Source organism: Novosphingobium sp. TK71, assembly GCF_055361505.1.
On the sequence record NZ_JBSZKA010000001.1, the window covers coordinates 2,219,606 to 2,333,765 of the forward strand.

The 114,160-nt window shown below is 65.7% G+C and carries 99 protein-coding genes, 3 pseudogenes and 1 riboswitch (2 of these 103 cut by a window edge); of the genes and pseudogenes, 57 read left to right on the plus strand and 45 right to left on the minus strand.

The window, feature by feature from the left end; translation table 11 throughout:
- The 4 genes from ACXJ16_RS25570 to ACXJ16_RS25585 all read left to right on the plus strand — a co-directional run.
- Positions 1-694 carry the 3' portion of a helix-turn-helix domain-containing protein gene (locus ACXJ16_RS25570; protein WP_463922523.1) on the plus strand. The gene continues 89 nt to the left of window position 1, outside the view, so the window shows 694 of its 783 coding nt (coding positions 90-783); its start codon lies beyond the left edge, outside the window; the stop codon is at positions 692-694.
- A gap of 260 nt (positions 695-954) precedes the next feature.
- Positions 955-4,152, plus strand: a complete 3,198-nt coding sequence (locus tag ACXJ16_RS25575; protein ID WP_463922524.1) for an efflux RND transporter permease subunit — start codon at positions 955-957, stop codon at positions 4,150-4,152.
- Entirely contained in the window at positions 4,145-5,362 is a 1,218-nt protein-coding gene (locus tag ACXJ16_RS25580; protein ID WP_463922525.1) for an efflux RND transporter periplasmic adaptor subunit, read from the plus strand. The genes ACXJ16_RS25575 and ACXJ16_RS25580 overlap by 8 nt, the downstream gene beginning before the upstream one ends.
- Positions 5,352-6,755 carry an efflux transporter outer membrane subunit gene (locus ACXJ16_RS25585; protein WP_463922527.1) on the plus strand — a complete coding sequence of 468 codons (1,404 nt, stop codon included), beginning with the start codon at positions 5,352-5,354 and terminating at the stop codon, positions 6,753-6,755. The genes ACXJ16_RS25580 and ACXJ16_RS25585 overlap by 11 nt, the downstream gene beginning before the upstream one ends.
- 63 nt (positions 6,756-6,818) lie before the next feature.
- Here ACXJ16_RS25585 and ACXJ16_RS25590 read toward each other — a convergent pair whose 3' ends face one another.
- Positions 6,819-8,048: a CDP-glycerol glycerophosphotransferase family protein gene (locus tag ACXJ16_RS25590; protein ID WP_185999340.1), complete on the minus strand. Its 1,230-nt coding sequence runs from the start codon at positions 8,046-8,048 to the stop codon at positions 6,819-6,821.
- A 148-nt stretch (positions 8,049-8,196) separates the two neighbouring features.
- Here ACXJ16_RS25590 and ACXJ16_RS25595 point away from each other — a divergent pair, with 148 nt between their 5' ends.
- Together ACXJ16_RS25595 and ACXJ16_RS25600 are read left to right on the plus strand one after the other, a co-directional pair.
- Positions 8,197-8,874: a response regulator transcription factor gene (locus ACXJ16_RS25595; protein ID WP_463922528.1), complete on the plus strand. Its 678-nt coding sequence runs from the start codon at positions 8,197-8,199 to the stop codon at positions 8,872-8,874.
- A 7-nt stretch (positions 8,875-8,881) separates the two neighbouring features.
- The gene (locus tag ACXJ16_RS25600) at positions 8,882-10,279 is read left to right on the plus strand and encodes a sensor histidine kinase (protein WP_054437328.1); all 1,398 of its coding nucleotides are present in this window, start codon (positions 8,882-8,884) and stop codon (positions 10,277-10,279) included.
- A 223-nt stretch (positions 10,280-10,502) separates the two neighbouring features.
- Here the strand turns inward: ACXJ16_RS25600 and ACXJ16_RS25605 are convergent, their stop codons facing one another.
- From ACXJ16_RS25605 to ACXJ16_RS25620, 4 genes are all read right to left on the minus strand, one after another.
- Positions 10,503-10,763: a winged helix-turn-helix transcriptional regulator gene (locus tag ACXJ16_RS25605; RefSeq protein WP_463922530.1), complete on the minus strand. Its 261-nt coding sequence runs from the start codon at positions 10,761-10,763 to the stop codon at positions 10,503-10,505.
- Positions 10,764-10,913: 150 nt separating this feature from the next.
- Entirely contained in the window at positions 10,914-14,075 is a 3,162-nt protein-coding gene (locus tag ACXJ16_RS25610; RefSeq protein ID WP_463922531.1) for an efflux RND transporter permease subunit, read from the minus strand.
- Positions 14,072-15,157, minus strand: a complete 1,086-nt coding sequence (locus ACXJ16_RS25615) for an efflux RND transporter periplasmic adaptor subunit (protein ID WP_463922532.1) — start codon at positions 15,155-15,157, stop codon at positions 14,072-14,074. The genes ACXJ16_RS25610 and ACXJ16_RS25615 overlap by 4 nt, the downstream gene beginning before the upstream one ends.
- A gap of 72 nt (positions 15,158-15,229) precedes the next feature.
- Positions 15,230-15,850, minus strand: a complete 621-nt coding sequence (locus ACXJ16_RS25620; RefSeq protein ID WP_054437324.1) for a TetR/AcrR family transcriptional regulator — start codon at positions 15,848-15,850, stop codon at positions 15,230-15,232.
- Positions 15,851-15,940: 90 nt separating this feature from the next.
- On the opposite strand from ACXJ16_RS25620, the gene ACXJ16_RS25625 reads away from it, so the two are divergent.
- Both ACXJ16_RS25625 and ACXJ16_RS25630 read left to right on the plus strand, forming a co-directional pair.
- On the plus strand, positions 15,941-17,383 hold the full coding sequence (locus ACXJ16_RS25625) for an efflux transporter outer membrane subunit (RefSeq protein WP_463922533.1): 1,443 nt from the start codon (positions 15,941-15,943) through the stop codon (positions 17,381-17,383).
- A 456-nt stretch (positions 17,384-17,839) separates the two neighbouring features.
- A complete protein-coding gene (locus ACXJ16_RS25630; protein ID WP_054437320.1) occupies positions 17,840-18,412 on the plus strand; it encodes a hypothetical protein in 573 nt (190 codons plus the stop codon).
- Positions 18,413-18,641: 229 nt separating this feature from the next.
- On the opposite strand, the gene ACXJ16_RS25635 is transcribed toward ACXJ16_RS25630, so the two are convergent.
- Positions 18,642-19,592: a LysR family transcriptional regulator gene (locus ACXJ16_RS25635; RefSeq protein WP_463922534.1), complete on the minus strand. Its 951-nt coding sequence runs from the start codon at positions 19,590-19,592 to the stop codon at positions 18,642-18,644.
- Positions 19,593-19,721: 129 nt separating this feature from the next.
- On the opposite strand from ACXJ16_RS25635, the gene ACXJ16_RS25640 reads away from it, so the two are divergent.
- The 3 genes and pseudogenes from ACXJ16_RS25640 to ACXJ16_RS25650 all read left to right on the plus strand — a co-directional run bounded on the left by ACXJ16_RS25640 (position 19,722) and on the right by ACXJ16_RS25650 (position 21,808).
- A complete protein-coding gene (locus ACXJ16_RS25640; protein ID WP_463923318.1) occupies positions 19,722-20,474 on the plus strand; it encodes an SDR family oxidoreductase in 753 nt (250 codons plus the stop codon).
- 20 nt (positions 20,475-20,494) lie between these two features.
- Positions 20,495-21,064 (plus strand): cysteine hydrolase family protein, encoded by a 570-nt coding sequence (locus ACXJ16_RS25645; protein WP_463922536.1) that lies wholly within the window; start codon positions 20,495-20,497, stop codon positions 21,062-21,064.
- A 66-nt stretch (positions 21,065-21,130) separates the two neighbouring features.
- Positions 21,131-21,808, plus strand: a pseudogene (locus tag ACXJ16_RS25650) (glutathione S-transferase family protein).
- A gap of 484 nt (positions 21,809-22,292) precedes the next feature.
- On the opposite strand, the gene ACXJ16_RS25655 reads toward ACXJ16_RS25650, so the two are convergent.
- Positions 22,293-23,258 carry a helix-turn-helix transcriptional regulator gene (locus ACXJ16_RS25655; protein WP_463922537.1) on the minus strand — a complete coding sequence of 322 codons (966 nt, stop codon included), beginning with the start codon at positions 23,256-23,258 and terminating at the stop codon, positions 22,293-22,295.
- 85 nt (positions 23,259-23,343) lie between these two features.
- On the opposite strand from ACXJ16_RS25655, the gene ACXJ16_RS25660 reads away from it, so the two are divergent.
- On the plus strand, positions 23,344-24,009 hold the full coding sequence (locus ACXJ16_RS25660; protein ID WP_054437405.1) for a glutathione S-transferase family protein: 666 nt from the start codon (positions 23,344-23,346) through the stop codon (positions 24,007-24,009).
- A gap of 7 nt (positions 24,010-24,016) precedes the next feature.
- On the opposite strand, the gene ACXJ16_RS25665 is transcribed toward ACXJ16_RS25660, so the two are convergent.
- Positions 24,017-24,406, minus strand: a complete 390-nt coding sequence (locus ACXJ16_RS25665) for a putative quinol monooxygenase (RefSeq protein WP_197283008.1) — start codon at positions 24,404-24,406, stop codon at positions 24,017-24,019.
- A 679-nt stretch (positions 24,407-25,085) separates the two neighbouring features.
- Between ACXJ16_RS25665 and ACXJ16_RS25670 the strand changes: the two genes are divergently transcribed.
- On the plus strand, positions 25,086-25,421 hold the full coding sequence (locus ACXJ16_RS25670; protein ID WP_324699283.1) for a TfoX/Sxy family protein: 336 nt from the start codon (positions 25,086-25,088) through the stop codon (positions 25,419-25,421).
- Between the two features lie 339 nt (positions 25,422-25,760).
- On the opposite strand, the pseudogene ACXJ16_RS25675 reads toward ACXJ16_RS25670, so the two are convergent.
- Positions 25,761-26,012, minus strand: a pseudogene (locus ACXJ16_RS25675) (LysR family transcriptional regulator); the annotation flags it as partial.
- Between the two features lie 425 nt (positions 26,013-26,437).
- Positions 26,438-27,169 (minus strand): SDR family oxidoreductase, encoded by a 732-nt coding sequence (locus ACXJ16_RS25680; RefSeq protein WP_463922539.1) that lies wholly within the window; start codon positions 27,167-27,169, stop codon positions 26,438-26,440.
- 189 nt (positions 27,170-27,358) lie between these two features.
- Between ACXJ16_RS25680 and ACXJ16_RS25685 the strand changes: the two genes are divergently transcribed.
- Positions 27,359-28,255 (plus strand): AraC family transcriptional regulator, encoded by an 897-nt coding sequence (locus ACXJ16_RS25685; protein WP_054434311.1) that lies wholly within the window; start codon positions 27,359-27,361, stop codon positions 28,253-28,255.
- A 568-nt stretch (positions 28,256-28,823) separates the two neighbouring features.
- On the opposite strand, the gene ACXJ16_RS25690 is transcribed toward ACXJ16_RS25685, so the two are convergent.
- Together ACXJ16_RS25690 and ACXJ16_RS25695 are read right to left on the minus strand one after the other, a co-directional pair.
- On the minus strand, positions 28,824-29,732 hold the full coding sequence (locus ACXJ16_RS25690; RefSeq protein ID WP_463922541.1) for a glycoside hydrolase family protein: 909 nt from the start codon (positions 29,730-29,732) through the stop codon (positions 28,824-28,826).
- Positions 29,733-29,737: 5 nt separating this feature from the next.
- Entirely contained in the window at positions 29,738-30,529 is a 792-nt protein-coding gene (locus ACXJ16_RS25695) for an SDR family oxidoreductase (RefSeq protein ID WP_054434314.1), read from the minus strand.
- 268 nt (positions 30,530-30,797) lie between these two features.
- Between ACXJ16_RS25695 and ACXJ16_RS25700 the strand changes: the two genes are divergently transcribed.
- A complete protein-coding gene (locus tag ACXJ16_RS25700; protein ID WP_054434307.1) occupies positions 30,798-31,217 on the plus strand; it encodes a GNAT family N-acetyltransferase in 420 nt (139 codons plus the stop codon).
- Positions 31,218-31,696: 479 nt separating this feature from the next.
- On the opposite strand, the gene ACXJ16_RS25705 is transcribed toward ACXJ16_RS25700, so the two are convergent.
- The gene (locus ACXJ16_RS25705; RefSeq protein WP_463922542.1) at positions 31,697-32,314 is read right to left on the minus strand and encodes a helix-turn-helix domain-containing protein; all 618 of its coding nucleotides are present in this window, start codon (positions 32,312-32,314) and stop codon (positions 31,697-31,699) included.
- Positions 32,315-32,412: 98 nt separating this feature from the next.
- Here ACXJ16_RS25705 and ACXJ16_RS25710 point away from each other — a divergent pair, with 98 nt between their 5' ends.
- Positions 32,413-33,693, plus strand: coding sequence for a S41 family peptidase (locus ACXJ16_RS25710; RefSeq protein WP_463922543.1), 1,281 nt, complete (start codon positions 32,413-32,415; stop codon positions 33,691-33,693).
- Between the two features lie 255 nt (positions 33,694-33,948).
- Entirely contained in the window at positions 33,949-34,593 is a 645-nt protein-coding gene (locus ACXJ16_RS25715) for an alpha/beta hydrolase (protein ID WP_463922544.1), read from the plus strand.
- Between the two features lie 34 nt (positions 34,594-34,627).
- On the opposite strand, the gene ACXJ16_RS25720 is transcribed toward ACXJ16_RS25715, so the two are convergent.
- Entirely contained in the window at positions 34,628-35,497 is an 870-nt protein-coding gene (locus ACXJ16_RS25720; RefSeq protein WP_463922545.1) for an aldo/keto reductase family oxidoreductase, read from the minus strand.
- 96 nt (positions 35,498-35,593) lie between these two features.
- On the opposite strand from ACXJ16_RS25720, the gene ACXJ16_RS25725 reads away from it, so the two are divergent.
- Positions 35,594-36,514 (plus strand): LysR family transcriptional regulator, encoded by a 921-nt coding sequence (locus tag ACXJ16_RS25725; protein WP_463922546.1) that lies wholly within the window; start codon positions 35,594-35,596, stop codon positions 36,512-36,514.
- A gap of 28 nt (positions 36,515-36,542) precedes the next feature.
- Positions 36,543-37,011, plus strand: a pseudogene (locus tag ACXJ16_RS25730) (site-specific integrase); the annotation flags it as partial.
- A 283-nt stretch (positions 37,012-37,294) separates the two neighbouring features.
- Here ACXJ16_RS25730 and ACXJ16_RS25735 read toward each other — a convergent pair.
- Positions 37,295-39,352 (minus strand): TonB-dependent receptor plug domain-containing protein, encoded by a 2,058-nt coding sequence (locus tag ACXJ16_RS25735; protein WP_463922547.1) that lies wholly within the window; start codon positions 39,350-39,352, stop codon positions 37,295-37,297.
- 78 nt (positions 39,353-39,430) lie between these two features.
- Here ACXJ16_RS25735 and ACXJ16_RS25740 point away from each other — a divergent pair, with 78 nt between their 5' ends.
- Both ACXJ16_RS25740 and ACXJ16_RS25745 read left to right on the plus strand, forming a co-directional pair.
- Positions 39,431-40,138, plus strand: coding sequence for a homogentisate 1,2-dioxygenase (locus ACXJ16_RS25740; RefSeq protein ID WP_463922548.1), 708 nt, complete (start codon positions 39,431-39,433; stop codon positions 40,136-40,138).
- Between the two features lie 8 nt (positions 40,139-40,146).
- A complete protein-coding gene (locus tag ACXJ16_RS25745) occupies positions 40,147-41,151 on the plus strand; it encodes a cytochrome c peroxidase (protein ID WP_463922549.1) in 1,005 nt (334 codons plus the stop codon).
- On the opposite strand, the gene ACXJ16_RS25750 is transcribed toward ACXJ16_RS25745, so the two are convergent.
- Entirely contained in the window at positions 41,152-41,532 is a 381-nt protein-coding gene (locus ACXJ16_RS25750) for a winged helix-turn-helix domain-containing protein (protein ID WP_463922550.1), read from the minus strand. It abuts the gene before it with no gap.
- Positions 41,533-41,781: 249 nt separating this feature from the next.
- Between ACXJ16_RS25750 and ACXJ16_RS25755 the strand changes: the two genes are divergently transcribed.
- Positions 41,782-42,447, plus strand: coding sequence for a YitT family protein (locus tag ACXJ16_RS25755; protein WP_082370126.1), 666 nt, complete (start codon positions 41,782-41,784; stop codon positions 42,445-42,447).
- Here the strand turns inward: ACXJ16_RS25755 and ACXJ16_RS25760 are convergent.
- From ACXJ16_RS25760 to ACXJ16_RS25790, 7 genes are all read right to left on the minus strand, one after another.
- On the minus strand, positions 42,423-43,109 hold the full coding sequence (locus tag ACXJ16_RS25760) for a response regulator (RefSeq protein ID WP_054434973.1): 687 nt from the start codon (positions 43,107-43,109) through the stop codon (positions 42,423-42,425). The genes ACXJ16_RS25755 and ACXJ16_RS25760 overlap by 25 nt on opposite strands.
- Positions 43,106-45,778, minus strand: a complete 2,673-nt coding sequence (locus ACXJ16_RS25765) for a DUF4118 domain-containing protein (RefSeq protein WP_463922551.1) — start codon at positions 45,776-45,778, stop codon at positions 43,106-43,108. Before ACXJ16_RS25765 ends, ACXJ16_RS25760 begins: the two co-directional genes overlap by 4 nt.
- Positions 45,775-46,383 carry a potassium-transporting ATPase subunit KdpC gene (gene kdpC / locus ACXJ16_RS25770; protein WP_185999363.1) on the minus strand — a complete coding sequence of 203 codons (609 nt, stop codon included), beginning with the start codon at positions 46,381-46,383 and terminating at the stop codon, positions 45,775-45,777. Before kdpC ends, ACXJ16_RS25765 begins: the two co-directional genes overlap by 4 nt.
- Before the next feature lie 12 nt (positions 46,384-46,395).
- On the minus strand, positions 46,396-48,411 hold the full coding sequence (gene kdpB, locus ACXJ16_RS25775) for a potassium-transporting ATPase subunit KdpB (protein ID WP_132470282.1): 2,016 nt from the start codon (positions 48,409-48,411) through the stop codon (positions 46,396-46,398).
- An 11-nt stretch (positions 48,412-48,422) separates the two neighbouring features.
- A complete protein-coding gene (gene kdpA / locus ACXJ16_RS25780; RefSeq protein WP_186000090.1) occupies positions 48,423-50,126 on the minus strand; it encodes a potassium-transporting ATPase subunit KdpA in 1,704 nt (567 codons plus the stop codon).
- Positions 50,127-50,151: 25 nt separating this feature from the next.
- Complete coding sequence (gene kdpF / locus ACXJ16_RS25785) at positions 50,152-50,241, minus strand: K(+)-transporting ATPase subunit F (RefSeq protein ID WP_054434947.1); 90 nt, start codon at positions 50,239-50,241, stop codon at positions 50,152-50,154.
- A 98-nt stretch (positions 50,242-50,339) separates the two neighbouring features.
- Positions 50,340-50,675 (minus strand): hypothetical protein, encoded by a 336-nt coding sequence (locus ACXJ16_RS25790; RefSeq protein ID WP_132470279.1) that lies wholly within the window; start codon positions 50,673-50,675, stop codon positions 50,340-50,342.
- A 143-nt stretch (positions 50,676-50,818) separates the two neighbouring features.
- Here ACXJ16_RS25790 and ACXJ16_RS25795 point away from each other — a divergent pair, with 143 nt between their 5' ends.
- The gene (locus tag ACXJ16_RS25795) at positions 50,819-52,702 is read left to right on the plus strand and encodes a potassium transporter Kup (protein ID WP_054436250.1); all 1,884 of its coding nucleotides are present in this window, start codon (positions 50,819-50,821) and stop codon (positions 52,700-52,702) included.
- A 245-nt stretch (positions 52,703-52,947) separates the two neighbouring features.
- On the plus strand, positions 52,948-53,301 hold the full coding sequence (locus ACXJ16_RS25800) for a YbaN family protein (RefSeq protein WP_054436300.1): 354 nt from the start codon (positions 52,948-52,950) through the stop codon (positions 53,299-53,301).
- Positions 53,302-53,317: 16 nt separating this feature from the next.
- On the opposite strand, the gene tenA is transcribed toward ACXJ16_RS25800, so the two are convergent.
- The gene (gene tenA, locus ACXJ16_RS25805) at positions 53,318-53,980 is read right to left on the minus strand and encodes a thiaminase II (protein ID WP_463922552.1); all 663 of its coding nucleotides are present in this window, start codon (positions 53,978-53,980) and stop codon (positions 53,318-53,320) included.
- A 55-nt stretch (positions 53,981-54,035) separates the two neighbouring features.
- Positions 54,036-54,158, minus strand: a riboswitch (TPP riboswitch).
- Between the two features lie 126 nt (positions 54,159-54,284).
- Between tenA and ACXJ16_RS25810 the strand changes: the two genes are divergently transcribed.
- From ACXJ16_RS25810 to ACXJ16_RS25895, 18 genes are all read left to right on the plus strand, one after another.
- A complete protein-coding gene (locus ACXJ16_RS25810) occupies positions 54,285-54,866 on the plus strand; it encodes an ANTAR domain-containing response regulator (RefSeq protein ID WP_132469701.1) in 582 nt (193 codons plus the stop codon).
- A complete protein-coding gene (locus ACXJ16_RS25815) occupies positions 54,863-56,077 on the plus strand; it encodes an ABC transporter substrate-binding protein (protein WP_463922553.1) in 1,215 nt (404 codons plus the stop codon). The genes ACXJ16_RS25810 and ACXJ16_RS25815 overlap by 4 nt, the downstream gene beginning before the upstream one ends.
- A 54-nt stretch (positions 56,078-56,131) precedes the next feature.
- The gene (locus tag ACXJ16_RS25820; protein ID WP_463922554.1) at positions 56,132-56,260 is read left to right on the plus strand and encodes a hypothetical protein; all 129 of its coding nucleotides are present in this window, start codon (positions 56,132-56,134) and stop codon (positions 56,258-56,260) included.
- A 134-nt stretch (positions 56,261-56,394) separates the two neighbouring features.
- The gene (locus ACXJ16_RS25825; RefSeq protein ID WP_454798545.1) at positions 56,395-57,657 is read left to right on the plus strand and encodes a nitrate/nitrite transporter; all 1,263 of its coding nucleotides are present in this window, start codon (positions 56,395-56,397) and stop codon (positions 57,655-57,657) included.
- A gap of 73 nt (positions 57,658-57,730) precedes the next feature.
- The gene (locus ACXJ16_RS25830) at positions 57,731-58,936 is read left to right on the plus strand and encodes an alginate export family protein (RefSeq protein WP_324699303.1); all 1,206 of its coding nucleotides are present in this window, start codon (positions 57,731-57,733) and stop codon (positions 58,934-58,936) included.
- Positions 58,937-59,157: 221 nt separating this feature from the next.
- On the plus strand, positions 59,158-61,662 hold the full coding sequence (gene nirB, locus ACXJ16_RS25835; RefSeq protein WP_463922556.1) for a nitrite reductase large subunit NirB: 2,505 nt from the start codon (positions 59,158-59,160) through the stop codon (positions 61,660-61,662).
- Positions 61,663-61,667: 5 nt separating this feature from the next.
- On the plus strand, positions 61,668-62,003 hold the full coding sequence (nirD, locus tag ACXJ16_RS25840) for a nitrite reductase small subunit NirD (RefSeq protein WP_132469699.1): 336 nt from the start codon (positions 61,668-61,670) through the stop codon (positions 62,001-62,003).
- The gene (gene cobA, locus ACXJ16_RS25845; RefSeq protein ID WP_132469698.1) at positions 62,003-62,785 is read left to right on the plus strand and encodes a uroporphyrinogen-III C-methyltransferase; all 783 of its coding nucleotides are present in this window, start codon (positions 62,003-62,005) and stop codon (positions 62,783-62,785) included. Before nirD ends, cobA begins: the two co-directional genes overlap by 1 nt.
- Positions 62,785-63,999, plus strand: coding sequence for a molybdopterin molybdotransferase MoeA (locus ACXJ16_RS25850; protein ID WP_463922557.1), 1,215 nt, complete (start codon positions 62,785-62,787; stop codon positions 63,997-63,999). The genes cobA and ACXJ16_RS25850 overlap by 1 nt, the downstream gene beginning before the upstream one ends.
- Positions 64,000-64,241: 242 nt before the next feature.
- Positions 64,242-65,237, plus strand: a complete 996-nt coding sequence (locus ACXJ16_RS25855) for a DUF6607 family protein (protein WP_324699307.1) — start codon at positions 64,242-64,244, stop codon at positions 65,235-65,237.
- 135 nt (positions 65,238-65,372) lie between these two features.
- A complete protein-coding gene (locus tag ACXJ16_RS25860; RefSeq protein ID WP_054436243.1) occupies positions 65,373-66,071 on the plus strand; it encodes a 2OG-Fe(II) oxygenase in 699 nt (232 codons plus the stop codon).
- Positions 66,061-66,702, plus strand: coding sequence for a DNA oxidative demethylase AlkB (gene alkB / locus ACXJ16_RS25865; protein ID WP_463922558.1), 642 nt, complete (start codon positions 66,061-66,063; stop codon positions 66,700-66,702). The genes ACXJ16_RS25860 and alkB overlap by 11 nt, the downstream gene beginning before the upstream one ends.
- On the plus strand, positions 66,699-67,250 hold the full coding sequence (locus tag ACXJ16_RS25870) for a DNA-3-methyladenine glycosylase I (protein WP_463922560.1): 552 nt from the start codon (positions 66,699-66,701) through the stop codon (positions 67,248-67,250). Before alkB ends, ACXJ16_RS25870 begins: the two co-directional genes overlap by 4 nt.
- Before the next feature lie 67 nt (positions 67,251-67,317).
- Positions 67,318-69,447, plus strand: coding sequence for a S9 family peptidase (locus tag ACXJ16_RS25875; RefSeq protein ID WP_463922562.1), 2,130 nt, complete (start codon positions 67,318-67,320; stop codon positions 69,445-69,447).
- A gap of 88 nt (positions 69,448-69,535) precedes the next feature.
- Complete coding sequence (gene rpoZ, locus ACXJ16_RS25880; RefSeq protein ID WP_054436240.1) at positions 69,536-69,880, plus strand: DNA-directed RNA polymerase subunit omega; 345 nt, start codon at positions 69,536-69,538, stop codon at positions 69,878-69,880.
- Between the two features lie 52 nt (positions 69,881-69,932).
- The gene (locus ACXJ16_RS25885) at positions 69,933-70,775 is read left to right on the plus strand and encodes a ParA family protein (protein ID WP_185999441.1); all 843 of its coding nucleotides are present in this window, start codon (positions 69,933-69,935) and stop codon (positions 70,773-70,775) included.
- A 69-nt stretch (positions 70,776-70,844) separates the two neighbouring features.
- Entirely contained in the window at positions 70,845-71,888 is a 1,044-nt protein-coding gene (locus tag ACXJ16_RS25890) for a DUF3667 domain-containing protein (RefSeq protein WP_463922564.1), read from the plus strand.
- A gap of 46 nt (positions 71,889-71,934) precedes the next feature.
- Complete coding sequence (locus tag ACXJ16_RS25895) at positions 71,935-72,795, plus strand: exonuclease domain-containing protein (RefSeq protein WP_463922565.1); 861 nt, start codon at positions 71,935-71,937, stop codon at positions 72,793-72,795.
- Between the two features lie 43 nt (positions 72,796-72,838).
- On the opposite strand, the gene ACXJ16_RS25900 is transcribed toward ACXJ16_RS25895, so the two are convergent.
- Entirely contained in the window at positions 72,839-73,633 is a 795-nt protein-coding gene (locus ACXJ16_RS25900) for an alpha/beta fold hydrolase (RefSeq protein WP_197282960.1), read from the minus strand.
- 87 nt (positions 73,634-73,720) lie between these two features.
- Between ACXJ16_RS25900 and ACXJ16_RS25905 the strand changes: the two genes are divergently transcribed.
- Entirely contained in the window at positions 73,721-74,617 is an 897-nt protein-coding gene (locus ACXJ16_RS25905; protein ID WP_185999444.1) for a LysR family transcriptional regulator, read from the plus strand.
- Positions 74,618-74,620: 3 nt separating this feature from the next.
- Here the strand turns inward: ACXJ16_RS25905 and ACXJ16_RS25910 are convergent, their stop codons facing one another.
- The 12 genes from ACXJ16_RS25910 to ACXJ16_RS25965 form a co-directional block, all read right to left on the minus strand.
- Entirely contained in the window at positions 74,621-75,097 is a 477-nt protein-coding gene (locus ACXJ16_RS25910) for a hypothetical protein (RefSeq protein WP_054436236.1), read from the minus strand.
- Between the two features lie 230 nt (positions 75,098-75,327).
- The gene (locus tag ACXJ16_RS25915; protein WP_463922566.1) at positions 75,328-78,090 is read right to left on the minus strand and encodes a TonB-dependent receptor; all 2,763 of its coding nucleotides are present in this window, start codon (positions 78,088-78,090) and stop codon (positions 75,328-75,330) included.
- A 181-nt stretch (positions 78,091-78,271) separates the two neighbouring features.
- Positions 78,272-79,393: an alpha-hydroxy acid oxidase gene (locus ACXJ16_RS25920; RefSeq protein ID WP_324699316.1), complete on the minus strand. Its 1,122-nt coding sequence runs from the start codon at positions 79,391-79,393 to the stop codon at positions 78,272-78,274.
- The gene (locus ACXJ16_RS25925; protein WP_054435928.1) at positions 79,390-80,070 is read right to left on the minus strand and encodes a Fe2+-dependent dioxygenase; all 681 of its coding nucleotides are present in this window, start codon (positions 80,068-80,070) and stop codon (positions 79,390-79,392) included. The genes ACXJ16_RS25920 and ACXJ16_RS25925 overlap by 4 nt, the downstream gene beginning before the upstream one ends.
- Before the next feature lie 135 nt (positions 80,071-80,205).
- Positions 80,206-82,605 carry a TonB-dependent receptor gene (locus ACXJ16_RS25930; RefSeq protein ID WP_463922567.1) on the minus strand — a complete coding sequence of 800 codons (2,400 nt, stop codon included), beginning with the start codon at positions 82,603-82,605 and terminating at the stop codon, positions 80,206-80,208.
- A gap of 138 nt (positions 82,606-82,743) precedes the next feature.
- Positions 82,744-83,727 carry an FAD:protein FMN transferase gene (locus ACXJ16_RS25935; RefSeq protein ID WP_463923319.1) on the minus strand — a complete coding sequence of 328 codons (984 nt, stop codon included), beginning with the start codon at positions 83,725-83,727 and terminating at the stop codon, positions 82,744-82,746.
- A 50-nt stretch (positions 83,728-83,777) separates the two neighbouring features.
- Positions 83,778-84,698: a DUF4198 domain-containing protein gene (locus tag ACXJ16_RS25940; protein ID WP_463922569.1), complete on the minus strand. Its 921-nt coding sequence runs from the start codon at positions 84,696-84,698 to the stop codon at positions 83,778-83,780.
- Between the two features lie 41 nt (positions 84,699-84,739).
- Entirely contained in the window at positions 84,740-85,243 is a 504-nt protein-coding gene (locus tag ACXJ16_RS25945; protein ID WP_132469693.1) for a DUF2271 domain-containing protein, read from the minus strand.
- 15 nt (positions 85,244-85,258) lie between these two features.
- Entirely contained in the window at positions 85,259-85,912 is a 654-nt protein-coding gene (locus tag ACXJ16_RS25950) for a PepSY-associated TM helix domain-containing protein (RefSeq protein ID WP_443478922.1), read from the minus strand.
- Between the two features lie 335 nt (positions 85,913-86,247).
- On the minus strand, positions 86,248-87,762 hold the full coding sequence (locus tag ACXJ16_RS25955) for a glycoside hydrolase family 27 protein (RefSeq protein WP_463922571.1): 1,515 nt from the start codon (positions 87,760-87,762) through the stop codon (positions 86,248-86,250).
- 57 nt (positions 87,763-87,819) lie between these two features.
- Positions 87,820-89,241 (minus strand): amino acid permease, encoded by a 1,422-nt coding sequence (locus ACXJ16_RS25960; RefSeq protein WP_324699322.1) that lies wholly within the window; start codon positions 89,239-89,241, stop codon positions 87,820-87,822.
- 20 nt (positions 89,242-89,261) lie between these two features.
- Positions 89,262-89,921 (minus strand): GntR family transcriptional regulator, encoded by a 660-nt coding sequence (locus ACXJ16_RS25965; protein ID WP_054435932.1) that lies wholly within the window; start codon positions 89,919-89,921, stop codon positions 89,262-89,264.
- Between the two features lie 264 nt (positions 89,922-90,185).
- Between ACXJ16_RS25965 and ACXJ16_RS25970 the strand changes: the two genes are divergently transcribed.
- Both ACXJ16_RS25970 and ACXJ16_RS25975 read left to right on the plus strand, forming a co-directional pair.
- Complete coding sequence (locus ACXJ16_RS25970; RefSeq protein ID WP_463922573.1) at positions 90,186-91,406, plus strand: NAD(P)/FAD-dependent oxidoreductase; 1,221 nt, start codon at positions 90,186-90,188, stop codon at positions 91,404-91,406.
- A 12-nt stretch (positions 91,407-91,418) separates the two neighbouring features.
- Positions 91,419-92,606, plus strand: a complete 1,188-nt coding sequence (locus ACXJ16_RS25975; protein ID WP_185999452.1) for a M24 family metallopeptidase — start codon at positions 91,419-91,421, stop codon at positions 92,604-92,606.
- Between the two features lie 6 nt (positions 92,607-92,612).
- On the opposite strand, the gene ACXJ16_RS25980 is transcribed toward ACXJ16_RS25975, so the two are convergent.
- Entirely contained in the window at positions 92,613-94,385 is a 1,773-nt protein-coding gene (locus ACXJ16_RS25980) for an SLC13 family permease (RefSeq protein ID WP_324699326.1), read from the minus strand.
- Between the two features lie 273 nt (positions 94,386-94,658).
- Between ACXJ16_RS25980 and ACXJ16_RS25985 the strand changes: the two genes are divergently transcribed.
- On the plus strand, positions 94,659-96,383 hold the full coding sequence (locus ACXJ16_RS25985; protein WP_463922574.1) for a GGDEF domain-containing protein: 1,725 nt from the start codon (positions 94,659-94,661) through the stop codon (positions 96,381-96,383).
- On the opposite strand, the gene ACXJ16_RS25990 is transcribed toward ACXJ16_RS25985, so the two are convergent.
- Positions 96,380-97,630, minus strand: a complete 1,251-nt coding sequence (locus tag ACXJ16_RS25990; protein ID WP_463922575.1) for a phospholipase A — start codon at positions 97,628-97,630, stop codon at positions 96,380-96,382. The genes ACXJ16_RS25985 and ACXJ16_RS25990 overlap by 4 nt on opposite strands.
- A 337-nt stretch (positions 97,631-97,967) precedes the next feature.
- On the opposite strand from ACXJ16_RS25990, the gene ACXJ16_RS25995 reads away from it, so the two are divergent.
- The 8 genes from ACXJ16_RS25995 (at position 97,968) to ACXJ16_RS26030 (ending at position 106,205) form a co-directional block, all read left to right on the plus strand.
- Positions 97,968-98,414 (plus strand): Csu type fimbrial protein, encoded by a 447-nt coding sequence (locus ACXJ16_RS25995; protein ID WP_292636687.1) that lies wholly within the window; start codon positions 97,968-97,970, stop codon positions 98,412-98,414.
- Between the two features lie 59 nt (positions 98,415-98,473).
- Positions 98,474-99,160 (plus strand): fimbrial biogenesis chaperone, encoded by a 687-nt coding sequence (locus ACXJ16_RS26000; RefSeq protein WP_463922576.1) that lies wholly within the window; start codon positions 98,474-98,476, stop codon positions 99,158-99,160.
- A gap of 12 nt (positions 99,161-99,172) precedes the next feature.
- Entirely contained in the window at positions 99,173-101,476 is a 2,304-nt protein-coding gene (locus ACXJ16_RS26005; protein WP_463922577.1) for a fimbria/pilus outer membrane usher protein, read from the plus strand.
- A complete protein-coding gene (locus tag ACXJ16_RS26010; RefSeq protein ID WP_054435941.1) occupies positions 101,473-101,952 on the plus strand; it encodes a Csu type fimbrial protein in 480 nt (159 codons plus the stop codon). Before ACXJ16_RS26005 ends, ACXJ16_RS26010 begins: the two co-directional genes overlap by 4 nt.
- A gap of 56 nt (positions 101,953-102,008) precedes the next feature.
- Positions 102,009-102,968, plus strand: a complete 960-nt coding sequence (locus tag ACXJ16_RS26015) for a GAF domain-containing protein (protein WP_054435956.1) — start codon at positions 102,009-102,011, stop codon at positions 102,966-102,968.
- A gap of 146 nt (positions 102,969-103,114) precedes the next feature.
- Positions 103,115-104,635 (plus strand): aldehyde dehydrogenase, encoded by a 1,521-nt coding sequence (gene adh / locus ACXJ16_RS26020; RefSeq protein WP_463922578.1) that lies wholly within the window; start codon positions 103,115-103,117, stop codon positions 104,633-104,635.
- Positions 104,636-104,731: 96 nt separating this feature from the next.
- On the plus strand, positions 104,732-105,763 hold the full coding sequence (gene adhP, locus ACXJ16_RS26025) for an alcohol dehydrogenase AdhP (RefSeq protein WP_132469689.1): 1,032 nt from the start codon (positions 104,732-104,734) through the stop codon (positions 105,761-105,763).
- Between the two features lie 73 nt (positions 105,764-105,836).
- Complete coding sequence (locus ACXJ16_RS26030) at positions 105,837-106,205, plus strand: DUF779 domain-containing protein (RefSeq protein WP_054435942.1); 369 nt, start codon at positions 105,837-105,839, stop codon at positions 106,203-106,205.
- 295 nt (positions 106,206-106,500) lie between these two features.
- Here ACXJ16_RS26030 and ACXJ16_RS26035 read toward each other — a convergent pair whose 3' ends face one another.
- The 6 genes from ACXJ16_RS26035 to ACXJ16_RS26060 form a co-directional block, all read right to left on the minus strand.
- Positions 106,501-107,097 carry a hypothetical protein gene (locus ACXJ16_RS26035; protein WP_463922579.1) on the minus strand — a complete coding sequence of 199 codons (597 nt, stop codon included), beginning with the start codon at positions 107,095-107,097 and terminating at the stop codon, positions 106,501-106,503.
- A gap of 61 nt (positions 107,098-107,158) precedes the next feature.
- Entirely contained in the window at positions 107,159-107,329 is a 171-nt protein-coding gene (locus ACXJ16_RS26040) for a hypothetical protein (protein ID WP_165913308.1), read from the minus strand.
- A 179-nt stretch (positions 107,330-107,508) separates the two neighbouring features.
- Positions 107,509-108,447, minus strand: coding sequence for a LysR substrate-binding domain-containing protein (locus ACXJ16_RS26045; protein WP_185999462.1), 939 nt, complete (start codon positions 108,445-108,447; stop codon positions 107,509-107,511).
- A gap of 97 nt (positions 108,448-108,544) precedes the next feature.
- The gene (locus ACXJ16_RS26050) at positions 108,545-110,617 is read right to left on the minus strand and encodes an FUSC family protein (RefSeq protein WP_463922580.1); all 2,073 of its coding nucleotides are present in this window, start codon (positions 110,615-110,617) and stop codon (positions 108,545-108,547) included.
- A gap of 170 nt (positions 110,618-110,787) precedes the next feature.
- Positions 110,788-111,360 carry a DUF1993 domain-containing protein gene (locus ACXJ16_RS26055; RefSeq protein ID WP_054435946.1) on the minus strand — a complete coding sequence of 191 codons (573 nt, stop codon included), beginning with the start codon at positions 111,358-111,360 and terminating at the stop codon, positions 110,788-110,790.
- Positions 111,361-111,384: 24 nt separating this feature from the next.
- Positions 111,385-112,692: an MFS transporter gene (locus ACXJ16_RS26060; protein ID WP_463922581.1), complete on the minus strand. Its 1,308-nt coding sequence runs from the start codon at positions 112,690-112,692 to the stop codon at positions 111,385-111,387.
- A 211-nt stretch (positions 112,693-112,903) separates the two neighbouring features.
- Here ACXJ16_RS26060 and ACXJ16_RS26065 point away from each other — a divergent pair, with 211 nt between their 5' ends.
- The 3 genes in view from ACXJ16_RS26065 to ACXJ16_RS26075 are tightly spaced (each overlapping or abutting the next) and all read left to right on the plus strand, a layout consistent with a single transcriptional unit that may run on beyond the window.
- Positions 112,904-113,260 carry an STAS domain-containing protein gene (locus tag ACXJ16_RS26065; RefSeq protein ID WP_495911630.1) on the plus strand — a complete coding sequence of 119 codons (357 nt, stop codon included), beginning with the start codon at positions 112,904-112,906 and terminating at the stop codon, positions 113,258-113,260.
- Positions 113,257-113,625, plus strand: coding sequence for a response regulator (locus ACXJ16_RS26070; protein ID WP_054435948.1), 369 nt, complete (start codon positions 113,257-113,259; stop codon positions 113,623-113,625). The genes ACXJ16_RS26065 and ACXJ16_RS26070 overlap by 4 nt, the downstream gene beginning before the upstream one ends.
- Positions 113,622-114,160, plus strand: the beginning of a protein-coding gene (locus ACXJ16_RS26075) for a chemotaxis protein CheA (RefSeq protein ID WP_463922584.1). It continues 1,513 nt past the right edge of the window; only the first 539 of its 2,052 coding nucleotides appear in the window; its start codon is at positions 113,622-113,624; its stop codon lies off the right edge, out of view. The genes ACXJ16_RS26070 and ACXJ16_RS26075 overlap by 4 nt, the downstream gene beginning before the upstream one ends.

A 114,160-nucleotide genomic window follows, 5' to 3' on the forward strand; every position in this document is an offset into this window, starting at 1 on the left:
CCGCACTCCGGGACTGCGCCGGGAGGAGCTTGCCGCCCGTGCCGCGATCGGCACGACATGGGTGGCGTGGATCGAACAGGGCCGGGATGTGCGCCCTTCCGCCGAAACACTCTCGCGGCTGGCGGTGGGCCTCAGTCTTTCGGTGGCGGAGCGGGACTATCTGTTCGCGCTGGCCGGCAGGCATGATCCGGTCGATCCCTTCGCCCATGCCCGGCAGGCCGCACCGCTCGCCATTTCGGCGCTCGTCGAGCGGCTGGACTGGCCCTGCTATGCGCTCGACCCGGCATGGGCGGTCTGCGCGGCCAACGAGGCGGCGCGGCGCCTGTTCGTGGGCCTGTTCGAGGGCGATGCCGCCCCCAACCTGCTGCGCTATGTCTTCACCCATCCCGCCGCCCGCGTCCTGTTGCCGGACTGGAAGGAGCGCGCGGCGCGTCTGCTGGCGGAATTCCGCCGCGATTACAGCCATGCCCTTGCCGATCCGCGTGTGCGCGGGGTGGTCGAATGGCTTCAGGAGAACAGTCCCGATTTTCGCGAATCGTGGGACGGGCAGAGCGTGCTCGCGCGCGAAGGCGGAACACGAACATTTCGCCACCCCGATGAAGGTATGATACGCTTCACCCAGCATACCCTTGCGGACGTTGAGCGCGGCGATTTCCGGGTTGTCTTCCTGCAACCGGCGGAAAAGCACATATAACCTTCACCCGGCCCGCCCTTTCCAGGAATGCATGACCGCCAATCATGAAAATGATTCATGAGAGTATCCCGTCCAGCGCATTTTTCTAACGGGGATCAGGTCGTTAGGGGCTGAACTATTCCAGCAGGATTTCCCGTCCGTTTCTGATGTCACGTGCAGCAGAGGGTCGCAGCGGGGGAAACCCAACCAAAAAATGAACCGGAGAGGAATTCGCCTGTCCTGCGCGCGTCTTGCGTGCGGGGCGGCCTATGGAGTTCTCGATGCTAGGTATCGTCAAGACCGCGCTGCACCGCCCCCTGACCTTCATCGTCATGGCCATCATCATCGCCATCGGCGGCTTGCTCGCGGCTTTCCGCACGCCTGTCGACATTTTTCCCGAAATCAAGGTGCCGGTCATCGCCGTCGCCTGGACTTATGCGGGTCTTGCGCCGCAGGACATGACGGACCGCATCGTCACGCCCTATGAGCGCGTGCTGACCACCACGGTCAACGATATCGAGCATATCGAGAGCCAGTCCCTTCAGGGCACCGGCATCGTCAAGATCTACTTCCAGCCGGGCGCCGACATTCGCACCGCCACCGCGCAGGTGACCTCGGTTTCGCAGACGGTGCTGCGTCAGATGCCGCCGGGCATCACCCCGCCGCTGATCCTGAACTACAGCGCCTCGACCGTGCCGATCCTCCAGCTCGCGCTGTCGGGCGAGGGCATGACCGAGCAGCAGCTGTTCGACATCGGCCAGAACCAGATCCGCACCGGCCTCGTCACCATTCCGGGCCTTGCCATGCCGTTCCCCTCGGGCGGCCGCCAGCGCCAGGTCCAGATCGACCTCGATCCCCAGGCGCTTCAGTCAAAGGGTCTTTCCGCGGTCGATGTCGGCAATGCCATCGCCTCGCAGAACCAGATCAACCCGGCCGGCTTCGTCAAGATCGGCGCGACCCAGTACTCGGTACGGCTCAACAATACGCCGGATTCCATCGATGCGCTGAACGAACTGCCGGTCAAGGTCGTCAACGGCGCGACCATCTACATGCGCGACGTGGCCTATGTCCGCGACGGCAGCGCCCAGCAGCAGAACGTCGTTCACGTCGAAGGCCGCCGCTCGGCCCTGCTGACCGTGCTCAAGAACGGCGCGACCTCGACGCTTTCCATTGTCGAGGGCGTGAAGGGAGCCCTGCCCAAGATCGCCGAGACCCTGCCGGACAGCCTCAAGATCCTGCCGGTCGGCGACCAGTCGCTGTTCGTGAAGGCGGCGGTCAACGGGGTGATCCACGAAGGCGCCATCGCCGCCGCGCTGACCTCGCTGATGATCCTGCTGTTCCTTGGTTCCTGGCGTTCGACCGTCATCATCGCGCTGTCGATCCCGCTTGCGGTGCTGGCCGCGATCGCCATGCTGGCGGTGTTCGGGCAGACGCTGAACGTGATGACGCTGGGCGGATTGGCGCTGGCGGTGGGCATCCTCGTCGACGATGCGACCGTGACCATCGAGAACATCAACTGGCACCTCGAACAGGGCAAGGGGGTGATGGAGGCGATCCTTGACGGCGCCGCCCAGATCGTCACCCCGGCATTTGTCTCGCTGCTCTGCATCTGCATCGTCTTCGTGCCGATGTTCTTCCTGCCCGGCGTCGCGGGCTACCTCTTCGTGCCGATGGCGCTTTCGGTGGTCTTCGCGATGATCGCCTCGTTCGTCCTGTCGCGCACGCTGGTGCCGACGTTGGCGATGTACCTGTTGAAGCCGCACACGACCCACGACGAGAACCCGCACAACGCCGGAACGCCGGAATCGCACAACCCCCTCGTGCGGTTCCAGCGCGGCTTCGAAGCCCGCTTCGAGAAGCTGCGCGACGGTTACCTGGGCATTCTTCACCGCGCATTGCAGGGCCAGAAGGCCTTCATGATGGGTTTCCTCGCGATCGTCGTCATCTCGTTCGGGCTGATGCCGTTCCTGGGGAGCAACTTCTTCCCGACCGTCGATTCCGGCCAGATCGCCATGCACGTCCGCGTGCCGGTGGGTACCCGCATCGACGAGACGGCGCTGCGGTTCGAACGGATTTCGGCGGAAGTGCGCAAGCTCATTCCCCGCACCGAAGTCGGTTCGATCACCGATAACATCGGCCTGCCGGTCAGCTCGATCAACACCGTCTACAACAACAGCGGCACCATCGGCCCGCAGGACGGCGACATGCTGATCACGCTGAACAAGGACCACGCGCCGACCGGTGATTACGTCGAGAAGCTTCGCCGCGAATTGCCGCGCCTGTTCCCCGGCACCCAGTTCTCGTTCCTGCCTGCCGACATCACCAGCCAGATCCTGAACTTCGGTTCGCCTTCGCCGATCGACGTGCAGATCGCCGGCAAGGACCTGGCAGGCTCGCGCGTCTATGCCCAGAAGCTCATGGCCAAGATGGCCCGCATCCCCGGCCTTGCCGACATGCGCCTCCAGCAGCCGGCCAATTCGCCGCAGCTCGATGTCGACGTGGATCGCGCCCGCGCGGGCCAGTACGGCCTCACCGAACGCGACGTGACCACCAGCCTCGGCAACTCGCTGGCGGGAACCTCGCAGACCGCGCCGGTGTTCTTCGTGAACCCCGACAACGGCGTGCAGTACGCGGTCGTCGCACAGGCGCCCGAATATGCGGTGGATTCGATGAGCAAGCTGTCGAACCTCCCGGTGTCCGGCGCTGCCGCCGGAACCCGTCCGCAACCGCTCGGCGCATTGGCGACGGTCAATCGCTCGACCACGGCTCCGGTCGTTTCGCACTACAACATCGCCCCGGTCATCGACATCTACGGCACTCCGCAGGGCCGCGATCTCGGCGCCGTGGCGGGTGACGTGCAGAAGGCGATCGACGAGCTGAAGGCCGAAGCGCCCAAGGGCTCGACGATCACTATCCGCGGCCAGTACCAGACGATGAATACCGCGTTCTCCGGCCTCGGCTGGGGCCTGCTGGCGGCGGTCGTGCTGATCTACCTGCTGATCGTGGTCAACTTCCAGTCCTGGCTCGATCCCTTCGTCATCATCACCGCGCTTCCGGCCGCGCTCGCGGGCATCGTCTGGATGCTCTTCGCGACCGGGACCACACTGTCGGTCCCGGCGCTGACAGGCGCGATCATGTGCATGGGCGTGGCCACCGCCAACTCGATCCTCGTCGTCAGCTTCGCGCGCGAAAAGCTCGCCGAGCTGGGAGACCCGGTGAAGGCGGCGATGGAGGCGGGCCTCGTCCGCTTCCGCCCGGTGCTGATGACTGCGCTGGCGATGATCATCGGCATGGGCCCCATGGCGCTCGGCCTCGGCGAAGGCGGTGAGCAGAACGCCCCGCTCGGCCGCGCCGTCGTCGGCGGCCTGATCTGTGCCACCATCGCAACCCTCCTCTTCGTTCCCACCGTCTTCGCCTTCGTCCACGGCCGTCGCCGCGAGAAGGCAGCCCCCCAGGAAGTGCAGGCCGCCCATGCATGATTCGACCTCTGAACTCGCCGCCCAGCCCAGGGGGCCGGAAACCCGCACGCTGAAGCGGGTCGGCATCGGCGCCGCGGTGATCGCGCTGGCCGTGGTCGGCGCGGGCATCGCCACGCGCCTCAGCGCCACGCGCGATCTCGAAGCCGTGGCCGAGGATGCCGCCGTGCCCACCGTCGCCGTCGTTACCCCGGCGAGCGCGGCGGACGCGGGCGGCCTTGCGCTGCCGGGCACCGCGCAGGCGTTCAACAGCGCCGCGATCTATGCCCGCACCAACGGCTATGTCCGCAGCTGGCAGGCCGACATCGGGGACAAGGTGGGCGCCGGGCAGACGCTCGCCGTGCTCGATGCGCCTGAAGTCGACCAGCAACTTGCGCAGGCCAAGGCGGACTATCAGACCGCGCTGGCCAACCAGCGGCTCGCCGCCACGACCTCGAAGCGCTGGAGCGCCATGCTCAAGCAGGACGCCGTCTCGCAGCAGGAAGTGGATGAGAAGGCGGGCGATCTCGCCGCGAAGACCGCGCTCGCCAATGCCGCGCTCGCCAGCGTTCGCGAACTGGAAGCCACGCGCGGCTTCACCCGCCTCTCGGCCCCGTTCGCGGGTGTCGTGACCAGCCGTTCGGCGCAGATCGGCGCGCTGGTAGTGGCGGGCAATGCCGCTGCGCAGCCGCTGTTCACCGTTTCCGACGTGCACCGCATGCGCGTCTATGTCCGGGTGCCGCAGATCTATTCGGCGCAGGTCATACAGGGCGTGAACGTCGATCTGACCCTGCCCGAGTTCCCGGGGCGCAAGTTCCCCGGCACCGTTACCCGCAGCGCGGGCGCGGTGGATGCGCAGTCCGGCGCGGTCCTCGTCGAGGTCCAGGCCGACAACAGCGAAGGCGCACTGAAGCCGGGCGCCTTCGTGGAAGCCCACTTCGACGTTGCGGGCGGCGTGCAGGGCCTGACCCTGCCGGGCAGCACGATCCTCTATACGGACAAGGGCCCGAGCGTGGCCGTGGTCGGCGCGAACGACCGCGTTACCGTGCGCCCGGTCACCATTGCGCGCGATCTCGGCAAGACGGTGGTGGTTTCGGTTGGCGTCAGGCAGGGCGACCGAGTGGTGGACAGCCCGCCGGATTCGATGCGCAGCGGCGACCAGGTGAAGATCCAGAAGGCCGCGCCGAAGCCTGCCGCTCCTGCGGCAGCAAAGGGCGCCGCTCATGGCGGCTAGGCTGCGCGCAGCCGCAGCGCTGCTTTTCGCCGGGTGTTCCATGGCCGGGTGCTCGATGGCGCCCGACTATCACGCCCCCGAAACCGCCGCTCCGCCGGCTTTCCGCGAAGTGGCGGGCTGGTCGCAGGCCGCCCCGCGCGATGCCGAGGCGCGCGGCGAGTGGTGGACGATGTTCGGCGACCCCACACTGGACGATCTGGAAAAGCGGGCCGAAGCCGCCAGCCCGACGCTGGCCGCCGCGCTCGCCCGCTACGATCAGGCACGCGCCGCCGCCGGTGTCGCCGCCTCGGATCTCTATCCGACGGTCGGTGCCAGCGCGGAGGCATCGCGAGACCGCGTTTCGGCCGGCCGCCCGCTATCGACGGGTACGGCACGCACCTATAACAACTACGTGGTCGGCGGCAGTCTGTCCTACGAACTCGACCTGTGGGGCCGGGTTCGCAATTCGGTGAAAGCCGCCAATGCCGAGGCGGTGGCATCCGGCGGCGATCTCGCCTCGGCGCGGCTCAGCCTCCAGGCCTCGGTGGCGGATGCCTACTTGCGGCTGCGGGGGCTCGATGCACAGGCGGACCTGCTAAGCCGTTCGGTCGAGGCGTTCGAGCGCGCGCTCAAGCTCACTGACACGCGGCATTCGGGCGGCATCGCCTCGGGCATCGACGTCAATCGCGCCCGCACCGTGCTGGGTAATGCCCGTGCGCAAGTCTCGGCCATCGCCAACGAGCGTGCGGCGACCGAGCACGAACTGGCGGCGCTGGTCGGCGTTGTGCCGTCGGAATTCTCGCTGCCGATGCGCAGCGAGCCGCTCGATGTGCCGGACGTTGCCGTGGGCGTACCTTCGGAACTGCTCCAGCGCCGTCCCGACATCGCCGCAGCCGAGCGCAGGGTCTTTGCCGCCAATGCCCGCATCGGCGTGGCCAAGGCGGCGTGGTTCCCCTCGATCGGCCTCGGCGCGGCCGGGGGCTGGCAGACCACGAATGGCGACCTGCTGAAGACGCCCAACACCTTCTGGTCGCTCGGCCCGGTTTCCGCGTTGCTGACGCTGTTCGACGGCGGCGCGCGCAAGTCGCAGGTGAAGATGTCTCGCGCGGAGTACGAGGAAGTGGCGGCCAGCTACCGTTCCACCGTGCTCGGCGCGTTCCAGGACGTGGAGGATGCGATCGCGGCGATGCACCACCTGGAGACGCAGGCCGGGGCCCAGCGCGATGCGGCGCAGGCCGCGCAGCGCACCAGCGAGATCGCCCTGTCGCGCTACCGCGACGGCGCTTCGGACTATCTAGAAGTGGTCACCGCCCAGACTGACGCGCTCGACGCGCAGCGCTCGTGGATCAGCGTACAGACGGCGCGGCTGCGCGCCAATGTCGCTTATGTCCGGGCGATGGGCGGCATGAGCTAGGTTCGCATACACTTACCGTCCTTGCGTGCGGCGCGCCGCGCGCAAGGACGGCGAAAGCTGCGGTCAGGCCAGGGCCGGTGAAAGCCCGGCGACGCGGGAGACGATGTCCGCGGCAAGGCGGATCGGGTCCTGGGAGGCGATGAAGGGCGTGCCGTCCGGTTTCCAGTCGAGCCCGCCGATCGAATAGCGCATGCGCTCCTTCTGCCAGGCCACATAGGCGCGGTGGTCGGCGAAGGCCTGGTCGATGGCCGCCACGGGATCCGCGTCCGGCGCCACCACATCGCCGAAGTGCCACATCGCGTAGTCCTCGCAGTCCTGCCACTGCGCTTCGTGCGCGTTGACGAAGAGGCACGGCCTCGGGCGGATCAGGAATTCGTAGACCTGGCTGCTGACATCGCCGAGATAGAGATCGGCGCTGCAGGTATATGTCATGTCGTTGCAGCGCGGCGAGCCGAGGTCGACGATCACTTGCCCCGGCACTGCCAGCGCTTCCCACTCGCGTCGGCGGTTTGCAGACCAGCGGGCCGCCATCCGCACATGGGGCGCGACCACGAGGTTGTAGCGCCCGTCACGCACCACCGCATCGATCAGTTTCGCAGCGAAGGCGTCGAAGGAATTCAGCTTCTTGGTGAAATGCGGGTTGTAGAGGATCGTCTTGCGGCCATTGTCGAACAGCGGCGCGGGATGGAGCCCGGCGCGCAGCATCGCCGCCAGCTTGATCGGCCCGGCGGCGGTGCAGTGTTGCGGCGTCACCAGCCCGGCAGCCAGCAACCGGTCGCGGTCCTTTTCGCCCGCCACGATCACATGGTCGAACAGTTCGAAGCGTTTTTCGAAGCCGACCGCCCGGTCGCCGGCGCCATGGGGAATGTGCACCAGCGGCGGGCACTGCTTCCAGAGGCGCGGCAGGATCGTGGAGGTGCGTTCCGCGCAGAGGATCAGTTCGGCATCGCGCAGCAGCGGCGACCAGTAGATCAGCCGCGCCATCTTTCGCGCGAAGCCGGGAACGAGTGCATTCAGCGGGGCAGGCAGGCGCATTTCCACCAGCGCCGGCAGGGGCAGGCCCATTCTCGCCGCGAGATCGCGCACGGCCTGCACGTCGGCGGCCTTGGGGACGAAGATGGTCACGCTGCCGGGATGGCGCCGTTCCAGTTCGCAAGCCACCGGTACGATATGCGGCAACTGGTGCGCGCCGCCGATCGCCAGTACATGGATCAGGCGCGGCGCGGCGCCCTTCAGGGTGGTGGCCGGAGGCGGGAGGACGACTTGCGATGCGGCTGCAACAGTTGCGTTCATGCTCGGCCTATGCCGCGCCAGTGTCTCGCCATGATTGCGGAAACATTTGGATTTGCCCATGTTGCATTCGGCTCGCCGCACTCGACGTGGGCGCGCGGGGCCGGTACGAGCACATGTTCCTGCGATCACGGGCCGACGATAACCGCATATGCAGATCCTGCTTGTCGAAGACGATGCCAGTCTGGCTGCCCATGTCGCGGCGGGTCTTCGCGAGGCCGGGCACATTGTCGAGCATCGGGCGGACGGGCGCGAAGGGCTGATCCAGGCCACTTGCGAGACCTACGACGTCATCGTTCTGGACCGGATGCTCCCCTCGCTGGACGGGCTCAAGCTGCTGGCGGCGCTGCGCGCGACGGAGAACGCCACGCCGGTCCTGATCGTCAGCGCCCTGGGCGATGTGGACGAGCGCGTGCGCGGCCTGCGCGCGGGCGGCGACGATTACATGGCCAAGCCTTTCGCGATGTCGGAACTGCTGGCGCGGGTGGAAAGCCTCGGTCGCCGCGGCGCCGCCGTCACCGAGCCGAGCGACTTCCTGCGGGTGGCCGACCTGGAGATCGATCTTGTTGCTCACGTAGTTTCCCGGGCCGGCCGGCGGATCAACCTGACCCTGCGCGAACTGCGGATTCTCGCCTATCTCGCGCGCAATGCGGGGCGGGTGGTGACCCGTTCGATGCTGCTGGAGAACGTGTGGGACTACAATTTCGATCCCCAGACCAACATCATCGACCAGCACATTTCCAAGCTGCGCCAGAAGATCGCGCAGGACGACGAGGCGCCGCTGATCCACACGATCCGCGGGCTTGGCTACGTCATGCGGCCGGAGTGACAAGGCCATGAAGCGCCTGCTGCGCAGCCTGTCGTTCCGGCTCGCGCTGACTTACGCGGTGCTGTTCAGCCTTTCCGTCGGGCTGATGATCGGCGCGGGCTACTGGTTCCGTGTGGAGCGGCCGATGGATCAGGTCAGTTCGGTGGTGGAGGCCGAGGCGAGCGAGATCGCCGCGATCTACCGCGCGCACGGGATCGCGGCGGCGCGGGCGGCGCTGGAGCGACGCTCGCACCGGGCGGATCAGCGTATCCCGTTCCATGCCCTGATCGCGCCGGACGGCGAAATCCTTGCCACCAACCTGCCAAGCTGGGCGCCGGTACCGAACCGGCACTTGTCCATCATCGAGGCCGACAGGTTCGTGGACGGTTTCGAGATCGACCACTCCGCGCTGGTGCGCGACCAGACGATGCCGGACGGCGGGCGCCTGATCGTGGGCCGCGATGTCGAGGATATCGTGGACGATGAAGACATGCTGCGCACCGGCGCGCTGTGGATGCTCTGCGGCACGCTGGCGTTGGGGCTTACCGGCGGCTGGCTGATGAGCCACACCATCGGCAAGCGGATCGACACGATCACGTCCACGGCCTTGCAGGTGATGGAAGGCGACCTTTCCGGCCGCGTGCCGGTGCGGGGCACGAACGACGACTTCGACCGGCTCTGCGTAACGCTGAACCTGATGCTTTCGCGGATCGAGAGCCTGTTCGACGCGGTCCGCCGCGTGTCAGACAACGCCGCGCACGAACTGCGCACCCCGCTGGCGCGTCTGGCGGGCAAGCTTGAAGTGTTGGAACACGATCTCGGCCACGACCCGGCAGCCCGCATCGCCATCGGCGAGGCCATCGTGGAGGCCAACCGGCTCCGCCAGATATTCGCCGCCCTGATCCGCATTTCCCGGCTTGAAGGCGGCCGGGCCACGGTGCGGCTCCAGCGCACCGATCTGGTGCAACTTCTGGAAGACGTGGTCGAATTCTACCAGCCGGAAGCCGAGCGGAGAGAGATCGAGCTGGAGCTTCTCGCGCGGCGCCCGCTGGTGGCCGATCTCGACCTCGACATGGTGTTTCAGGCGATCTCGAACCTGCTCGACAACGCGCTCAAGCACGCGCCTGACGGGGGAAGGGTGGAAGTCCGCGCAGTCCGGCGGGCGGATGAGGTGGTGCTGAGCGTGGCGGACGACGGCCCGGGCCTAGCCCCGGCCGACCGCGCGCGCGTGACCGAGCCGTTCTACCGTGCGGAAGGCTCGGCGGGCATTCCCGGCGAAGGGCTCGGCCTGAGCATGGTCGCCGCCATCGCCCAGGTCCACGGTGCCAGAATCGAATTTGCCGACGCGGCACCGGGCCTGCGGGTAACCTTGCGCTTCCCCGCACAAGCTTCGGCAAGCATGCCCATCCAGGCAGCCTCGGATTAAACACCTGCATAGCCCCCAACCAAGCCGTTCGACCGAGATTTTCGCAGGCTTGGGAGCGGACATTCAGATTATGACCGGACCTCGCCAGAGCAGACCCTTCGGCCAGTTGTAATGCTAGTGTCCATCGACCGAGGCCGAGCAGAGTGCTGTCGGATGGCTTCCGATGATAATAACACCATACAGGCCATTCTTTCGGCAGATTATTCTGAGACCTTGGTTCAAACTACCCTAGCCGGACAAGCACCGATGCCCATCGATCGATTGTCCCGATGACCGGGTGCGCCGCTTCGACAAGGGTTGTCAGTTCATAGCCCCTGCAGCCAGCAGGGGCTGTCAGCGCCCGCCGGCTTATGATTTCGGCTTCTTCGAGCTCGCGCAGCCTACGCGCCAGGATATTGGCTGAGACGGCGGGAATGGCCCCTCTTGTCCCGACGACAGCGCCGCCTCCACCTCTGCAATGCGGGCCTCGAGACCGGCGATCCACCGCCGCTGCTCTTCGAGTGGATCATAGGCAGCGGCGTGGTCGAGCACCTCGAGATAGCGCCAGAGGCTCGACCAAGTGCTGCGCAACCTTTCACTTATTGCCATGGAACATCTCTCGATAGACCGGACCTCGTCCTGAAGATGGCGCTGCTCATGCCAGGCGTTCCCGTGGCGCCGGGCCGTGCGCGGTGGCCTGCGTCGCCGACCGGTCATCGCCCGATGGCGGCGCGATGCGATACCAGAGTGCGTAGAGCGCGGGCAGGAACAACAGGGTAAGGACGGTTCCGCCCAAGGTGCCGCCAATCAGCGTCACCGCCATGGATCCCCAGAACACCGAACTGATGAGCGGCACGAACGCCAGCACGGCAGCCAGCGCTGTCAGGATGACGGGACGCGAGCGCTGGACCGTCGCCTCGACCACCGCATCAAAAGGAGACAGTCCGGCATGCTCGTTGTCGTGGATCTGGCCCATGAGGATCAGCGTGTTGCGCATCAGGATGCCCGCGAGCGCGATGAGCCCCAGGATTGCGTTGAACCCGAAGGGCTGGCCCGTCAGCAGCAGGATCGGCACCACCCCAACCAGACCGAGCGGCGCTGTCAGCAGGACGATCCACATTGCCGACAGGCTGCGCACCTGAAGGATGATCACGATCATCATCAGCACGATCATGATAGGGAAGATCGGCGCAAGCGCGGCATTGGCCTTGCCAGCCTCCTCGATCGAGCCCGCCATGTCGATATGATAGCCGACCGGCAGATCGTCGATGATCGGCTGCAGCTTCTTCGCCATCGCCGCCGATACGTCGGGCGGCTGAAGCCCATCGGCGATATCGCCGCGCACCGTGATGGTCGGTACCCGGTCGCGGCGCTGGAGGATCGGGTCCTCCATACGGACTTCCATCCGGCCAATCTGGCTGACCGGGATGCGCTGCCCGTCCGCGCCGGTGAGGGTGTAGTCGCCGATACGCGCCGGATCGAGCCGATCGGGCCCCTCAGAGCGCACTACGACATCGACAGTACGGATGTCTTCGCGAGCCTGACTCACGGTGACGCCGGTCAAGAGGAACTGAAGCTGTTGCGCTACGTCGCTGGAGGAGAGGCCAATCGCGCGCAGACGATCCTGGTCGAGCACGAAGTGCAGCGCGGGCGCCCGCTCACTCCAGTCACTGTTGACGGTGCGCATCATGGGATCGGCTTGAAGGACGTTCTGGACCTTGGCCGCGATGGAGCGGACCGTTGCGAGATCGGGTCCGTTGACACGGAAGGCGACAGGGAACGGCGAATAGGGACCAAACACGAGCTGCGTCGCGCGCACGCGTGCGGCAGGCGCGAGCCCATCTGCCGCAGCCCGGCGCAAGCGGACCTTGAGCGCATCACGCGATTCCTCATCCGGCGTGCGCACGATGATCTTGGCGAACGACGGATCGGGCAACTCAGGCGAAAGGGACATGAAGAAGCGCGGAGCGCCTTGTCCGACATAGGTTGTGACGACCTTGGCTTCCGGCTGCTTGCGCAGCCAGGCCTCGACCTCCTGGGCGGATTTCGCCGTCTGGGCGATCGCAGTGCCCTTTGGCATCTGCACCTCGACCAGCACTTCGGGCCGGTCGGAAGCGGGAAAGAACTGCTTCTTCACCAGCGGCATACCCGCGCCGGCAACAAGGAATGCGCCAAGGGTCGCCAGTGCGACCAGCTTCTTACGGCGCACCGCCCAACCTATGACCCGGCGCACCGCCCAACCTATGACCCGGCGCACCTTCTGGTAGCGCGGCGTCTCATAGATCGCGGAATGCCCGCCTTCGACCGGCTTGATATTGGGCAGCAGCTTCACGCCCATGTAAGGGGTGAAGATCACCGCCACGAACCAGGAGGCGATGAGGGCAAAGCCTACTACCCAGAAGATGTTTCCGGCATATTCCCCAGCCGTGGACTGGGCAAACCCAACCGGCATCAGACCGATGACCGTCAGCAGCGTGCCCGCCAGCATCGGTGCGGCCGTGTGGCTCCAGGCATAGGCCGAGGCCTTGATGCGGTCGTAACCTTCCTCCATCTTCACGACCATCATCTCGATGGCGATGATGGCGTCATCGACCAGAAGGCCAAGCGCGAGGATGAGCGCGCCCAGCGTGATGCGGTCGAGGACCCGGCCAGTTGCCCACATGATGACCAGCACCACCGCAAGCGTCAGCGGCACGGCGGCCGCGACGACGATGCCTACCCGCCAGCCGAGGCTGACGAGGCTGACGATCATCACGATCGCAAGCGCCTCCAGGAATGTATGCATGAACTGGTCGATGGCTTCGCTGATGTTCACGGCCTGATCGGTCACGGGCGTCAGGCTCATGCCCACCGGCAGCTCGGACGAGATCTTCTCGATCTCGGCCTTGAGCGACTTGCCAAGATCCAGGCCGTTCCAGCCCTCGCGCATGATGACACCAAGCAGAATGGCGGGTTCGCCCTCGCTGCGAACCAGGAATGTCGCCGGATCCTCATAGCCGCGCGTCACTTTGGCGATATCGGACAGGCGCAGTGTCCGCCCGTTGGCGACAATCGGCACATCACGGATCTTCGTCAGGTCGTCGAAGGCGCCATCCAGGCGCACCAGGGTTTGCTGACCCTTCGTTTCGATCGCGCCGGCAGGGGTGATCAGATTTTGGCTCGCAAGCGCCGTGAAGATATCGCGAGGGGATACACCCAGGGTCGCCAAACGCTCTTGGGCGAACTCGACATAGATGCGCTGGGGACGCTCGCCGACGATGTTGATCTTGTTGACGCCGGGAACGTGGAGCAATCGCTGGCGCAGGCTCTCCGCTTCGCGCGCGAGCAGCCGCTGCGGTTCGCCCTTTGCCTTCAACGCGTAAAGAGCGAACGTGACGTCACCATATTCGTCGTTGATGAAAGGTCCAACCACGCCCTGAGGCAGCTTCGCGGCTTCATCGCCCAGCTTCTTGCGGGCCTGGTAGAATTGCTCCGGCACCTCTTTCGGGGGCGTCTTGTCGATCAGTGTCAGCGTGGTGAAGGCAAGCCCGGGCCGCGTGAAGGTTTCACTGCGGTCGTAATAGCGCAGTTCCTGCAACCGCTTCTCGAGCGGCTCGGCGACCTGGTCCTGCATTTCCCGTGCGGTCGCGCCAGGCCAAGCGGTAACCACGGTCATGACCTTGATGGTGAAGCTGGGATCTTCCGCCCGGCCAAGGCTGAGGAAGGAGAAGATACCTGCACCGACGATGGCAATCAGGAAGAAGAGAGTGACGGATTTCTCGCGCACGGCGAGCGCGGAGAGGTTGAAACCCCCCTTTTCGGGCGCATGCTCGCTCATTGCGCGGCTCCCGGCACCAGCGCAGTGCGCACGGCCTGACCCTGGTGCAGCATGTGGGCTCCCATGGCAACGAAGCGTTCACCTGCCTTGAGGCCCGATGCGATCGTCGCAGTCTCCTCACCGACCGCCGCGATCCGCACAGGCCGCCACGCGAGCTTCGCGGGCGAGCCGGAGCGGATCACCCAGACACCGGGACCTTTGCCCTCGTCCCGAATTGCGCCGAGCGGCACCACGGTCAATGACGCATCTCCGGGCTGCGCCAGCGAAACAGTAACCGTCGATCCGAGCGGAGCGTCCGCCGGTGCGCCTTCGAGAACGTAGCGGGCTTCGAAGGTGCGCGTCGCCGGATCGGCAGCATCGGAAAGAAGACGCAGGCGCGCCGGCCCCGTCGCGCCGCCATAAGTGCGGGCACGGGCCGTCGAGCCGGTCGCCGGTCGGATCGTCTCTGGCAATTGCACCAGGGCTTCGCGTGGGCCGGACCGGGCCAGCCGGACAACAATCTGGCCTGCTGCCACCACCTGCCCAGGTTCCGCAAGCGTCTCGACGACCGTGCCGTCGGCATCGGCCATGAGGAGGCTGTAATTCGCTTCGTTGCGCGAAACCCGGGCCTGCGCTTCCGCCGCCGCGAGCTGAGCACGGGCCGAATCCGCTGCGGCCTTTGCCTGATCGTAAGTGGAAGCCGAGACCGCTCCCGCGCCGACGAGGTCGCGCAAACGCTTCTCGTCGGCTGCGGTCTGCACCGAGCGTGCACGCGCGGCCTGCACCGTTTCTTGCGATGCCCGCGTTGCAAGCGCGAGATCGGTCTGATCGATCCGCATAAGCGGCTGGCCGCGCCGTACGACCTGTCCGGCATTTACGAGGCGTTCGATCACTTTGCCGCCGACCCGGAAACCCAGATCGCTCTGCACACGGGCTGCGACGATACCGGTGAATTCGCGATTGATTCCGCCCTGCGACGCGGACGTCATCACCCTTACCAGGGGCGGCTCCGTACGCGGGTCGCCATCCGCCTTGCTGCATGCTGCGAGGGAAAGCGGGAGAGCAAGGACGCAAAGGCCTGCTCCTAGAAAACGACTCGACAAGGCTGGATCCTCCAAACTTTGGAGGAGCATTGTTGTCGTGTGACCATTATGTCAATAGGTCACTGGTCATTGTTACGGCGCGAGGCTGCGCAGAATGAGGCTCATCACTTCAGATGGAGCTTCGGGAAGCAGGTCGAGATTGCGCTCGAGATGGAGCGGATCGACAAAGGGCGTCATGGCATGGAAGATCGCCCGGCAAGTCTCGTCGAGCGGCGTCTTGCGCTCGAACTCGCCGCTTTCTCGGCCGCTCTTGATGATTTCGGCAAGCATGTGGTTGAGCGTCTGCTTGTATGCCAGGGACGAACCCCATTGCTCCGCGGCAGAATGGGCCGTGATGTCATAAATCTTGCGATCATGGAAAAAAAGGTCAACGCTTCGGGTTGTCAAGCTTTTGAACATGCGACGAAGACGATCTGTCGCGCTGTTGCCTTGATCGATCGCAGCGCGCGCCTCTGTTAAGATCTGCTCCAGTCGCGAACCGCAGATTGCTTCCCCGATCGCCTGCTTCGACTCGAAGAAGCGATAGATATAGGCTTTTGAGAATCCGATCTCCTTGGCGAGGTCGGCCACGGTAGTCTTGGCATAGCCATAGCGGGCAAAACATTCGTGCGCCGCCGCGATGATCTGGTCGCGCACGGCATGTTCTGCGGGCCCTCGGACCGGGGAGTCATTGGTGTAGGTGCTGCTGCTCATCGCTCAAGCATAATGACATAGGCCATGATTGACAACGAGTGACCATTATATATATCAGTCATATCTTGCCATTTGCGTCCTGAGGAAGCGATGCATCCCCTGAACTCAATTCTTTCCGCCGTAGGCGGCTCCGTCCTTCTTGCCGGCTGCGGAGTTGGGCCACGCTATGTAGCCCCGGTGTCGATACAGCCGGCCGCCTTTACGAGCGGACCTGCGGTCGAGGCGCGATCGTCCGCATCGGAATCCGCAGACTTGGTTGCATGGTGGCGCACGTTCGATGATCCGCTGCTTACAAGCCTTGTCGAACGGGGACTGGCGCAGAATCTTGATCTCCAGCAGGCGGCCGCACGCGTCGTCCAGGCGCGCGCGGCGCTTAAGGGTGCGGATGCCGCGCTGATGCCCTCGGGTCAGGTCAGCGGACAGGCCGGTGAGGTCTATCAGTCCCGTGACACGCCTATCGGACGGATCGGCAGTGCTTTTCCCCAGTTCGAGCGGTCGACCGAGACCTATGAGCTGAACCTCGGTGTCAGCTGGGAAATCGACCTGTTTGGAGGGCGCGACGCAGCTCGCGATGCGGCGCGCGCCGACTGGCAGGCGTCACAAGCCGGCGCGGTTGCCGCGCGCCTATCCGTCGCGGCGCAAATCGCCGATACCTATGTTGCCATCCGAATGTTGCAGGCGCGGCTCAATGTCGCGCGTTTGCAACTCGAAACCCAGCAGCGGCTGGTCGACCTTGTGGCGCTCCAATATCGCAAGGGTGTGGCTGCCGAATTGCAGTTGAGGCAAGCGGAAGGCGCTTTGGCGCAGGTCCGCGCCTCCGTCCCGGCTCTGCAAAACGAGCTCGACATGGCGATGAATGCACTCGACGTGTTGATCGGCGTTCAGCCCGGCACGACACGCCCCGAACTTGCAGCGTCGACGCCAGTCCCAGCACCGCCTGCGATCTCGACGGCCGGAGGGCCGGCCGCCTTGCTGCGCCGTCGCCCCGACATCATAGCTGCGGAGCGCACGCTTGCCGCGTCCAACGCGCGCATTGATGTGGCGGTATCGGAATATTATCCGAAATTCTCTCTGAGCGGCCTGTTGGGAACGGCGACCACGGCTGCAGGTGGCCTGTTTACCGGCAATGCCACGCAGGCCAATGGCGTGTTTGGCCTGCGCTGGCGGCTGTTTGATTTCGGGCGGGTCGACGCCGAGATAAAGGCCGCCAAGGGACGCAATGTCGAAGCGCTGGCGGCTTACCGCCTGACGGTTTTGCGCGCCTCGCAGGATGTCGAGGACGCATTCTCCACACTGCTGCAACAGGAAGCGCGCGCGACGGCCCTCGTCCAGGGCGAAGGTTCGCTGTCACGGGCGCGAGACGCTTCCATGGCCGCCTACAAGGGCGGAATGGCAAGCCTGATCGAGGTGCTGGATGCCGACCGTCGCCTGCTCGAAACCCGCGATGGCGCGATCCAGGCGCGCGCCGCAGCAACGCGAGGCGCGATTGCATCGTTTCGTGCCCTTGGCGGAGGATGGAGCGCCGCGGGTTGATCGCCACCGAAATTCGGCTCTTTAGACTGTCAGTCGCAGATTTTCCGATGAGCCGCTTGTGAAAGCAACCTGTGGCCCCCTCACGTTGAGGCGTAGTGAGGCAATTGCCAGGCAAGTGGGACGGCGGCGGCCATTTTCGGTGAAACCCTTCATTCATACCGCCCCTTCAGGATAACTTTTTTGGTCGGCGGCCGACGCCGCCTAAGCGTTAGCTATCTACACGACCAGGCCCAGTACCCGACGGTCGCCTATCGGCCAGTCGAAGGCATCCAAAATGGGAAAGCTGCCAGTCCGCACCTGAGAGCGTAAAATTGGGTGCTGAACGACCGGGCAGGGGCGAGCACGGAACGGCGAGCACGGCATCAAGCCTTTGAGAGTCGACAGGTCTGCCAGGCGCCCTTTCAGTCTGGCGAGTGCGTCTTGCTGGAAATGTGAGTGAGGCATAGATGCCCGACCATGAAACCGATCGCTCCTGCCCAAATCGACGACCAGGTCATCCGCTTTGCTCGCATCGCACTCAAGGGTGTGCCCGAGTGGATCGAGGTGGAGCCTCTAGAGGGAAGCATGCAAACCGAGTGCTTCGATAACGTCGATCGGGCGATCCGCGCTCATGGTGGCAAGGCGATCATGGGATGGATCATTTGGGAAAAGCCTGGCGTATGGCTGGAGGCAGAGCACCACGCGATATGGGAGCAACAGGACGGCACCCGGCGCGACGTTACCCCTACGGTTGGTGGAGAACCGCGCATCGTGTTCGTGCCGGATGACAAGGCAATTCGCACCCATCCTCGGTTTGGGCTACCGACCCGCTACGTCTCGATCTCCAAAGACCTGGTGGCGGTCAATGCGATTAAGAAGGCGCAAAAGATGATGGAGGTTCGCGCCGAGATTCTCGCCGCCGGGGGTATCAGCCCAAAGCTGATGCCGAAGGCGCAATTGGCGCATGAGCGTTTCATCAAAGCGCTGGAAGCGATCGACGCAAAACTCGCAGCGCAGGCCAAGGTCGAAAATGACGACACGCCGGAGTGATGGTGTGCCTTCCGTTGTATGCGGCGCGGGCGGCAGCAATCGAGAAAGCGGAACATCCTGACTTGAGGTTGGAAAATTGATGGCTGAACCACGATAAAGGGTCCGCTGTGATGGGCAAGGTCTGGGACAACTCTTCCGTTCCGCGGAGAGTCCAGCGGCTGGTTCATTACCATAAGCCGTCACTCAACGGTCGGCTCGCTGGGCGCGAATTGCGACCGGAACTGGGCCGCTAGTTACCTGTCCGCTTCCGAGACGGCGGCCACCGGTCGTCACCGCAACCGGAAGGCAAACGGTCGACGTTCAGCGTCTCGACCTTGGAAAACGCTGCGGCCATGAAATCCATGAACACCGTGGCGCGACGCGGAAGAAGGCGGTTGGCGACGTAGAGGATGTGTATGGGAACGGGGGTGGCCTCATATCCGGTGAGGATCCGCTTGAGGCGACCGCTCCTGAGGCCGTCCTCGAACAGCCAATGCGGCCCAAGGGCGACGCCCAGGCCGGCCAGGGCGGCCTCGCGCGCGGCTTGTGGGGCGCTCACGCGAAGTCGGCCGGACACCGTAACTTCCAAGTCGGCGAAGCGCCAGGTCGCGCCCGTCGACAGCAGGGAATAGACGATGCAGTCATGGTTGATCAGGTCGCCCGGCGTTTCGGGCGTGCCGCGCGCGTCGAGATAATCCGTCGCCGCCACGCAAATGCGCGTGAAAAGGCCGACACGCCGTGCGCGCAAGGCGCTGTCGCTGAGGTGTCCGATCCGCAGGGCCAGCTCGACGCCGTCGTCGATGAGGTTCACGAAACGATCGGAAATCTGCAGGTCGAGATCGAGACCCGGATAGGTCCGCAGAAACTCAGGGACTTGGGGCATCAGAAACGCGTGAGCAAAGGCCGTTGGGCAAGCGACGCGGAGCAGACCAGAGGGACTGGCCTCGCTCTTCAGCGCAGACTCGGCTTCGTTCACGGCGTCGAGGATGCGGCGAGCTTCGACATAGTAGCGTTCGCCTTCGGGCGTCAGGTGCAGTTTGCGGGTGGATCGTTGCAAGAGCCGCTGCCGAAGATGCGTCTCCAGGGCCGCCACATTGCGGCTCACGTTCGGCTGGCTCAGCCCGAGGTCGCGCGCGGCGGACGAAAAACCGCCGGTCTCGACCGTCCTGACGAAACACTCCATGGAAAGTAGACGGTCCATCTCGTCCGATCATGCGCAAACAGTATGAATTATATGCGGAACGACTGACTTATCATATATCGCGCATGAATGCATCTTGAGATCACCGAGCCGAACCCAATCGCCTCGCTGTTTCTCAAGGAGCATCCGATGTCTCGCCTTTCCGGCAAACGCACTCTCATCACTGGCGGCACGAGCGGGATCGGCCTCGCCACCGCCAAGAGCTTCCTCGCCGAGGGCGCGCGCGTCATCATCACGGGCGTAAACCGCGACAGCCTGGCCAACGCCCGGGCCGAGTTCGGCTCGGACGTCACTGTGCTCGCCGCCGATTCCTCCAGCGTCGAAGCGCAGCGCGAGCTGGCCGCCGCCATCGCCGCCGAATATGGCCAACTCGACGTCGCCTTCATCAACGCCGGCGTGTCGGTCTGGCAGCCCATCGAGGCGTGGACCGAAGAGGCCTACGACCGATCCTTCGCGATCAACGTCAAGGGTCCCTACTTCCTGATCCAGTCGCTGCTGCCGGTCTTCGCCAATCCCGCGTCCGTGGTCCTGAACACGTCGATCAACGCCCATATCGGCATGACGAACTCTTCGGTCTACGCCGCGACCAAGGCCGCGTTCCTGAGCTTCTCGAAGACGCTCTCGACCGAGCTGATCGGCCGGGGCGTGCGCTTCAACGCCGTCAGCCCCGGCCCTGTCGAAACCCCGCTCTACGACAAGCTGGGGATTCCGGACGCCTATCGCGAGCAGGCGACCCAGGCGATCGCAGCCAGCATCCCGCTCAGCCGCTTCGGCACGCCCGAGGAAGTGGCCAAGGCGGTGCTTTACCTCGCCTCCGATGAATCCGCCTGGACTCTGGGCGCCGAGATCATCGTCGACGGCGGGCGCACCTTGAACGGCTGAACACCGAACCCAAGAGCGCCTTGATCCTGATCGAATATGTCAATGACTGGCTTTCGCCGACAGGCGGAATCTATCCCTCGTTCGAGGACCGTGAGCAGGTTGACGTCGCGATCGCCAATTCGAAGGCCGCGCTCACTGAGGCCCGCCGTCGCGGCATGCATGTGATCCGCGCCTCGCTGAAGTTCGAGCCCGAGTTCAAGGTGCTGGGCGAGGGCAAATATGGGCTGCGCAAGATGATGCGCGATTATGGATCGTTCCTGGGCGAGCAGGCAGCCTTCTTCCCAGGCTTCGAGCCCGCGGAGGGCGAATTCGTCGTCCGCGAGCGCGGCTGCGGGAGCGGCGTCTTCGTCGGCACCACGCTCGACAACTATCTGCGCAATAATCGCATTTTCGACATCTATCTCGCTGGCTACTCGCTGCGGCAGTGCGTCGAATCCTCGATGCGCAACGCCCACGACCTCGGTTACAACACCAACGTCATCTACGACGCTTCAGCCGGCTACAGCCGCAAGCAGCAGGATGACTTTGTGGCCGAGATCGCGCCTTTCTATGCCAACGCCATCACCACGCGAGAATTCGTGGCGCAGTAATTGGCCGTGGCGGCCGGCTTGATCTGCCTCGAGCCGGGCCGCCCCTTCTCTCTACAGGAAGTCGCCATGACGAACTCAAGTCTGACGCTGATCAGTCATCCGCTCTGCCCGTTCGTGCAACGGGTCGCCATCGTACTGCAAGAAAAGAACATTCCCTTCGAGCAGATTCAGATCGATCTCAACAACAAGCCCAACTGGCTTCTCGCCATCTCCCCCGCCGGCAAGGTGCCGCTGCTCAAAGTCGAGCGCGACCAGGACCGGCCGGTCGTACTGTTTGAGAGCATGGCCATCTGCGAATACCTGGAGGAGGTCTATTCCGATCACCCCGTTCATCCAACCGATCCCTTGACGCGCGCGCAACACCGCGCCTGGATCGAGTTCTCGTCTGCGATGCTGATGGACGCTTGGGGATATCTGAACGCCGTCGATGAGGCCGTCGCCAAGAACAAAGCCGCTGATTTCAGGAAGAAGCTGGAGCGCTTCGAGGCAGTTCTGTCGGACTGACCCTATTTCGCCGGCGCTGGCTTCAGCATGGTCGATGCGGTAACCGCCCCAGTATTTCGCTACTTCGACATCCTGGGAGACGGTGTCCCTCACGACATTTTCGGCAGCCTGAGCCGTGTCGCATCATGGCGACGCGCCGTGAAAGAGCGTCCTAGCGTCCGCGACGCAGTAATGGCGGGCTATCGCGCGCGCTTCCGCACCCATCTGAAAGACCACGGCGCGTTCCTGACTTCGACCTAGGCCGCCGCCCAGTTCTGCGGAGCATCGACAATGGCGCCGTCCGCATCGCAACAGACGCCCCATGGAAACGCGCCAGCGTGGACCTTTGCGCGAAGAGCGCGGCTATCGCTCTGCCGCTTCAAGAGCATTCGTCGCTACCCTTGATCGAGCTTGGCGCGCATCGCCTAAATGGGTCTCATGGCGCCTGTCAGCCGCGCGCGGCATAAGTGGGAACGCGGACGGAAGGCCCAAAAAAATGGCCGGTTTTAGTGAAGTCGGTCATTCCGCCGGTGAAGCTGGAACGTCTGTATCGGTAGGTGCCTCAAGGCGCTCCTGCTATTCAGGCCCAAAGCGTTCTTCAGACGGCCACTTTGACGATCGGATCGTGGAGATGCCTGCAACTCTGCCCACCGCCACCGCGCTCCATGTCTGGAATGCTGAAGAGCGGTCGGCGCGAAGCGCGCCGTGAAACCCAACAGAATATGGGAAATCCATTTTACCTCAATCAGGGTCGCAAGTATGTCCGGCCGAGCTGATCTATCACTTTTATCATATGTTCCCGGAGCGCGGGCGGCCCAATCACTTCGACATCGGTTCCAAATCGTAGAAGCTCGGAGCAGGCATGCGAGATAGAGCCGACTGGAAGCGTGGCAACCCGAAAACCTGCGTCATCCTCATCGCCGAGTACCATCTCCAACTGCGCATACGGGGACAGGAACGCCGGCAGCATCTTGATGCCTGCCGGTGTCAGCCGGACGACGGCCGAGGCGGAATGAAGCTCTTCCTCCAGCCTTGCCGTGCTCTCTCGCCAGTAATCGGCAAGATCGAAAGCCGCAGGCCGTTCGAAATGCTCGTCGAGCAATGCCAGTTCGCAAATTCGGCTGATACGATAAGTGCGAACGCTCGCCCCGACTGATCCGATCAAATACCAGGCGCCCGCTTTCAAGACGAGACCAAGTGGCGCTACCTGTCGGCGCCGCTCGGATTTCCAGCTCCGGTAGCGGATGTCGATAAGCCGATCGTGCCACACTGCCTCAAATACGGTCCGCAGGTGCTCGGGCGTTTCGCCTCTATCGAGCCACCCCGGCGCATCGAGATGAAACCGCGTCCGCGTACGATCCGCTGACGACCGCATCGACTCCGGTAGCGCCGTCGACAGCTTGAGTTGTGCGGTCACCAGCGTTGCACCTAGTCCGAGAGCGTCGGCTGCCCCGGGAAGTCCCGACAGGAACATGGCCTCCGCCTCCCGATCCGACACGCCGTTCAGGCGCGTGCGATACCCTTCAAGCAACCGATACCCGCCTTCCGAACCACGATCGGCGTAAATCGGTACACCTGCCGAACTGAGTGCATCCACGTCGCGGTAGATCGTCCGGACCGATACTTCGCACTCTTCGGCAAGTGCGGAGGCCGACACCCGGCGCCGTGCCTGAAGGGTCATAAGGATCTTAAGCAGCCGGGTCGCCCGCATCGTTTAAAACTATCCGCATACCTGACAGAAGATGTCAGCTTGGCGGTTCGATAACGGCTTGTCGACACCGATCAGGAAACCCGCCATGAACCCAATCGAGCCAATTACCCTATTTCACGCGCCACAATCGCGCTCCGCCGGCGTTCTAACGCTTCTGGAGGAGCTCGGCGCGGCCTATAAGCTGGCCATTTTGAACATCAAAGCAGGCGAGCAACGAAAACCTGATTTCCTCGCGGTCAACCCGCTCGGCAAGGTGCCTGCGATCCTGCATCGCGGGGTGCTCGTAACGGAGCAAGTTGCGATCTTTATCTACCTTGCCGATCTGTTCCCGAATGCGAAGCTGGCTCCAGCCATCGACGATAGTCGCCGAGGCTCCTACCTCCGGTGGCTCGTCTACTATGCTGCGTGCCTTGAACCTGCAGTGACCGACAAGGCACTAGGCCGCGAGCCCGGGCCCTCAGCAATGTCACCCTATGGCGACTACGATCATGTCGTAAACACGCTGGAAGAACAGTTGCGGAGCGGGCCGTATCTGCTTGGGGACGATTTCAGCGCTGCGGACATATTGTGGGGCGGCGCATTGAACTGGATGATCGCGTTCAAGCTGATACCCGGCAACGACACTTTCCGTTCCTATGCTGCGCGGATTGCCGGCCGCCCTGCGGCGATCAAGATTGCGCGTCAAGATGAGGCACTCGCCGCCACTCATCAGCGGGCTGTCGATGCAAGCAGGGCAAATGACCTGCCGTAGTTCATTGCTACCTTTGGGTACCGAGGCCGAAGCCGCCAACCGGCGACGTCTCGGCTACCCTCTCCATTCCCGCAATGAGGGGACGTCCTCTCATGATCGCGTCTCGCACCGAGGGAAGCGCCAAGGAAGCCGCGTGCAGGTCCTTCGATTCCCAAACCTCAGTGATCCAGATGATGTCCGAATTCGTCGGATCAGCGGCGACGACGTAGCTTAAACAGCCGGGCATTCCGGCAACGCCGGCTATCAGAATCGCCGAAAGGGCGTCCCACTCCCCGCGGCGTGCAGTCATCTTGCTGATCAATCCGTACATGGCGTCCCCTTTTTCTGCTGCGGCAGCTGGTCCAACTGCCGAGAATGCCACCATGCCCGTGAGTACGGTGCGTCGCTCAATGTCCATTTCTCCACCATAACGAAAGGTTACGCGAGAGGAAGGAACATCAGCAGCTGTAGCTACCTGCGGGACTACTGATCCGCAGCTATCCGCGTCAACCGCAGATAACTGCCGGGCGGAAGCGTCCCTAGGTCCCGCCACTGCTCCTGTCCGATCCCGACATTCGCACCTCTAATGAACGACCTAGTTTGGTCGGTACTGCTATTACCGCGAGCTGCTCGCCGAGACCATCGCGCACGCCAATGGCTCGCTCCAATCAAACCCTGCCCGAACGATCGCCTCATCCTCAAGCAGTGGACCGTATCGCCGGCGCAGGCGACTTCGTACGTCCTCATGGCCGCTTGCAGTCATGGCGGCGAAAACCTGAACATGCTGATCGCACACCAGGGCGCTGATCGTGAAGGTTTAAAGTTCCGGATCATTAAAACACCCAACGTCCGAAGCCTTTTGGCTCGGGGTTTTTCAATCTTGGATGGTTTGCTTTCCTGCGTTGGAAACCGCAAAACTGCGTAGGCCCGAGGTCCCAATGTCAGTCTTTCCGGCCGTTGCTCACCATCCAATGAACGAATGGCGGGTTTCAGCGATACCGGACCTTCCGCACTTGGCGATCAGGATTTGCACCCTGAGTGGCCGCAAAGGGTCGATTGACCCTCGACCTTTTCATCAGGACCAGCGATATCGCCTTATGGCGTCTGATCGTAAAACCGTCGAATTCCTTGTTGAGCAGATGGCAGGCGGGGGCACCGTTACAGCCAAGGCGATGTTTGGCGAATTCGGCATTTATTGTGATGGGAAAATGGTCGCATTGGTCTGCGACGACCACCTATTCGTAAAGTCCACGGTTGGAGGGCGGGCATTCGCTGCCGGCGCGGAAGAAGCACCTCCGTATCCCGGTGCAAAGCCCTGTCTCCTGATCGACGCGGAACAGTGGGATGACAGTGAGTGGCTTGCCGAGATCGTTCGTATCACATTCCAGGAATTGCCTGCTCCCAAGGTCAGAGCCAAGCGCAAATCCGCTTGATTCAACGCCTGGCAGAAGCCGGTGTTCGTTAAACGACTGTCGCTTTGTGTCCGGTCCGGACGTACGCACCACACTTGGTGAACGGCAATATCTGGTTGACACCTGCCGGATTGCGGACCGTCGGCACCTGCCGCGCTGCAAACGGGTGCTGAGCGTCTCATAAGGGGCGAGTGCGTCAGCAAGGAGCAATGATAGCTGACATTTTCAACTCAGGCGCTCGGTCCCTTCGCCTCCTCAGCCCTGTTCCCTATCACTCGAACCACGGGCATGGATCGCGCATGGGGTAGGCAGAACAGGACCGACAGTTTCATCGGGCCTGAGATGTTCTAATTTGGTCCCGGGGCGATGGTCGCGGAATGTGGCGGCCAGGGTACGCAGGGCCTCACGCGATTTCATGTCGGTCAGCGTGGAGAACATCACGATCTCGGTGGACGGCAGCGGCGGCAGGCCGAAGCGTTGACTGACTTCCATCGTTCCCGAAGGTGCCAGCCGGCAGGAGAAGGCGGAAATGGCAAGTCCGGCATAGACTGCTGCCGTCACCATCGCCGAGGTTCCGCCTAGAAACACTTCCGTCCACGATATGCAGGCGGCGGAGCCATGCCCGGCGGCCCGAAACTGTCGTTGAACCCGCCACCCGACTTTGTCCCTGATGGGGGCGATACATGGGGCGGGGGCTTCGCTGCCCGGCAGCTGTCAAACTTGCTGATGGCCGGGTCGGACATGAGCTGACATTTCAAGCACCGAATCGGGCATCGTATGTTAATCGGAAGCTACCTGACCGGACCGTCCGCACCTAAGTAAGCAAAAGCATGGTCAGAATGTCGTAAATTGGTCGGTTCGGACAAGATAGATCGTCAGATCGAGCGCGATTTTTAACGTTGGCTTCGTAGTAAAAATTCGAGATTTTGCAACGTTTGGCCGCATTTATCCTATATAGTCTTCGAGAAATTCAAGAGCGCGTAGGACTTTGTCTGCTGCCGAGTTACGGGGGAAATATGCGAATGCCCCCATCCTCATCAGATTGTTGAGCGAACCGGCCGGACGATTAGCGTATTAACATCCACATCCGCCGGCTGCTCCACTGCATAGGCGATGGCGCGCGCGATCGCGTCCGGCGTAAGCGCGATGGAGCGGAAATCGACCATTGCCTGCGCCGCGACCGGATCGGTGATCGTGTGGGCCAGTTCAGATTCCACGACGCCCGGTGCGATAATGGTGACGCGAATGTCGTCATGCTCCATGCGCAGCGCCTCCGAGATGGCGCGCACTGCGTATTTTGTCGCGCTGTAGACGCCGCAGGTCGGCCACACGGCATAGCCGCCGATCGAAGAAATGTTGACGAACTGGCCGCTGCCCTGGCCCTTGAAGCGAGGGAGGGCGGCGGCTATGCCGTGCAGGACGCCTCGGATGTTGACGTCGATCATCCGGTCCCATTCGTCAACCTTAAGGCTGTCGAAGCGCGACAGCGGCATCAGGCCCGCATTGTTGACCAATACATCAACGCGGCCATATTCGGCCTCTGCCGCGGCGATGAACGCCTCGAAATCGCCGCGGTCGGTGACGTCGAGCGACCGGAAGGCGATCGTGCCTCCAGCTGCGTTCAGTTCCTCCGCCAGCGCGGCGAGCCGGTCGGTGCGGCGAGCGCCCAGCATCAGCTTCGCGCCGCGCGCCGCTAGCAGCCGCGCCGTGCCTTCGCCGATGCCGCTGCTGGCGCCGGTAATCGCGATGACCTTGTCCTCGATAGTCATGATAGTCACTCCTGTTCAGACGGACCGAACCATCGATCCAATGCCCGTTAGATGGCGCTATCTGGTCGGAAGGAGGTAGAACGGTCATCCGGGATGATTGCACGATATTCCAGATTTCTAGCGTCGGGCTGGATCGGTCGCTATCGACTGTGTAGGCGGATCATACCGAAGGCTCTGGGAGAAGCGCTGATGGCGCATCAAGAACTGGCTCAACAGATTGCCCGATACGCCGAGTGCGAAGGCATCATCGACACGCCCATCGCTCGGCTCACGTTGGTGCGCTCGGATCAGGGTGGCGAGCCGGTGCATATGGTGCAGCGTCCGGCGCTGTGCATCATCGCGCAGGGCGGCAAGCGCGTGCTGCTGGGCGATGCGGTGATCGACTATGGCCCTGCCAGCTACCTCGTCGCCTCACTTGACCTGCCCATCACAGGCGCTGTGACACGCGCGAGCGCGGACGCGCCTTATCTCTGCTTTTGCCTCTATCTCGACCCCGCCCTGTTGTCGGAGATCGCGCTAACCCTGCCGCCCCTGCCGGCGGGCACGGAGGAGAGCGGCGGGATGACGCTACACCCGATGACACCTGAACTGATTGACGCGGCGACGCGGTTGACGGCGCTGCTCGGCGATCCGGCGAACGCGCCGCTGCTCGCGCCGCTCATCGAGCGAGAATTGCTGGTGCGGATGATGACCGGGCCGGGCGCAGGCGTCCTGCGCGCGATAGCGAGCGGCGAAAGCCGCACCAGCCAGCTGGCTAAAGCGATCGCCTGGCTTAAGGCCCATTTCCGCGAACCATTTAGCGGACCGCACCTTGCCGCCCTTGCCGGCATGAGCATGTCGAGCTTCCATGATCATTTTCGCCGCGCCACCGCCATGACTCCGCTGCAATATCAAAAGCAGCTGCGGTTGCAGGAAGCGCGGGCGCTGATGCTAGCCGACCGGCTTGATGCGGCAGAGGCGGGCTTCCGTGTTGGCTATGACAGTCCTTCCCAGTTTAGCCGAGAGTATCGTCGCCTCTTCGGCGCCCCGCCTGTCCGCGACTTGAGGCGGTTAAGGGCAACGCCGCAGATGGCTATGGCGATTTGAGGGGGCGAGGCGTAGTTCGGTCCGATGCGGGGCGACGATAATTGCCCAGCTGCGATCCGCTTCGTTACAGGGAGCAATGGCGCGCTTGGAGAGCGCCAAAGACTGGATCGACAAACACTCGCTGATCATCGTCGCTTGCAAAATAGGGTCCGCTCCCCGAGCATTGCGAACCGTCCGCATCTCGGGTCCCCCTTGGCGCGACAAATTGGGTGCGGCATCGAGACAGACGAGACATGTTTGGGATCATGCGCTAGAGAACAAAGCTTCTCTGCCCTAACAGCAAGCGGCCCTTGCCGATGGCGCTATTGCACAACTCCGAGCGACAGCCGCGAGATATAGCTGACGTTCTGCACTTTGGAGTTTCGAAATGAAAGCCGAGTGTCTGCGTGGGGTCGACGGCGGGAAGGCAGCAAAATGCCAACTCTAGCCTTTCAAAGCTGCAACAGCCTCGCTTGTAAGCCGCCGTTCGAAATCTAAATCGATGCGTCGCGCGGTGCCGGTCAGTTGCAACCGATCTGCCAATCCTCAAGATTGCCGATCATCCGTCTCGCGCAAGTCTTGGGCTGATCTACCGCGTGGCGTAACGGTGGATCCGTGCGCGGCGAAGGATCTTGTCCTCCAACGAATAATAGAGCCAGATTGCGTCACCAGTCACAATGCATGACGCCGCAAAGGCAATGTCGGTGGCGTCCCGGCTCTTGGCGGGCGGCGGCATGAGGATCGGTTCAAGGCCTCGCCCGGTCACGCAGCTGAAATCGGGTGCGAAGCTGATCCAGCCGATGCGCCAACGTGCGTCCACCGTCGCCCCGTTGTAAAACATGACCGGATCACAGCCTGGCTGCTGGACGATTGGTCCGGTCGACAGATGCCAATTGTCCCAGCTGTCCTCCCGGATCGTGAATGGATCATCGATTACCGTCCACGGACCTTCGGCCGTCGCCCCCTCCGCCATGCCGATCCGCGAGGCATTGCCCCTGGCATATTCGTAGAAGAGTCGGAACCGCCCGTCCGATCCCTGCGCCAGCGTCGCTTCCTTGATGTTGCCTTCGCCGTCGGGCGCCTTGAGCATGACCCGTTGTTCGCGCAGGCTGGTTAGGTCGCGCCCTTTCGCCACCAGCAGAGCGCCCTGTGACCGGGCCGCATCGACGCCAGTGTAGAAGACAAGATAGGCGCTATCCTCACCAAGCACGACGGTCGGATCCTCGCATCCGCCGGCATCGTCGGGATTAGGGCCAGGCAGGATCGCCGGTGCCTCACTCATTCGGAAAACGAGACCATCATCTGATTCCCCGCCCCAGATAACTCCGGTCGGATCGTCCGGCCTCAAAGGATTGGGAACGACGCGGACGAGCAAGCGATAGGTCTCACCCTCCATCCACACATAGGGGCTCATCAAATCATGATGTGCCAATCGCCCGTCGGGCCCGGCGATATCGAGCGTGACGGTCTGCAATTCCTCGACAACATAGGCGGCCATTCCCGTTAGGCTCCTTGCGCAACGGTCAGCGACAGCGCGCCGTCGATCGTAACCGTGGTGCCGGTGATATAGTCTGCGGCGGATGAGAGCAGGAACAGGATCAGATCGGCCACCTCGTCCGGCGTTCCTGCGCGGCCCCAAGGTATTGCCATTTCCTTGCGCCGCAGTTCGTCGGGATGATCGAGCGCGCTCTGGTTCATCGGGGTCAGGATCATGCCAGGCGCGATCCCGTTGACCGCCACACGCTTCGGCGCGAGTTCCAGCGCGAGGGTCGCTGTAAGCTGCGCGAGACCTCCCTTGGCGGCGTCATAGTCGACCCCACCTGCACGTGGCGCGCGTTCGTGAATCGAGGATATGTTGACGATCCGGCCGCCTCGGTTCGCACCATCCAGCGCGCGCACCATGCGCCGACATGTCAGGAACGGACCGTAGAGATCGGCGCGCATCAGGCGATCGAACTGGACCAACTCCATATCGCGCAGCATCACGCCCGTCATATTCAGCCCGGCCGAATTGACGAGAAGGTCGACCGTGCCGAAGCGCTCTTCTGCCAGATCGAAGAGTGCCTCGACGCTCTGCTCATCGCCGACATCGGTCCGTACAGCCACGGCCCTCCCACCGCTGTCGGTGATTTCGGCGACGACTGCATTCGCTCGGCCCTCATCTGCGAAATAGGTCAGCGCGACAGGGAGGTCCGCTTTACCCAGTTTGATCGCGGCGGAGCGCCCGATTCCCGATTCCCCACCCGTCACGATCGCGACCGATGTCTGGCCGAAGGATAATGTGTGATGCGCCATGCGCTGATAACACCCGAAGGTGTCGTAGGTGCCGTTGCTCAATCACCTTAGATTGTCTGGGCATAACATATTCAGGGGCATGGCTACTTTGGGGCCGCTTTGCGCCCTTTGTCAGTCGCTCAGTGCCCTAAGGCAGGCTCCCGAAACCGGCCGTGCCGGAAAACACCCGATTGTCGGGAGGACTTAGTGTGGTTCAACCTTCGATTGATTCAGGCGATACGCCCCGCTCAGTCGTTGCGGATCAAGCACTTCAATATATGCTAACGTCATGACGTTACTTATAAAAACATCTCAAAATCCCTCCGACGCTGAATACGAAGCGATTTTCAGGCCCCTACACACTCACAACATAATGCGTGCGGGTGATCCGTGTATTCGGCCCATCGCCGTGTTGCTAACCAATGAGATGGGTGACAATGTAGGAGGGCTTTGGGGCCAGTGCGCCTATGACTGGCTCATTATAGAAATGCTTGCCATTCCGCTAGAATATCGTGGCAAGAACTATGGCAAAGCCCTTGTGGAACAAGCTGAAAATATCGCTCGATCCAATGATTGCATCGGGGTCTGGCTCGACACATTCGAATTTCAGGCTAGCGGATTTTATGAAAAGCTGGGCTTTGAGGTATTCGCCATAATCGACGATCATCCCATCGGCCAAAAGCGGCTTTTTCTTCGTAAGAAGCTTTGATCTCAATCTTCCAGAAAAAATATGATGGAGGCCGACGGCAGTTTACGGCAGGGATTTCCAGCCTGAGGCGTCGGAAATTGCCTGATTGTCGTGTAGCGAGACTGCATTAATGCCCGCTTATGCAAGAAGGAACTTGCAAAGGCTCGTATGTACCGATCATCATCATACGATGAAGTCCGCTGTACGGAAAGCCCCGTCGGATTGAAAATATGTCGGAAACCCCGTTCAGAGATGTTTTCCGTAATGCCCGATCGGCAGCCATCTCACTCGCGCCTTTCCGAACGCGACATTCCGCTATCGGCCCGTCGAAGGCATCCAAAATGGGCAAGCTGCCAGTCCGCACCTGGTAGCGCAAAATCGAGAGCCTAGCGACCGACAAGGGTTGACGGCAGAAGTGGTTGCTACGTGCCGATTCCAAGCAGCCATCCCGCTCTTTGCGTCGCGACGAATGGACGGCTCAGGCCCACGCTGTATGCGAGCTACGACACCGGTCCCTTCCGTGCCTTACGAGAAGCCCTTCGCTTCGGTCGTGGATCAATCGGCGCCAACGAAAAGACCAGGCTAACAAGGTGATTCTTGCCTTCCTCCTTCGGTTGGCTCGTCAATTCACTCAAGCGTTCGAGCAGAGTGTTGACCTCGGTCAGGTCGCTATCGCTGAGCCAGCCCTTGTTGCGCGAAGCCCATAATTCTCGTTTAGGACCGGAAACTACCGCATTCACTCTACCCAGCGCATCCTGGAAATCGCGTTCAGCTATTTGCATCAATCCATGAGCGAAATTTCTCAGTTCGGCAGCATTACCATTAGGACGCAGATCGTAGGCCAGCCGAATTGGACCGCCACCGTGGCTTGCCAATCGGTATCGCCGATCGCCGCTATCGTCCGCCGGCACTTCGCAGATCAGCCCAGCCGCTGCGAGCGCACGCAAGTGATAATACAAGCCATCTGCCGGACGCCCCAGCTCTTCCGCTAACGTAGCAACGCTCGCCTCGCCCCCGATGGCAGCCAAAGTGTCCATCAGTTCCTGGCGCATTGGCGAACTCAGCAGTCGGATCATCGCCGGATCGGTGAGCGCCCCCGGATCGAATTGATGACTCATCCGCATGGACTCCTGTTGAAATACAACTCATATATTTCAACGAATCGCTCGATGGAAGCCCGTGATCCGTACGAGGCTGCAAATGAGGAAAGCCGATCATGAATTGTTCAATGGTCCTTGCTGCGATCGTGGTTTCGGTATGCATTTTGCCTAACACCGGCTTGGCGGCTGCTCCTCAATCATTTGAGCCCGCTGCTCTGCAGGCAGATCTGCGCTTCGCCATCGACACAATCGAACGGCAACATCCGCAACTTGAACGCTCTACGACCCGAGAGCGCCTGGAAGCCGCCGCAGCGTCAATACGCGGGCAGCTGTCTCGTGCCATGACGCAGGGGGAGGCGTGGGCGGCCATGGCCCAACTTAACCCGCTGCTCGCGGACGGCCACTTGTTCATCGGCTTGCCGAATTGGCGAGAACAGAGCGCGGCGGAAGTACGTCGAGGAACCGGATTTTTCCCTTTCGAAGTCGAACTCGACGAGCAGGGCTATCCGGTCATTACGGCAAAACTGGGCGGCGAGATGACGCCGTTCGCCGGGCGTAGGATCGTGAGAATAAGTGGTCGTGATGCCCAGGACGTAACGTACGCTTTGCTGGCTCGTATGCATGGAGATACGCCGGCATTTCGGGCAGCCTTGCTATCGCAGCGCTGGTGGCTTGGATTTGCCAAACTCTATGGCACTCCGGCAGTCTATGATCTTCAATTCGCAGGCTCTCCGATGTCGCATCGGGTCTCGGCGGGGCATGTGCTTCCGGCGATTTTGCAGCAAGAGGCTAATTTTGATCGCCTTTACTCCTGCCGCATCAACGCGGACCACACAGCGGCGCTGAAGGTTGCCTCATTCGCTTGGAGCGACAAGGCACAGTATTTCAAATTTACGCATGACTGTTTCGCGCAGATGAAGGCGGCTTCTACGCAGCGTCTGGTAATCGATGTCAGCGCCAATGGCGGCGGCGATGACGACATGTGGAAAGAAGGTATCCTCCGCTACATTGCCACCAAACCTTACAAGCAGGGCTCGACCTACGTTAAACGCGAACGCGATGGCTCGCTTTCATCGGGGAGCATCGAGACCGCGACCGTCCCAACCCTTGGCGAAGCGCTGCATTTCAACGGCAAGGTTGAGGTTTTGATCGGTCCATTGACGTACTCATCCGCCGTGCTGTTCGGCAATGTCGTGCGTGATTATGGCTTCGGCACTCTCAGGGGAGTCGGAAACAGCGCACGAACACAGCAATCCGGCGGCGTGCAATCCATAACGCTCCCCAATACAGGATTGGTTCTTTCCTACCCGCGCTTTGTGCTTGAGCCACCCTCGGGGACATCTGCACCAGGGTATCTGGAGCCGACGGTCCCCAGTGGTCGCCACACCGCTCCTTAGGAAAGGACCGGCGCAAGGCAGCCGCAAACCCGTCGGGAAGGTTCCTTGCGGGTTTGCAACAAAATCAGCCGATCTGGATCCGGCCTGTCCCGAACGTCTAGGTCGAGAAAGCGGGCTGGCCGCAACTTGGAACGGAAAGTTGGGTGCGGAATGGCTGGGAAGGGGCGACGGCGGGAAGGCGACAATGGGTCGGATCCTCGAATTTCATAATGCAGGTATTTATGCCGAGATTGCCAATCTAAAAGGATTATCCTGATGCTCGACGGCCCCCGCCTCGCTACGCTCTCCGGCACGGCCCCCACCGGACTGGTGGTCCTGCTTCATGGATACGGCTCCAATGGCGAAGATCTGATCTCGCTGGCGCGCATGATCCAGCCCACCTTGCCCGATGCGGCCTTTGTAGCGCCGAATGCCCCTTCGCAGATCCCTCACATGGCAGCCGCTTACCAGTGGTGGCCGATCGAGACCTTCTCGGCGGCGGAACATGCGGCCGGCGCGGCGGCTGCGGCGCCGGCTCTCGATGCTTTCCTTACTGCAGAACTCGAAGCGGCCGGGTTGACCGGCGACCGCCTGCTACTCGTCGGGTTCAGTCAGGGGACGATGATGGCACTCCACGTCGGATTGCGCCGGAAAGAAACCGTCGCCGGGATCGTCGGGATTTCGGGCATGCTGGTCGCACCGGATTTGCTGGAAGCGAATATCCGCAGCCGCCCTCCGGTCCTGTTGATCCACGGTACGGAAGACGAGGTCGTGCCGTTCCGTTCCATGGATCTGGCCAGCGCCGCACTCACGGCAGCCGGCGTGCCTGTCGAGATGCACGTCTCGCCAGGGCTGGGCCACAGCGTCGGGCAGGATGGCCTTGAGGCAGCTGCGGCATTCGCCCGGACCGTGATCGGTTGAACACCGCGCGTGCACCCTCTGACGGCGGCAGATTTCAGGTGCCCGCCACGACGTCCATCTCGTCGAGAACATCCTGCGACAACCGCAGGTTCGCGGCCGCCAGATTCTCGGTCAGATGCGCAACGCTCGAGGTGCCTGGGATCAGGAGCAGGTTGGGCGAACGTGCCAGCAGCCAGGCCAGCGCAACCTGCAACGGGCTGGCTTCGAGCCGCGCCGCGATCCGGGAAAGCGCATCCGACTGGATCGGGCTGAACCCGCCCAGCGGGAAGAACGGGACATAGGCGATCCCCTGGCCGGCCAGGTCTTCCAACAGTGCATCATCAGCACGGTGGACGAGATTGTACTGATTCTGGACGCAGACCACGGGAGCGATCCTCTGCGCCTCGGCCACTTGCGAAGGTGTGACGTTGCTGAGGCCAAGATGCCGGATCAGGCCTTGCTCCCGCAAATGCGCAAGCGTGGAGAACTGTACTTCGAGCGATCCTTCGCTCGGTGCGTGGACATCGCCCATCAGCCTCAGGTTGACGACTTCGAGCTGCTCCAGGCCCAGATTGCGCAGGTTGTCGTGCACCGCCTGCGTCAGTTCGGCGGGGCTTTGCGCCGGCAGCCACGCGGCGTCGTCGCCACGTACGGCGCCCACCTTGGTCACGATGACCAGATCATCGGTATAGGGATGCAGCGCTTCGCGGATGATCTGGTTGGTGACGTGCGGTCCGTAGAAGTCGCTCGTGTCGATATGGTTGACCCCGGCCTCTACTGCGGCGCGCAGGACCGCAATGGCGGCGGCGCGATCGCGCGGCGGGCCGAATACGCCAGGCCCTGCAAGCTGCATGGCGCCATAGCCCATCCGGCTGACGGTACGGTCGCCAAGTTCAAAGGTCTTCGCGGGTACAAGATCGGTCATGCGCAAATCTCCTGAAGGTGCGACTAGGCATATGGACCGGTTGCCAACAATCGATAAGCCGTGCAGTTAAGCACAGGCTGTGCGAGAATATGCACAATGGCGACTGAACTTGACGATCTATCGGCTTTCGTGGCCGTGGCCCGCGCAGGCGGTTTTCGCGAGGCCGCCCGGGTATCGGGCGTTTCCGCATCCGGTCTCAGCGAAGCGCTTCGGCGGCTGGAGGCGCGGCTGGGCGTGCGCCTGCTGCACCGCACGACGCGCAGCATCTCGACCACCGAAGCGGGCAATCGGCTGTTCGAGCGCCTCTCCCCCGCCCTTAACGAGATCGATGCCGCACTCGACGCCGTCCATGCCGAGACCGACCAGCCGGCCGGCACCCTGCGGCTCAACGTCCCGGCGAATGTCGCCAGAACCGTCCTTCCCGGCATCCTGCCGACATTCCTGAAAGCGCATCCCCAGATCCGGGTGGAAGTGACCGTGGAAGACAGCTTCGTCGATATTCTCGCCTCCGGGGCCGACGCCGGCATCCGCTACGAGGAACGGCTGGAGCAGGACATGATCGCGTTACCGATCGGACCACGGTCGCAGCGGATAATCACGGCGGCGGCTCCGGCCTATCTCGATGTCCATGGCCGCCCCGCGCATCCCCGCGACCTACTTCACCACGCGTGCCTGCGCCTGCGCTTCTCCAGCGGCGCGCTGGCCATCTGGGAATTCGAGCGCGGTGACGAAGTGATCCGTATCGACCCGCCCGGTCCTCTCCTTATCCAGCCCGGTTCGGCTTGCGACCTGTTGGTCGAGGCCGGAATGGCGGGGCTCGGTGTCGTAAGGCTCTTCGAGGACTGGCTTGCCCCGGCCATGCAGTCGGGGGCCCTGGAACGGATACTCGACGAATGGGACGAGCCGTTCTCGGGGCCGATGCTGTATTATTCCGGCCGCCGCCAGCTTCCGCCTCCACTCAGGGCCTTCATCGACTTCACCCGGAAGGAGCCGGCTGCGCCGCAAGCGCAAGGTTAACGACTGTCCGCTTGCAGCAGGATTTGCAATCAGGGCCTTCGCCCGCACTTATCTGAATGACCTCGACTTTGGAGCAAAGCGAGCGCTCAAGCCCCGTCAGATATGGGCGACCCGCTTCTTTCTCGACCAGCATGGGCGGATCCGGGACCGTGCCCTCTTTGACCTGGCCATCGATAGCAAGCTTCCCGGATGCGATCTGGTAAAAATCAGGATCAGCGATATCTTTTGTGATCGGAAAATTCGAACACGGGCCACGGTCGTACAGCAAAGGACCGGCAGACGGGCCCAGTTTGAACTGATGACCGATGCTCGCGCCAGCCTGCTCAAATGGCTGGAACTGAGAGGCGGGTCGTTGGAGGATTTTGCATTTCCCGAGCCGTACCGATCACGCAGCCCACATAAGCACCAGGCAATATGCTCGCCTCGTTGACGAATGGGTCACGGGGATCGGACTTCCCGGCGAAGATTATGGCACGCACTCTCTGCGCCCATCCAAGACCCTTGCTCGCGGATGCCGGACAGATCGACGAACCTGTCAATCGATCGCAGTAGACGGCCTGCCGGCACGTGCCGTTCCAGGTTCAAGCTGTAAAACAGCGCCTCCTGCGCCATCGTCCGCTCACCCATCATCAGCCTGTCTCCGTCCTGCTAAAACAGTGAATCAGACCACACAGGCTACTTCAAGCCAGAGTTTTCCAACACCATCTGCCCATCCCGGTCATTCACGTGGGCGTTCCTGCATCGTCCCGGCACAATGTCGGTGCGATGCAGGGATCGCTTTCAATACTTGTACTGGAACGACAGGAAGAAGCTGCGGCCCGGTTCGGGGAAGCCATCGGCCAGCACATAATAATCGTCGAACAGGTTGCGTGCACCCGCGCCGATGACGATGCCTTCGCGGACCTCGTAGTTCACGGTCAGGTTGGCCTGCACATAGCTTCCGGTGCGATAGTATTCGGTTCCCGCCGTGTTCACCGTCCAGCGGTTCGATGCGATATCGGCGTTGGGCAGGAAGTGCAGGCCGCCCAGCGGCGCCCAGTCGGCCCAGACGAAGGCCTTGTGCGTGGGAACGCCGGTCGGCTGGAAGGCCGAGTTGGTCGGGTCGTCGAGGTCGCGGTGCGTGTAGGTGTAGTTGCCGCCGAGGCTCAGCGTTTCGGCCAGCCTTGCCGTCAGGGCGATCTCGCCGCCGTAGTAGTTGCCGCTGCCGAGGTTGCGGCTCTGGGTCACGGACTGGCCCTGGTAGAGGAACGGGAACGCGACGATCACGTCGTTCAGGTGCGAGTAGAACAACGTGGCTTCGGCGTGGAGCGGGCCGAAATCGCGCGTGCCGCCGATTTCGTAATTGGTGGCGCGTTCGGCCTTGAGGTCCGGGCTGGACACCGCGCCGCCGAAGCGGGAGCTGAACCGCTCGAAGATAGTGGGGAAGCGCGCGCGTGACGAGACTCCGGCGTGAAGGCTGGTCAGCGGGTCCGGCGTCCAGACGAGCTGCGCCTGTCCGTTCAGCGCCTTACCGTTATGCAGGGGATAGGCGATCAGGACATTGCTGGCGTAGTCCTCCGCCCGCGTGAGATTGCGCCAGTCGAAGCTGATGCCGGTGGTCAGCGCCAGGGCGGGGCTGAAGGCAAGGCGGTTTTCGGCCGCGATGCTGTAGGTCTCCTCGATGCTGGTCTGCCGGGGTTCCGTGGTGCCGGAAGGGAAGGCCTGCTGCCATTCGACATGCTTGTCGCGCCGGTAATGGGCCGCGAGGCTGAAGCGGTCAGACCCGCTGACGTTCACGTCGATCTGGGCCGAACCGCCCCAGGCGGTGTCCGCATAGTAGCTGTTGAAGGCGCGGCCCCTGGTCTGGGTGGTCTGCGTCGCATCGTCGAACGCGCGCAGCAGGTTGTCGAAGCCGTTGCGATAGGCGCGCGTCTTCAGCGTGGCCACATCGCCGAGCGCCGTGGTGGAGAGGAAGTAGATGCTGTCTATGTTCCAGTAGGGCCACGACCAGTTGCGCTGGCTGGACGAGGCATCGGAGATGTGCAGCGGCGCGTTCTTGGAGCCTTCCTGCCGGGTATAGCTGAGCGAATATTCGTCGGTGGCGTTGGGGGTGAAGCCCAGCTTGGCGTTGACGCGCCAGTCCTCGGTGCGCGAGAAGTCCCGGTGGCCGCCGTTTTCCGCCGAACCTGCGGCAGGTTCGTAGTCGCCGGGAAGATCCCAGTGGTCGGTGAAGCGCCGGGTGTAGCTGGCCTGGGCGTACCACTTGTCCTGCCGGGTGCCGAGCAGGGCGAAGAGGTTGTAGCCTGCGTATTCGCCCTTTCGGCCCAGGTCCAGGGTTCCGCGCGCCTCTGCCTCGATCGGCTGGACGGGCTTGCGGGTGACGAGGTTGATCGCACCGCCCATCGCACCGGGGCCGTCCAGCACCGAGGCATAGCCCTTGGCCACCTGCACCTGCGCGATATCGCCGGTGAGGAAGCGGCCGTAATCGAGCCGCCCGTCGGCGGGCAGGTAGACGCGGATGCCGTCGATCGAGAGCGGCACCTGGTAACGGTCGAAACCGCGCACGTTGATCAGGCGTTCATTGCGAGAACCGCCGCTGTTCGAGGAGGAGACGCCGGGCATGAGATTGACCGCATCGTCCAGGCTGGCACGCTGGAACAGCCGCATGGCGTCAGCGTCGAGCGTGGAGGAGGAGATCGTCGGCGTGGATTGCGTGGGGGCGGTGACGATGATCTGGCCCAGCGTGAAGGCGCTGCCCTGTTCGGTCGTCGCGGCAGTTTCGGCAAGCGCGGGCGCGGCCAGAACCGGCAGCCCGAGCGCGCAGGAAAAAGTAACCGCAAGTGCTGATGCGGAACGCATGAATGAAACCCCCATATTTTTGGCCTGTCGCCATTCCGGCGATTCGCTATATCTGGTGGTATATAGTCGAGGGCGAACATGAAAGACGTTTACAACAATGGGGCATCCACGATGATGGGGCGTGCGCGTCCTTGGGCCGGGCTTGGAACGGCGCTGATACTTGCCGCGCTGCCGGTTGCCGGAACGGCCTGGGCCCAGGTCATCCCGATGCAGTCGCCGGTTCAGGCTCCTGCTCAGGCACCGGCCGAGGCACCGGGACCGGCGGCTTCCGGCTCCCCTGGCGGCGAATCTTCGCCTATGGCGGATCGCATGCCCAGTCCGATGGCTTGCCCGTCCGATCCGGCGGAGCTGCCGCCCGAACTCGCCGCCTGGAACCAGCGCACGCGGCTGCTGGCGGCGCGTGACACGCGCTCGCTTTCGGGCGCCACGATCGCGATCGGCAAAGGGATCGAGGGCGGTCTGCGGCCGACCCCGGAGATGCGCTATGCCCAGCGACCGGAAAAGCCGGGCGGTTCGGTCAGTTTCGGCGGCCTTTACACGTTCGATGTCGCGGAGGCGGGCAGCTATCGCGTCGCGCTCGGTTCGGCGGCCTGGATCGATGTCATCAAGGCCGGGAAAAAGGCGGGAGACGGCACGGCCATGACCTCGACCGCGCATGGTCACGGCCCTGATTGCTCGGGAATCCGCAAGATGGTGGACTTCACGCTCGAGCCCGGAACTTACCTGTTGCAGGTCTCGGCCAATGCCGATGACCGGCTTCCCCTGCTCGTCGCCCGGCTGCCCTGAGCGGGCGGATGCGATACGCCCTGCTCGGGCTGTCGCTGCTTGCCGCGACGCTCTCCGGCCTGTCGGCACGGTCCCGTCCGGGATGGGACTGGGGCGCCGGCGTTCCGGCGCCCCGCGTTCCCGCCGACAATCCGATGAGCGCGGCGAAAGTCGAGCTGGGCCGCCGCCTGTTCTACGACGCCGATCTCTCGGTGAACGGGACGATGTCCTGCGCGACCTGCCATGAGCAGCACCACGCCTTCGCCGACGGCAATCGCACGCACCCCGGCGCGCTGGACGATCCGGGGCGGCGCAACGTGCCGGCGCTGGTCAACCTCGCCTGGCTTTCCCCGCTGACATGGGCCGATCCGCGCCAGACGACGCTGGAGGCGCAAGTCTCGGTTCCGGTACTGGGCGACCATCCGGTAGAGATGGGGATGAAGGGGCGGGAAGCCGATATCGCGGAGCGGCTCGGACGGGATCCGTGTTACCGGACGATGTTCCGCAAGGCGTTCCCGGGCGAGGCGGGCGGCATCGGTTACGGCAAGGTCACGAAGGCGCTGGCCGCTTTCGAGCGCACGCTCGTTTCGCGGGACAGTGCGTGGGACAAGTTCTCGCGCGGGGAGGCCGATGCGATTTCCGCCGAGGCGAGGCAGGGCGCGACCTTTTTTGCGCGAGATTGCGCCTCATGCCATGCCGGGGCCGACTTTACCGATGCGCGCTTCCACCGGATCGCTGCACCCGGAGCGGTTCCGGGAGATGACGCGGGTCAGGCGGAAGTGACCGGCGTGGCGGCGGACAGGGGCGGGTTTCGCACGCCGGGCTTGCGCAATGTCGGGGTGACGGCGCCCTATCTTCACGACGGGTCGATTCCCACGCTCGCCGGGGCGCTGCGTGCCCACGCGGGTTTCGAGGCGATGCCGCAGGACGAGGCGAAACCGCTGCTCGCTTTCCTCGATGCGCTCACCGATCCGGCGTTTCTGGCTGATCGCCGGCACGCCTTGCCCCGCACCGCCTGCGGCAAGGCGCTTTGATCACTCGCCCTTGGCGGGCAGCGGGGTACTGCGCAAGCTGGCCTCGAGCGCGGCGTATTCCGGCGAGTTCCCGAGAGCGGCCATGAGGCCCTGCAGGGACCGGAAGCGTTCCAGCACCGTTCGTCCGGTTTCCGTGAGGCGGGCGCCGCGTTCGTGGCTTCCTCCGGCTACCGTCTCGACCAGCGGCTGGTCCCAGCAGCGGTTCATGGCATCGACCAGGAGCCACGCCCGGCGATAGCTCATCCCCATCGCGCGGCCGGCGCCCGATATCGAACCCTGGCTGGCGATGGCTTCCAGCAGGTCCGCCTTGCCCGGCCCCATGGCGATTTCGTCTCCGCAATAGATGCGGGCGCGCAGCTTGAGGTGGGAGCGGTCGGTCATGGGCTCGGTCGAATGTTGGCGATAGGGACCGCGAATCTAGCCGAGTTCGGCGATGGGTGCGAGCGCCGAAAGCGGGTCTTCGCACCTGCGAAAGATTACATGCGCGCCGGGTTTTCGCCGCCATGCATCCTTGCGCGAAATCCCGCTGGAAAGCCGGATTGTTCCGGGACCATCACAAGGCTCGACTCGGTGTTCGCACCTGCATAAATGGCTCCCAGGATTCCACACCAGACGAAGCGAATTTCGCCCATGAACGCCAATACGGTCCGCCACGGCCGCATCGAGGATATCTACGCGATCGCCGTGGGCAGCGTGCTGATCGGCCTTGGGCTGACCATTCTCCATGCGGCGGGGCTGGTGACAGGCGGCATGGCGGGGCTGGCGCTGCTGGTCGGTCATTTCGCGCCGCTGCCGCCGGGCCTGCTGTTCGCCCTGCTCAACGTTCCGTTCCTGGCGCTGGCGCTGCGGGCGATGGGTTCGCTGTTCACCCTGCGCACGATTGCGGCGAGCGGCGGCATCGCGCTGGCCTCCGTGCTGGCCGAGCACGCGCTGACGATCGAGGTCAACGATCCCTTCGCCGCAGCCGTGGGTGCAGGCACCCTGCTGGGCATGGGCACGCTGGCGGTGGTGCGGCACGGGGCCGGGGTCGGCGGGGTCGGCATCGTCACGTACTGGCTGTTCCTGAAGCGGGGCTGGAACATCGGCCGCTCGCAGATCGCGATCGACTTTGCGATCCTTGGCGCTTCGGCACTGTTCCTGCCGGCGGACAAGCTGGCATGGTCGGCGGTGAGCGCAATTTCGATGGGCCTTGTTACCGGACTGTGGTTGCGGCCGGGGCGCTATGCGGGCTTTTCCCCGCTGCGCGCCGCCCGCCGCACCGCGCAGGACGATCAGTCCAGCCCGACCAGGCGATAGCCGACGCCGGGCTCGTTGCGAAGCATGGCCGGCTGCGAGGGATCGTCCTCCAGCTTGCGCCGGATGCCCCGCGCGGCCACGCGCAGGTATTCAACATCGCTTTCGTGGCCCGGCCCCCACACCGAGCGCAGGAGCTGGGCGTGGGTGATGACCCGGCCCGGACTGCGCGCAAGTTCCGAGAGAAAGCCGTATTCCTTTGGCGTGAGGTGGATTTCCGCGCCCCCCTTGCGAACGATCCGGGCGGTGAGGTCGATCTCGATATCGCCATGCCGCACGGGCTTTTCCGCGCTTTCCACCGGCAGCCGGTGGCGCAGCGCGGTGCGGATCCGGGCGAGGACCTCTTCGCTGTCGAACGGCTTGGCGACATAGTCGTCCGCGCCGAGGTCCAGCGCGGCCACTTTCTGTTCGGTGGCGTCGCGCGCGGAGACGACGATGATCGCCGTGCGCCCCTTGAGGATCGGGATCAGTTCCAGCCCGTCGCGGTCCGGCAGGCCGAGGTCCAGGAGGACCACTTCGGGCTTGTCGATCGTAAGCGCATTGAGCGCCTCGCGGGCGGTGCCGGCTTCCACCACCTGATAGCCCGCGCGGGAGAGCCCTGCGTGGAACAGGCGGCGGATGGCGGGCTCGTCATCGACGACGAGAATCTTGACGTTGGGGTTCATATCGTGGGCCATTCCCTGAGATGGGCCGGATCGAAGCGGATCGTGAAGCAGGCGCCTCCCTTGCCGTCCGCATCGGGCGGGCGGGCCGCCGCCGAGACCGAGAGTCCCATGGCCAGCGCGAAACCCCTGACGATGGCAAGGCCGAGGCCGGTGCCGCCCTTGCGGTCCGAACCCTCGATCCGGGCGAAAGTCTCGAAGATGCGTTCTTCCTCGCCGGGCGGGATGCCGGGGCCGCGATCCGCTACGGTCAGTTCGAGGCCGGGGCCGATGCGGCGCGCGGCAATGGCGATGGGGCCGCCGGGATCGCCGTATTTGGCGGCGTTCTCGATCAGGTTGGTGAGGCAATGGTGGAACAGGTGCGGGTCCACCATGACCATCGGCACGTCCCGCGCGATGGCGATATCCAGCCGGTGTCCGCCCAGCAGCGCGCGCAGTTGGTGCAGGGCCCCCGATACCGCTTCCTCCAGGTCCACCGGCTCCGCCTTGCCGTGCAGCGCGCCCGCCTCGATCCGGGCCATGTCTAGCAGGTTGGTGACGAAGCGGTGCAGCCGCTCCGCCTCGCCGCGCGCCGCCGCCATCTGTTCTTCCTGCTCGGGGTCGGTGGTGCGCACCGCATCGAGCGTGCCGAGGATCGTGGTCAGCGGCGTGCGCAAGTCGTGGCTGACCGAGGACAGCAGCGCATGACGCAGCCGGTCGCGTTCGCGCACTTGCGACAGTTCGGCCATCTGCCCTTCCAGCAGGATCCGGTCCAGCGCGAGCGCGGCCTGATCGAGCAAGCTGAGCAGCAGGGGCAACTGGTCCGGCCGCACCGGCGCGCGGGCATCGCTGCGGGCCAGGCCGAAGACGCCCATCGCCGCGCCGCCCGCCGCCAGCGGATGGAACAGCCATTCCGAGGCGGTCAGCGTGTCCGACCCGCGCCCGGCTGGCGCATTGTTGTCGTAGGCCCAGGTCGCGGCGGCAAGGTCGAGGGTTTCGAGATGGGCTTCCTTCGGCCAGCTCCAGCGCTGCGAGAGGCCGTCATCGCCGGGCATCAGGAGAACCGCATTGCCGGCCAGCAGGCGGCCGATCTCGGCGCAGAGCAGATGCCCCAGGTCGTCCACCGTCCTCACCCCGGTCAGCAGCCGCGCGAAGCCCGCCAGCGCGCCGTTCTGCGCGGCGCTGGCCTGCGCCTGCAAGGCGTGCGCCCGCACCCGCGCGGCAAGCTGGCTGCTGACCACCGCCACGCCGAGCAGGACCAGCACGGTGAGGATGTTGCGCGGGTCCTCGATGGTCAGGGTGTGGGTGGGCGGGATGAAGAAGAAGTTGTAGCCGATCGAGCAGAGCAGCCCGGTGACGACGCCGGTACGCAGGCCGTAGCGCGTGGCGGCGACCATCACCGGCAGCAGGTAGAGCAGGCCAAGGTCCGAGATATTGCCGGTGCGCAGGATCTGCGTGCCCATCAGCGTCACCGCCGCGGTGAGCGCGAAGGAGACGAGGTAGCCGGAGAGGCTGCCCCATTCGCCGCGCGGCCGGGTCAGGCGCGGCACAGGGGTTTGTGCCGCATTGTCGCCGGTGGGCAGGACATGGACCGCCAGCCCCTGCGTTTCGCGCACCAGTCGGTCGACGATCGAGCCGTGGCGCAGTTCGAACCAGCGCGAGCGGGACGATTTCCCGACGATCAACTGGGTCGCGCGGGCTTCCGCCGCGAACCGCTGCAGGCCTGCGAGCACGGTCTCGGCCGGCAGGGTTGCCACTTGCCCGCCAAGCTGGGTGGCAAGATGCAGCGCATCGGCGAGGGCGGCGTTCTCGCCGTCGCTGAAGCGGGCGCTGCGCGGGGTTTCGATGTGGACGGCGGTCCACGGTGCCCGCAGCGCGTCTGCCATGCGCTTGGCGGCACGGACCAGTTCGAGCGAGCCGGGCTGTTCGCTGACGGCCACCACCAGCCGGTCGCTCGCCGCCCAGGTCCCGGCCATGGCGTGGGCGCGCACATAGTCGAGCATCTGCGCGTCCACCGCCTGCGCGGCGCGGCGCAGCGCGAGTTCGCGCAGGGCCGAAAGGTTGGACTTGGAGAAGAACGCGCCGAGCGCGCGGGTCGCTTCCTCCGGCACGTAGACCTTGCCTTGCCGCAGGCGCTCGATCAGTTCGTCGGGCGGAATGTCGACGATTTCGAGTTCGGCCTCCTCCAGCATCCGGTCCGGCAGGGTTTCGCGCACGCGGACATGCGTGAACGAGGCGACCACGTCGTTCAGGCTTTCGAGGTGCTGGATGTTGAGCGTGGAATGGACGTCGATCCCTGCCGCCAGCAGTTCCTCCACATCCTGCCAGCGCTTGTCGTGGCGGCTGCCGGGGGCGTTGGTGTGCGCCAGTTCATCCACCAGAACCAGCGCCGGGCGGCGTTCGAGGATGGCGTCCATGTCCATCTCGTCCAGCGCGTGGCCCTGATAGGCCATGCGGCGCAGCGGCACGATCTCGAGCCCGGCAAGCTGCGCCGCCGTTTCCGCCCGGCCATGGGTCTCGGCAACGCCGACCACGACATCCAGCCCCGCCCTGGCGAGAGCGGCGCCTTCGGCCAGCATCTCGTAAGTCTTGCCCACGCCAGGAGCCGCCCCAAGGAAAACCTTGAGGCGGCCTCTGTTCTCGCGCGCGGCGGCGCGAAGGAGGGCGTCGGGATCGGGCCGGGGATCGTTCACGGGCGTGCTTGTGCGCCGCCTGCCGCCATGCTGTCGAGAGCGAGATTGAGTTCGAGGACGTTGACGCGCGGTTCGCCCAGGAAACCGAGCAGGGGGCGTTCGACATGCCGCGCCACCAGCGCATCCACCCGCGCCTTTTCAAGGCCGCGCGCCCGGGCCACGCGATCGGTCTGGAAAAGCGCCGCCTCGGGGCTGACATGGGGGTCCAGCCCCGAGGCGGAAGTTGTCACCAGGTCGGATGGAACGAGGGAACCTGGGGATTTCTGAAGCGCGGAAACGTCTGCCTTGACGCGGTCGGCAAGGGCCTGGCTGGTGGGGGCGAGGTTGGACCCGGAAGAGGCCATGGCATCGTAGCCGCCCTGTTCGGCGGCGCCCGCGGCGGAAGGGCGGCCGTGGAAGTAGCGGTCCTGCGTGAAGGCCTGGCCGATCAGGGCCGAGCCGATCACCTGTCCGTTGCGCTCGATCAGGCTGCCGTTCGCCTGCCGGGGGAACAGGGCCTGCGCGATTCCCGTGAGCGCCAGCGGATAGGCAAGGCCGAGCAGGAGCGCGAAAAGCGCGGTGAGCACGAGCGCGGGGCGCGCGGCGGTGGTGAGATCCTTGAGCATGGATGCATTTCCTCAGACGAGGTGGAGCGCGGTGACCGCAAGGTCGATGAGCTTGATGCCGATGAACGGCGCGATCAGGCCGCCGAGGCCGTAGACCGCGAGGTTGCGGGCCAGCAGCGGACCGGCGGCCATCGGCCGGTATGTCACGCCCTTCAGCGCCAGGGGCACCAGCGCGGGAATGATCAGCGCGTTGAACACGATGGCCGAGAGGATCGCGCTTTCCGGCGAGGCGAGGCGCATCACGTTGAGCACGCCGAGGCCGGGATAGAGCGCCAGGAACATGGCGGGGATGATCGCGAAGTATTTCGCCACGTCATTGGCGACCGAGAACGTCGTCAGCGCGCCGCGTGTCATCAGGAGCTGCTTGCCGAGGCCGACGATCTCGATGAGCTTGGTGGGGTCACTGTCGAGATCGACCATGTTGCCCGCCTCGCGCGCGGCCTGGGTGCCGGTGTTCATCGCCACGCCGACATCGGCCTGGGCAAGGGCGGGGGCGTCGTTGGTGCCGTCGCCGCACATCGCCACGAGCCTGCCGCCCTGCTGTTCCTTGCGGATCAGCGCCAGCTTGTCCTCGGGCGTGGCTTCGGCGAGGAAATCGTCCACGCCTGCCTCGGCGGCGATGGCGGCGGCGGTCAGCGGGTTGTCGCCCGTGATCATCACCGTGCGGATGCCCATCCGGCGCAGCTCCATGAAACGTTCGCGCACGCCCGCCTTCACCACGTCCTTCAGCGCGATTATCCCGAGCAGGCGCCCGTCGAGGGCGACTGCGAGCGGGGTCTGGCCCGAACGGGCGATTTCCTCGGCGAGGCGGCGCAGTTCGGCGGCCTGGGGCGAGGATGCCGCGTCCGGATTGGCGCGCAGGATCGCGTCTACCGCACCCTTCTGGACCAGTCCGGCAGTGCTCTTCAGCCCGGAGATCCGGGTCTGCGCGGTGAAGGGGATGACTTCGGCGTCTTGCGGCAGCGTGCCGGCGGCGAGGCCGTGGCCGTCGCGCGCCAGCACCACGATCGAGCGGCCTTCGGGCGTTTCGTCGGCAAGGCTGGCGAGCAGGGCGGCTTCGGCGAGGATGCCGGCACCGACCCCGGAAACCGGGCGGAACTCGGCGGCCTGACGGTCTCCCACGGTGATCGTGCCGGTCTTGTCGAGCAGCAGCACGTCGATATCGCCCGCCGCTTCCACCGCGCGGCCCGACTTCGCCAGCACGTTGAAGCGCACGAGGCGGTCCATCCCGGCGATGCCGATGGCGGAGAGCAGCGCGGCGATGGTGGTGGGGATCAGGGTGATGAGGAGGGCCGCGAGCACCGCTACCGGGATCGCGCCGCCGGCATAGTGCGCAAAGGCCGGGATCGTGGCGACCGCGATCAGGAACACGATCGTCAGGCCCACCAGCAGGATGGTAAGCGCGATCTCGTTGGGGGTCTTCTGCCGCTCCGCGCCTTCGACGAGGGCGATCATGCGATCGAGGAAGCCCTGGCCCGGCTCCTGCGTGACCCGCACCCGGATCTCGTCGGAAATGACGCGGGTGCCCGCGGTGACGGCGGAACGGTCTCCGCCGGCCTCCCGGATCACCGGCGCGCTTTCGCCGGTGATGGCGGCTTCGTTGACCGAGGCCACGCCTTCGATCACTTCGCCGTCGGCGGGGATGAGGTCTCCCGCCGTCACCACCACCACGGCGCCCTTCTTCAACTGGGAGGCAGGAACCGAGCGTCCATCAGGCAGGCGGGCGGTGAGGTCCGACTTGGTGGCGCGCAGCGAGGCTGCCTGCGCCCGTCCGCGCCCTTCGGCCAGCGCCTCGGCGAAGGTGCCGAACAGCACGGTCAGCCAGAGCCAGGCGATGAGCTGGATCTGGAACCCGCGCGGCAGCGGCTCGCCGCCGAGGATCAGCAGCACGGTGAGCAGGACGGCGACGACCGCCGTGGTGAAAAGCACCGGGTTCCTCACCAGTTCGCGCGGGTCCAGCTTGCGGAAGGCATCGCCGATCGCGGGCACGACCAGCCGGGCCGAGAACATCGAGTTGGGTGTCGTCATGACAGGAGCTTTCAGAACAGTTGGCCCGAGATCATCGCGAGATGATCGGCGATGGGCCCGAGCGCGAGGCTCGGCAGGAAGGTGAGGCCGCCCAGGATCAGGATCACGGCGATCAGCAGCCCGATCCACAGCGGGCCGGTGGTCGGGAAGGAGCCGGCGGTTTCGGGGGTATGCTTCTTGGCCGCGAGGCTTCCCGCCACCGCGAGCACCGGCACGATCACGAAGAAGCGGCCGATCCACATCGCCGCCGAGAGCAGGCCGTTGTAGAACGGCGTCCCGGCGCTCAGCCCGGCAAAGGCGGAGCCGTTGTTGCCGGTGCCCGAGGCGAAGGCGTAGAGGATCTCGGTGAAGCCGTGAGGCCCCTTGTTCAGCGGCCCGGCCAGCCCTTCCGGCATGACGGCGGAAAGCGCGGTGAGGCCCAGGATGCAGAGCGGCAGGACGGCGATGGCCAGGACCGCCAGCTTGACTTCGCGCGCCTCGATCTTCTTGCCGAGGTATTCCGGGGTGCGGCCGACCATCAGGCCCGCCACGAAGACCGCGAGCAGCGCGAACAGCAGGAAGCCGTAGATTCCCGCGCCGACCCCGCCGACCACGACTTCGCCAAGCTGCATGTTGATGAGCGGGACCATCCCGCCCAGCGCGGTGAAGCTGTCATGCATGGCATTGACCGCGCCGCAGGAGGCCGCCGTGGTCACGACCGAGAACAGGGCGCTGGCGGCGATGCCGAAGCGCAGTTCCTTGCCTTCCATGTTGCCGCCGGGCAGGCCGAGCTGATGGAGCACCGGGTTGCCCGCGGCTTCCTGCCAGTATGTCACCCCGGCGCCGACAAGGAACAGCGCCAGCATCGCGGCAAGGATCGCCCAGCCCTGGCGGGTGTCGCCCACGGCCCTGCCGAAGCACCAGGTTAGGCCGGCGCCCAGCGCGAAGATCGAGAGCATCTGCACCAGGTTGGTCAGGGCCGTGGGGTTCTCGAACGGGTGGGCGGAATTGGCGTTGAAGAAGCCGCCGCCGTTGGTGCCGAGCATCTTGATCGCCTCCTGCGAGGCGACCGGGCCCAGCGCGATGGACTGGCGCAGGCCTTCCAGCGAGGTGGTGTCGACCATGCTCGACAGCGTCTGCGGAACGCCGCTGGCGATCAGGAACAGCGCATAGGCCAGGCAGGCGGGCAGCAGCAGGTAAAGCGTGACGCGCGTGCAGTCGGCCCAGAAATTGCCGAGCGTCTTCGCCTCGCGCCGCGCAAATCCGCGGAACAGCGCAAAGGCCACCGCGATGCCGGTGGCGGCGGACAGGAAGTTATGGATGGTCAGCCCCAGCATCTGGCTGAGGTTCGACATCGCGACTTCGCCCGAATACCACTGCCAGTTGGTATTGGTGGTGAAGCTCACCGCCGTGTTCATCGCGCCGTCCGCGCCTATCGCGGCAAGGCCGCGCGGGTTCATCGGCAGCACGTCCTGAAGGCGCAGGACACAGTAGGTGAACAGCAGGAGGACGAGGTTGAACGCCAGCATGTGCAGGGCGTAACGGCGCCAGCCCTGCTCGGCATTCGGATCGATCCCGGCAAGCCGGTAGAAGCCGTTCTCCACGGGGCCGAGCACGCGGTGAAGCGGGGTTCGGCGCCCCTCGTAAAGCGCGAAGAGCCAGAGCCCCATCGGCTTGGCGAGGCCCGCGACCAGCGCGGTGAACAGGAGGATCAGGGTCCAGCCCGGCAATGTCATTCCGGTGGTCATGGCGCGGGCTCCGTCAGAAGCGTTCGGGGCGCAGGAGCGCGGCGAGAAGATAGATCAGCAGGCCCAGGGCGGTGAGCCCGGCAAGCAGCAGCGGCAGGTTCATGGCGGGTCTCTCAGGCTTTTTCGCAAAGGCGCGCGAAGGCCAGCGTCAGGAGGAAAAGGCCGGCGAGAATGGCCAGCCAGGCGATATCGTTCATCGGATCAGCTCCTCGGTGGGATGGAAAAGTCGCCGCGCGCGGAGAAATGGCCGGGCAGCTCGACCTCGCGCAGCAGCCCCGGCCCGGCCATGCCGAGCGCGAGGCCGCTCACGAGAAGCGCGACCATGCCAAGGCAGGCGAGGAGGTCTGCGGCGCAGGGTGGGTGAGGCGCCGGTGTCAGCGACAGCCGGTGCTCGAGCAGGGCCAGGCGCCAGAACGCCGCCAGCAGTCCCAGCGCCGCGATCCGGCTCAGGATCTCGGCCGGCCACCACCGCTGGCCGGCGCGCAGGCGCGCCAGGCGTTCTCTGGACCAGGGCTCTCCCGGCAATCGATGTGGCATGGCGCAAGGCCTCCCGTCAGTGGTGGACGGAAGGCGAAGTGGGCGCGAAGGGCGTTAAGGTTCCACGGGGAATTGTGCCCGCCGCATAAAGAAAGCATAAAGGTGATGGCGCCCTCGCGCGCGTGGGACTAGGCGCCGGCATCATGAGCGAGACTTCCGGGCACCATGCCCCCAATGAAAGCCTCACGGCGCTGTCGATCGGCGCGATCGGGGTCGTTTTCGGCGATATCGGCACCTCGCCGCTCTATGCCCTGAAGGAAAGCTTCATCGGCCATCACCCGCTGGTGGTGGACCGCCTGCACATGTTCGGCGTGATCTCTCTGATGTTCTGGACGATGATGCTGATCGTCACGATCAAGTACGTCTTCATCATCCTGCGCGCGGACAACAACGGCGAGGGCGGCAGCCTTGCGCTTCTGGCGCTGATCGGGCGCAAGATCGGCAAGAACCGCTGGAGCCCGCTGATCGCCATGCTCGGCGTTATCGCCACGGCCCTGTTCTACGGCGATGCGATCATCACGCCCGCCGTTTCGGTGCTGTCGGCGGTGGAGGGGCTGACGGTGGTGAACCGGGAATTTTCCGCGTTCGTCGTGCCGATCGCGGTGGTGATCCTGATCGGGCTGTTCTCGGTCCAGTCCCACGGCACCGCCGCCATGGGCAAGCTGTTCGGGCCGATCATGATCGTCTATTTCCTCGTGCTGGCGGCGCTGGGCATCGCCTCGATCGCGCGGGCGCCCGAGGTCGTGTCGGCCTTGAGCCCGCACCATGCGGTGGAGTTCTTCATGGTGAACCCCAAGCTCGCCTTCCTCGCGCTTGGATCGGTGGTGCTGGCGGTGACGGGGGCCGAGGCGCTCTATGCGGACATGGGGCATTTCGGGCGCAAGGCGATCTCGATCTCCTGGCTCTATGTCGCCTTTCCCTGCCTCCTGCTCAATTACCTGGGACAGGCCTCGCTGGTCCTGCGCAATCCCGAGGCGATCAGCAATCCGTTCTTCTTCATGGCGCCGGACTGGGCGCGGCTGCCGCTCGTCGCGCTAGCGACGATGGCAACGATCATCGCCAGCCAGGCCGTGATCTCGGGCGCCTTCTCGGTTTCGCAGCAGGCGGTGCAGCTCGGTTTCCTGCCGCGTCTGAAGATCCTGCACACCAGCGCCAAGGCAGTGGGCCAGATCTACGTGCCGCTGGTGAACTGGGCGCTGCTGGTGATGGTGATCCTGCTGGTCCTGGGCTTCCGCAGTTCCGGCAACCTGGCGGCGGCTTACGGGATCGCGGTGACCGGGACGATGCTTATCACCGCCTGCCTGCTGGGCGTGCTGACCTTCACCGTGTGGAAATGGCACCCGCTGGTGGCCGGCGGGGTGACGCTGGGCTTCCTCTTCATCGACGGGCTCTACTTCGCTTCCAACGTCACCAAGATACCCGATGGCGGCTGGTTCCCGCTGCTGGTCGCGGCGGTGGTCTTCACCCTGCTGACCACCTGGGCGACCGGCCGCCGCCTCGTGCGCGAGAGGCTGCACGAGGATTCGATTCCGATCGAGGTCTTCCTGAAGTCGGTGGGCGAGCGGGTCAGGCGCGTGGCGGGCACTTCGGTGTTTCTTGCTTCCTCTGTCGAGGGGGTGCCGCCGGGCCTGCTGCACAATCTCAAGCACAACCATATCCTGCATGACCGCGTGGTGATCCTCACCGTCGCCAATCGCGGGGTGCCGCACGTCGGCGCCGAGGATCGCTGCGATGTCGAGGATCTCGGGCAGGGATTCTACCGGATGGTCCTGCGCTACGGGTTCATGGACGAGGCCGACATTCCCGCCGCGCTCGCCGCCGAGCACCGCGCGGGCGGCCCGTTCAAGCCGATGGAAACCAGCTATTTCCTTTCGCGCCAGACGCTTATTCCGTCGAGCCGGCCCGGCATGGCGCTGTGGCGGGAAAAGCTCTTCGCCTCGATGGTCCGCAATGCGCAGAGCGCGATGGAGTTCTTCAAGCTGCCGACCAACCGCGTGATCGAACTGGGCAGCCAGCTTGAAATCTGACGGCACAAGCCATTGTGCTGTTGAGAATTAGTCGCAACTGCGATAGCACGGGCCCATGGTGATCCGTGCCGAATAGCTCTTCCACCCTGTCCCCCGCGCCTAAAACGGCCGATCCGGCTGCCGCGGCGCCCGCTGCTTCGGGCCAGTCCGCTTCCGGCCAGTCCGCTTCGGTCCAGTCCCCGCAGCCGGTGCGGGCGCCGTCCGACGAGATCCTGCGGCGGGGCCGTCCGGCGCGGCTGGCGTGGATGGCGCTGGGGCTGCTGCTGGTGGGGATCGGGGTGATCGGCATCTTCGTGCCGCTGCTGCCGACCACCGACTTCATGATCCTGGCGCTGCCCTGCTTCGCGCGGTCCTCGCCCCGGCTGGAGGCGTGGCTGCTCAATCATCCCCGGTTCGGACCGGGCCTGCGGGCATGGCGGGCGGAGCGGGCGATCCCGCGCCCGGCCAAGATCGCCTCCCTTGCCGGGATGACCATCGGCTTCGTCTCGTTCTGCCTGATCGCGCGCCCCGGGCCGCTGCCGGCGCTGGGCGTGGCGGCGGTGCTGCTGGGCTGCGCGACCTGGGTGATCCGGCGCCGCGAACCGCGCGGCGAGAGCTGAGGCCGGACCTTAACCGTCAGATCGGCCAGCCCTCGCGGCGATAGGCCGAATCCCAGAACATCCATTCGAAGCGGGTGGCATTGCGGAATGCGGTGGCCATGGCGGCGCGGGTGGCGGGGGCGGCGTTGGCGGCGGCTTCGTCCACCAGGGCGCGCACGCGCGCGGTCGCCTCGCCGAACGAAGGGGCTGCGTAAGTGTCGATCCATGCCGCATAGGGATTGGGCGAGGCAGCGCGCGGCTTGATGTCGCAGCCGACTTCCCAGTAGACCCAGAAGCAGGGCAGGATGCCCGCGATCAGTTCCTCGTAACTGCGCGTGGCGGCAAGGGTGGCGAGATAGCCGGTGTAGCCGAGGCAGGCCGGAGTCGCTTCGCTGTCCTGTGCCATCCGTGCCGTTACGCCGAACCGGGCGAAGAACGCCTGGTGCAGCGCTTCCTCGACCTGCACCGCCACTTTGGCACCGTCCGAGAATTCCAGCCGGCCCGCCGCCGTGGGCGCGCGGGCGGCCGCGATGGCCAGCACGCGGGCATATTCGGCAAGGTAGAGGCTGTCCTGCACGATGTAGTGGCGGAAGCTCTCCCCCTCCAGCGTGCCGCCCGCCAGTTCGGCAAGGAACGGATGCGCGAGGATCGACCGGCGCAGCGGGGCGACCTCGTCCCAGATGGCGTCGCAGAAGCTCATGGCGTTTCGTCCTTGAAGATGGCGCCCGGCGTGAGAGCGAAAGTCATCGAGCCGCAGCAGTGCATGTCCCTATTCCTCCGCCGGTATGAGCCGGATCAGGTTCGCGGGTTTGCGGACTGGGAACGGCCCCGATCCGCCTCTCAGCCCTGACAGCGCCAGGACACCCCGTGGGTTGAAGATGTCACGGCGACCTAGGAAAAGGCGCGAGCCGCGTCAACGGCCGGTGGACGGCGATTGACGCGGCACCGGCTCTCGGCGATGTGCGGGGAAACACGGGCACGGGTTCGATCAAATTGGGGAATCGATGAGAATCGTCATCATCGACGACAGCGGGCTGCGCGCGACGGTTCTCGAGGAGGGCCTGCGCGATGCGGGCTATGACGACATTCACATCGTTCCGCCGCGCGGCGCCTTTGTGGCCCGGCTTGAGCGGATGGCGCCCGATGTCGTCCTGATGGACCTCGGCAGCCCCAGCCGCGACACGCTGGAGGAGATGCTCACCGTCAGCCGCGCGCTCGCCCGGCCGATCGCCATGTTCGTGGATCAGTCGGACGAGGCGATGATCGGTGCGGCCATCGATGCCGGGGTTTCGGCCTATGTCGTCGACGGGCTCCGCAAGGAACGGGTCAAGCCCGTGCTCGAACTGGCGGTGCGGCGCTTCAATGCCTTCGCACGGATACAGGCGGAACTGGACGAGGCGCGCACAGCCTTGTCCGACCGCAAGGTGATCGACCGGGCGAAGTCGATCCTGATGGCGCAGCGCAGCCTCTCCGAACAGGAAGCCTATGCGCTGCTGCGCTCGGGTGCGATGAACCAAGGCAAGAAGATCGTGGACGTGGCGCAGGCGCTCATCACCGCCAGCGACCTGCTGGGAGGCGGAATATGACGACGGACCTGCGCATCGCCTTCCTGCCGCTGAACGACGTGGCGGTGCTTGCCGCCGCGCGGGAACGGGGGTTTGCCGAGGAGGAAGGGCTCGCGCTGGACCTGCTGCGCACGACGAGCTGGGCAACCTTGCGGGACCGGCTGGTCTATGGGCAGGTGCAGGCCGCGCACATGCTGGCGCCGCTCGCCGTCGCGGTGACGCTGGGGCTCAGCCAGCAGCCCGCCGCGCTTGCCGCGCCCTACAAGCTGGGCGTCAACGGCAATATGCTGGTCATGGCGAAGGATTTCGCCGCCGCGCTCTATCCCGATCCTGCCAGCCGCCTCGCCGATCCGCTGGGCACGGCGCACGATTTCGCCGGGGCCATCGGCCTCTGGCGCCGCAAGCCGGTGATCGGCGTGGTCCATCGCTTCTCCAGCCATGCGCTCATGCTGCGCTACTGGCTGGCGAGCGCGGGCGTCGATCCCGACCGGGACGTGGTGCTGCGGGTGCTGCCGCCCTCGCTGATGGTGGAGGCGCTGCTGGCGGCAGAGATCGACGGTTTCATCGCGGGCGAGCCCTGGGGCAGCGCCGCGATCGAGGCGGGGCTTGCCGAAACCGTGGCGGTGGGGGAGCGGATCTGGCGCCGCGGCGTGGAAAAGGTGCTCGCCTTCCGCCAGAACTGGCTGGAAGAGAACCCCGAAACCGTCGACCGGCTGCTGCGCGCGCTGGCGCGGGCCGCCGCGTGGTGCGATGCGCCGGAGAACCACGATGCGCTGGCGCACCTGTTGTCCTATCCCCGCTATCTCGACCAGCCGGCCGATCTCATCCAGCGCGCGCTGACCGGGCAGATCGTGGCGCGGGCGGGCGACGCGCCGATCTCCAATCCCGATTTCATGCTGTTCTCGCGCGAGGCGACGCCGTTTCCCTGGCGCAGTCAGGCGCTGTGGATCTATTCGCAACTCGCGCGCTGGGGCATGGTCGAACATACGCCCGAGAATGCGGCGAGGGCGGGGGCGGTATTCCGTCCGGACGTGTTCCGCCGCGCTCTGGCGGGCAGCGACATGCCGATGCCGGGCGCCAGCATGAAGCTGGAAGGCGCGGTGGCGGCGCCGCTCGCCGTGGGTTCGCGTCAGGGCGACCTGACGCTGGGGCCGGACAGCTTCTTCGACGGGCGCGTGTTCGATCCCGAACGGATCGAGGACTATCTTGCGGGCTTCGCCAAGCCGGATTGACCGGTTCGTTCCGGCAGCGGCGATTTCGGGTTTCCGGGAAATCCATCTGAATTGATGGACTTGCGCTTCTCCGGCGCCAGCCTTGCGCGCATTCATGCGGCGATGATCACGGGCGGCGAATATTGTGCCTTGCAACATGAAGCGAATCGCCTGATGATACAGGCCTCACGCGATGTAGCGTGACCATGTTCGGATGCGCTGCTCCAAGGGCGGGGCGCCATCCTCACCGATATTCGCAGCAAAGCCGCTGACCGGGCTCACCAGAGGGTGACGTCCGGCCTGCGGCTTTTTTCGTGTCCGTTTATGGGGGACCTACGATGGCAACCGCTTACTGGAAACGTGATGGAGAGGCCGAGACGGCCGGGAATGCGCCGGTCGACGCGCCGACGACCAGCTTCTGGAAGGCCGGTCATGCACCCACGCTGATCGCCGCCTTTCTCTATTTCGACCTCGCCTTCATGGTGTGGGTCCTGCTCGGGCCGCTGGCCCCGGAAATTTCGAAGACGCTGGGGCTGACCCCGGCGGAAAAGGGCCTGATGGTGGCCACCCCCACGCTCGCCGGGGCGCTGCTGCGGGTGGTCAACGGCCTGCTCGTGGACCGGATCGGACCCAAGCGTTCCGGCGCGATCAGCCAGATCATCGTCATCGCCGGGCTGTTTTCCGCATGGCTTGCAGGCGTGAACAGCTTTGCGGGAACGCTGGCGCTCGGCGTGATCCTCGGCTTTGCGGGCGCGAGTTTCGCGATCGCATTGCCGCTCGCCAGCCGCTGGTACCCGCCCGAGCACCAGGGCAAGGCCATGGGGCTGGCCGGCATGGGCAATTCCGGCACCGTGCTCGCTTCGCTTTTCGCGCCCATGCTGGCCAAGATGTTCGGCTGGAATGCTGTGCTCGGCCTTGCCTGTATCCCGCTGTCGCTGGTCTTCGTCGCCTACATGGTCATGGCGAAGGACGCCCCCGACGCACCGGCTCCGCGCAAGCTGATCGACTATTTTGAACCGCTGCGGCAGGCCGATGCATGGTGGCTGATGGGCTTCTATGCCGTGACGTTCGGCGGTTTCGTGGGCCTTGCCGCCTCGCTGCCGATCTACTTTACCGACCAGTTCGGCCTGACCCCGATCGTCGCGGGATACTGCACGGCGGGCTGCGTCTTTGCCGGGTCGCTGGTGCGGCCCATGGGCGGTGCGCTGGCTGACCGGATCGGCGGCGTGAAGGCGCTGATGGTGGTCTACCTCGTCGCCGCGCTGGCGCTTTCCGGGGTTGCCAATGCCACCAGCCTGCCGGGCGCGCTCGGCATGTTCGTGATGGCCATGCTGGCGCTGGGCACCGGCAACGGCGCGGTCTTCCAGCTGGTGCCGCAGCGTTTCCAGGCCGAGATCGGCGTAATGACGGGCCTTGTCGGCATGGCAGGCGGGATCGGCGGGTTCTATCTCGCCAGTTCGCTGGGCCTGGCCAAGCAGATGACCGGCAGTTTCGCGCCGGGCTTCCTGATCTTCGCGGGCCTTGCGCTGGCCGCGCTCGCCTCGGTGGCGCTGGTCAAGTCTCGCTGGCGCGCGACCTGGAAGACCGCCGCCCGCATATAATGGGAGTGCATCGCGGCGTTCGGACAGGCTGGTCTGGACGCCGCTGACCCTTGCCCCCCAGGAGATCAGTTCAATGCGATACTTGTTTGGAACGGTGGCCGCGCTGGCCGCTACCGGGTCCGCCCATGCCGAGGAAGTGGACCTGAAGCCCATCGTCGAGGCGCGGGCCCGTTATGAACATGTCGATCAGGACGACATCGATCCGGCCGCCGATGCCGTGATCCTGCGCGTTCGCGGCGGCGCCACGGCCACGACAGGGGCCTTCAGCGCCACGGTCGTCGGACAAGGCACGCTGGCGGTGGTGGACCACTACTACGATGGTCTGAACGGCGCCGCGATCCGTCCGCAGGTATCGGATCCGCAGAACATCGCGCTCTATGTCGCCCAGCTTCAGTACAAGGCGAAGGGCGTGACGCTGACCGCGGGCCGCCAGAAGATCGCGCTCGACGACGAGCGGTTCATCGGCAACGCCGGCTTTCGCGACAACGCGCAGACTTTCGATGCCGTGCGCGCCGAACTCACCCCGCTCAAGGGCCTGAAGCTCGATGTGTCCTACGCCTGGAGCGTGCGCACGATCTGGGGCATCGACGGACATGGCGCCCGCCAGCAGGCGGTGAGCGGGGACAATGTCTTCGCCAACCTGTCCTATGCGACGCCGGTCGGCACGTTCACCGGCTTTGCCTATCTGGTGGATCAGGACGAAGCGGCGGTGCAGGGGTTCCGCCTGTCCAGCCAGACCTATGGCGGGCGTTTCGTGGGCAGCCACGGCTTCGGCAAGGCGGCGAAACTGTCCTGGCAGGCAAGTTATGCCCGCCAGTACGACTGGCACAACAATCCCAACAGCTACCATGCCGACTACTGGCTGGCCGATGCGGTGCTGGACGTGAAGGGATGGAAGCTCAACGCCGGTTATGAAGTGCTGGGCGCTGCCGATGGTACCGCGCTGACCAGCTTCCAGGTCCCGCTCGGCACCAATTTCAAATTCCAGGGCTGGACGGACAAGTTCCTGACGACGCCCGCGAACGGCCTGCGCGATCTCTATTTCGGCGGCGGTTACGGCGTGAAGCAACTGGGGCCGCTCTCCGCCGTCGCCCTGCAGGGAACCTGGCACCGCTTCGACAGCGACCGCCTGGACCAGCACTACGGCAACGAAGTGGATATTATCGCGAGTGCGAAGGTCGCCAGGACGACGATCGCGCTGCGCTATGCGCATTACGACGCCCGCCAGATGGCGGTCGATACCGACAAGTACTGGATTCAGCTGGACTGGGCGATCTGATCGCCACCGTTTACGGAATCGCTTGAGCGTTCGGGCGATTCCGTTTATTGTGCAGTGCAAGGGACGTCGTTGTCCCAACCAAACATAGCCGATGCGATCCACTGAAGGGCCGCAGAAGCGCAAACGATGGCAAGGCCGCCATCCAGACTTTCGGTTTTCGAACCGAGGGTCCGGATGGCGGCCTTTTTCTTTTTCTCCTTCGAATTTCTGGAGACGCGGGCATGGAATTTCAGGACGGGATCGAAGCTTCTGCGGACTATGAGAGCACGTTGATCGTGCCCTCCGACGATGTGCGCGAACATCTGGTGGTGGTGGGCAACGGCATGGCCGGATGCCGCGCGGTGGAGGAACTGCTGGCGCGCGATGCCGGGCGCTACCGCGTCACCATCTTCGGCGCCGAACCGCATGTGAACTACAACCGCATCATGCTGTCGCCGGTGCTGGCGGGAGAGAAGACCTTCGACCAGATCGTCATCAATACCCGCGAATGGTATGACGGGAACGGCATCGAACTCGTCACGTCGGACCCGGTCACCGCGATCGACCGTGCGGGCAGGACCGTCACCTCGCGGTCGGGCTGCAAGGTCCATTACGACCGGCTGCTGATCGCCACCGGTTCCGATCCCTTCATCATCCCGGTTCCCGGCAAGGACCTGCCCGGCGTCATCTCCTTCCGCGACATGAACGACGTGGACCTGATGCTGGAAGCCGCGGGCAGGGGCGGCGATGCGGTGGTGATCGGCGGGGGGCTGCTCGGCCTCGAGGCCGCGCACGGCCTGACCCTGCGCGGGATGAAGGTCACCGTGATCCACCTGATGCCCACCCTGATGGAGCGCCAGCTGGACGAGGCGGCGGGCTGGCTGCTCAAGAGCGCGCTCGAAGCACGGGGCCAGACCATCCTGACGGGCGCCGATACCGCCGAAATCCTGGGCGACGGCAAAGTCGAGGGCGTGCGCCTGAAGGACGGCCGCGAAATCCCGGCCAGCCTCGTGGTCATGGCGGTGGGCATCCGTCCCTCCACCGCACTGGCGCGCGACGCCGGGCTGGATGTGGGGCGCGGCATCAGGGTCGACGATCACATGGTGACGAGCGACCCCGCCGTGCTCGCGGTGGGCGAATGCGTCGAGCATGATGGCAACGTCTACGGCCTTGTCGCGCCGCTCTGGGACATGTGCCGCAGTCTCGCCGATGGCCTGACCGACCGCCACAGCGGCTATCGCGGTTCGGTCACGTCGACCAAGCTCAAGGTCGCCGGGCTCGACGTGTTCTCGGCCGGTGACTTCTCGGGCGGGGAGGGCTGCGAGGATATCGTCCTGCGCGACGCCTCGCGCGGGATCTACAAGCGCGTCGTCGTGAAGGACGGCAAGGTCGTGGGCGCGGTGCTCTACGGCGATACGGCCGACGGCAACTGGTACTTCGACCTGTTGAAGAAGGGGGAGGACGTTTCGGAAATCCGCGACTTCCTGATCCTGGGGCAGGCCTTCGCCTCGGGCGGCACGGCGGACCCGCTGGCGGCGGTGGCGGCGCTTTCCGACGATGCCGAGGTCTGCGGCTGCAACGGCGTTTCCAAGGGGCAGGTCGTCGGCTCGATCGCCGGCGGCGCCTGCAGCCTCGACGCCGTGCGCGCCACCTGCAAGGCATCGGCAAGCTGCGGTTCCTGCACCGGTCTGGTCGAGAGCCTGCTGGCGCTGACGCTGGGCGAGGAGGTCAAGTCCGGCCCGAAGACGATGTGCAAGTGCACCAGCTTCACGCATGACGACGTGCGGCGCGAGATCGTGGCGCAGCACATGAAATCGATCCCCGAAGTGATGCAGAAGCTTCACTGGTCCACGCCCGACGGCTGCTCGTCCTGCCGGCCGGCGCTCAACTACTACCTGCTCTGCGCGCTCCCCGGCGAATACGAGGATGACCAGCAGAGCCGCTTCGTCAACGAACGCATGCACGCCAATATCCAGAAGGACGGCACTTATTCGGTGGTTCCCCGCATGTGGGGCGGCCTGACCAACCCCCGCGAACTGCGCGCGATCGCCGATGTGGTGGAGAAGTACGACGCGCCGATGGTGAAGGTCACCGGCGGGCAGCGGCTCGACATCTTCGGGATCAAGAAGGAAGACCTCCCCGCCGTCTGGGCCGATCTCAATGCCGCCGGGATGGTTTCCGGCCATGCCTACGGCAAGTCGCTGCGCACGGTGAAGACGTGCGTGGGCAGCGAATGGTGCCGCTTCGGCACGCAGGATTCCACCGGCCTTGGGGTGAAGACCGAGCGGATGACCTGGGGCTCGTGGATGCCGCACAAGTTCAAGATCGCGGTCTCCGGCTGCCCGCGCAACTGCGCCGAGGCGACGATCAAGGACTTCGGGATCGTCTGCGTGGATTCGGGCTATGAACTCCATGTCGGCGGCAACGGCGGCATTCATGTCCGCGCCACCGACTTCCTCTGCAAGGTCGCCACCGAGCAGGAGGCGCTCGATTACTGCGCCGCCTTCACCCAGCTCTACCGCGAGGAGGCGCGCTATCTCGAACGCACCGCGCCGTGGATCGAACGCGTCGGCGTCGAATATGTGAAGCAGCGCATCGTCGAGGACGACACCGGGCGCGAGGCCTTGCGCAGCCGCTTCCTCTATTCGCAGAGCTTCAGCCAGGAAGACCCCTGGGCCGAACGCGCGGCCGGTCACAAGGCCGAACTGCACCAGCACCTTGAACCCCTGGCCATTGCAGCGGAGTAATGCACATGAACGACTGGATCGACATCGGCACCCTCTCCGACATTCCCCTGCGCGGCGCCCGGACCGTGCAGATCGAGGGCGAAAAGGAAATCGCGGTGTTCCGCGCCGGAGACGACCGGGTCTTCGCACTCGTCAACGAATGCCCGCACAAGAAGGGCCCGCTCAGCCAGGGCATCGTCCACGGCCATGCGGTGGCCTGCCCGCTGCACAACTGGAACATCGCGCTTGCCAGCGGCGAGGCGCAGGGCGAGGACAAGGGCTGCACCCCGACGATACCGGTGCGGATGGAGGGGGAGCGTATCCTGATCGCGCACCCGCAGAGCCTGAAGGTCGCGGCGTGATGGCGGCGGGGGACCTCATCGCGCCGGGGCAGGTCTGGCTGGTGGGTGCGGGGCCGGGCGATCCCGACTTGCTCACCCGCAAGGCCGAAAGGCTGATCGCGGCGGCGGACGTCGTGTTCTACGACGCGCTGGTCGGGCCGGGCGTGCTGGACCTGATCCCCGCGCCGACGGAACGGGTCAGTGTCGGCAAGCGCTCCGGCCGCCACAGCAAGGAGCAGGGTTCGATCAACGACCTGCTGCTGGAAGCGGCGCGCGCGGGCAAGCGGGTGGTGCGGCTGAAGGGCGGCGATCCCTCGGTATTCGGGCGTTCGGCGGAGGAGATGGATCACCTTGCAGCGGCGGGCGTTCCGGTGCGGATCTGCCCCGGCATCACCACCGCCAGCGCGGCGGCGGCGAGCGGGCTGGCCTCGCTCACCCTGCGCGGCGTGGCGCGCGGTCTGACGCTGGTGACCGCGCATCTCAAGGCGGGCGAGCCTTTGCGGCTGGACTGGGAAACGCTGGCCCGGCCGGGCGGCACGCTCGGCGTCTACATGGGGCGCGCGGCGGCGGGCGAGATCGGCCGTTCGCTGATCGCCGCCGGACGCGATCCCGATACGCCGGTGATGATCGCGGTCAACGTGTCCCTCCCGAGCGAGCGCCTGATCCGGGGCAAGCTTTCGGCGCTGGCCTTCCTCGTCGCCACGATCAGCGATGACGACCCGACGCTGCTGCTGATCGGCGAAGCCGTGGAGACCCGGCGCGCGGCAGTGGACGTGCTGCGGGAACTGGCCTGCCCGGCCTGATGACGGCGCCCGCATCCTTTGCGATAGACGATGCCCATGCCGTAGTGACCGGAATGCTGGGCGGGCCGGGCAGGACCGAAACCGTGGCGCTGGGCGCGGGTCTTGGCAGGATCGCCGCGCGCGATGTCGCCGCGACCGGGGATCAGCCCCGCTTCGCGGCGGCGGCGATGGACGGCTGGGCGATATGCCGAGGGGATGATGGCGGGCAGGAAGGCGGCGGGACGTCGTTCCGGGTCATCGGCGAAAGCCGCGCCGGCCACGCGATCCAGGGCGAATTGCAGGCGGGCGAGGCGGTTCATGTCTCCACCGGCGCGATGATGCCCGGCGGCGCCGATGCTCTCGTGCGGCGCGAGCAGGGACGTCAGCTCGGCACCGTGCTTTCCATCGGCGAATGCGTGAGCGGGCGCGATATCCGGCCGCGCGGCTGTGATTTCCGGCAGGGCGACCGTCTGCTGGCGGCGGGCAAGCGGATCGATCATTTCGATATCGCGCGGCTGGCCGCCTCGGGCACCGCGCAAGTGGAGGTTCGCGCCCACCCGCGCGTGGCGCTGCTCGCCACCGGGGACGAACTCGTGGTTCCCGGTGCAACGGCACATGCCGCCGCGAACTATGACGCGCTGTCGCCCGCGCTTTGCGCAAGGCTGGGACAGGTCGGCGCGGCGGTGCTGGACCTTGGCATTGCGGGGGATGACGACGCCGCGATCGCCGCGCGCCTTCGCCGCGCCGATGCGGAGATCCTCGTCGTCATCGGCGGTGCGTCCGGTGGGCGGCATGACCGGGTGCGCGCGGCGCTTGGCGGGCTGGGACTGTCGGTCCTGGTGCCGAGCGTGCGGATGCGGCCGGGAAAGCCGTTCTGGTTCGGCCGCCTTGGGGATGACCGTTTCGTCATGGGCCTGCCCGGCAACCCCGTGGCGGCGCTGGCGGCGGCGGAGCTGTTCCTGGTTCCGGCCCTGCTCGCGCTTCAGGGGCTGGGCGCGGCCATAAGCTGGACCGATTGCCCGGAGCTGGGCGATCCGGCAGGGGAAGCGGGCTGCGAACGTCTGCGTTTCGCGCGCCTTGCCGATAACGCGGGCGCCGGGCGGTGCATCGAACTGCTGGGCGGCAGCGACAGCGCCGCATTGGCCCCGCTGCTGGGCGCGAATGCGCTGGTGCGGCTGGGAAGCGCCGCCAATGGCGGCCTTGCGCAATTCCTGCGGCTTGCGGGCTTCGCCTGAGCGGCAAATCTTCCGGCATGGATTGACGGGAGCGCGTTCCTCTCGATAAATCGCTTCTGCGAATCATTATCAAATCACTATCAAATATCGATGCAGGGCGTTGAGCCGGTTCGCCCGCTCCGGCGATCGTGCCGGAATTGCCGCGTTCCCAAGCGTCGATGCAGTGAGGGGCCGGATCTTCGCCTGGCGGCGGGGTCTGCTGCTCGCTCGCTTGCGAAGAGGGTACGAAGAAGATGAAGAGAATGATGCTCAAGTCGGCGCTGCTCGCGGCGACCCTGGCCGGCGGTCTGGCCCTTGCCGGACCTGCCATGGCGGACGGGCCGGTCGCCGGGCGTTCGGCGGAGGCGGAGGCTGCGGCGTTCGATGCGGACCGTGCTGCGATCCTTGCCATGGCGGGCAATTACAAGGTCACCTTCGACATGCGCGAGACCACGCCATGGCGCGCCGATTACACGCCGATTCCGGGCAAGGTCTCGGGCGGGCACGAAGCGGTTCGCGTGATCGAGGACAGCGGGCGGCGCATCGTGCTGCAGCACCTGCTCGTGGTGGACGAGGGCGACGGCAAGCAGATGGTCATCAAGCACTGGCGGCAGGACTGGACGTACGAGCCGGAAAGCGTGCTGGTCTACGCGGGGAAGGGGCGCTGGAACGTCGAGGCCGTGCCCGCCGCCTTCCGCAAGGGGCGTTGGTCGCAGACGGTGTGGCAGACGGACGATTCCCCGCGCTATGGCGGCTGGGGGCAGTGGACCGAGGAAGGCGGGGTGCGCCGCTGGCGCAGCAACTGGACCTGGCGTCCGCTTGCCCGCCGCGATGCCGTGCGCAAGCCGCCCTATGACCGCTATCTCGCGATCAACCGCCATTCGCCGAGCCCCGCCGGGTGGATTCACTGGCAGGACAATATCAAGGAGGGGCCTGAACCGGGTTCCGCCGATGGCAGGATCGTGCCCTTCGTGCAGGAATCGGTGCTGAACAGCTATGTGCGCGACGACAGCGTCAGCCTGGCCGCGGCCGACAGCTACTGGGCGGCGACGAAGGATTACTGGGCCGCGATCCGCACCGACTGGGACGAGGCGATCGCCCGCGACAAGGGCGTTTCCGTGGCAGAAGTGGCCGAAACCGGCTCTGCCAGCGGCGAGCGGCTGATGGGGCTCGCCGACGATATCCAGTCCGGCAAGGTCAGGCTGCCGCAGGCGGTGCAGCGCGGCAAGGCGGTGATCGCCGAAGTAACGCGCCGCTAGGCCGGAGCGGAGCAACAGAAGGTCCCAACCAGAACCCCTGTTCCCTTCTCCAGTGGGGGCAGGGGTTCCTGGCATCCGGTTTGATCGCAAGCTTCGGAGTGACAGGCGGCGGATCGGCGCGCTAGGTCCGCTGCGATGAGGCAGACCGATAGCATTGACTGGCAGGCCATTGCCGCCGATCTGGATAATGAGGGCTGGGCCGTGCTGCCCGGCCTGCTGGACGAGGCGGAATGCGATGCCGTGGCCGGGCTCTATGGCCCTTCCGACCGGTTCCGCAGCCATGTCCACATGGCGCGTCACGGCTTCGGCTTGGGGGAATACCGCTACTTCGCCTATCCGCTCCCGCCGCTGGTGCAGGATTTGCGGGCCGCGCTCTACCCCGCCCTCGCGCCGGTGGCCAACCGCTGGCACGAGCGCATGGGGATCGACACCCGTTTTCCCGAAGATCATGCCGCATTCCTGGCGCGCTGCCATGCGGCGGGCCAGCGCCGACCCACGCCGCTGCTGCTGCAATACGGCCCGGGCGATTACAACTGCCTTCACCAGGACCTTTACGGCGAACATGTCTTCCCCTTGCAGGTGGCGGTGCTGCTGTCCTCTCCGGGGCGGGATTTCACCGGCGGGGAGCTGGTCCTGACCGAGCAGCGCCCGCGCATGCAGTCGCGTCCGGTCGTGGTGCCGCTGGGCAAGGGGGACGGGGTGGTCTTCGCGGTGAACCAGCGCCCGCAGAAGGGATCGCGCGGGGATTACCGCGTGGTGATGCGGCATGGCGTCTCGAAACTGCGCACAGGGAGGCGCCATACGCTGGGGATCATTTTCCACGATGCAGCCTGACCTCTTCGCCGACACGCGCAGCCGCATCGATCTCGGCCCGGGCGCGGTGCTGCTCGGCGGTTTCGCGCTCGCCGAAGCGGAAGCGCTGATCGGCGAAATTCCGGCCCTCGCCGCCGTTTCGGAGTTCCGTCACATGGAGACCCGCAGCGGCGGAAGGCTTTCGGTCGCCATGTTCAACTGCGGGGAGACCGGCTGGGTGAGCGACCGGCGCGGCTATCGCTATCAGGCCATCGATCCGCGGACCGACCGGCCCTGGCCGGCGATCCCGCCCCGGTTCCTGGCGCTGGCCGCGGGCGCGGCGGCGCAGGCGGGCTATCCCGGCTTCGTGCCCGACGCCTGCCTCGTCAATCGCTACGACGCCGAGACGAAGCTCTCGCTCCATCAGGACATGGACGAGCGCGACCATTTGGCGCCGATCGTCTCGGTCTCGCTGGGACAGGCCGCCACGTTCCTGTGGGGCGGCCTGTCCCGCAGCGATCGCCCGCGCCGCCACCGGGTGCTGCATGGCGACGTGGTGGTCTGGGGCGGGCCTTCGCGCATGGTGTTCCACGGGGTGGACAGCGTGGAGCGGGGCACGCATCCTCTCACCGGCCCGTGCCGCTACAACCTCACATTCCGGAAGGCCCGATGACCGATACGATCCACCGCTGCCGCTGGGCCGAAGGCGATGCCCGCATGCAGGCCTATCACGACGAGGAATGGGGCGTGCCGATCCGCGATTCCCGCGCGCTCTGGGAGAAGATGGTGCTCGACACCTTCCAGGCGGGCCTGTCCTGGCGCACGATCCTCCACAAGCGCGAGGCCTTCCGCGCCGCTTTCGAGGATTTCGAGCCGGAACGCATCGCCGCCTATGGCCCTGCCGAGATAGAGCGCCTGATGGGCGATGCCGGTATCGTGCGCGCCCGCGCCAAGATCGAGGCGACCATCCGCAACGCGCGTGCCTTCCTGGCCATGCAGGAGCAGGGCGAGGACTTCTCGCGGTTCGTCTGGTCGTTCGTGGGCGATGCGCCGCAGAAGGGCGACGGCACCGGCAGCGCCGCCCGGTCTGCCGCCGGAGACGCGCTGTCGGCCGCGCTGAAGAAGCGGGGTTTCTCGTTCGTGGGGCCGGTGGTGGTCCATGCCTGGCTTCAGGCAACGGGGGTGATAAACGATCACGAGGCGACCTGCTTCCGCCGTTGATATCGCGCCTTTCCAAGATCGCATCGGCCCGATAGCATCCGGCTTCCAGTTGCAGGGGGTATGGGCGATGCGTTCGAAGTTCCTTTCGGGCCTGACGGTCATGAGCGCGGCTCTGGCGGCCATGCCCGCCTTTGCGCAAAGCGTGCCGACAGCGCCGCCGGTTGCGGAGAAGAAGCCCTATCAGGTGCCTTCTCCCGGCGGCCCGCGCGAGGATGACTATTACTGGCTGCGCGACGATACCCGCAAGAACGCCGAGATGCTCTCCTACCTCGCCGCCGAAAACGCCTGGACCGATGCGCAGATGGCGCGGCTCAAGCCGTTGGCGCAGAAGCTTTACGAAGAGACCGTCTCGCACATCAAGCAGGACGACAGTTCCGTTCCCTATGACGACAACGGCTGGTCCTATGCGCGCCGTTTCGCCGCGGGCGCGGATTATCCGGTGAACGAACGCCGCAAGGCGGGGACCACCGGCGCCTGGCAGGTGCTGTTCGATCAGCCCGCCATGGCGAAGGGGCACAGCTTCTTCTCGCTCGGCGACTTCGCGGTGAGCGACGACAATACCAAAGTCGCCTGGGCGGAGGATACCGTCGGTCGGCGGCAGTATGTCCTGCGGGTCAAGGACATCGCGACCGGCAAGGTCATGAGCGACACCGTCGGCAATGTGGAGCCGAATCTCGTATGGAGCGGCGACGGGCGCACCGTGCTCTATATCGCCAAGGACCCGGTGACCCTGCGCGGCTATCAGGTGAAGGCCCATGTGCTCGGCACCGACCCGGCGAGCGACCGGCTGCTCTACGAGGAGAACGACGACACCTTCCAGATGGGCATCCTGCGCACGCGGGACAGCAAATACGTCTGCGTGGTGGTGCAGAGCACCGTCAGCGACGAGCAGCGCTGCGCGCCTGCGGCCTCGCCCGCCCCGGCCGCCTTCACCACCATCGCCCCGCGCGAGAAGGAGTTCCGCTACTATGCCGAACACCTCGGCGATCGCTGGGTGATCCGCACCAATCGCGGCGCGAAGAACTACAAGCTGGTGACCCTTGCCGATGCCGGGGCGGCGAAGGGCGAGGCTGCGTGGAAGGATCTCGCTCCCGCCAGCGACACCGTCTTCATCGAGGATTTCGCGCCGTTCGAAGGCTTCGTCGCCATCGACCAGCGCGAAGGCGGCAACCGCATGATCCGCCTGCTGACCGATGCCGGAAAATCGATCCCGGTCGAGGCCGGGGAACCTGCCTACCGGATGGCGCTAGACGTCAACAGGGTGCCGTCCTCGCGCTGGGTCCGCTATACTTACGGCTCTCTCGTCACGCCGACGACGACGATCGAGATCAACGCCGGAACCGGCGAGAAACGCGTGCTCAAGGTCACGCCGGTGCCGGGCTACGATCCCTCGAAATACGTGACCGAGCGGGTCTGGGCTACCGCGCGGGACGGAACCCGGGTGCCGGTGTCGCTGGTCCATGCCAGGGGCGTGAAGCGAGACGGCACTGCCCCGCTGTTCCAGTATGCCTACGGCAGCTACGGCTATTCGACCGATCCGGCGGTCGATCCTTCGCGGATCGGGATGCTGGACCGGGGCGTGGTTTATGCCATCGCCCATATTCGCGGCGGGCAGGAAATGGGGCGCGGCTGGTACGACGACGGGCACCTGCTGAACAAGAAGAACACCTTCACCGACTTCATCGACGTGACCCGCTATCTCGTGGCGCAGGGCTACGGGGCGAAGGGCCGGGTGGCCGCGATGGGCGGCAGCGCGGGCGGGCTGCTGATGGGCGCCGTCGCCAACATGGCGCCGCAGGACTACAAAGCGATCGTCGCGCAAGTGCCGTTCGTGGACGTGGTGACGACGATGCTCGACGCTTCGATCCCGCTCACCACTTTCGAATATGACGAATGGGGCAATCCCGCGGTCCAGCCCTATTACGACTACATGCTGAGCTATTCGCCCTACGACAACGTGACCGCGAAAGCCTATCCCTCGCTGTTCGTATCGACCGGGCTGTGGGACAGCCAGGTCCAGTACTACGAACCGGCCAAGTGGGTCGCGAAGCTGCGCGCCACCAAGACCGATGCCAATCCGCTGCTGTTCCGCATCAACATGGAGGCCGGGCACGGCGGCAAGTCGGGCCGGTTCGAACGCTACCGCGATTCGGCGGAATGGACCGCTTTCGTGCTGGACCAGCTCGGCGTTCCCTAATGAGCAGCGCGCGCTTTCCTTGACTCCTTGCGGGCGTTCGCTTAGGGGCCATCGTTTACCGATCCACCAGATTTCATACGGAGTGCCCATGGCGCGCGTTACCGTCGAAGATTGCGTCGACAAGATCCCCAACCGCTTCGATCTGGTCCTGCTGGCCGCACAGCGTGCACGCGAGATTTCGGGCGGTGCCGAACTCACCATCGAACGCGACCGTGACAAGAACCCGGTCGTCGCCCTGCGCGAAATCGCGGAGCAGACCGTGACCCCGGCGGTCCTCAAGGAAACGCTGGTCACCTCGATGCAGCGCGTTCTGCCCGACGACGACGACGAGATGGACGAAATCGGTTCGCTCAGCCAGTCGGCCGAAGCCCTGCGCATCACCGCGTCGGCTCCGACCCGCAATACCTCGCTGGGCGGCGATTACGACGGTTGATCTTGCGCGTTCCCGGTTGACGGATCGCCGCTGACCGGCAACCATCGTTCAGGTGGTTGGCAAGAAACACAAGTTGCCCCGGATTGCCGGGGCTGCCGGCGGGCCGGCCCCGAAAGGGGCGCGGCCCGTTGTTGCGAGTTCGCGGCACGAACGCGCGCCCGGCGCCACGATCGCCATCTACAGCGTCAAGGGCGGGGTCGGGAAGACGACTTTCGCGGCCAATCTCTCTTGGTGTGCGGCGCAGACCGGGCGGCGCACGCTGCTGTGGGATCTCGATGCGGCGGGAGGCTCCGGCTTCCTCTACGGGCTGGAGCCGGGACGCTCGGGTCTCGCCGAAGAGGTGTTTTCGCGCGATCGCCCGGCATCGCGGCTGATCCAGCATACCGCGTGGGAGAACATAGACGTCCTCCCCGCCGATGAAAGCATTCGCGCGCTCGATGCCCAGCTCATGCGGATCGGCAAGCGCAAGCGGCTGGCGAAACTCGCCGGGGAGCTTTCGGAAAACTATGAGCGCATCGTGCTCGATTGTCCTCCGGTCATGAACGAACTTTCGGCCCAGGTCGTGCGCGCGGCCGACCTGGTGATCGTGCCGCTGCCGCCATCGCCGCTTTCGGCGCGGGCCTTCGAGCTGGTAGTGCGCGAGATCGCGGGCAATACCCGCCGCCATCCGCCGATCCTGCCAGTGCTCTCGATGCTCGACTTGCGCCGCGCGCTGCACAAGCAGGCGCGCGAGGCGAACCCGAACTGGCCCTCCATCCCCTATGCCAGCGCGGTCGAACAATGCGCCGTGCAGCGCCAGCCGGTGGGCGTCCATGCACCGCAAAGCCCCGCCGCGCAGCAGTTCTCCCGCCTGTGGGGCGCGATCGAGGCGAAGCTGGCCGAACGCGCGGGCTGAGGGTTCTTGCGGAACCGCTGTTCAGCGGCGGCGCAAAAGGGTAGATTTCCCGCGCTTCAGGGGGAATGCATGAACGAGATCAGCGAAAGTCTGGCCGAAATCGGGCAGGGCGGCCTCATCGCGAACGCGGCCGAGCCGCACCGGGACGCGGGCGACACCGGCCATACGCATGAAACCGCGTGCCTCAATTGCGGCACGGCGCTGATCGGTTCGCACTGCCATACCTGCGGACAGGCCGCCCACGTCCACCGCAGCCTCGGCGCGTTCTTCCACGACCTGCTGCACGGCGTGTTCCATTTCGAGGGGCGGATCTGGCGGACCCTGCCGATGCTGCTGCGCCGTCCGGGCCGGCTGACGCGCGAATATATCGACGGCCGCCGGGCAAGCTATGTCTCGCCGATCGCGCTGTTCCTGTTCAGCGTGTTCCTGATGTTCGCGGTGTTCCACGCGGTGGAGGATCACGAGACCATCGCCGCCGCACCTGTCGAGAGCGGAGACTTCGAGACGGCGGTGACGGCCGGCCAGCAGAAGCTGGACGGGCTCAAGGCACAGCGCCGGACGCTGCGCGCGCAAGGCAGCGATACCGCCGAGGTCGAGCGGCGGATCGACGAGCAGCGCCAGGCGCTCGAAGTGCTGAAGGAGACGCGGGCGGCAGTTGCGGGGAATGGCGGAGAACAGCATTTCAGCGATATTCGCCCGCTCGACAAGGCGATCGGCAAGTTCCGCAAGAACCCCGAACTCGCGGCCTACAAGCTCCAGACTTACGCCTACAAGTACAGCTGGGCGCTGATCCCGATCTCGGTTCCGTTCCTGTGGCTGCTGTTCCCCTTCAGCCGCCGGTTCCATCTCTACGATCACACCGTCTTCGTGACTTATTCGCTCTGCTTCATGACCCTGCTGGTGATCCTGGGCATGGCGCTTCAGGCAGCCGGGGCGGGCTTCGTGGCAGGCTTGCTGTTCTTCGTGCCGCCGTTCCACATGTATGCACAACTGCGCGGCGCCTATGGGGTGGGCCGCTTCGGCGCGATATGGCGCACGGTGCTGCTGGGCTGGTTCGCCTCCACCGCGCTACTGCTGTTCTTCATCATGATCATGGCGCAGATCAGCCTCTGATACCTGCCTCGCCCTGCGGGCAGCGGCCTGCTAAGGCGCGGGGGTGATGACCAGCCAGCCGAATCCCGCCGCCAGCCCCGAGACCGAGACCGAACCCGATTTCGTCGTCGTCGACGTGGAGACCGCCTGTTCGCGGGTCAGCAGTATCTGCCAGATCGGCATCGTCGGCTTTCGAAACGGGCGGGAGACTTTCGCCTACGAAACGCTGGTCGACCCGCGCGACGAATTCTCGCCGTTCAACGTGGGCATCCATGGCATCAGGCCCGAGCAGGTCGTGGGCCATCCCTGCTTCGGCGATATTCACGCCGCCGTCACCGGGCATCTGGCCGGGCGGATCACCGTTGCCCATTCCCACTTCGACAAGGGCGCGCTTGCCGCAGCCTGCCGCATCGGCGAACTGCCGGAGATCGAGACGCGCTGGCTCGACAGCGTGCGCGTGGCCAAGCGGGCCTGGCCCGAGCTTCCCAGCCACCGGCTCAATATCCTGTCCTCGTTCCTCGGTATCGAGCACCGCCATCACGACGCGCTGAGCGATGCGCGCGCGGCCGGCATGGTGATCGTCCGCGCCATCGAACATACCGGCCTCGGGCTCGACGGGTGGATGACCGCCCCGGCCAGGAAGAAGATCGAGGTGCCTCAGCCCGCCACAGACGGTCCGCTCTCGGGCGAACGTGTCGCCATTCTGGGAGAGCCGCGCGACGGCCCGCTGGCACAGTTCGTGGCGCGGGCGGGCGGGCGCGTGGTGGCTTCGGTGGGGATGACCACGACGATGCTGGTCGTCAGCACGAAGAATCCCTACGGCCGCTGGGTCAGCGCCGCGCCCCAGCACCGCAAGGCGCAGGAACTGCGCGATGCGGGCCGGCCGATCGCCATCCTGACCGAGGGCGATTTGCGCAGCAGGTTCTGATCGGGCGGCCCCGGCAAGGACCGGGGCGGACGCCGTTTCCCGGTCAGGCGGCTTCGCGCTGCAGCCAGCCGCGCAGCAGGAAATTGGTCTGCTCGGGATGCTCCAGCGCGGCCATGTGCCCGCAAGAGCCGATCTCGTGATAGCTCGACGTGGCGATCCGCTCGTGGATTTCGCGGGCGTGATCGGGCGGGGTGATGCGGTCGCCGTCACCGACGACGATCATCGTCGGCACCTTGATCCGGCTCAGGCCCTCGAGCGAATCGGGACGGGTCATGATCGCGTGCTGCTGGCGGATGAACGCCTCGCCGCCGACGCGTGACGCCATGGCGCGCATCTCGTCTGCGACATGGCCTTCGGTGTGATCGGGATGGACCAGATCGCCGAGCAGCTTGCGGGTGACGCCAAGGAACTTGCCGCGCTGGAGCGAGGCGATGCCCGCCTTGCGTTGCAGGGTGCGTTCCGGCGTGTCGCTGCGGGCGCTGGAGTTGATGAGCGCGAGGCGGCTCACGCGTTCCGGCGCGCGGCGCATGATTTCCAGCGCGACATAGCCGCCCATCGACAGGCTCACCAGCGAGAAGCGGCGCGGCGCGGCGGCCAGCGTGCGTTCGGCCATGGCGCCGATCGTGTCGTCCAGCGTGAGGTCGGCGACCATCGGCGCGGCGACATCGGCAAGGCTGCGGATCTGGCGGCTCCAGAGGGACTGGTCGCACAGCAGGCCGGGCAGGAACACCACGGGTTCCAGCGCAGGCGCGGCGCGGGTTTCCACCTGCCGCTCGTCAGTCATGAACCAGTCGGCACGGGCCTGCGTGCCGGTTTCCTCAATTGCCAGAGTCGCCATATCAAATCTCCTGAGCCCGAATTGGGCTTGTGATCGTCATCTGTCCAATTCATGATGATGGCGATCTTGATATGTTTTAGGTATGATGTGGAACTCCGGCATATTCGCTACTTCCTCGCCGTGGCCGAGGAGCGCCATTTTACCCGCGCCGCGCAGCGCCTGGGCATCGGGCAGCCGCCGCTCAGCCACCAGATCAAGGATCTGGAGCGTGAAGTGGGCACTCCGCTGTTCCACCGCATTCCGCAAGGCGCCGAACTGACCGAGGCCGGGCGGGCCTTCGAGGAGCGGGTTCGCGCGATTCCCGGCATCGTTGCCGAAGCGGTGAGCGCCGCGCAGCGGGCCGCGGCAGGGGAAACTGGGCGGATTCGCGTGGGCTTCACCGGGTCGGCGGCGTTCAACCCGCTCGTGCCGCAGGCGATCCGCATCTACCGGCGGCGCTTTCCCGAGGTGGAGCTGAGCCTGACCGAGCACAATTCCAACGGTTTGGTGGAAGGGCTCGGGGACGGTTCGCTGGACGTGGCATTCCTGCGCCCCGATGCCGTGGACAAGACCGGCCTGCGCCTGTTCCATCTGGCCGACGAACCCCTGATCGCGGCGCTGGCCTCTTCGCGAATGCCGCATGGCGATCCGATCCGGCTGGAGCAGCTTGCGCTCGATCCGTTCATCCTCACGCCGCGCGCGCTTGGTCCCACGCTGTTCGATGCCACGCTGGAGGCCTGCCGAAGGGCCGGGTTCGATCCGGTGATCGGCCAGTCCGCGCCGCAGGTGGCGTCCGTGCTGGCGCTGGTGGCGGCGGAACTCGGAGTGGCGCTGGTGCCGCATTCCATGCGCGACGCCTCGTTCAGGGGCGTGACCTATCACGACCTCGAAGGCGACATGCCGACCGCGACGCTGGCGCTGGCGATCCGCAGCGACGAGCGCGCCGCGACGGTCAGCGGCTTCGTGGCGGAAGCCCGCTTTCCCAGCGAGCCGGACGGAGGCTGAGGATCAGCGCACGCGCACCTTGCGCGCCTGCATGAGCGTGAGCGCGATCATCAGCCGCGTGGAATGGATCGCGCCATCCAGCAGGGTGCCGCGCGGCTCCGCGCAGGCGAGCGTGACGGGGCGAAGTTCAGGCCCTTCGAGCAGGCTGACCATCAGCCGTTCGTCGGATGAGAGGCGGTGCGCAAGGCCCAGCCGCATCGGACGGCCCAGCGCGGCTTCGAAGAGCAGGCAGAAACTGTCGATCACCGGCGCGAGCATGGCGCAGTCGAACAGGTCGAGCCGGGCGGCGAGGCTGGGCTGGGCATGTTCGCCATCCTCGCGCGCACTGCGCCAGCACCGGGCGATGTCGACCAGCACGCTGGCGGGAAGGGTGCGGCGGGCAAAGGCGGGCTTGAAATCCTGCAGGGGCTCGGGATCGCCCGGAACGGAACTGCCGGAGCAGGACGCGCAAGGCACGGGAACGGGAAAATGAAAGGACATAACGGGGCACTCCAGGTCGCACCATTATGCTAATGCAAATCATTCGCAAATAAAAGCCCCGAAGCCGTCGTCCCGGCGCTGGGCGCGCACGGGCCGGCTTGCCGGGCTGAGCCCGCGCCCGATCGGCCCGCACCGACCGGCGCGGGTAACGGCAGGCACATCCCCGCCGTCACCCGCGGCCCCGGTCCTGCTATCGGCCCAACCCCGCGATCCCGCCGGGCCGGGTGCGCTCAGGGGCGGAAGCCGCCCGAAGGCCGTTGGCCGCCCGGAGGCGCGGTGAAGAACAGCTTGCGGAACGTGAGCTGGAACGCCCGGCCCACCGGGTCGAGGTAATAGGGCGAATAGGCGTAGGGCGTGTCGCCGTTGCCGTCGCGCACCTTCTGACGGGAGTCGAGCAGGTTGGAGACCGAGAACGTCACGCGCGCGCCGCGCAGGAACGGGATCTTGTCCACCAGCTTGGGTTGCTGGCCGAGATCGGCGAAGAGCCGCAAGTCGAACTTGGCGAAATCGTCGAAGCGCAGCTTGGTCGCCGCATAGCCGTCCACGCCGTCCACCGTGGTGCCGCTTTGCCAGCTTCCGGTCAGGCGCATTCCCAGGCCGCTCTGCGAATAGCCGGTCTGGAGTTCCAGCTTGTGGCGGGGCGTGCCGCCGCTGCTGGCGCCGATGGTGCCGCCGTTGAGGAGATCGATCTCCGGCTGCCCATCGCGCAGCACGACGCGGTCGGAGAAGACCCAGGTGTGGTAGAGCGAGAACGTCATGCGTCCACCGCGCCCGCCGCCGGGCCCGCCGAAGCCGCGCGGACCGCCGCCTCCGCCCGGACCGCCGAAGCCGCCGCCGGGGCGACCGCCGCCTTCACCGCCGCCGCCCTCGCCGCTGCCGCCGCTGCCGCTGCCGCCCCCGGTGCTGCCAGGTCCGCGCGTGCCGGCATCGGTGCCGGTGGCGGCGCCGCCCTGCTGGGCCGCGGCGTTCTCGCCTTCGCCCTGCGGCGGCGGGCCGCCTTCGCCGCCTTCCCGGCCAGCCCCGTCCCTGCCCATTCCGTCCCTGCCGGGGAACCCGTTCGGGAAGCGGCGTTGGAAGCTCTCGCGCATGGCGTCGATCTGGGATTGCGGGGTCTTGAGCGTCTTGGTGAAAGTGATCCCCATGCGCAGTTGCGACTTGTCTTCGCTGGCGATGTTGATCGGGCGCAGGTCCACCGAGACGAGATTGCCATCGGCATCGCGGGTGAAGCGCTCGGGGAAGGCCGCGACCACGCCGGGCGTCGCGCCGGGCAGGGCGACGACCTGGTTACGCTGCCAGGTGCGGTTGTAATCGAGGTTGAGGGTGATGTTCGGGTCGTTCAGCCGGAACGTGCCGCCAAGGCGCAAGTTGCGCAGGCGCGAGCCTTCGAGGTCGGGGTTGCCGCCGGTCAGCGCGGTGACGCGGACCGACTGGCCGGTCGTATAGTCGAACAGGTCGAAGTTGGCGGTGGAGATCACCGCGTCGCCCAGCTGTGCGGCGCTGGGCGCGCTCTGGTCGTCGCGGTAGGCGGCGATCAGGCTGAAGCGGTTGGTCGGGCTCCAGTTGAAGCCGCCGCCCAGCGTGCGCAGGGTGCCGAAGTCGCCGATCTGGCGCACCGCCGCGTTGGCGTTGATCGACATGCGCCCGGCGCCGGGGAACAGCGGCACGCCCCGGCTGCTGAGCGGGATGTCGATATTGACCGACGCCTCGCCCTGATCGCGGTCGACGCCGGTGTCGCGGTCGATGCCGAGCCGGGTCACGGTGCTGTCGGACCGGTCGAAAGTGCCGCCGAGCTTGAAGGTCGTGGTGATCCCGCCGGCGGGCATCTGCAGCGGCGTGGTCGTTGCCACGAAGTTCAGGTCGACGCTGTCGGTGCTGTTGCGGGTCTGGTTGGGAGCCTGGAAATCGAGGAATTCGCTCGCGATCGACAGGGAGGGATCGGCGAGCGGATCGCCGGCGGCCACGGCGGCGGCATAGTCGGCCAGGTTGAGCGGGCGCTGCTGGATCGAGCGGGTGTCGGTGCGGTCGTAATTGCCGGTGACCGTCCACTGCCACTTCTGCGTGGTGCCGTTGAGCGTCAGCCCGAGGTGGCCGGTCTGCTTGCTGTTGGTGTTGGTCAGCGGCGAGAGGCCGTCCACGGTGGGCAGGAACGTCTCGTCTTCGGCCCCGCTGGCGTAAGGCGTGCCGCCCGGGATCGTCACCGAGGACAGGGCGCTGCCGCGCAGGGCGCGGCTGTCGGTCGTGGTCAGCTCGCCGTTCACCGTGGCCAGCCAGACGTGGGAGAGCGGCTTGGCCCAGGTGCCGGTGAGCGTGAAGGCCTGCGTTTCCGGGCGCAGCGTGCGATTGCGGCCGTCGCCGCCGCTGGTGGCAAGGCCGCGCTGGGCCTCGGTGATGGAATTGGCCTGCGAGTAGTTCACGTCGAGGTTGAGCCGCTCGCCCCGGCGGATCGCGAGGAAGTCCGCCTTGGGATTGACGCTCAGCCCGTCCCCCTGGGTGCCGAGCTTGGCGCCGCCTTCGAGGGTATAGGCGCGGAACCGCTGGCGCAGCACGATGTTGACGACTTTTTGCGTGGCGGCATAGCCATACTTGAGGGCGACTTCCTCGGGCAGGATCTCGACCCGCTGGATCGCTTCGGTGGGGATCGTGCCGACTTCACGGAAGCTGGCGATGCGGCGTCCTTCGAGCAGGACGACGGGCGAACCGCCGCCCGCGCTTTCGGTTTGCGGGGCGAGTTCCTCAAGCAGTTCGGTGACGCTGGAAACGCCAAGGGCGCGCACGTCGCCGGCATCGAAGGTCACTTCGGGGGCGATGTCGCCGATCACCGAGCCGCGCGGCTTCTGGCCCGAGACGACGATCTCGTTCTCCTCGCCGGGTTCCTCGGGCGTGGATTGCGTGGACGTGGTGGCCCCGGTGGAGCCTGACTGGGCATAAGCGGAAGCACCGGGCCACGCGAACAGGGCAGCCGACGCCATCAGGCCGAAACGAAATCGCACCACTTCGAAATTCCCTCATCTTGTTTTGCCATCGCCATGACAAACTTCGCGCTTTTTGGGGCGTCGCAATTTGTATTAATTGGTGACAGCTTCGCACCATTGTCGCGCCGAAGAACCGGGCGGCGCGCCGGCGATGCAATTCCAGAGATTTACAGAAGATGAGCAGTTGGCCCGCCTGCATGCCCTAGCGCGTGCCGGTCACCCGTTCGCGCGTCACTTCGGCCACTGTGGCGCAGCCGAGCTGGGCCATCGCCGCTTCGAGTTCGGTGCGCAGCAGGTGAATCGCATGGGCGACGCCCGGCATCCCCGCCACGGCGAGGGCATGAAGCTGCGGGCGGCCGAGCAGCACCGCGCGTGCACCCAGCGCCAGCGCCTTGACCATGTCGGTGCCGGAGCGGAAGCCGCCGTCCGCCAGCAGGGGCACGCGGCCCCCGGTTGCCCCGGCCACATCCTCGATCACGTCGAGCACGCTGGGCAGCCCGTCAAGCACGCGGCCGCCATGGTTGGAGACGATGAGCCCGTCTGCGCCCATGTCCACCGCGCGGGCGGCGTCCTCTCCCAGCACCATGCCCTTGACCAGCACGGGAAGCGAGGTGGCCTCCCGCAGCCAGGCGAGGTCTTCCCAGCGCGGCGCGGTATCGGCGAGCGGGGTGCCGAACAGGATGCGCCCGCCCAGCGTTGCGGTCTGCCGTGGCAGCGGCATCCCCGCGAGGTTCGCCGCCGAGACGCCGGGCGGCAGGGTCATCCCCGAAAGCTTGATGGCGGCATCGATGGTGAGCACGATCGCCTCGTATCCCGCCGCCTCGGCGCGGCGGACGAGGGCGAGGCTGTGTTCGCGGTCCGGCTGGAGATAGAGCTGGAACCAGAGCGGCGCGGCTTGCCGGCCCAGTTCGCGGGCAAAGGAGCGGGCGGCTTCGGCGATCTCCTCCAGCGGCACGCTGGACAGGGTGCTGACGATCGTGCCGGTATCTAGCGCGGTGGCGGCGCGCACCACCGCGAGTTCGCCGTCGGGATGGGCAAGGCGCTGGTAGGCCACCGGGGCCATCATCAGCGGCGCTGCGTGGTTGCGGCCGAACAGGTCGATGGCGGTGCCGCCGCCGCGCAGGTCGGCCATGGCGCGCGGAAGCAGGGCCCGGCGCGAGAAGGCCTCGCGGTTGGCGCGCAGGGTCTGTCCGGTGCCCGAACCTTCCTCGATATGATGCCACGCCTCGGCGGAAAGATGGGCGGGGGCGCGGCGTTCGTAATCGGCAAGGCTGCGCAGGTCGGGCGGGATCTGCGTCAGCGCGGGAAGCGGCGCGTCGCTCACGTCACCGACCACTGGCGCAGCAGGTTGTGGTAGACCTGCGTGAGCGTGTCGATCGAGCCATGTTCGGGATGGTCGCCCGCGATGCCCTGTATCGCGCCGTCGAGTTCGAGCAGCAGGCGGCGGCGTTCGGGCGCGGCGACGAAGCTCTGGGTCCAGAAGAACGAGACGAAGCGCGTGCCGCGTGTCACCGGCTCCACGCGGTGGAGGCTGCTGCCGGGATAGACCACCAGATGCCCGGCGGGAAGCTTGACGGTGTGGCTGCCGAACATGTCCTCGATCACCAGTTCGCCGCCGTCGTATTCGTCGGGATCGCTGAGGAACAGGGTGCTGGAGATGTCGCTGCGCAAGTGTTCGCCGGTGCCGGGGATCGGGAAGATCGCGTTGTCGACGTGGTTGCCGTAGTGGCCGCGCCCGTCGTAGCGGCTGAAGCGGGGCTGGAGCACGCGGCTCGGCAGGGCGGCGGCGATGAACAGCGGCGTCTGCATGAGGCGGGCCAGCACGCGGTCCGCAAGCTGCTGCGCCAGCGGATGGCCCAGCGGAAGCTGCTCGTTGTCCTTGACCTGCGCGGCGCGATGACCGGCGGTGGCGCGGCCGTCCGCCCAGTCGGCGCCTTCCAGCGCCTCTCGGAATGCGCGCACTTCGTCGGCGGAGAAAAGTTCGGGAATTTCGATGACCATGGGCGCTCTTCTTGCCGAGGACGGCGCTCCTGACAATGACTCGCATCAAAAAGAGAAACCGGGACGCGCATCAAAAAGAGAAACCGGCGGGCGCCCTGATGCGCGCCCGCCGGCCGTTGGGAGAGGTTTTCCCGCTTACATCTTCGCGGTGAGGGTCAGGACCGCCGAGCGGGCATCGCCCGGTGTGGCCCAGCCGTTGTTGCGGATGCGCTGGTAGTAGAGCTTGTTGCCGATGTTCTTGACGTTGAGCTGCGCCGAGAGGTTGGGGCTGAAGTCATAGGACAGGAAGCCCTGGTGGATCAGGTAGTCGTCCGAGGAGATCGCCTTGACGGCGGCTGCTGTCGCGGTGGCGGGAACGGCGGCGGAAAGCAGGAACTTGCCCTGATAGGTGAAGCCGTAGCCCAGCGTCAGGCCGAACGGCAGGCGGTAGGTCGTGAACAGGCTGGCCGAATGCTTCGGGGTCTGGGTCAGGTACTGGCCGGCACCCGGATTTGGGTTGGTGGGCGTGTTGGTGCAGGTGCGCGTGCCGGTGACGGCGCCGGGGTTGGCAAGGCAGTAGTCCGACACCGACTGGAGCAGCTTGCTCTTGAGGTAGGTGTAATTGGTCGTGATCGACCAGTCGGGCGTGATCTTGCCGCTGGCGCCCAGCGCGATGCCGTCCACCCGCGACTTGCCGTCGAGCTGCTGGTTGGGAACGGCGGGATCGCCCGAGATCACGGCGTACTTGTCGCGCTCGTTGCGGAATGCCGCCGCCGTCAGCAGCAGGCCGCCGTCGAACAGTTCGGCCTTGGCGCCGATCTCGTAGTTCTGGGCGCTTTCCGGGTTCACGTTGCAGGTCGAGGTGGTGGCGCCGTTCTCGCCCGCCGTGGTGCAGGAACCGTTGACCGAGTTCTTGGAGGGCGTGCGCGAATTGCCATAGGCCGCATAGAGGCTGACCGCCTCGACCGGCTTGTAGTTCAGGCCGACGCGGTAGGAGAACAGCGTGTCGGCACTGCGCGTCTCGGTGCCCGGCGTGACCTGGCCCTGCGTCACGGTGGACGTAGTGGAGGCGGCGATGGTGTCGGCGCGGGTCGTGCCGACGTTGCGCTCGATACGGGCGCCGGCGCTGAGTTCCAGCTTGCCCAGCTTCATCGTGTCGAACAGGTAGGCGGCCACGTTGGTCTGCTCGCCCAGCGTGTGGCCGGTGCGGATGAAGTTGACCGGGCCGGTGTAGAGGTTGCTGCCGTACGTGAACCCGGTCGGACCGGTCACGACATCGTTCGGGTTGTCGATGTTGATGAGCGGAAGCGTGACCGAAGTGCCATCGGCATTGCGCAGCGAGTTGCCGTTGTTCAGGTCATACTTTTCCCAGGTGGCCGAGCCGCCCAGATCGATGGTGTGCTCGATCGCGCCGGTGTTGAACACGGCCTTGATGTCGAACTGGTCGAACAGCAGCTGGTTGCGGATGTCGCGCGTGGTGCCGCGGGGGCCTGAAGGCTGATAGTAACCGGCCGGCACAGTGCCGCAGCTGCCGCCGGTCGGCGTCACGCCGGTGGTCAGGCAGTAGGTCCCCTGCGGCGGATTGACCACGGTAAGCTGGCGCGAATCCTGCCAGCGGGCGAGATTGCGGATCGAGACCGTGTCGCTGAACGCATGATCGAAGATCGCGGTCATCTGGTCGATGTTGATGCGTTGCTTGTCGACGTTGCGATAGCCGAAGTAGTCGCTGCGGTGAACGCCGGGCACGGTACCGCTGTAATAGGGCACGCCGTACTGCGGGACGTTGTCGTCCTCCTGGTGGAAGTACTGGAGCGTCAGGCTGGTCGGGCTGTCGATGCCGATGGTGACGGAGGGCGCCACGCCCCAGCGCTTGTAGTCTTCCACGTCGCGGCCGGGCACGTCGTTGCGGTGCCACATGCCGTTGAGGCGGAAGGCGACGAGGTCGTTCACGCGCTTGTTGAGATCAACGGCGGCGCGGTAATAATTGTCGGTGCCGACGCCGGCCGTGGCGACATAGGCATCATCGGCCTTGGGGCGCTTGCTGACGATGTTGATGTTGCCGCCGGTCGAACCGGCGCCGGAAACCACCGAGTTCGCGCCGTTGGTGACTTCGATCTGCTCAAGGTTGAACGGATCGGTGCGCGTCACCTGCGCGCTGTCGCGCACGCCGTCGATGGTGATGTCGTTTGCGGCGCTGTAGCCGCGGAAGGTGATGTTGTCGCCGGGGCCGGTGCCCGCTTCGCCCGCGCCGAAAGTGATGCCGGGGACGGTGGAGAGCACGTCGCGCAGGGTCAGCAGGTTCTGCTGCTCGATCACTTCGCTGGAAAGCACGGTGATGGTCTGCGGCGTATCGAGCACGGGGCGGGTGCGCTTGGGGGATTCGAGCTTGCGGCCGGGCTGCTCGTCAATCGCGGAATCGCTGACGGTGACGCCGCCGAGCACGCGCTGGCCGTCGGACTGCTGGGCATGGGCGGGGGCAACGCTGAACACGGGCGCGATGCAGGACAGCGCAAGGAACGTGCGGCGCGCAGCCGAGGACGAAGGCTTGGAAGACATAATTCCCCTCATGTTTGGAATTCCCTTGGCGGCTCCGATAATGAGAGTCATTCGCATTCGCAATATACTTTGTTACAAGTGTAACGCTTATGTTGCAAAATCGTCGGGGCGGGGGTGTCAGGGGGGCGGTAAGGCCGGTCAGGGCGCGACGAGGAGGGCGGCAAGGGCCGGACTGATCCATTCCTCGATCCGGCCCTCGCCGTGGTCTCCCGCGCGGCACAGCGCGCGAACCGCCAGATTCTCGCAGATGGCCCGTTCGCGCATGGCCTGGGGCGGCTCGACACAGAGCGCAGTGGCCCAGGCATCGGCCAGCATGGCGCTGCGATGGACCACGCTGACGGCCATGGCATGTTCCACGGGCAGGGCGCTGCGCGGGTCGATGGTGTGGCGGCCGCGCACATAGTCTCCCGAGGTCGCCACGGCGAGCTGGTGCAGGGCGATGCGGAAGGGCGGAATATCGCAGGTCGGCGTTTCGAGATCGACCCACCAGGGATCGCCGTCCGGCTTCATCCCCGAACCGACGAGCTCACCGCCGATCTCGACAAGGAAATGGTTGCAGCCCCTTTCGCGCAGCAGCGCGGCAAGGGCATCAACGGCATGGCCCTTGGCGATGCCGGAAAGGTCCAGCCGCAGGCCGCCGGGCTGGAGCAGGCGGTGGCTGTCGGCATCGAAAGCCAGCTTCCGCCAGCCGGAAACGGCACGGGCCCCGGCAAGCGCGTCCGCACTCGGCGGCGCCGCGACCGGGACGGGGCCGTAACCCCAAAGATCGACGATGGCACCGATCGCGGGATCGAAGGCGGCATCGGTCACTTCGGCGATGGCAAACGCTGCTGTCATGACACCGGCAAAGGCGGGCGGCAGCGAGATCCACGTTCCCGCCGCAGCGCGATTGAACCGGCCGAGCACCGAGTCCGCCCGCCAGTGACTCATCTGGGCAAGAATATCCTCGAGCCGGGCCTCGATCGCCTCGACGATCGCGTCCCGGTCGAAGTTTTCGGGCGCCGCCAGGCGGAGACGCCAGGTCGTTCCCATGGTCTCCCCGCCGAGGTCGATGACCGGGGCGTCCTGTCGCCAGTCGGCAAGGACGCCCGGATCGATGTCGAGCGGCACGGCCAGTCGCAAGGGGGAGGCCAAGGGAGGCTTGGTGTCGTTCAGGTCGCTTTAGGTGCCGTTCAGGGCGCGACCACTTCGACGGTGGCGGTGTAGCTCATGCGGCGCTCGGTGGCGCGCTTTTCGCTGGGCTTGTTGTCGCTGGCGCTGGCGTTGATCCAGTACATTCCGGCGACCGGCCACTTGACGTGGAGCACGCCGTCGGCGCCGGTCGTCAGTTCCTGGGCCTGTTCGGCCTCGCGGTACTTCTTGCTGCCGGGAACCACGGTAACCTTGACGCCGGCGGCGGGCTTGCCGTCGATCAGGAAGCGGAACTGCCCCTCTTCGTTGGACACCAGCTCGTCCGGGTGCGTGATCGGATCGATTTCCAGGCCCTTGCCGGTGGGCGTGAAGACGGTCTTCGTCGGCGCATCGGCGGTCACGTAGATGTAGTTGCCGGAAATCGATTCGGTCAGCTTCACGTCGGTGGCATTGGCCGGAATGTCCGCCACGGTTGCGACACTGCGCACCGGCGCGCCGCCGGCGCCGGGCGCCCCTCCGGGACCACCCGCACCGGGACCACCCGCACCGGGGCCGCCTGCACCGGGACCGCCGGCGCCCATCGGGCGGCCGCGTCCGCCCAGGCGCCAGTCTTCGCCGTTCACCTTGAAGCTGCCCATGATCGCCGAGCGCTGGGTGCCGATCTTCCAGGTGCCGGGCTTGTCGATCTTGACGTCGAACGTCGCGCGGTAGCGGCCGGTGGCCGGGTTCTCGATCTTGCCTTCGCTGCCGTCAGGAGCCCAGACGGTGACCTGTTCGGGGCTCATCGGGAAATGGTCGGGATAGAACAGATCGTTCGATACCGCCGCATCGACAGTCACGTATTCGCTGGTGCCGGCGAGTGTGGTGGTGGACGGCAGGAGCCACTGGCGGTGGGCCGAAGCGGGTGAGGCGAGGGCGGCGGCCACGGCGGCCGAGGCGATCAGGATATGGCTGTAGCGCATGTCATGTCCTTGAAAAATCGTGAATGTTCGAGAATTCGAGATCAGCGGATGGTGATCGCACCCAGTTCGGAACTGCCCGATGCCGAGCCGGCCTTCTTGACCGGAACGGTGACCGGAACCGAGACGAGTTCGCGCCCGCCGGTTTCACGCGCGGCTTCCACTTTGAAGACATACTGTCCCGCCGGAAGATTGGCGGGCAGGGGGATCTGGTAGGTGCCGGGCGCGCGGGTGGCGCCGCTCAGCCCGTCTGCGGGCAGGTTGAGCGAACGGCCGCCCTTGCGCCACCAGGTGCGCAGGTCCGCCAGCCACTTCGTGCCGGGCTCGCGGCCGGCCTTCTTGACGTCGTACCACACGAAAACGGTGCGGGCCGGGCCGCCGGCGGCTGGTTCGAGCCAGCCGACGACGTAGGGACGATGGTATTCCGCGACGTTGATGCGCGGGATCGTCACGCTCACGGTCGCCGCGGCAGCCGGGGTGGCGATGGTCCCGGCGACGAGCGCCGGGGCCAGAAGTGGAAGCGCTGGCAGTACCTTCGATGTCGTCATCGGTGCCTTCTTGTCTCAGTGGATGAATATCAGGGCGATCGCGAGCGGGATCAGCAGGCTCAGCCCGACCAGCGGCCAGGTCGAGGGCCGATGTCTGGCGTGAAGCTGGAGGAGGAACAGGCCGGTCACCGTGAACACGACGCAGGCCGCCGCGAAGAGATCGATGAACCAGAACCACACCGAGCCGGTGTTGCGGCCCTTGTGCAGGTCGTTGAGGTAGGAAACCGTGCCGCGATTGGTCACTTCGGCGGAAATTGCGCCGTTGGAACGGTCGATGCTGACCCATGCGTCGCGGCCCGGGCCGGGCATGGCGACATAGACCTCGTCCTCGGCGGACCAGTCCGCCGGGAAACCGGCGGGATCGAGGGGAACGGCGGCGGCCACTGCCCTGGCGACATTGGCGGGAAGCGGCGCGGTGCCGTCTCCGGCGGGGGGCAGGCTACGCAGGAGGCCGGGCGCGATCTTGCCTTCGCTCTGTACCACCTTGGGTTCCGCGCCGATCGATGCCGCATGGTTGAGCGTGATGCCGGTGATGGCGAACAGGAACATTCCCGCAAGCGAAACCGCGGCGCTCACCCAGTGCCAGGTGTGAAGCTGCTTGAGCCAGAAGGCGCGGGCCTTCTTGTTCTTCTTCTTCGCGGGAGCGCGGCGGGCGGCGGCAGGACGCACGGTTTGCCCGGGATCTGCAGGCGGTTCTGTCCGCGCAGCAGGCGGTGCACGGTCCGCCCCATCAAGCACATCGAGACTTTCGCCGTTACCGCCCAACTTGCACGTTTCCCTTGGTCTACGGGAGTCGCGCAAAAGCGATGCGGAATCGAGTCCCGGCCCCCCTGTGCCGCTGCCATTATCGCAAGTGCGAATGCCTCGCAATAACAAAGCGCAAATCGAGGTGAAGGGATCGTGCAAGCGGCGAATGCCGCCGGATGCCGAACCGGCTTCCGGCGGCAGGTCTGCCGACAAGCGCCCAGGGTGGGACTTTGCGCGTGCCGGCAGGATGTCGGGGATCAGCCCCCGACGGTGAGCATCACCGCACCGCGAGCGGGGACCGTGTAGCTTGCGGGCAGTTTCGCGGCCTTGACCCCGGTCCACAGGTCTTCGACCTGCGAGATTGCGGCCAGACCGGCATCGGCAGGTGTCAGCGAGAGCGAGGCCGCGGTCTCGCCGCGGTTGAACAGGGCCAGGGCAACGCGGCCGTCTGCCAGCGGCTTGGCCCAGACTTCCATCGAGCCCGCCTTGCGCACGGCCTTGCCCTGGACGCCCCTGGCATCCTGATCCACGGCGATGACGCGCCTGTTGGTCAGCATCGCCAGCGTTTCGGCACTGGTTTCGCGCAGGTCATGGCCCATCATCAGCGGCGCGGCGGACATGGCCCAGAGCGTCATGTGCGTGCGGTATTCGTCCGCGCTCATCCCGCCGTTTCCGACTTCGAGCATGTCCGGATCGTTCCAGCCATGCGGCCCGGCCCAATCGGGTTTGCCGTTCTTGTCGAAGCCGATTTTGGCCATTGTCGGATAGTCGTCAGTGATGTCGCCGGTCGTGCGCCACAGCTGGCCGCCGACGTCGCGGCCCCAGCTTCCCACGTCGAAGCGGCCATATTCGCAGAGCGAGAAGATGAACTCGCGCCCCGTCGCCTGAAGGGCGGCGCCCATTTCGTAGTAGCTGCGCTTCACGGTATCGGCATCGGCATAGAACCACTCGCCCGAGCACAGGTCGTACTTCAGGTAGTCGAAGCCCCATTCGGCATAAGTCTTCGCATCCTGCGCGACGTGGCCGTAGCTGCCTTCGTAGCCGGCGCAAGTGCGCGGCCCCTGCGAGGAATAGATGCCGATCTTCAGTCCCCTGGAATGGACATAGTCGGTCAGCGCCTTCATGTCCGGAAACTTCTCGTTGGGCTGTAGCACGCCATTGGCGTCGCGCTTGCCCTGCCAGCCATCGTCGATGTTGATGTAGAGGTAGCCGGCATCGCGAAGGCCGGTAGAGACCATGGCATCGGCCTGCGCGCGCACGGTCTTGTCATCGATGTGCTCGGCGAACTTGTTCCAGCTGCTCCAGCCCATCGGCGGGGTGGAGGCCAGCCTGTTGGGGATCGGCGTGCCGAGCGGGGGCAGTGCGGCGAACTGGAAGGCGCGCGCCCTGGCGTCCTTCGCCTTGCCCTTGTAACCCTTGCTGTCGACCTCGGATTCCCAGATCCTGCCCTTGAGATGGGCCTGCCCGCCTTCAAGCGCGACGCTCCACGGGCGGGTAAGGTGCTCCTTGTCGTTGAGGTTGCGGGCCTCGAACTTCAGTTCGCCGTTCTCGACGCGCGGGTTCATCATCTCGACCGGGCCGTACCATTTGGTGGTTACGGTGCCGGCGATCTTGCCGCCCTTCGAGGTGACTTCCATCATCGTCACGCCCGGCGTGGGCGGGGTGTCGTCGAACAGCCAGACGCCGTCATAAGCAGTCTTGGCAAGGGCAGGCGCAGCAGGCGAAAGGGCGGTGCCAAGCAGGGCGGCAGCCAGCACGAGGGCGCGTTTCATCGCGATCTCCTTGGGATCGGTATCGTTACGGGTGAAGGGAGCGGCAGCCCGGCCGTGTCAGGCCACTGCCGCCGCCGCCTCGCGTCCGGCTTCGCTGCGGCTGCGGCCGTAGAGGAAGTAGACGAGGAGGCCGATCACGTTCCAGGCGCCGAAGCGGACCAGCGTGCTCTCGGGCAGGCTGAACAGCAGATAGGCGCAGCCCAGGATCGTCAGCGTACCGACGACATAGGGCTGCGGGCAGCGGAACAGGCGCTTCAGGTCCGGCGCACGGCGGCGCAGGATCATCAGGCACGCGCCGACCGAGATGAAGGCGATCAGGGTGCCGGCATTGGCGAGTTCCGCGATCTCGTCGAGACGGAAGATACCGGCGACGACCGCGATCGAGATGCCGGTCATCAGCGTGATGCGGGTGGGGGCGCCGGTGCGCGGGCTGATCTTGGCGAGGCTGCGCGGCAGCAGGCCGTCGCGGGCCATGACGAAGAACACGCGGCTCTGGCCGTACATCATCACGAGGATGACGGAAGGCAGGGCGAGCACGGCGGCAAAGGCGATCAGGTGCGCGGCAACCGGCTGGCCGAGCTGGCGCAGCACGAGGGCGAGCGGTTCGGGCGAGTTGGCAAGCTGCTGGAAGGGCAGGGCGCCGATCGCGGTAATCGCAACGGCCATGTAGATCGCGGTGCAGACGACCATCGAGCCGATGATGCCGATGGTAAGGTCGCGGCCGGGGTTCTTGGCTTCCTCGGCCGAAGTGGCGACTGCGTCGAAGCCGTAGAAGGCGAAGAACACGATGGCGGCGGCGGCCATGACCCCGCGCTTCTGCCCTTCCACTTCGGTGCTGCCGAAGCCGTAGGGCATGAAGGGTTCAAGGTTGCCGCCCTGGAAGGCGGGCAGCGCCATGACGACGAAGATCGTGAGCGCGACGAGCTTGATGATGACCAGCACGATGTTGAGCGTGGCGCTTTCGCGGGTGCCGGCGATCAGCATGCCCATGACGGCCAGCGCCACCAGCACGGCAGGCAGGTTGACGATGCCGCCGCCGTGCGGGCCGACCAGCAGCGCGTGGGGCAGATGGATGCCCGCCGACTGGATCCAGCCGACCAGATATCCGGACCAGCCGACCGCGACGGTGGAGCAGGCCAGCGAATATTCGAGAATCAGGCTCCAGCCGACGATCCAGGCGATGGTTTCGCCCATGGCGGCATAGGAGAAGGTGTAGGCGCTGCCGGCGGCCGGGATCATCGTCGCCATTTCCGCATAGGCAAGCGCGGCGCAGGCGCAGACCGCGCCGGCGATCGCGAAGGCGAGGATCACGGCCGGTCCCGCGCGCTCCGCGCCGACGCCGGTCAGGGTGTAGATGCCGGTGCCGACGATGGCGCCGACGCCAAGGGCGATCAGGTGAGGCCAGCTCAGGGTCTTGGCCAGGGAATGCCCGGAGTCGCGTTGTGAGAGTTTTTCTATCGATTTACGCGGTCCGAGCATGGATCCCCCTGGTTATGGTCTCAGCCGGTTGTCTGGCTGGCGGTAAAATGAGCGCGCAAGTCGTCAAGCGTGCTGGCGATGTGCTGGGTGAGCAGGCCCTGCACCTTGTCCGCCTCTCCGGCGAGCCAGGCATCGAGCAGGTCACGGTGTTCCATATGCGCGCGGTCGCCGCGGCCCGCCGGTTCGAGGTGGGCGATCACATAGCGTTCGGCGAGCACTTCGAGGCGCTCGACAAGCTGCGTGGTAAGCAGGCGCTTGCCCGGGCGGACCAGGGCGACGTGATATTCGCGGTTGCGCACGGCAACGTCGCTGAGATTTTCCTTGGCCGCGGCGTCAAGCACTTCGAAGGCCTTGATCGCGGCCTGCCGGTCGGCATCATCGGCCTTGGTGCAGGCATAGGCTGCGGCGGCGGGTTCGGTCGCAAGGCGCAGGAGATAGATCTCTTCGGCCTGATCGCTCGACATCGGGCGGACGAACCAGCCGCGATTGGCCTGGCTGGTCAGCAGACCCTCATGTTCGAGCCGCGCCAGCGCTTCACGCAGCGGGATCTTGCTCACGCCCAGTTCTGCGGCCAGCGCATCCTGCCGGACCGGCTCCATCACGGGGAGCTTTCCTTCGACGATCCTTTCGCGGATCACGTCGAAAATGCGTTCAGCAAGGGTGCGGACGACGATTGTCACCAATGAATCTCCATACAACTCTCGACGGCGCGATACGCCTTCGATCTAACGTATACGGTAGATGATCCCAAATGACGCTGCAATGCGACCTTTTCCGACCAGCGATTGCGTTTTGTTAATCGCGACCCTTCACCGCCCGGGCGAACCGGGACGTTGTGATTTCGGTGGATCGAGACGTTCATGGCGCGGTGCAAAGCCTTGTGCGGACGGGCGGTGATTGATATATGGTATACGATATAGTCTGACTTATGCAACGGAGTTTTTGTGGGGTCCATTGGAATTGTCGGTGGCGGGGTGGTCGGGCTCTGCACGGGCATCGAATTGCTCGAAGCAGGGCACCAGGTTGCGCTTGTCGATGACGATACCGAGGGCAAGGCGGCATCCTGGGGCAACGCGGGGCACATCGCGGTCGAACAGGTGGAACCGCTTGCCTCCATGGACATGGTGCGTAGCCTGCCGCAGCGCCTGTTCCTGCGCGGCGGACCGCTGGGCTTCCCGCCTGCCGCCATGGCGGAATGGGTGCCTTTCGGGCTGCGCCTGCTTGCCGCCGCCCGTCCGGCGCGGTTCCGCAAGGGCTGCGAGGCCCTGGCACCGCTTCTGGCTGGCTCGATGCCGGCGTGGATTTCGATGACCGAGCGCATCGGGGCGCCGGAACTGCTTCGCCAGGATGGCCATTTCGTGCTCTGGCACGGGGAAAGCGCCGCTCGCGAAGGCCGTGCTTCATGGCAGGCGGCGGAAACCGGTACCGCGCAAGTGCATGAGGCGACACCGGCCGAACTGGCGATGCTGTCCGGTCTCGGCAAGCAGCCGGTAGCCGGCGCGATCCGTTTCTCCGGTAGCGGCCAGATCGCGGACCTCGGCGATTTGCGGACTGCCTTGCGCAAGGCTTTCGCCGAGCGGGGTGGTACTTTCGTGGCCCGGCGCGGGGAATTGCGGATGGCGGGAGGCCGCGTCGAGATCGGCGGTGTCGATGCCGAGCAGGTGCTGGTCTGTGCGGGCGTGCGCTCGCGCGAATTGATGGAGCATCTCGGCCACAAGGTGCCGATGATCGCCGAACGCGGCTATCACGTCCGCGCCGATGCCGGCGTGTGGGCTGCCGACCTGCCGCCGGTGGTCTTCGAGGAACGCTCGATGATCGTCACGCGCTATCGAAGCGCAGTGCAGGCGGCGAGTTTCGTCGAACTCGGGAAGGTCGATGCGCCTGCCGATCCGCGCAAGTGGGAGCGGCTGGAGCGCCATGTCGCGGAGCTTGGCCTGCCCATCGCCGGGCCGTTCCGCCGCTGGATGGGCTGCCGCCCGACCCTGCCTGACTATCTTCCCGCCATCGGCCGCTCGACGAAGGCATCCAATCTCTTCTATGCCTTCGGTCATCAGCACCTAGGGCTTACACTTGCGCCGATCACGGCGCGGCTGGTCTCATCGATGGTCGCGGGCAAGCAGCCGGAGCTGCCGCTCGCGCCGTTCGATATCCAGCGCTTCGCATAAAGGAATAACGACATGATTGGCGGATCGACCGCAGAGATCGAACTGGCCGGGCTCGAAGCCTGGGCCGACCGCGCCCCGGCCATCGCCGTGGCCGAGCGCGAGGCGCGGATGGCACGCGCGGCGGAACTGACTGACCGGCTCGGCGCTGATGCGCTGCTGGTCAATGCCGGAGCCTCGCTGCGCTACTTCTCGGGCCTGCCCTGGGGGCAGACCGAACGTCTTGTCGCCATGCTGCTCGTCCCCGGACGCAAGCCGATCATGATCTGCCCGCATTTCGAGATCGGCACGCTGGAAGCCGATCTCGCGATTCCGGTGGACATCCGTTCGTGGCAGGAAGACGAAGATCCGGTCGCACTGGTGGTTCGGGTGCTTGCGGAAATCGGCGCGAAGACGGTGGCGATTGACCCGGAACTGCCCTTCCACTTCGCCGAGCGCATCCGGCAGGGCGGTTCGGCCAGGCCGGTCGATGCGATGCCGGTCATCAAGCAGTGCCGCATGGTCAAGTCCGCCGCGGAACTTGCGCTGATGCAGCAGGCCAAGAACATGACCCTGCTGGTCCATCAGGCTGCCGCGCGCATCCTGCGCCCCGGTATCCGCCAGAGCGAGGTGGTCCACTTCATCGATGCCGCGCATCGCAAGCTCGGCGCCAGCGGGTCGAGCTTCTGCATCGTCCAGTTCGGTGAGGCGACCGCCTATCCGCACGGGCTTCCGGGCGACCGCGAGCTGAAGGAAGGCCAGCTCGTGCTCGTCGACACGGGCTGCACCATCCAGGGCTACCATTCCGACATCACCCGCACTTACGCTTTCGGCGATGTCTCGCAGGATATCCGCCGCATCTGGGACATCGAGAAGGAAGCCCAGCAGGCCGCCTTCGACGCCGTGCGTCCCGGCGAGCCTTGCGAAGCGGTCGACTATGCCGCGCGTGTCGTGCTCGAAAAGGCCGGGCTGGGGCCTGACTACAACCTGCCGGGCCTACCGCACCGTACCGGCCACGGCATCGGCCTTTCGATCCACGAACCAGCCTATCTCGTGCGCGGTGACAAGACGCCTTTGGAGCCGGGCATGTGCTTCTCCAACGAGCCGATGATCGTGGTTCCGCAGAAGTTCGGCGTGCGTCTGGAAGATCACATGTTCGTTACCGAGACCGGCGCGCAGTGGTTCACGCAGCCGCAGGTCGCCATCGACCGTCCGTTCGCGTAATAGCCGCTACAGCGGCCAGCAGTAGATGATGAGCGGCGTCCCGATTCCCAGCACGAGCAGGGAAAGCGGGGCGCCCAGCCGGGCGTAGTCGCCGAACCGATAGCCGCCCGGCCCCATCACCAGCGTGTTGCACTGGTGCCCGATTGGGGTGAGGAAGTCGCACCCGGCACCGATCGCCGTGGCCATGAGGAAGGCGTCCGGCCGGTAGCCAAGGTCGGTCGCGAAGACGGCGGCGATGGGAGCCACCACCAGCACCGTTGCCGCATTGTTGAGGAACGGCGTAACCGCCATCGAAGCGGCGAGTACCATCGCCACCGCGCCCCATGGCGGCATGTCCCGTGCGAGCCTCGACAACTCGCTCGCCAGAATGTCGGATGCGCCCGTTGTCTGGAGGGTTTCGCTGACCGGGATCAGGGCGCCCAGCATCACCAGGATCGGCCATTCGATGGCTTCGTAGGCATCGTTCACCGGCAGGGCACCGGTGATGATGACCGCGCCAGCCGCCGCGAAGAACGCGACAGCCACCGGAATGAGCCCGGTTGCCGTCGTTATCATCGCCAGCGCGAGGATCGCCAGTGCCAGCCAGCCGCTGCGGCTCATGCCGAGCCGGATATGCCGCTGTGCCAGCGGAAGTACGCCAAGTTGCTGGAGGCGGCCGGGCATCTCCTCCAGGACGCCTTGAAGCACAACCACGTCGCCGGCCGCGAGCACGACATTGCCCGGCTTGTTGCGCAGGCTCTCGCCGCGGCGCGATATTGCCACGAGGCGCAGGCCCATCCGCTCCTTCAGCATCAACCGGCCGGCCGTATTTCCGACAAAGGCCGATTCCGTCGTTACCACGCCCTCGATCACGCCGATCTCGTCACGGGCGCGCTGATGCTCGTCGTCCTCCTCATGATCGTCGAGGGTGAGCTGCGAGCGGACGATGGCCCGTTCCAGCGCGTCGGGATCGCCGGAGAGGATAAGCACGTCGCCCTGCGCGATATGCGTGTCGGGATGCACGTCTCCGCGCAGGCCGGCGCGCAGGAGGGCCGTCACTTCTACTTCGCCGTCGTGGTGGTCGACGAATTCCCCGATCGTCTCGCCGATGGCACTCGACAGTTCCGAGACGGTGGCCTCGGTCGTGTAGTCCGAAATGTTGAGCGCTTCTCCCATGGTCGCGGCGGCGCGCCGGTCCGCGGGCACGAGCCGGTAGCCGAAGCGCAGGAACACGAGCCCGATCACCAGCATGCCGAGCCCCGTCGGCAGATAGTCGAACATGCGGAAGGGCTCGCCGGTCAGCTCCTCGCGCACGCGGCTGACGATGATATTGGGCGAAGTGCCGATCATGGTGGTCAACCCGCCTAGCAGCGAGGCGAACGCCATCGGCATGAGGAAGCGGGAGGGGTTGGAATGGCTGCGCCGGGCCATCTGCGAGGCGGCCGGCATCATCATCGCCAATGCGCCGATGTTCTTGATGAGGCCGGAAACCACGCCGACGGAGGCCGTCAGCACGAACAGTTGCGAACCGGGCCGTCGTACCCATTGGCTGACCCAGTTCACTGCCTGCTCGACGACACCGGTCCGCTGCACGGCAGCGGAAAGCACCAGCGCGGAGGCGATGATGATGACGATATCGTCGGAGAACCCCGAAAATGCCTTCTCCGGCGGGACGAGCCCCAGCGCCAGCGCGGCAAGGAGGGCGATGATCGCCGTGACATCGTAGCGGAAACGGCCCCAGACGAAGAGAATCATCATGCCGCACAGGGTGGCGATGGAAAGCCACTGGTTCAGGGTCATCGGAACTCGCTCTGGACTGCCGCGATATCGGCATATCCATGTAATGCTCGAGCGCCCTCAAGGTGCCGGGGGCGCCAACGTTCTCGCCCGAGTATGGCGTTGAACAGGAGCACTATTCCTGTGCGGCCATCAAGGAGCATCCCTCCCTGGCGCTGTTCTCTGCCGGTTAGTCCATGCAATTGATTTTGGTTAATCGAGTAACCTTGTTGAACTAGGGGATGTGCCATAGGTCGCTGCGCAATGGTTTGCGAATCGCCATTCTTCCGTCGTGCCGTGCGGGCCCTGACTTTCCTCTGCGCATTTCTGTGCATGGGATCGGCGGGCGTCGCATCGGCGGAAGTCCTGCGATTGGGGCAGCCCCTGTGCCACGCCGTCAGCTCCGTGGTGCCCGCGGGCGACGCGATCCCGGAAAACTTCGCCTGCACCGGAAAGCCGGAAGGCTATCAGAAAGGTACGCTCTGGCTGCATGACATGCTGCCGATCGGGGCCGACGAGCAGGACGATCTCTCTCTTATCATCCACAGTTCCCGGTTCGACAGGCTCTTCGTCTACTTCACTTATGCCGACGGCGCGATGGAACGGCAGGACGTGCGCAGCGGCGATTTCGGCTCGCACTGGCGTGCGGGCGGACAACTCGCCTTTCGTGCGCCGCACCGCGATGTTCCGCTGGTGGGCGTGACGATGCGGTTCGACAAGGTGGCCAGTGCGAACCTGCTTCGCATGAGGCTGGTAGGCCGCGGCGAGGAGAGCACGCAAACGACCGGACTGGCGACGTCGATCGGCGCCGCGCTCGTGCTGCTGCTGGCGGGAGCCATCTACAATGCATCGCTGGCCGTGGCGGTGCGGCGGCAGTTCTCGGCCTGGCAGGCGGCCTGGGCCAGTTGCATGATCGTGTGGGGCGCCTGCTGGTCCCAGCTCCACCTGTTCTTCTTCCCGGGCATGGCGGGCGCTGTTTCCGCGCAGATCTGCACGGGCCTTTCATGCCTGGCGATCTCGCTGGCGACCCTGAGCGCGGTAACCGCATTGGACGAAGGATATGTCAGCCGCTGGGCACGGCGGGCCGCACTGGTCCTGACCGGCTGCGTGGCGCTGCTGGGCGTGCCTCTTTCCTTCATGCGCTCGGGGCCAATCGATGCGCTGGCTGGGGTTTTGGGCATCCTCGTGCTGGCCAACCTGTTGGCGGTTGCATTCTGCATCGCCCAGGCCTGGCGCCGGGGCAGCCACGAGGCGCGCAGCTTCGCGGGGGCATGGTCCGTGCCGATGGTCGTCCTCGGTTCGATCGAGTTCATCGACACCAACACGATGTTCTGGGGCGGCGGCTCGCAGATACTGATCCTCTTCGCGGCGGCGTGGCAGACCTTGTGGCTTTCGGTTGCCGCATCGCGTTCGCACGCCCGGCTGCGGATCGAGCGCGACATGGCGCGCCAGGCCGAGGCGCAGGCCCAGGAACTGGCCCGCCGCGATTCGCTGACCGGCTTGCCCAATCGCCGCGGCTTCATCGAAAGGGTGGGCACCGTCCTCGAACAGTCGCAGCAACAGGGGGCCACGGTCGCCCTGCTGCTGATCGATGTCGACTGGTTCAAGTCGATCAACGATGTCTACGGACACGAGGCAGGCGATGTCGTGCTGGCCACGATCGCCCGGCAGATCGGCCCTCACGAAAGCCGGACCTGCACCGTCGCGCGGCTCGGCGGCGAGGAATTCGCGATGATGGTGGCCGGTCTTGAAGACTTCGCGCTCAAGCGCTTTGCCGAGGACGTTCGCCGGGAGATCGCCGCATGCGATCATGGCGAGGCGATCGGAAGGCGCAACGTCACCGTAAGCATCGGGCTGGCCAAAGCCGCGACCGGGGCGGATTTCCGTTCGCTCTATCGCCTTGCCGACGAAGCACTCTACGATGCCAAACGTCAGGGACGGGATCAGGTCGTGGTCAGGACGCTGGACGTGCTCGATTCCTCCGCCGCGGAAGATATCGAGCGGGCTGCCCTGGGCAGTTAACGAACCAGGGCGAAGCCTATGCGCAGGCGTGTGGTGGAACGGTTGTAGTCGAGCAGGTTCTCGCCGTAGCCGGCAAAGCCCTGAACGAAGAGGTAGAGATCGGGCCCGCCGCCCAGCAGGCGGGGCAGCGGATAGGACAGGTCCGCGTTGACCGCGCCCTTGCCCGAGGACAGGTTCAGGCGCGTGGTGGCAGACAGCCGCCAGCCGTTTTCCTCGCCATACTGCACGAACAATCCGGTATTGCCGCGGTAGTGGAGGATGTCCGGGTTGCCGGACGTGCTTCCGACCGGGAACGTCAGGCGCGGCGCGATCATCAGGCGGCGGTCCTGGCCAAGCGGGATCGCGGCCATCGGGGCAATGTAGATACTGTTGATGCTGCGGGAATCGTCCCCGTCGCGGCCGTTCGATTCGTGCCGCAAGCCGCCCTGCAGAGCCAGGGAAATGCCGTTTTCCAGCACTTTGCTGGGCGTGACGTAGATGATCTCGGGCTGATAGTCGATGTTGCGGAACGGCATCGAGCGGGCGCGCAGGTCCCAGAACATGCGCTGGGTATAGGCCAGATGAAGGCCGTCCCGCCAGGAACCGGGAAGGTCGGCAGCGTGGCGGGAGCCGAACAGCCGGTATTCGAAGCTGAGCTGGATACGGGCCTCGGTATTGGTGCCGGGCCCGTAGACTGCGTAGATCGGTTCGTAAGGTGCGAGATTGTCGACGAAGGCATTACCCGCGCTCCGGTCGGACGGGGGAGCGGCGACAGGATGGGTTACAGGCTCGTTCTGCGCGAGTTGTGCCGGGGGCGAGGCTTCCGATGATGGCAGGGGCGGCGGGGCAAGATGGAGGGCAATCTGTTGCCCGCTCCACCGCGGGATCGAAACGAGCGCTCCATCGGGGGCCTTGTCTGCCGGAAGCCGGTAGCGCGCCCGGCCGAAGCCGCCGGGCGCGACGGTGATCTGCGCGGGCGTACCGGGTGCACGTTCGAGCGATACCGAGGTTTGCCGGCCTTCGGCACCGATCAGGGCTTCCACCCGATCGGGCAACGTGGTTGTGGCGGGAGTGGCGGCGGTGTTGAGAAAACGCAGGTCGATCAGCACGGCGCCGTCCGAGTCCCGCTCGCCGGCCTTGCCGATCAAGGCTTCCATCGGCTCGTCGGCCATGGCCGGCATCGGCGCGATGGAGGCAAGGATGCAGAGCGGCGCGAGCCCCGCCATGACATAGTGGCGGCGGTGCCTTGCGACGGGGCGAAGGGTCATCAAAGCTGTCCTGTTATCAATCGGCGCACCGCGAAAAATGAAGCGCGCTGGACCTTTGCCCAAGCCGCCCGGATGACCTGGACGGTATCAGCGCTTCCGCATTAGTACAAACAGATTAGGGGCATAGGACCTTCGCGCGAGGGCCTGGCCCTTGCCTTTGGGCGAGCGTGGGTCTGAAGCAAAGATGTCTGGCTTCTCCGCAAAGACCGAAACCCGGTGCGAATGAGATTCTCAAAGCCTTTCCGTTAGATGCGGCGACATGAACTCACATCGCATCTCATTCCGCCCCGGGACGTGTTTCGCAGCTACCGCGATTGCCATGCTCGCTGCGTCCTTCATGACCACCGGCGCCCATGCGGCCACCGCGACCGCGCCGATGGCTGTCACTGCCACCGTCCAGTCGGCCTGCATCGTGGTGGCCACCCCGCTGGCATTCGGGACCTACGATCCCACCTCGGGATCGGTGAAGGATGCCAACAGCACGATTACCGTCACCTGTACCAGCGGCACGTCCTTCACCGTGGGCCTCAATCCGGGTTCGACGAGCGGCGCGACCGTCACCACCCGGCAGATGGCCAACGGCACCAACCGGCTGTCCTACGCTCTCTATAGCGACATCAACCACACGACCAACTGGGGCAACACGCCCGGCACCGATACGCCCACCGCGACCACGGCTACCGCTGTGCCTTCGCTCCTGACCGTCTACGGCCGTATCTCGGCGTCGCAGAACGTCCCGGCCGGCGCCTATACCGACAGTGTGACCGTCACGGTCAATTACTGAACATGGGGCCTTCCGGTCCCCGGCGGTTCGTCCTCGGCGCGCTGGCCGTCTTGGCGGCATTGTCCGCATTCGGCGCAAGCGCGGGCGCCAGCGCCTTGCGGGTGACGCCGATCCGGGTGGAGGTGCAGGCCGGCAAGCAGTTCTGCTCGCTCAGCATCGCCAATGACGGAGACCAGCCGGTGAGCGTTCAGGTTCGCGGCTATCGCTGGTCCAAGGACGAACGCGGCGCGGACGTGCTGGATACGGCGGTGGGATTTCAGATCAATCCGACGATCGTGACGCTCAAGGCGCAGGAGTCGCGCCTCATCCGCTGCAGCCTGCCCCCGGCCGAAGGTGCCATCGAACAGACCTGGCGGCTGGTGTTCGATGAACTGCTCACGCCGGTCAGCGTTACCGTGCCCGGGGAAATCCGCGCGCTCCTGCGCATCAGCGTGCCCGTGTTTCGGGCGCCGGACGGGGCCTCCCCCGATATCTCGTGGACCTTGGTGAGGACGCCTGAAGGAGGGCAATCGGTTGTTCTCACCAATAGCGGAAGCCGGCACATCCGGGCTATCTCACTGGAACTCAAACCGTCTTCCGGCGCGGGGCAGCGGGTCGAGCGCGGATTTTACCTCCTGGCGGGAGGGCGCTTCGAGATTCCTGTAGCGCTTTCACAGGCCAGCCCGATCGCCGAGGTCCTCATCCAGACCGACGAAGGATCGATCACCCCGTCACGAGCCGCCGTTTCGGCCGGCGCGGGCCAGTGACAGGGAGGCGCCATGGCGAGGCGTTCACGCTATCGTCCGGCATGGACGGCATTTGCCGTCGCAGCCTGTCTTTGCGGCACGGCGGCCGAGGCGCAGCAGGGCGAGACGCCGATGCCGGTGGGAATCGTGCTGAACGGCCGCGATCTCCAGCGGCCGGGTCTCGTCGTCGTGGATGGTGAACGAATTTTCGTTCGCGTGTCCGACCTGCGCGAGTGGGGCATAGTCACCGCGTTCCGCACCGAGGTGCAGATCGAGGGTGAAAGCTATCTGGAGATCGGCAGCGAACAGGGCATTGCCGGCCGCCTCGATCCTGATGGCGCAAACCTGCTGCTCGACGTCGATCCCGCTCATCTGCCGGAAACGCGCATCGGCGCCAGCGAGCGCGCGGTGCCGGTTGCGGAGGCGGTCCCCGTGGCCTTCATCGATTACGACCTTCATTTCACGCGGCAAAAGCGGGATAACTTTGCCTCCGCCGTGGTCGATGCCGGAGTATCCGGCCCGTGGGGCGTGGCGGGCACGAGCGCACTGGCCGAAAGCACGCGATCATCCGTTACCCGCCTCGACAGCACCTTTGTCCGCGATTTTCCCGAACAAAACCAGCGCCTTTCGGTGGGGGACACATTTACGCGAGGATCCGCGTGGAGCCAGTCGGCCCGCTTCGGAGGTATTCGCTTCGGAACCGATTTCTCGCTCGATCCCGCCCGGATAACCTATCCGCTCCCCTCTGTCAGCGGCAGCGCACTGCTGCCTTCCACGGTCGAGCTTGCATCGCGAGCCGCCAGCCAGTCGCTCGCAGTCGAACCCGGCCGGTTCGCGTTCGATTACCGGCCCCGTTTCACCGGAGCGGGGGAAGTGACGATGATCGTGCGCGATATTGCCGGCAACGAGCGGACCGTAAGCCGCAGCTTCTATTCAAGCACGGCACTGCTGCGCCCCGGCCTATCGGAATTTTCGCTGGAGGCCGGAGCGCTGCGGCAGGACTATGGCTACCGCAGTTTCGCCTATGGCGAAGCCTTTGCGGCTGCCTCCTATCGCCGGGGCCTCACCCCGGTCCTGACCCTGGAAGGCCGCGCCGAGGGCAGCGGGCGGACGCGGATGGCAGGGGGCGCGGCGACACTGGTGATCCAGCCCATCGGTGAAATGCGGCTGAGCGCGGCCGCCTCGCAGGGCGATGCCGGGCACGGCCGCCTCTATCAGGTCCAGTTCCAGCGCCTGACGCCGGGCTACTCGATCACGGCGAGCTACCGGGCTGCGGATGCGGGCTTCAGGCAGGTGGGCGACAATGTGCGCGAGCGGGAAGCGCGGCGGGAACTCGCCGTCTCGGGCAGTCTGGTGCTGGGCAGGCTGGGCGGGCTCAATGCAAGCTACCTGCGCATCGTGGAGGGCCGTCGCCACCAGTCGATTTCGTCGGTGGGGTATTCGACCAACGTGGGCCGGGTTTTTCTGTCCCTCGGGGCGCAGCGTTTCGACAGCGACGACGGCACCGTGACATCGGGATTCGCGAGCCTGACCTTGCCGCTGGGCCAGGGGCGCCACGTGGGTTTCTATGCCGACCAGGAAAGCGCCGCGGCGACGTATGAGAAGGCGGCGCCATCGGGTCGGGGGCTGGGGTACCGCGCGGCGGGCGGATATGAAGACGATCGCGGTGTCTGGGTGGAGGGAGCGGCAACCCTGCGCGCGGCTGCGGGGCAACTCGATATTGCTGCGGCCCGGCGGGGCGGCGATATCATGGCGCGGCTTGAGGCGCGCGGCGCTCTCGTCGTGACGGGCGGAGGGCTGGTCGCCACGCCCAGCGTCGACAATGCCCTGGCGGTGGTGGAGGTGCCGGGCTCCAGCGCGGTGGACGTCATGCTCGAAAACCAGCCCATTGCCAGAAGGGCGGGGGGAGGGCGGCTGGCCGTGGTGACCGGTCTTCAGCCCTATGTCGCCAACCGGATATCGATCGATCCGTCCGAATTGCCGATTTCGGGCGAACTCGGCGCTGCCGAACAGGTCGTCGCGCCGGGGTGGCGACAGGCCGCGCGGGTCTCGTTCGGCAGTCGCGAGGTGCATCCCGTCCGCTTGCGTCTGGTGGATGAGGGAGGTTCTCCCTTGCCACCCGGCCTTGTCGTGACCGGGGGGGAAGGAGACGCCATGTTCACGGGTTACGACGGGGAGGTCTTCCTTGCCGATTATCAGGCGCGCGCGATCCTGACGGTGGAGAGGGCTGGCGGGAGCCGATGCCGTGTCCTGCTGCCGTCCAGCGCTCCTGCCGATGCCTTGGCGACGCCGCTGGCCGTTACCTGCACGGCAGTTCCATGGAAGACTGGACAATGATGCGTAAAACCCTGCTGCTTCTGGCGATGGCCGCCGGATCGTCCCTCGCATCGCCGGCGCAGGCGCTTTGCGTCCTGTGCACCTGCTCCGCTTCGACGACCGGGCTTGCCTTCGGGCCATACGATCCCAGTTCGCCCGGCCCCCGCGATGCCAATGCCACGGTCACGATAAACTGTTCGGGCGTGGCCGCCTTGCTGGGCAATATCGAAGTGGCCCTGAGCCCGGGCGGGGCGAGCAGCATCCCGCTTCGGCGCATGGTACAGGGCAGCGAACAACTGGTTTACAACATCTATTCCGACGCGACCTACACCACCCTGTGGGGCGATGGTTCGGGGGGCACGGCCGGGGTATCGCTGCCTTTCAATGGACTGCTCAGCTATACCGCCACCGTTACCGCCTACGGCCGGATTCCGACGCACCAGTACGTAAAACCGGGCCCCTACACGGACACGGTGACGGTGACGGTCACGTACTGATCCCTCAGCGTTTGACTTCGCGGGGGATGCCGGTGATCTTCCCGGCAGGAGATGAGATGAGTCGGAACGGCCCTCGCCATATCGACGTGGTACTCGACGCGGTGCGCTCGCCGAGCAGCGCCGGCACTTCTGCGGTTACTGCATCCTGGTGCCGCTCGCTCCTGCATCATGGGCTTGATCCCGGCACCGGAGCCAAGCGTTCGCGCGTCGAAGCCGCCCTGCTGGCGCATCGGCGCAGCGAACATGCCGCCTTGCTCACGGTGGCGCAGCCGGTGCTTGACCAGATGTTTCGTTCGGTCGGCCGATCCGGCTGCGGTGTCATCCTCAGCGACCCGACAGGCATCGTGCTCGATCGCCGCGTGTGCGACGGCGATGCCGATGAATTCAATGCCGTCGGGCTGGTCGAGGGCGGCCGCTGGGGAGAGGCGGAAGAGGGCACCAACGGCATCGGCACCTGCCTGTTCGAGGATCAGCCGGTCGTCATCCACCGGGACCAGCACTTCGCCAGCCGGAATGTCGGCATAAGCTGCATGGATGCCCCCCTTCACGATCACAGCGGCCGCCTGATCGGTGCGCTCGACGTGTCGAGCTATCGGCAGGATCATGGCCCGGCGATGGCGGAACTGGTGTCGGCGCTCGTGCGGGATGCCGCGCGGCGTATCGAGCGGGACTATTTCTGCCAGCATTTCGCCGGTGCGCGGATCGTGTTCCTGGCCGAGGACCCGACTCATGGCTCCGCGCTTCTCGCGACGGATCGTGACGATCTGGTGATCGGCGCCAGTCGCGGCGCAAGGATGAAACTGCGCCTGACCGACGCGATGCTGGCACAGCCACGCCCGCTGGACCAGTTGCTCGGCACCGACACGCGCGGCCCATCGTTCGAGGACGGAGACCGCACGATCCTGCGCCGCGCGCTGGCGCAAGCTGGCGGAAACGCCAGTGCGGCGGCACGCATTCTCGGAGTCGGCAGGGCAACTCTCTATCGCCGCATGGCGAAGGCCGGGCTTTCGCGCTGAGGCAGATCATCCGTTCGGTGAAACTGTCTCGCCGATGAGACAGCAGGGCGGCTAGCAACACGGCCCCCCGCTTCCGCAATCGTTTCAACTGCGCAACACTCCTTGACGATGAGACGCCATCAGGCGCCGCAAGAGAGGATATATCCGTGGACGCACTTGTTCAGGAACGGGCCGCATTCAAGGCTCCTTTCTCCGCCCGCTATGACAACTTCATCGGTGGTCGCTGGGTCGCTCCGAACGCCGGGCGCTATTTCGACAATACTTCCCCCATCAACGGCAAGGTCGTGGGCCAGATCGCCCGTTCCGACGCTTCCGACATCGAGGCCGCGCTGGACGCTGCCCATGCCGCCAAGGATGCCTGGGGCAAGACCTCGGTGGCAGAACGCGCCCGCATCCTCAATCTCGTGGCCGACCGGATGGAGGAGAACCTGGAACGCCTCGCCACGGCCGAGACCTGGGACAACGGCAAGCCGATCCGCGAGACAATGGCCGCCGACGTGCCGCTGGCGATCGACCATTTCCGCTATTACGCGGGGGTGATCCGCGGCCAGGAAGGCACGCTCAGCGAGATCGACAACGATACCGTCGCCTATCACTTCCACGAACCGCTGGGCGTGGTCGGGCAGATCATTCCCTGGAACTTCCCGCTGCTGATGGCGGCATGGAAGCTGGCTCCCGCGCTGGCGGCGGGCAACTGCGTGGTGCTCAAGCCGGCCGAGCAGACCCCCGCCTCGATCATGGTCTGGGCGGAAATCGTTGGCGACCTGCTGCCTCCCGGCACGCTCAACATCGTGAACGGCTTCGGCCTGGAGGCCGGAAAGCCGCTGGCCTCGTCCAGCCGCATCGCCAAGATCGCCTTCACCGGCGAGACGACGACCGGCCGTCTCATCATGCAATACGCCAGCGAGAACCTGATCCCGGTCACGCTGGAACTCGGCGGCAAATCGCCCAACATCTTCTTCGAGGACGTGGCCGCGGCTGACGACGACTTCTTCGACAAGGCGATCGAAGGTTTCGTGATGTTCGCGCTCAACCAGGGCGAAGTCTGCACCTGTCCGAGCCGCGCGCTGATCCACGAGAAGATCTACGACCGTTTCATGGAACGTGCGCTCCAGCGCGTGGCCGCGATCGTGCAGGGCAATCCGCTTGACCCCGCGACGATGATCGGCGCGCAGGCATCGTCCGAGCAGCGCGAGAAGATCCTCTCCTACTTCGATATCGGCCGCCAGGAAGGCGCCGAAATCCTCATCGGGGGCGAGGCCGCGCAACTCGAAGGCGAGCTTGCGGGCGGCTACTACGTCAAGCCGACGGTGTTCAAGGGACACAACAAGATGCGGATATTCCAGGAGGAGATCTTCGGTCCTGTCGTTTCCGTTACCACCTTCAGGGACGCCGACGAGGCGCTCGCCATCGCCAACGACACGCTTTACGGCCTCGGTGCCGGCGTGTGGAGCCGCGATGCCAATACCTGCTACCGTTTCGGCCGCGAGATCAAGGCCGGCCGGGTCTGGACCAACTGCTATCATGCCTATCCCGCCCATGCGGCGTTCGGCGGCTACAAGCAGTCCGGTATCGGGCGCGAAACGCACAAGATGATGCTCGACCACTACCAACAGACGAAGAACATGCTGGTCAGCTACAGCCCCCGGAAGCTTGGATTTTTCTGAGCTTCGCCCCCCGGCGCGCCTCGCTCCGCTCTCTCCCGATGGCGGGGCGCGCCCCCAATCCCGAAAACAGGACCTAGCCCCGAGAGGAATTACCCTATGGCCAAGACCATGAAGGCTGCCGTCGTGCGTGAATTCGGAAAGCCGCTGACGATCGACGAAGTGCCGGTGCCCGAAGTCGGCCCCGGCCAGATACAGGTCGCGATCCAGGCGTCGGGCGTTTGCCATACCGACCTTCATGCCGCGGAGGGGGACTGGCCGGTCAAGCCCAACCCGCCGTTCATTCCGGGCCACGAAGGCGTCGGCTTTGTCAGCCAGGTCGGCGCGGGCGTAAAGCATGTAAAGGAAGGCGACCGGGTCGGGGTGCCGTGGCTCTACAGCGCCTGCGGGCACTGCGTTCATTGCCTTGGCGGCTGGGAAACGCTTTGCGAGACGCAGGAGAACACCGGCTATTCGGTAAATGGCGGTTTCGCCGACTATGTGATCGCCGATCCCAATTACGTCGGCCACTTGCCCGGCAACATCAGCTTCACAGAGATCGCACCGGTGCTCTGCGCCGGTGTCACGGTCTACAAGGGCCTGAAGATGACCGATACCAAACCCGGCGATTACGTGGCGATCAGCGGGATCGGCGGGCTCGGCCACATGGCCGTGCAGTACGCAGTGGCAATGGGCCTCAATGTCGCGGCCATCGACATTGACGATGCCAAGCTCGACCTTGCCCGCAGGCTTGGCGCGACGATCACCGTCAATGCGCGAAACGAAGACCCGGCAACGATCATCAAGCGCGAAACCGGCGGCGGAGTGAACGGTGCTCTGGTTACGGCGGTGAGCGAGAAGGCTTTCGCGCAGGCAGTCGGCGTGGTCGCGCGGGGCGGCACCGTGGCTCTCAACGGATTGCCGCCTGGCGATTTCCCGCTCAACATCTTCGGCATGGTGCTTAACGGCATTACTGTGCGGGGTTCGATCGTCGGCACCCGGCTCGATCTTCAGGAATCGATCGACTTTGCCGCGCAGGGCAAGGTCAAGGCGACGATCGAGACGGCACGGATCGAAGACATCAACACCATATTCGACCGTATGCACAAGGGTCAGATCGAAGGACGCGTGGTTCTCGATATGGCCGGTTGAATTCAGCGACGCTGCGCTGGTCCGTTGTCTCCGGACGGGGGCGACGCAGCGGATTTGGAGGGAGTTCGCCGGGGTGACGAATGAGGTAGAACGGGTCGCCGCAACCCCGGCGGCACTTGCGTTGATCGCCGAACTGACGGCCGAATACGGTCCTGTGCTGTTCCATCAGTCGGGCGGGTGCTGCGATGGATCTTCGCCGATGTGCTATCCGCAAGGAGAGTTCCGCATCGGCGAAAGCGATCGGCTTCTCGGCGAAGTGGGCGGAGCGCCGGTCTATATCGGCCGCGCGCAGGGCGAAGCCTGGGCCCACACGCAACTCATCCTCGACGTCGTTCCCGGTCGCGGAGGGATGTTCAGCCTCGACAACGGCCGCGAGCAACGCTTCCTGACGCGGGGGCGGGTGTTCAGCGCAGAGGAACTGGCCCTGCTCGCCGAAAGTTGATTGAGCCTGCGAGAAGGGCCTCCCGGCCCCTCCGGCGGCCTACTTGGAAACCCTGACCGCGCGCCGCACCCGGGCTTGCTGCCAGCGGGACGAGACCGCCCGTGAACCGAAGATGAGAACGAGGATAGTCGTTCCGACTATCAGGGCTTCGAGGGTGACCATGTCCGCTTGCAATGCCCTGTTCCTTGGTACTGGAGTTCGAAAGACCTCTTGATCCGCCTGCCGGGAATCGCACCCGACGAGAGAGCCTAACATCGCCTTGGCGGAGTCCCCAGCGAATTCGCCGGGTTCTCGCTTATCGGGCTGCCGCCGCCAGGACCCGGTCGCCCAGCGTGGCATAGAACCGGCAGATCACGAGCACGGAATCGCGGGTCAGGATCGGGGAATCTGGCGCTGCGCGCGGCGGGCAGGGGGTGTCGCGGCCCAGTGCCAGTTGCAGGTCCGCGCGCATGGCGGGTGTATCGGCGGGGCTGGGGCAATGGCGCAATAGCGCGGAAATCCGCCCGATGGCCAGAAGCCGGGCGCGGGCGTGGCGTTCCATCCCGAGCATGCCTTCGACGACCAGCAGCTTGCCGGAGGTGTTGTGCCGGCTGGCGAAATGGCGGTCATCGTGATCGTCGCCGCCATGTCCCGCGGCCACGGCATCCAGCAGGACGGAAAGGAAGCGGTCGAGTTCGTGCAGCCGGTTGCCGCTCATCCGCGTAAAGGCGGACAGCGCCAGAGACGAAGGGATCGCCGGCACGGGGCGCCCCGGAAAGCGCGGTGCTGCGGAACAAGGCGCGGGGGCGAGCCGGACATGGCGCACCCAGAAGTCGCAGGCGTGCATCAGCGTCCGGTGGGCCCGGCCCACTGCTTCGGGGACGACGGCGCGGTCAGGCGAAGTCGCCGGCAACGGCGTTTCCACGAGGTCTAGGATCGGCTCGCGCCCCCGGACGAAGCGGTTTCCAGCCTCATCAACGCGACCAGTCCGGGTAGGGTGTAGTGCCCGTTTCCCGCCGCAGGCGGGCGATGCGCCGCTCGTAGTGAGCAACGATATCGAACCGCGAACCCCGCGAGGGAGCTTCGCCGGGATGGCCGCGCATAACGGCGATCTGGTGGTGAAAGAGAAGTTGATTGAGGTCCATATCCGGCTCTCCTGTTTGCGGGGAGCGCAGTGTGTCTCTCAGTCACCGACGCGCGTTTCTGGACGGTGATCTGGGGACTATACGCAGAAGCTTGCGTCATGGCTAGTTCGTAATCGTGTTGAACGACACCTAAACGTACCAGAGCCCGGTTGGGCAGGAGCTGGTTTCGCGCTTGCGATCTATCGGTTCGTGGCGCGGGGAGACGGGCAATCAGGAGTGTCCGGCAGCGGCGGGAAGAACGGCTGGGCGGCATAGTGGTCGATGAAGGCGCGCTGCGCTGCCGACATGCCGCGCCGCGCCGCAAAGACCATGTGGACGATGCCTTCGCGCGTATGCCATTGCGGCAGGACCCGCAGCAGTCGCCCCTGTAGCAGGTCCGCGCGGCAGCCCTGTTCGTGGAGCAGCGCCACCCCCAGTCCGTCGAGCGCGGCTTCGCGCACGATCGTGGAATCGTTGCTGCACAGCCGGGGCCGGTGGAAGATGCGGGCGCGTTCGCCGGTTTCGCTCGTCATGTCCCAGCGGTGATGCTCGGCGTGTTCGCCGATCGTGAGCGTCGGGAGGCTCTGGAGCATGTCGATCCCGATCGGCGGCAGGCCCGCGAGGAATTCCGGGCTGGCGACGAGGATGCGCTGGCTGCGGCCGAGCTGGCGCATGGTCAGCGAAAGATCGGTTTCCTCCTCCACGTCGACGCGCAGGGCGATGTCGAAACCTTCGCGGATGATGTCCACCCGGCGGCTGGTGAGGTGCATGTCCAGCCGCACTTGCGGATAGCGGGCGAGGAATGAGGCCAGCCCCTCCGCGCCGAGATAGCGGGCAAGGCCCGGCGGGCAGCTGATCCGCAGCAGTCCCGAAACGTCTTCGCGCGCCCGCTCGGCGATGGCGCGGGTGGCGGCGAGGCCATCGGCGATGACTTCGCACTGCCGGTAGACTTCCTGGCCGACATCCGTGACGCGCACGTTGCGGGTGGAGCGTTCCAGCAGCCGCGTGCCGAGTTCGCGCTCCAGCTTGGCAACCCGCTTGGACAGCTTTCCGCGCGCCTCGCCGGTGGCGCGTTCGGCGGCCGAGAAACCGCCATGCCGCACGACCATGGCGAAGCTGCGCAAGTCTTCGAGTTCCATGCCGCGCTCCCCTTTGCCGCGTTCCGATCCTTCAGGCTGCCATTCCCGGACCGGCGCCGGATTACAAGCATTTCGCGAAGCGGCCATGGCGAGGGGGTCAGGCCGCGCGGTCGAGAATGCCGTCCGGGGCGGGCGGCCTGCCCGGCGGATGGCCGTGCGGGAAGAACACGCGGCGCAGCGTCAGCAGCGCCAGCACGCCTTCGCGCGCATGGGCAGGTTCGCACGCGGCGAGGGTGCGGATGCCGTGATCGATCGTGCTTTCCAGCATCTTTGGCGGGGCGATGGCCATGCGGGCGGCGGCCTGCGCGCGGTAGTGGGCGGCGACGGCCTGCCTTGCCGCGGCCAGTGCCGCCGCCGCATCCCCGCGTAACGAGCGTTCGAGCTTGCCCAGCCGCAGCAGGGCGGCCCCGGCGCGCAGATCGTTCAGTCCGTCCAGCAGGGCCGCGCCGGGATCGCGGCCGGTGGCGACGAGGCGCGGCGCGAGCAGGCCGATCCGGTCGAGCGCCACGCCGATCCAGGCGCCCGGCGCGGGCGCACCGGGAGCGTCGAACCGGCCGATGTCGCGCCAGCTCGCCTGCACGATGCGCTCCGCGCTTCGCCCTGCGCCCACCGTGGAGAAGATGCGCAGCATCACCACCGACAGCACCGCGCCGGCAAGCTGGGCGATGGCGGCGTTGATGAAGGTCGGGAAATGCTCGGCATATTCCTCGTTGAGGCCGACCGTGTTGAGCAGGCCCAGCAGCAGCCCGGTTGCCATGAGCGCCCGTGGCGGCCTGGCCAGCAGCGATCCGCCCACCAGCAGGTACGGGGCGAGAACGGCGATCAGCACGCCGAACTCCGTCACGCGCGGGAGGATCGCGAAAGCATAGGCGATGGCGGCGAACGTGGCGATCACCCAGCCGGCGAGGAATTTGTTGAGCAGCACGGCGGGCTGGTCGAACCCGGCGAAGAGGGAGCAGCAGATCGCCGCGATCATCACCGCGCCGTCCCCGCTCGGCCATGCGGTGAGCCGCCAGAAAGCCACCGCGATGCAGACCGTGGCCCCCGCGTTGAGGCCGGAGCGCAGCGCCATGCCCCGGTCTTCGTGAAGGGCGCGCGGCACCGCGCTGCCGAGCAGGGCGGGCACGTCCGTGCTGACGGCGGCGCGCGAGGGGGCGTGGAGCTGGCGGCGCAAGTCCCGGCAGTGGCAATGCGCCTCGATCAGTTCGCCGAGGCGAACGAGCAGGCCCAGCTTCAGCAGGTCCGGCGCTGCCATGTCCGGGCCGACCTCGGGCTCCAGCGCTTGTGCCCGCCTGCGCAAGGTTGCGGCTTCCTCGCGGTAGCCGCCGTCATCGCGGTCCAGCCAGTCGCGGGCCTGCGCGGCGAGCCGGTCCAGCCGGGCATCGGCATGGCCTTCGCCGCGAAGCTCGTGAAGCCGGTCCTCCACGGCGGCGGCAAGCGGTGCGAGTATCGCCAGTTGCTGCTGGAGCGCCCGCACCGCGCCGACGCGCAGGCGCCTGCGGCCGGTGTCGAACGGCAGGTGGATGGAAAGCTGGTGCAGTTCGGCAATGTCGAGCGCCAGCTGGCGCCGGTCCCGCGCGAGACGGACGGTGCCCGCTTCGTCCAGCGTGTCGATCGACCAGCGCTCGGCATCGCGCACGATCGCGTCGACGCGGGCCAGCAGGCGGTCGGAAACGCTGCGCGGGAAAACCAGCGAATGGACCAGTCCGGCGCAGAAGAAGCCCAGCGCGATCTCCTGCACGCGTGAGACGGCGGTGGTGAACACGGCTTCGGGGCGGTCGATGATCGGCATGGAAACGAGGATCGCGGTGAACCCGGCCAGGAGGTACATATAGGCCCGCGCGGTGCGGTCGATCACGGCGAGGTAGATGCACAGGCCCAGCCAGCCGGCCAGCGCCAGCGTGAGGAATTCGGGCGATCCGCGCAGGTTCGGCAGCAGGATCACCGCCACCGCCGCGCCGATCGCGGTGCCGGAAAGGCGGAACAACGCCTTGGAATGGACCGCGCCGGTCATCGGACTGGCGACGATATAGGCGGTCATCACCGACCAGAACGGCTTGGGAAACTGGAAGGTGAGCGCAAGGTAATAGGCGAGCGCCGCCGCCGCCAGGCACTTGAGCGAGAACAGCGCATCGGTAACGCCGAAACGGTCGGCGATGGACGGCGTCATCGTGCCTCGCCCGCTTTGGCGGGCTCGGGGCGGGACGGGCAGGTCCGGCGTGATGCGGTCTGGGTCTGCATGGCTCCGGCGCTATGGGCTGCGGAGCCATGCCACTAGTCTGCGGTCAGGCTACAGACTGTCTCCTCATGGGAGACAATCGGCGCGCCGAAGTGGGGGTATCAGGCCTGCGGCGCGGTATCCGGGCGCAAGTAGGCGAACATGTGCGAAACATAGTCGGCCTTGCCCAGTTCGGTGCCATGGCTGCGCAGGATCGCGTATGCCGCGTTGAGGTGGAAATAGAACTGCGGCAGCGACCAGTCGCGCGCGAATTCGCTGCCAGTCATGTCGAATTTCATGCCGTTGGGCAATTCGATCGTCATCGGCAGATCGGCGCCGCCCTCAAGCGTGTCGGCCCCTTGCGCGCTCAGCAGGTCGAGTGCCTCGGCCACGCGGGCCTTTGCCTGCGCGATGGTGCCGGGCTGCTCTGCGGCGTTCCAGCCTTCGCGGCGCACTTCGAGAAGGGCCTCGGGCACGGGTTCGCCCTTCAGGCGATGAACGGCTTCCTGCGCCTGGAAACAGGCAAATCGCACTTGCGCGGCGAGCGGGAACATATCGGGCGCCAGCCGCGCGGACAGCAGCGCCTCGGCATCGCCGCCGGCGGCCGTTTCCTGTGTGGAAGCCTTGTCCAGCCATGCGGCCAGCCCGCGCAGCATCTGCGTGTAGGTGGGAACGAGCAATTGGGTAAGCAACATCGGAGGCGCTCCTGATCCTGTCCGTCAGTCTTCCAGGATACGGCTGTGCTGGCGGGTGTCCCGCATGCGGATGTAGATCGCCAGAGAGATGGCGATCATCACGGTGACGTAGATGTAGAAGGCGTGTTCGACCCCGGCCTGCTTGAACCACAGCGCGACGAATTCGGCGGTGCCGCCGAACAGCGTGTTGGCCAGCGCATAAGGCAGGGCCACGCCCAGCGCGCGGATATGGGCGGGGAACAGTTCGGCCTTCACCACCGCGTTGATCGAGGTATATCCGGTCACGATCACCAGTCCGGCCATGACCAGCAATCCGGCGGTGACCGGGTTCCTGGTGGTCGCCAGCGTGGCGAAGATGGGATAGGTGAACAGCACGCCCAGCACGCCGAAACCGATCATCAGCGGCTTGCGCCCGATCCGGTCGGACAGGGCGCCCGCCAGCGGCTGCAGCAGCATGAACACGAACAGCGTGATGCCGTTGATCGCGGAGGCCGTTTCCCGGCTGAGCCCGCTCGTGTTGACGAGGAACTTCTGCATGTAGATCGAATAGGCGTAGAAGGCGATCGTCCCGCCCGCGGTCAGCAGCATCACGATCAGCGTTTCGCGCGGGTGGCTGCGGATCAGTTCGAGGAAGCCGGATTGCGGCGCCCCTTCGGCGCGGGCCTTCTCGAAGCTTTCGGTTTCCGCCATGCCGCGCCGCACGCGGAACACGATCACCGCCAGCGCTCCGCCGATCACGAAGGGAATGCGCCAGCCCCATGCGTCAAGCTGCGCCTCGCTCAGCACCGCCTGGAGCGTCAGCAACACGCAGATCGCCACGAGTTGCCCCGCGATCAGGGTGACGTACTGGAAGCTGGAGAAGAAGCCCCGGTTGTTGCGGCCCGCCATTTCGGAAAGATAAGTGGCGCTGGCGCCATATTCGCCGCCGATCGACAGGCCCTGCATCAGCCGGGCAAGGACCAGCAGCAGCGGCGCGCCGATGCCGATCGTCTGGTAGGACGGGGTCACCGCGATCAGCATCGATCCCGCGCACATCAGCGCGACCGACAGGGTGAGCCCGCTCTTGCGTCCGTGCCGGTCGGCATAGACGCCCATCAGCCATGCCCCGATCGGCCGCATCAGGAACCCCACCGCGAAGATTGCCGCCGCGCTCAGCAACTGGGCGGTGCGGTCCTCGCTCGGGAAGAAGTGCGGCGCGAAATAGAGCGTGAAGGCCGAATAGGCGTACCAGTCGTACCATTCGACGAGATTGCCGGTGGAACCGCCGAGGATCGCCTTCAGGCGCTTGTTCCGGTGATCCCGGAGGTCGGGTTCTGCAAGGTGAGCCGTCATCAGGGCAGAGGCCTATTGGAAATGCCGCCGCCGGTCCAGCGCCTTGGGCGTCCGCGAACCCGGTCCGCCCCGCAACCGCGCCGCCGCGCGGAAATTTCGCTGCGGGCACGCCATTTTCCGCAAACGACAAGATCTGCCGCAAACGATTAAAAAATCCGATCCGGAAAGTCCGGCGCGGCGGGATTTCGTCTAGAAATAACAAGGCCGCCCGCTGCGCCGAAACGATCGCGCTCATGGGCAATACCAAGAGGAAGCGATGCGCCAGGTCGTAGCAGTTCCAGGTTCCGTAACGGTGCGTTCCGCGCATCAGTTCAGGCAGGATATTCTTGCCGGGTTCGATGCGGGGCAGGATCTTGATCTTGACCTGTCGTCACTTGTCGAAGTCGATCTTGCATTTCTTGAGATCGTCTACTCTGCGCGGGATCACTGGATGCGCGCGGGCCGTGAACTGCGTCTGGCGCGTCCTGCCGGCGGTCCGGTTGCCGCGCTGCTCGAACGCGCGGGCTTCCTGACGGACCCCACCCCCCAGGACCTCGAATTCTGGTTCCACGGAGAACTGCCGCAATGACTGCCTCGATCCTTACCGTCGACGATTCTCCCAGCCTGCGCATGGCGATCCGCATCGCGCTGACCGGCGCGGGCTACGACGTCACCGAAGCGGGAGACGGCGTCGAGGGGCTGAACGCGGCCGGCGCCAAGCGGTTCGACCTTATTATCACCGATCTCAACATGCCCAACATGGACGGGCTGACGATGATCCGCGAACTGCGCAAGGCGCCGGAGCAGGCCGGAATTCCGATCATCTTCCTCACCACCGAGAGCGATGACGCGATGAAGCAGCAGGCCAAGGCGGCCGGCGCCACCGGCTGGCTGGTGAAGCCCTTCGTGCCGGAGCAGCTCATCAAGGTCTCCCGCAAGGTGCTGGGCCGTTGAATACGCAGGATCCGGTCGCGGCGTTCCGCGTCGAGGCGGGCGACCTGCTCGACCAGATCGAGCAGGGCCTGCTGGACCTCGGCCACCGGCTGGAGGACCGCGCGCTCATCGACGAAGTGTTCCGGGGGCTGCACACGCTCAAGGGCTCGGGCGCGATGTTCGGCTTCGATGCGCTGGCCGATTTTACTCACCACTGCGAGACCGCGTTCGACCGCGTGCGCAAGGGGCTGGCCCCGGCGACGCAGGAACTGGTCGCGGTGATCCTCTCGGCGCGGGACCACATGCGCGCGCTGATCGAAGGCCACGGCGCCGGGCTGGAGGCCGCAGGCACGGCGATCCTCGCCCAGCTTCAGGCCGCGATCGACGGCGCGGACACGGTGCCCGCCACTGCCGCTGCCGGTGCGACAGCCACTGCCGCTGCGGTTCCTGCGTCCGCTTCCGCCGCCCGGAACGGCTGGCGGCTGTTCTTCCGGCTTCCCGCCGATGCCATGGCCAACGGCACCAACCCGCTGATGTTGCTGGACGAGCTGCGCGA

Excerpts from the sequence above, each read along its gene's own strand:
- ACXJ16_RS25660 (WP_054437405.1), top strand. The coding sequence starts at position 23,344 with ATGAACCCAATCGAGCCAATTACCCTATTTCACGCGCCACAATCGCGC.
- cobA (WP_132469698.1), top strand. The coding sequence starts at position 62,003 with ATGGCGGCGGGGGACCTCATCGCGCCGGGGCAGGTCTGGCTGGTGGGT.
- ACXJ16_RS25680 (WP_463922539.1), bottom strand. The coding sequence starts at position 27,169 with ATGACTATCGAGGACAAGGTCATCGCGATTACCGGCGCCAGCAGCGGC.
- ACXJ16_RS25910 (WP_054436236.1), bottom strand. The coding sequence starts at position 75,097 with ATGTCCTTTCATTTTCCCGTTCCCGTGCCTTGCGCGTCCTGCTCCGGC.
- ACXJ16_RS25860 (WP_054436243.1), top strand. The coding sequence starts at position 65,373 with ATGAGGCAGACCGATAGCATTGACTGGCAGGCCATTGCCGCCGATCTG.
- ACXJ16_RS25850 (WP_463922557.1), top strand. The coding sequence starts at position 62,785 with ATGACGGCGCCCGCATCCTTTGCGATAGACGATGCCCATGCCGTAGTG.
- ACXJ16_RS25585 (WP_463922527.1), top strand. The coding sequence starts at position 5,352 with ATGGCGGCTAGGCTGCGCGCAGCCGCAGCGCTGCTTTTCGCCGGGTGT.
- ACXJ16_RS25825 (WP_454798545.1), top strand. The coding sequence starts at position 56,395 with ATGGCAACCGCTTACTGGAAACGTGATGGAGAGGCCGAGACGGCCGGG.
- ACXJ16_RS25820 (WP_463922554.1), top strand. The coding sequence starts at position 56,132 with ATGGACTTGCGCTTCTCCGGCGCCAGCCTTGCGCGCATTCATGCGGCG.
- kdpC (WP_185999363.1), bottom strand. The coding sequence starts at position 46,383 with ATGCTCAAGGATCTCACCACCGCCGCGCGCCCCGCGCTCGTGCTCACC.
- ACXJ16_RS25760 (WP_054434973.1), bottom strand. The coding sequence starts at position 43,109 with ATGAACCCCAACGTCAAGATTCTCGTCGTCGATGACGAGCCCGCCATC.
- alkB (WP_463922558.1), top strand. The coding sequence starts at position 66,061 with ATGCAGCCTGACCTCTTCGCCGACACGCGCAGCCGCATCGATCTCGGC.
- ACXJ16_RS25990 (WP_463922575.1), bottom strand. The coding sequence starts at position 97,630 with ATGACCCTTCGCCCCGTCGCAAGGCACCGCCGCCACTATGTCATGGCG.
- kdpF (WP_054434947.1), bottom strand. The coding sequence starts at position 50,241 with ATGAACCTGCCGCTGCTGCTTGCCGGGCTCACCGCCCTGGGCCTGCTG.
- ACXJ16_RS25600 (WP_054437328.1), top strand. The coding sequence starts at position 8,882 with ATGAAGCGCCTGCTGCGCAGCCTGTCGTTCCGGCTCGCGCTGACTTAC.
- adhP (WP_132469689.1), top strand. The coding sequence starts at position 104,732 with ATGGCCAAGACCATGAAGGCTGCCGTCGTGCGTGAATTCGGAAAGCCG.
- ACXJ16_RS25575 (WP_463922524.1), top strand. The coding sequence starts at position 955 with ATGCTAGGTATCGTCAAGACCGCGCTGCACCGCCCCCTGACCTTCATC.
- ACXJ16_RS25855 (WP_324699307.1), top strand. The coding sequence starts at position 64,242 with ATGATGCTCAAGTCGGCGCTGCTCGCGGCGACCCTGGCCGGCGGTCTG.
- ACXJ16_RS25895 (WP_463922565.1), top strand. The coding sequence starts at position 71,935 with ATGACCAGCCAGCCGAATCCCGCCGCCAGCCCCGAGACCGAGACCGAA.
- ACXJ16_RS25960 (WP_324699322.1), bottom strand. The coding sequence starts at position 89,241 with ATGCTCGGACCGCGTAAATCGATAGAAAAACTCTCACAACGCGACTCC.
- ACXJ16_RS25745 (WP_463922549.1), top strand. The coding sequence starts at position 40,147 with ATGCGATACGCCCTGCTCGGGCTGTCGCTGCTTGCCGCGACGCTCTCC.
- ACXJ16_RS26010 (WP_054435941.1), top strand. The coding sequence starts at position 101,473 with ATGATGCGTAAAACCCTGCTGCTTCTGGCGATGGCCGCCGGATCGTCC.
- ACXJ16_RS25870 (WP_463922560.1), top strand. The coding sequence starts at position 66,699 with ATGACCGATACGATCCACCGCTGCCGCTGGGCCGAAGGCGATGCCCGC.
- ACXJ16_RS25630 (WP_054437320.1), top strand. The coding sequence starts at position 17,840 with ATGAAACCGATCGCTCCTGCCCAAATCGACGACCAGGTCATCCGCTTT.
- ACXJ16_RS25875 (WP_463922562.1), top strand. The coding sequence starts at position 67,318 with ATGCGTTCGAAGTTCCTTTCGGGCCTGACGGTCATGAGCGCGGCTCTG.
- ACXJ16_RS25810 (WP_132469701.1), top strand. The coding sequence starts at position 54,285 with ATGAGAATCGTCATCATCGACGACAGCGGGCTGCGCGCGACGGTTCTC.
- ACXJ16_RS25750 (WP_463922550.1), bottom strand. The coding sequence starts at position 41,532 with ATGACCGACCGCTCCCACCTCAAGCTGCGCGCCCGCATCTATTGCGGA.
- nirD (WP_132469699.1), top strand. The coding sequence starts at position 61,668 with ATGAACGACTGGATCGACATCGGCACCCTCTCCGACATTCCCCTGCGC.
- ACXJ16_RS25705 (WP_463922542.1), bottom strand. The coding sequence starts at position 32,314 with ATGAGTCATCAATTCGATCCGGGGGCGCTCACCGATCCGGCGATGATC.
- ACXJ16_RS25710 (WP_463922543.1), top strand. The coding sequence starts at position 32,413 with ATGAATTGTTCAATGGTCCTTGCTGCGATCGTGGTTTCGGTATGCATT.
- ACXJ16_RS25945 (WP_132469693.1), bottom strand. The coding sequence starts at position 85,243 with ATGACGACATCGAAGGTACTGCCAGCGCTTCCACTTCTGGCCCCGGCG.
- ACXJ16_RS26070 (WP_054435948.1), top strand. The coding sequence starts at position 113,257 with ATGACTGCCTCGATCCTTACCGTCGACGATTCTCCCAGCCTGCGCATG.
- ACXJ16_RS25610 (WP_463922531.1), bottom strand. The coding sequence starts at position 14,075 with ATGAGCGAGCATGCGCCCGAAAAGGGGGGTTTCAACCTCTCCGCGCTC.
- ACXJ16_RS25735 (WP_463922547.1), bottom strand. The coding sequence starts at position 39,352 with ATGCGTTCCGCATCAGCACTTGCGGTTACTTTTTCCTGCGCGCTCGGG.
- ACXJ16_RS26045 (WP_185999462.1), bottom strand. The coding sequence starts at position 108,447 with ATGGAACTCGAAGACTTGCGCAGCTTCGCCATGGTCGTGCGGCATGGC.
- ACXJ16_RS25625 (WP_463922533.1), top strand. The coding sequence starts at position 15,941 with ATGCATCCCCTGAACTCAATTCTTTCCGCCGTAGGCGGCTCCGTCCTT.
- ACXJ16_RS25595 (WP_463922528.1), top strand. The coding sequence starts at position 8,197 with ATGCAGATCCTGCTTGTCGAAGACGATGCCAGTCTGGCTGCCCATGTC.
- ACXJ16_RS25590 (WP_185999340.1), bottom strand. The coding sequence starts at position 8,048 with ATGAACGCAACTGTTGCAGCCGCATCGCAAGTCGTCCTCCCGCCTCCG.
- ACXJ16_RS25830 (WP_324699303.1), top strand. The coding sequence starts at position 57,731 with ATGCGATACTTGTTTGGAACGGTGGCCGCGCTGGCCGCTACCGGGTCC.
- ACXJ16_RS25955 (WP_463922571.1), bottom strand. The coding sequence starts at position 87,762 with ATGAAACGCGCCCTCGTGCTGGCTGCCGCCCTGCTTGGCACCGCCCTT.
- ACXJ16_RS25580 (WP_463922525.1), top strand. The coding sequence starts at position 4,145 with ATGCATGATTCGACCTCTGAACTCGCCGCCCAGCCCAGGGGGCCGGAA.
- ACXJ16_RS25695 (WP_054434314.1), bottom strand. The coding sequence starts at position 30,529 with ATGGCGCATCACACATTATCCTTCGGCCAGACATCGGTCGCGATCGTG.
- ACXJ16_RS25715 (WP_463922544.1), top strand. The coding sequence starts at position 33,949 with ATGCTCGACGGCCCCCGCCTCGCTACGCTCTCCGGCACGGCCCCCACC.
- kdpB (WP_132470282.1), bottom strand. The coding sequence starts at position 48,411 with ATGACGACACCCAACTCGATGTTCTCGGCCCGGCTGGTCGTGCCCGCG.
- rpoZ (WP_054436240.1), top strand. The coding sequence starts at position 69,536 with ATGGCGCGCGTTACCGTCGAAGATTGCGTCGACAAGATCCCCAACCGC.
- ACXJ16_RS25795 (WP_054436250.1), top strand. The coding sequence starts at position 50,819 with ATGAGCGAGACTTCCGGGCACCATGCCCCCAATGAAAGCCTCACGGCG.
- nirB (WP_463922556.1), top strand. The coding sequence starts at position 59,158 with ATGGAATTTCAGGACGGGATCGAAGCTTCTGCGGACTATGAGAGCACG.
- tenA (WP_463922552.1), bottom strand. The coding sequence starts at position 53,980 with ATGAGCTTCTGCGACGCCATCTGGGACGAGGTCGCCCCGCTGCGCCGG.
- ACXJ16_RS25815 (WP_463922553.1), top strand. The coding sequence starts at position 54,863 with ATGACGACGGACCTGCGCATCGCCTTCCTGCCGCTGAACGACGTGGCG.
- ACXJ16_RS25620 (WP_054437324.1), bottom strand. The coding sequence starts at position 15,850 with ATGAGCAGCAGCACCTACACCAATGACTCCCCGGTCCGAGGGCCCGCA.
- ACXJ16_RS25980 (WP_324699326.1), bottom strand. The coding sequence starts at position 94,385 with ATGACCCTGAACCAGTGGCTTTCCATCGCCACCCTGTGCGGCATGATG.
- ACXJ16_RS25940 (WP_463922569.1), bottom strand. The coding sequence starts at position 84,698 with ATGCGCTACAGCCATATCCTGATCGCCTCGGCCGCCGTGGCCGCCGCC.
- ACXJ16_RS25635 (WP_463922534.1), bottom strand. The coding sequence starts at position 19,592 with ATGGACCGTCTACTTTCCATGGAGTGTTTCGTCAGGACGGTCGAGACC.
- ACXJ16_RS25740 (WP_463922548.1), top strand. The coding sequence starts at position 39,431 with ATGAAAGACGTTTACAACAATGGGGCATCCACGATGATGGGGCGTGCG.
- ACXJ16_RS25755 (WP_082370126.1), top strand. The coding sequence starts at position 41,782 with ATGAACGCCAATACGGTCCGCCACGGCCGCATCGAGGATATCTACGCG.
- ACXJ16_RS26040 (WP_165913308.1), bottom strand. The coding sequence starts at position 107,329 with ATGGACCTCAATCAACTTCTCTTTCACCACCAGATCGCCGTTATGCGC.
- ACXJ16_RS25670 (WP_324699283.1), top strand. The coding sequence starts at position 25,086 with ATGGCGTCTGATCGTAAAACCGTCGAATTCCTTGTTGAGCAGATGGCA.
- kdpA (WP_186000090.1), bottom strand. The coding sequence starts at position 50,126 with ATGACATTGCCGGGCTGGACCCTGATCCTCCTGTTCACCGCGCTGGTC.
- ACXJ16_RS25640 (WP_463923318.1), top strand. The coding sequence starts at position 19,722 with ATGTCTCGCCTTTCCGGCAAACGCACTCTCATCACTGGCGGCACGAGC.
- ACXJ16_RS25925 (WP_054435928.1), bottom strand. The coding sequence starts at position 80,070 with ATGGTCATCGAAATTCCCGAACTTTTCTCCGCCGACGAAGTGCGCGCA.
- ACXJ16_RS25995 (WP_292636687.1), top strand. The coding sequence starts at position 97,968 with ATGACCACCGGCGCCCATGCGGCCACCGCGACCGCGCCGATGGCTGTC.
- ACXJ16_RS25655 (WP_463922537.1), bottom strand. The coding sequence starts at position 23,258 with ATGCGGGCGACCCGGCTGCTTAAGATCCTTATGACCCTTCAGGCACGG.
- ACXJ16_RS25790 (WP_132470279.1), bottom strand. The coding sequence starts at position 50,675 with ATGCCACATCGATTGCCGGGAGAGCCCTGGTCCAGAGAACGCCTGGCG.
- ACXJ16_RS26055 (WP_054435946.1), bottom strand. The coding sequence starts at position 111,360 with ATGTTGCTTACCCAATTGCTCGTTCCCACCTACACGCAGATGCTGCGC.
- ACXJ16_RS25975 (WP_185999452.1), top strand. The coding sequence starts at position 91,419 with ATGATTGGCGGATCGACCGCAGAGATCGAACTGGCCGGGCTCGAAGCC.
- ACXJ16_RS25665 (WP_197283008.1), bottom strand. The coding sequence starts at position 24,406 with ATGGACATTGAGCGACGCACCGTACTCACGGGCATGGTGGCATTCTCG.
- ACXJ16_RS25900 (WP_197282960.1), bottom strand. The coding sequence starts at position 73,633 with ATGGCGACTCTGGCAATTGAGGAAACCGGCACGCAGGCCCGTGCCGAC.
- ACXJ16_RS25690 (WP_463922541.1), bottom strand. The coding sequence starts at position 29,732 with ATGGCCGCCTATGTTGTCGAGGAATTGCAGACCGTCACGCTCGATATC.
- ACXJ16_RS26005 (WP_463922577.1), top strand. The coding sequence starts at position 99,173 with ATGGCGAGGCGTTCACGCTATCGTCCGGCATGGACGGCATTTGCCGTC.
- ACXJ16_RS25700 (WP_054434307.1), top strand. The coding sequence starts at position 30,798 with ATGACGTTACTTATAAAAACATCTCAAAATCCCTCCGACGCTGAATAC.
- ACXJ16_RS26015 (WP_054435956.1), top strand. The coding sequence starts at position 102,009 with ATGAGTCGGAACGGCCCTCGCCATATCGACGTGGTACTCGACGCGGTG.
- ACXJ16_RS25725 (WP_463922546.1), top strand. The coding sequence starts at position 35,594 with ATGGCGACTGAACTTGACGATCTATCGGCTTTCGTGGCCGTGGCCCGC.
- ACXJ16_RS25720 (WP_463922545.1), bottom strand. The coding sequence starts at position 35,497 with ATGACCGATCTTGTACCCGCGAAGACCTTTGAACTTGGCGACCGTACC.
- ACXJ16_RS25685 (WP_054434311.1), top strand. The coding sequence starts at position 27,359 with ATGGCGCATCAAGAACTGGCTCAACAGATTGCCCGATACGCCGAGTGC.
- ACXJ16_RS26060 (WP_463922581.1), bottom strand. The coding sequence starts at position 112,692 with ATGACGGCTCACCTTGCAGAACCCGACCTCCGGGATCACCGGAACAAG.
- ACXJ16_RS25800 (WP_054436300.1), top strand. The coding sequence starts at position 52,948 with ATGGCGCTGGGGCTGCTGCTGGTGGGGATCGGGGTGATCGGCATCTTC.
- ACXJ16_RS26050 (WP_463922580.1), bottom strand. The coding sequence starts at position 110,617 with ATGACGCCGTCCATCGCCGACCGTTTCGGCGTTACCGATGCGCTGTTC.
- ACXJ16_RS25930 (WP_463922567.1), bottom strand. The coding sequence starts at position 82,605 with ATGTCTTCCAAGCCTTCGTCCTCGGCTGCGCGCCGCACGTTCCTTGCG.
- ACXJ16_RS25890 (WP_463922564.1), top strand. The coding sequence starts at position 70,845 with ATGAACGAGATCAGCGAAAGTCTGGCCGAAATCGGGCAGGGCGGCCTC.